This is a genomic window from Streptomyces sp. NPDC054872, assembly GCF_053610705.1.
Genome location: NZ_JBSGYY010000003.1, coordinates 295792 through 386100, shown reverse-complemented (window position 1 = coordinate 386100; position 90309 = coordinate 295792). Strand labels below are relative to the sequence as shown.

The 90309-nt window shown below is 70.8% G+C and carries 87 protein-coding genes and 1 pseudogene (1 of these 88 only partly in view); 45 read left to right on the top strand and 43 right to left on the bottom strand.

The features are described from left to right. Positions 1 to 45 precede the first annotated feature (45 nt). A complete protein-coding gene (locus ACWGIH_RS05820; RefSeq protein ID WP_453510548.1) occupies positions 46 to 558 on the bottom strand; it encodes a hypothetical protein in 513 nt (170 codons plus the stop codon). 188 nt (positions 559 to 746) lie between these two features. Continuing rightward, positions 747 to 1730, bottom strand: coding sequence for a fibronectin type III domain-containing protein (locus tag ACWGIH_RS05815; protein ID WP_453451299.1), 984 nt, complete (start codon positions 1728 to 1730; stop codon positions 747 to 749). Between the two features lie 209 nt (positions 1731 to 1939). On the opposite strand from ACWGIH_RS05815, the gene ACWGIH_RS05810 reads away from it, so the two are divergent. Then, the gene (locus tag ACWGIH_RS05810; protein WP_453451298.1) at positions 1940 to 2677 is read left to right on the top strand and encodes a glycoside hydrolase family 75 protein; all 738 of its coding nucleotides are present in this window, start codon (positions 1940 to 1942) and stop codon (positions 2675 to 2677) included. 10 nt (positions 2678 to 2687) lie between these two features. Here ACWGIH_RS05810 and ACWGIH_RS05805 read toward each other — a convergent pair whose 3' ends face one another. From ACWGIH_RS05805 to dhaK, 3 genes are all read right to left on the bottom strand, one after another. Next, entirely contained in the window at positions 2688 to 3098 is a 411-nt protein-coding gene (locus ACWGIH_RS05805) for a PTS-dependent dihydroxyacetone kinase phosphotransferase subunit DhaM (RefSeq protein ID WP_453451297.1), read from the bottom strand. Then, on the bottom strand, positions 3091 to 3699 hold the full coding sequence (gene dhaL / locus ACWGIH_RS05800) for a dihydroxyacetone kinase subunit DhaL (RefSeq protein WP_453451296.1): 609 nt from the start codon (positions 3697 to 3699) through the stop codon (positions 3091 to 3093). The genes ACWGIH_RS05805 and dhaL overlap by 8 nt, the downstream gene beginning before the upstream one ends. A gap of 104 nt (positions 3700 to 3803) precedes the next feature. After that, a complete protein-coding gene (gene dhaK / locus ACWGIH_RS05795; RefSeq protein WP_453451295.1) occupies positions 3804 to 4796 on the bottom strand; it encodes a dihydroxyacetone kinase subunit DhaK in 993 nt (330 codons plus the stop codon). Between the two features lie 577 nt (positions 4797 to 5373). Between dhaK and ACWGIH_RS05790 the strand changes: the two genes are divergently transcribed. The 12 genes from ACWGIH_RS05790 to ACWGIH_RS05735 all read left to right on the top strand — a co-directional run bounded on the left by ACWGIH_RS05790 (position 5374) and on the right by ACWGIH_RS05735 (position 18295). Further along, the gene (locus ACWGIH_RS05790; protein ID WP_453451294.1) at positions 5374 to 6717 is read left to right on the top strand and encodes a hydroxymethylcytosylglucuronate/cytosylglucuronate synthase; all 1344 of its coding nucleotides are present in this window, start codon (positions 5374 to 5376) and stop codon (positions 6715 to 6717) included. Continuing rightward, complete coding sequence (blsE, locus tag ACWGIH_RS05785; RefSeq protein ID WP_453451293.1) at positions 6710 to 7696, top strand: cytosylglucuronate decarboxylase; 987 nt, start codon at positions 6710 to 6712, stop codon at positions 7694 to 7696. Before ACWGIH_RS05790 ends, blsE begins: the two co-directional genes overlap by 8 nt. Next, positions 7684 to 8631 (top strand): CGA synthase-related protein, encoded by a 948-nt coding sequence (gene blsF / locus ACWGIH_RS05780; protein ID WP_453451292.1) that lies wholly within the window; start codon positions 7684 to 7686, stop codon positions 8629 to 8631. The genes blsE and blsF overlap by 13 nt, the downstream gene beginning before the upstream one ends. A 32-nt stretch (positions 8632 to 8663) precedes the next feature. Then, complete coding sequence (gene blsG, locus ACWGIH_RS05775; protein ID WP_453451291.1) at positions 8664 to 9839, top strand: arginine 2,3-aminomutase; 1176 nt, start codon at positions 8664 to 8666, stop codon at positions 9837 to 9839. Next, the gene (locus ACWGIH_RS05770; protein WP_453451290.1) at positions 9836 to 11014 is read left to right on the top strand and encodes a DegT/DnrJ/EryC1/StrS family aminotransferase; all 1179 of its coding nucleotides are present in this window, start codon (positions 9836 to 9838) and stop codon (positions 11012 to 11014) included. The genes blsG and ACWGIH_RS05770 overlap by 4 nt, the downstream gene beginning before the upstream one ends. Continuing rightward, positions 11011 to 12252 (top strand): ATP-grasp domain-containing protein, encoded by a 1242-nt coding sequence (locus ACWGIH_RS05765; protein ID WP_453451288.1) that lies wholly within the window; start codon positions 11011 to 11013, stop codon positions 12250 to 12252. The genes ACWGIH_RS05770 and ACWGIH_RS05765 overlap by 4 nt, the downstream gene beginning before the upstream one ends. 47 nt (positions 12253 to 12299) lie before the next feature. Further along, positions 12300 to 13571 carry an MFS transporter gene (locus ACWGIH_RS05760; RefSeq protein ID WP_453451287.1) on the top strand — a complete coding sequence of 424 codons (1272 nt, stop codon included), beginning with the start codon at positions 12300 to 12302 and terminating at the stop codon, positions 13569 to 13571. Between the two features lie 124 nt (positions 13572 to 13695). Then, complete coding sequence (locus tag ACWGIH_RS05755) at positions 13696 to 15576, top strand: hypothetical protein (protein WP_453451286.1); 1881 nt, start codon at positions 13696 to 13698, stop codon at positions 15574 to 15576. A 48-nt stretch (positions 15577 to 15624) separates the two neighbouring features. Beyond that, entirely contained in the window at positions 15625 to 16242 is a 618-nt protein-coding gene (locus ACWGIH_RS05750; protein WP_453451285.1) for a class I SAM-dependent methyltransferase, read from the top strand. Between the two features lie 11 nt (positions 16243 to 16253). Next, positions 16254 to 17255 carry a thymidylate synthase gene (locus tag ACWGIH_RS05745; protein ID WP_453451284.1) on the top strand — a complete coding sequence of 334 codons (1002 nt, stop codon included), beginning with the start codon at positions 16254 to 16256 and terminating at the stop codon, positions 17253 to 17255. Continuing rightward, complete coding sequence (locus tag ACWGIH_RS05740) at positions 17252 to 17773, top strand: nucleoside 2-deoxyribosyltransferase (RefSeq protein ID WP_453451283.1); 522 nt, start codon at positions 17252 to 17254, stop codon at positions 17771 to 17773. Before ACWGIH_RS05745 ends, ACWGIH_RS05740 begins: the two co-directional genes overlap by 4 nt. Before the next feature lie 150 nt (positions 17774 to 17923). Next, the gene (locus ACWGIH_RS05735; protein WP_451209609.1) at positions 17924 to 18295 is read left to right on the top strand and encodes a VOC family protein; all 372 of its coding nucleotides are present in this window, start codon (positions 17924 to 17926) and stop codon (positions 18293 to 18295) included. 41 nt (positions 18296 to 18336) lie between these two features. Here the strand turns inward: ACWGIH_RS05735 and ACWGIH_RS05730 are convergent, their stop codons facing one another. From ACWGIH_RS05730 to ACWGIH_RS05685, 10 genes are all read right to left on the bottom strand, one after another. After that, the gene (locus ACWGIH_RS05730; RefSeq protein WP_453451282.1) at positions 18337 to 18981 is read right to left on the bottom strand and encodes an endonuclease; all 645 of its coding nucleotides are present in this window, start codon (positions 18979 to 18981) and stop codon (positions 18337 to 18339) included. Positions 18982 to 18997: 16 nt separating this feature from the next. Continuing rightward, positions 18998 to 19336, bottom strand: coding sequence for a hypothetical protein (locus ACWGIH_RS05725; protein WP_453451281.1), 339 nt, complete (start codon positions 19334 to 19336; stop codon positions 18998 to 19000). An 84-nt stretch (positions 19337 to 19420) separates the two neighbouring features. After that, positions 19421 to 19906, bottom strand: coding sequence for a flavin reductase family protein (locus tag ACWGIH_RS05720; protein WP_453451304.1), 486 nt, complete (start codon positions 19904 to 19906; stop codon positions 19421 to 19423). A 14-nt stretch (positions 19907 to 19920) separates the two neighbouring features. Then, a complete protein-coding gene (locus ACWGIH_RS05715; RefSeq protein ID WP_453451280.1) occupies positions 19921 to 21471 on the bottom strand; it encodes an FAD-dependent oxidoreductase in 1551 nt (516 codons plus the stop codon). 176 nt (positions 21472 to 21647) lie between these two features. Then, positions 21648 to 21827, bottom strand: a complete 180-nt coding sequence (locus tag ACWGIH_RS05710; RefSeq protein WP_363206299.1) for a hypothetical protein — start codon at positions 21825 to 21827, stop codon at positions 21648 to 21650. A gap of 114 nt (positions 21828 to 21941) precedes the next feature. Beyond that, a complete protein-coding gene (locus ACWGIH_RS05705) occupies positions 21942 to 23972 on the bottom strand; it encodes an RICIN domain-containing protein (protein WP_453451303.1) in 2031 nt (676 codons plus the stop codon). A gap of 111 nt (positions 23973 to 24083) precedes the next feature. Then, positions 24084 to 26135, bottom strand: coding sequence for a beta-galactosidase (locus ACWGIH_RS05700; RefSeq protein WP_453451279.1), 2052 nt, complete (start codon positions 26133 to 26135; stop codon positions 24084 to 24086). A gap of 61 nt (positions 26136 to 26196) precedes the next feature. Then, a complete protein-coding gene (locus ACWGIH_RS05695) occupies positions 26197 to 27537 on the bottom strand; it encodes an ABC transporter substrate-binding protein (RefSeq protein ID WP_453451278.1) in 1341 nt (446 codons plus the stop codon). 80 nt (positions 27538 to 27617) lie between these two features. Beyond that, positions 27618 to 28586: a carbohydrate ABC transporter permease gene (locus tag ACWGIH_RS05690; RefSeq protein ID WP_453451277.1), complete on the bottom strand. Its 969-nt coding sequence runs from the start codon at positions 28584 to 28586 to the stop codon at positions 27618 to 27620. Between the two features lie 4 nt (positions 28587 to 28590). Then, complete coding sequence (locus tag ACWGIH_RS05685) at positions 28591 to 29517, bottom strand: carbohydrate ABC transporter permease (protein ID WP_453451276.1); 927 nt, start codon at positions 29515 to 29517, stop codon at positions 28591 to 28593. Between the two features lie 295 nt (positions 29518 to 29812). Here ACWGIH_RS05685 and ACWGIH_RS05680 point away from each other — a divergent pair, with 295 nt between their 5' ends. From ACWGIH_RS05680 to ACWGIH_RS05655, 6 genes are all read left to right on the top strand, one after another. After that, entirely contained in the window at positions 29813 to 30814 is a 1002-nt protein-coding gene (locus ACWGIH_RS05680) for a LacI family DNA-binding transcriptional regulator (RefSeq protein WP_453451302.1), read from the top strand. A 122-nt stretch (positions 30815 to 30936) separates the two neighbouring features. Then, complete coding sequence (locus ACWGIH_RS05675; RefSeq protein WP_453451275.1) at positions 30937 to 32481, top strand: SDR family oxidoreductase; 1545 nt, start codon at positions 30937 to 30939, stop codon at positions 32479 to 32481. A 73-nt stretch (positions 32482 to 32554) separates the two neighbouring features. Continuing rightward, entirely contained in the window at positions 32555 to 33139 is a 585-nt protein-coding gene (locus tag ACWGIH_RS05670; protein ID WP_453451274.1) for a sigma-70 family RNA polymerase sigma factor, read from the top strand. Continuing rightward, positions 33136 to 33891, top strand: a complete 756-nt coding sequence (locus ACWGIH_RS05665; protein WP_453451273.1) for an anti-sigma factor — start codon at positions 33136 to 33138, stop codon at positions 33889 to 33891. The genes ACWGIH_RS05670 and ACWGIH_RS05665 overlap by 4 nt, the downstream gene beginning before the upstream one ends. A 13-nt stretch (positions 33892 to 33904) precedes the next feature. Continuing rightward, the gene (locus ACWGIH_RS05660; protein ID WP_453451271.1) at positions 33905 to 35263 is read left to right on the top strand and encodes a cryptochrome/photolyase family protein; all 1359 of its coding nucleotides are present in this window, start codon (positions 33905 to 33907) and stop codon (positions 35261 to 35263) included. Positions 35264 to 35551: 288 nt separating this feature from the next. Next, positions 35552 to 36190 carry a fasciclin domain-containing protein gene (locus ACWGIH_RS05655; protein ID WP_453451301.1) on the top strand — a complete coding sequence of 213 codons (639 nt, stop codon included), beginning with the start codon at positions 35552 to 35554 and terminating at the stop codon, positions 36188 to 36190. A 63-nt stretch (positions 36191 to 36253) separates the two neighbouring features. On the opposite strand, the gene ACWGIH_RS05650 is transcribed toward ACWGIH_RS05655, so the two are convergent. After that, positions 36254 to 36532, bottom strand: a complete 279-nt coding sequence (locus tag ACWGIH_RS05650; protein WP_453451270.1) for a metal-sensitive transcriptional regulator — start codon at positions 36530 to 36532, stop codon at positions 36254 to 36256. An 83-nt stretch (positions 36533 to 36615) separates the two neighbouring features. On the opposite strand from ACWGIH_RS05650, the gene ACWGIH_RS05645 reads away from it, so the two are divergent. Next, complete coding sequence (locus ACWGIH_RS05645; RefSeq protein ID WP_453451269.1) at positions 36616 to 37176, top strand: rhodanese-like domain-containing protein; 561 nt, start codon at positions 36616 to 36618, stop codon at positions 37174 to 37176. Between the two features lie 5 nt (positions 37177 to 37181). Here the strand turns inward: ACWGIH_RS05645 and ACWGIH_RS05640 are convergent, their stop codons facing one another. The 4 genes from ACWGIH_RS05640 to ACWGIH_RS05625 are packed head-to-tail and all read right to left on the bottom strand — an operon-like array spanning position 37182 to position 39480. Next, positions 37182 to 37766: a hypothetical protein gene (locus ACWGIH_RS05640; protein ID WP_453451268.1), complete on the bottom strand. Its 585-nt coding sequence runs from the start codon at positions 37764 to 37766 to the stop codon at positions 37182 to 37184. Next, a complete protein-coding gene (locus ACWGIH_RS05635) occupies positions 37750 to 38730 on the bottom strand; it encodes a DUF6286 domain-containing Asp23/Gls24 family envelope stress response protein (protein WP_453451267.1) in 981 nt (326 codons plus the stop codon). Before ACWGIH_RS05635 ends, ACWGIH_RS05640 begins: the two co-directional genes overlap by 17 nt. After that, positions 38727 to 38912: a hypothetical protein gene (locus tag ACWGIH_RS05630; protein WP_453451266.1), complete on the bottom strand. Its 186-nt coding sequence runs from the start codon at positions 38910 to 38912 to the stop codon at positions 38727 to 38729. Before ACWGIH_RS05630 ends, ACWGIH_RS05635 begins: the two co-directional genes overlap by 4 nt. Before the next feature lie 46 nt (positions 38913 to 38958). Then, the gene (locus ACWGIH_RS05625; RefSeq protein ID WP_453451265.1) at positions 38959 to 39480 is read right to left on the bottom strand and encodes an Asp23/Gls24 family envelope stress response protein; all 522 of its coding nucleotides are present in this window, start codon (positions 39478 to 39480) and stop codon (positions 38959 to 38961) included. 182 nt (positions 39481 to 39662) lie between these two features. On the opposite strand from ACWGIH_RS05625, the gene ACWGIH_RS05620 reads away from it, so the two are divergent. The 4 genes from ACWGIH_RS05620 to ACWGIH_RS05605 all read left to right on the top strand — a co-directional run bounded on the left by ACWGIH_RS05620 (position 39663) and on the right by ACWGIH_RS05605 (position 41852). Continuing rightward, complete coding sequence (locus ACWGIH_RS05620; protein WP_453451264.1) at positions 39663 to 40250, top strand: RNA polymerase sigma factor; 588 nt, start codon at positions 39663 to 39665, stop codon at positions 40248 to 40250. After that, entirely contained in the window at positions 40241 to 40903 is a 663-nt protein-coding gene (locus ACWGIH_RS05615; protein ID WP_453451263.1) for an Asp23/Gls24 family envelope stress response protein, read from the top strand. The genes ACWGIH_RS05620 and ACWGIH_RS05615 overlap by 10 nt, the downstream gene beginning before the upstream one ends. Then, positions 40900 to 41247 (top strand): Asp23/Gls24 family envelope stress response protein, encoded by a 348-nt coding sequence (locus ACWGIH_RS05610; RefSeq protein ID WP_453451262.1) that lies wholly within the window; start codon positions 40900 to 40902, stop codon positions 41245 to 41247. The genes ACWGIH_RS05615 and ACWGIH_RS05610 overlap by 4 nt, the downstream gene beginning before the upstream one ends. Positions 41248 to 41348: 101 nt before the next feature. After that, positions 41349 to 41852, top strand: coding sequence for an SRPBCC family protein (locus tag ACWGIH_RS05605; RefSeq protein ID WP_453451261.1), 504 nt, complete (start codon positions 41349 to 41351; stop codon positions 41850 to 41852). Here ACWGIH_RS05605 and ACWGIH_RS05600 read toward each other — a convergent pair. Together ACWGIH_RS05600 and ACWGIH_RS05595 are read right to left on the bottom strand one after the other, a co-directional pair. Then, positions 41835 to 43406, bottom strand: a complete 1572-nt coding sequence (locus tag ACWGIH_RS05600; RefSeq protein WP_453451260.1) for a purine-cytosine permease family protein — start codon at positions 43404 to 43406, stop codon at positions 41835 to 41837. The two genes, ACWGIH_RS05605 and ACWGIH_RS05600, sit on opposite strands and share 18 nt — an antisense overlap. Positions 43407 to 43561: 155 nt before the next feature. After that, positions 43562 to 45037 (bottom strand): UDP-N-acetylmuramoyl-L-alanyl-D-glutamate--2,6-diaminopimelate ligase, encoded by a 1476-nt coding sequence (locus ACWGIH_RS05595; protein ID WP_453451259.1) that lies wholly within the window; start codon positions 45035 to 45037, stop codon positions 43562 to 43564. Between the two features lie 579 nt (positions 45038 to 45616). Between ACWGIH_RS05595 and ACWGIH_RS05590 the strand changes: the two genes are divergently transcribed. Beyond that, positions 45617 to 46354, top strand: a complete 738-nt coding sequence (locus tag ACWGIH_RS05590; protein ID WP_453451258.1) for a chitinase — start codon at positions 45617 to 45619, stop codon at positions 46352 to 46354. 177 nt (positions 46355 to 46531) lie between these two features. Beyond that, complete coding sequence (locus ACWGIH_RS05585) at positions 46532 to 47758, top strand: cytochrome P450 (RefSeq protein ID WP_453451257.1); 1227 nt, start codon at positions 46532 to 46534, stop codon at positions 47756 to 47758. A 42-nt stretch (positions 47759 to 47800) separates the two neighbouring features. Here ACWGIH_RS05585 and ACWGIH_RS05580 read toward each other — a convergent pair whose 3' ends face one another. From ACWGIH_RS05580 to ACWGIH_RS05555, 6 genes are all read right to left on the bottom strand, one after another. Next, positions 47801 to 49072, bottom strand: a complete 1272-nt coding sequence (locus ACWGIH_RS05580; RefSeq protein WP_453451256.1) for a cytochrome P450 — start codon at positions 49070 to 49072, stop codon at positions 47801 to 47803. Beyond that, complete coding sequence (locus tag ACWGIH_RS05575) at positions 49069 to 49683, bottom strand: GTP-binding protein (protein ID WP_453451255.1); 615 nt, start codon at positions 49681 to 49683, stop codon at positions 49069 to 49071. The genes ACWGIH_RS05580 and ACWGIH_RS05575 overlap by 4 nt, the downstream gene beginning before the upstream one ends. Continuing rightward, a complete protein-coding gene (locus tag ACWGIH_RS05570; protein WP_453451254.1) occupies positions 49664 to 50026 on the bottom strand; it encodes a DUF742 domain-containing protein in 363 nt (120 codons plus the stop codon). Before ACWGIH_RS05570 ends, ACWGIH_RS05575 begins: the two co-directional genes overlap by 20 nt. Then, the gene (locus ACWGIH_RS05565) at positions 50023 to 50442 is read right to left on the bottom strand and encodes a roadblock/LC7 domain-containing protein (RefSeq protein ID WP_363206274.1); all 420 of its coding nucleotides are present in this window, start codon (positions 50440 to 50442) and stop codon (positions 50023 to 50025) included. The genes ACWGIH_RS05570 and ACWGIH_RS05565 overlap by 4 nt, the downstream gene beginning before the upstream one ends. Before the next feature lie 116 nt (positions 50443 to 50558). Continuing rightward, on the bottom strand, positions 50559 to 52364 hold the full coding sequence (locus tag ACWGIH_RS05560) for a sensor histidine kinase (RefSeq protein ID WP_453451253.1): 1806 nt from the start codon (positions 52362 to 52364) through the stop codon (positions 50559 to 50561). A gap of 256 nt (positions 52365 to 52620) precedes the next feature. Beyond that, complete coding sequence (locus ACWGIH_RS05555; protein ID WP_453451252.1) at positions 52621 to 53367, bottom strand: hypothetical protein; 747 nt, start codon at positions 53365 to 53367, stop codon at positions 52621 to 52623. Between the two features lie 162 nt (positions 53368 to 53529). Between ACWGIH_RS05555 and ACWGIH_RS05550 the strand changes: the two genes are divergently transcribed. Beyond that, complete coding sequence (locus tag ACWGIH_RS05550; RefSeq protein ID WP_453451251.1) at positions 53530 to 53928, top strand: VOC family protein; 399 nt, start codon at positions 53530 to 53532, stop codon at positions 53926 to 53928. 16 nt (positions 53929 to 53944) lie between these two features. On the opposite strand, the gene ACWGIH_RS05545 is transcribed toward ACWGIH_RS05550, so the two are convergent. Next, positions 53945 to 54193: a hypothetical protein gene (locus ACWGIH_RS05545; protein ID WP_453451250.1), complete on the bottom strand. Its 249-nt coding sequence runs from the start codon at positions 54191 to 54193 to the stop codon at positions 53945 to 53947. A gap of 406 nt (positions 54194 to 54599) precedes the next feature. Between ACWGIH_RS05545 and ACWGIH_RS05540 the strand changes: the two genes are divergently transcribed. Both ACWGIH_RS05540 and ACWGIH_RS05535 read left to right on the top strand, forming a co-directional pair. Further along, positions 54600 to 54836: a hypothetical protein gene (locus tag ACWGIH_RS05540; RefSeq protein ID WP_453691594.1), complete on the top strand. Its 237-nt coding sequence runs from the start codon at positions 54600 to 54602 to the stop codon at positions 54834 to 54836. 3 nt (positions 54837 to 54839) lie between these two features. After that, on the top strand, positions 54840 to 56183 hold the full coding sequence (locus ACWGIH_RS05535) for a phosphodiester glycosidase family protein (protein WP_453452254.1): 1344 nt from the start codon (positions 54840 to 54842) through the stop codon (positions 56181 to 56183). Here ACWGIH_RS05535 and ACWGIH_RS05530 read toward each other — a convergent pair. After that, positions 56173 to 57429: a cytochrome P450 family protein gene (locus ACWGIH_RS05530; RefSeq protein WP_453452253.1), complete on the bottom strand. Its 1257-nt coding sequence runs from the start codon at positions 57427 to 57429 to the stop codon at positions 56173 to 56175. The genes ACWGIH_RS05535 and ACWGIH_RS05530 overlap by 11 nt on opposite strands. Positions 57430 to 57658: 229 nt before the next feature. On the opposite strand from ACWGIH_RS05530, the gene ACWGIH_RS05525 reads away from it, so the two are divergent. Both ACWGIH_RS05525 and ACWGIH_RS05520 read left to right on the top strand, forming a co-directional pair. Beyond that, a complete protein-coding gene (locus ACWGIH_RS05525; protein WP_453452252.1) occupies positions 57659 to 59878 on the top strand; it encodes an NADP-dependent isocitrate dehydrogenase in 2220 nt (739 codons plus the stop codon). Positions 59879 to 60026: 148 nt separating this feature from the next. Then, positions 60027 to 61205 carry an acyl-CoA dehydrogenase family protein gene (locus ACWGIH_RS05520; RefSeq protein ID WP_453452251.1) on the top strand — a complete coding sequence of 393 codons (1179 nt, stop codon included), beginning with the start codon at positions 60027 to 60029 and terminating at the stop codon, positions 61203 to 61205. Positions 61206 to 61221: 16 nt separating this feature from the next. Here ACWGIH_RS05520 and ACWGIH_RS05515 read toward each other — a convergent pair whose 3' ends face one another. After that, positions 61222 to 61701: an ATP-binding protein gene (locus ACWGIH_RS05515; protein WP_453452250.1), complete on the bottom strand. Its 480-nt coding sequence runs from the start codon at positions 61699 to 61701 to the stop codon at positions 61222 to 61224. 120 nt (positions 61702 to 61821) lie between these two features. On the opposite strand from ACWGIH_RS05515, the gene ACWGIH_RS05510 reads away from it, so the two are divergent. Then, complete coding sequence (locus tag ACWGIH_RS05510) at positions 61822 to 62199, top strand: STAS domain-containing protein (protein WP_453452249.1); 378 nt, start codon at positions 61822 to 61824, stop codon at positions 62197 to 62199. A gap of 38 nt (positions 62200 to 62237) precedes the next feature. On the opposite strand, the gene ACWGIH_RS05505 is transcribed toward ACWGIH_RS05510, so the two are convergent. From ACWGIH_RS05505 to ACWGIH_RS05480, 6 genes are all read right to left on the bottom strand, one after another. Continuing rightward, positions 62238 to 63845 (bottom strand): SpoIIE family protein phosphatase, encoded by a 1608-nt coding sequence (locus ACWGIH_RS05505; protein WP_453452248.1) that lies wholly within the window; start codon positions 63843 to 63845, stop codon positions 62238 to 62240. After that, positions 63842 to 65248, bottom strand: a complete 1407-nt coding sequence (locus tag ACWGIH_RS05500; RefSeq protein ID WP_453452259.1) for a sensor histidine kinase — start codon at positions 65246 to 65248, stop codon at positions 63842 to 63844. Before ACWGIH_RS05500 ends, ACWGIH_RS05505 begins: the two co-directional genes overlap by 4 nt. A gap of 68 nt (positions 65249 to 65316) precedes the next feature. Further along, positions 65317 to 66417: an ATP-binding SpoIIE family protein phosphatase gene (locus ACWGIH_RS05495; protein WP_453452247.1), complete on the bottom strand. Its 1101-nt coding sequence runs from the start codon at positions 66415 to 66417 to the stop codon at positions 65317 to 65319. Continuing rightward, the gene (locus ACWGIH_RS05490) at positions 66405 to 66812 is read right to left on the bottom strand and encodes an ATP-binding protein (protein WP_453452258.1); all 408 of its coding nucleotides are present in this window, start codon (positions 66810 to 66812) and stop codon (positions 66405 to 66407) included. Before ACWGIH_RS05490 ends, ACWGIH_RS05495 begins: the two co-directional genes overlap by 13 nt. 11 nt (positions 66813 to 66823) lie before the next feature. Beyond that, positions 66824 to 67195, bottom strand: a complete 372-nt coding sequence (locus ACWGIH_RS05485; RefSeq protein ID WP_453452246.1) for an STAS domain-containing protein — start codon at positions 67193 to 67195, stop codon at positions 66824 to 66826. Beyond that, complete coding sequence (locus ACWGIH_RS05480; protein WP_453452257.1) at positions 67192 to 68043, bottom strand: STAS domain-containing protein; 852 nt, start codon at positions 68041 to 68043, stop codon at positions 67192 to 67194. Before ACWGIH_RS05480 ends, ACWGIH_RS05485 begins: the two co-directional genes overlap by 4 nt. 256 nt (positions 68044 to 68299) lie before the next feature. Between ACWGIH_RS05480 and ACWGIH_RS05475 the strand changes: the two genes are divergently transcribed. The 7 genes from ACWGIH_RS05475 to ACWGIH_RS05445 all read left to right on the top strand — a co-directional run bounded on the left by ACWGIH_RS05475 (position 68300) and on the right by ACWGIH_RS05445 (position 78059). Further along, entirely contained in the window at positions 68300 to 69673 is a 1374-nt protein-coding gene (locus ACWGIH_RS05475; protein ID WP_453452245.1) for an MFS transporter, read from the top strand. Positions 69674 to 69737: 64 nt separating this feature from the next. Continuing rightward, a complete protein-coding gene (locus ACWGIH_RS05470; protein WP_453452244.1) occupies positions 69738 to 70598 on the top strand; it encodes a shikimate dehydrogenase in 861 nt (286 codons plus the stop codon). 13 nt (positions 70599 to 70611) lie between these two features. Beyond that, positions 70612 to 72426 (top strand): bifunctional sugar phosphate isomerase/epimerase/4-hydroxyphenylpyruvate dioxygenase family protein, encoded by a 1815-nt coding sequence (locus ACWGIH_RS05465; protein ID WP_453452243.1) that lies wholly within the window; start codon positions 70612 to 70614, stop codon positions 72424 to 72426. 94 nt (positions 72427 to 72520) lie between these two features. After that, the gene (locus ACWGIH_RS05460) at positions 72521 to 73189 is read left to right on the top strand and encodes a TetR/AcrR family transcriptional regulator (RefSeq protein WP_453452242.1); all 669 of its coding nucleotides are present in this window, start codon (positions 72521 to 72523) and stop codon (positions 73187 to 73189) included. 28 nt (positions 73190 to 73217) lie between these two features. Beyond that, positions 73218 to 74174: an oxygenase MpaB family protein gene (locus ACWGIH_RS05455; RefSeq protein ID WP_453452241.1), complete on the top strand. Its 957-nt coding sequence runs from the start codon at positions 73218 to 73220 to the stop codon at positions 74172 to 74174. After that, positions 74156 to 76393 carry a tetratricopeptide repeat protein gene (locus tag ACWGIH_RS05450; RefSeq protein WP_453452240.1) on the top strand — a complete coding sequence of 746 codons (2238 nt, stop codon included), beginning with the start codon at positions 74156 to 74158 and terminating at the stop codon, positions 76391 to 76393. The genes ACWGIH_RS05455 and ACWGIH_RS05450 overlap by 19 nt, the downstream gene beginning before the upstream one ends. 115 nt (positions 76394 to 76508) lie before the next feature. Then, positions 76509 to 78059: a phytoene desaturase family protein gene (locus ACWGIH_RS05445; RefSeq protein ID WP_453452239.1), complete on the top strand. Its 1551-nt coding sequence runs from the start codon at positions 76509 to 76511 to the stop codon at positions 78057 to 78059. A gap of 24 nt (positions 78060 to 78083) precedes the next feature. Here ACWGIH_RS05445 and ACWGIH_RS05440 read toward each other — a convergent pair whose 3' ends face one another. Then, positions 78084 to 79892, bottom strand: a complete 1809-nt coding sequence (locus tag ACWGIH_RS05440; protein ID WP_453452238.1) for a serine hydrolase — start codon at positions 79890 to 79892, stop codon at positions 78084 to 78086. 175 nt (positions 79893 to 80067) lie between these two features. Here ACWGIH_RS05440 and ACWGIH_RS05435 point away from each other — a divergent pair, with 175 nt between their 5' ends. After that, the gene (locus ACWGIH_RS05435; protein ID WP_453452237.1) at positions 80068 to 81171 is read left to right on the top strand and encodes an NAD(P)H-dependent flavin oxidoreductase; all 1104 of its coding nucleotides are present in this window, start codon (positions 80068 to 80070) and stop codon (positions 81169 to 81171) included. Between the two features lie 44 nt (positions 81172 to 81215). Then, complete coding sequence (locus ACWGIH_RS05430; protein WP_453452256.1) at positions 81216 to 82772, top strand: acyl-CoA synthetase; 1557 nt, start codon at positions 81216 to 81218, stop codon at positions 82770 to 82772. Positions 82773 to 82897: 125 nt separating this feature from the next. Here the strand turns inward: ACWGIH_RS05430 and ACWGIH_RS05425 are convergent, their stop codons facing one another. Then, positions 82898 to 85318 carry a penicillin acylase family protein gene (locus ACWGIH_RS05425; protein ID WP_453449592.1) on the bottom strand — a complete coding sequence of 807 codons (2421 nt, stop codon included), beginning with the start codon at positions 85316 to 85318 and terminating at the stop codon, positions 82898 to 82900. 432 nt (positions 85319 to 85750) lie between these two features. Here ACWGIH_RS05425 and ACWGIH_RS05420 point away from each other — a divergent pair, with 432 nt between their 5' ends. Beyond that, on the top strand, positions 85751 to 85981 hold the full coding sequence (locus tag ACWGIH_RS05420) for a hypothetical protein (protein WP_453449527.1): 231 nt from the start codon (positions 85751 to 85753) through the stop codon (positions 85979 to 85981). A gap of 193 nt (positions 85982 to 86174) precedes the next feature. On the opposite strand, the gene ACWGIH_RS05415 is transcribed toward ACWGIH_RS05420, so the two are convergent. Then, complete coding sequence (locus tag ACWGIH_RS05415; protein ID WP_453449529.1) at positions 86175 to 86732, bottom strand: hypothetical protein; 558 nt, start codon at positions 86730 to 86732, stop codon at positions 86175 to 86177. 690 nt (positions 86733 to 87422) lie between these two features. Between ACWGIH_RS05415 and ACWGIH_RS05410 the strand changes: the two are divergent. Beyond that, positions 87423 to 87545 (top strand): annotated as a pseudogene (locus ACWGIH_RS05410) (transglycosylase family protein); the annotation flags it as partial. A 167-nt stretch (positions 87546 to 87712) separates the two neighbouring features. On the opposite strand, the gene ACWGIH_RS05405 reads toward ACWGIH_RS05410, so the two are convergent. Next, positions 87713 to 88012: a C40 family peptidase gene (locus ACWGIH_RS05405; RefSeq protein ID WP_453449530.1), complete on the bottom strand. Its 300-nt coding sequence runs from the start codon at positions 88010 to 88012 to the stop codon at positions 87713 to 87715. Further along, positions 87931 to 88317 carry a transglycosylase family protein gene (locus ACWGIH_RS05400; RefSeq protein WP_453510362.1) on the bottom strand — a complete coding sequence of 129 codons (387 nt, stop codon included), beginning with the start codon at positions 88315 to 88317 and terminating at the stop codon, positions 87931 to 87933. The genes ACWGIH_RS05405 and ACWGIH_RS05400 overlap by 82 nt, the downstream gene beginning before the upstream one ends. Before the next feature lie 112 nt (positions 88318 to 88429). Here ACWGIH_RS05400 and ACWGIH_RS05395 point away from each other — a divergent pair, with 112 nt between their 5' ends. Together ACWGIH_RS05395 and ACWGIH_RS05390 are read left to right on the top strand one after the other, a co-directional pair. Then, positions 88430 to 88699 (top strand): hypothetical protein, encoded by a 270-nt coding sequence (locus ACWGIH_RS05395; RefSeq protein ID WP_453449532.1) that lies wholly within the window; start codon positions 88430 to 88432, stop codon positions 88697 to 88699. Between the two features lie 129 nt (positions 88700 to 88828). Continuing rightward, on the top strand, positions 88829 to 89947 hold the full coding sequence (locus tag ACWGIH_RS05390; RefSeq protein ID WP_453449533.1) for a hypothetical protein: 1119 nt from the start codon (positions 88829 to 88831) through the stop codon (positions 89945 to 89947). A gap of 252 nt (positions 89948 to 90199) precedes the next feature. On the opposite strand, the gene ACWGIH_RS05385 is transcribed toward ACWGIH_RS05390, so the two are convergent. Next, positions 90200 to 90309 carry the final stretch of a hypothetical protein gene (locus ACWGIH_RS05385; RefSeq protein WP_453449534.1) on the bottom strand. 478 nt of this gene lie beyond the right edge of the window, so only the last 110 of its 588 coding nucleotides appear in the window; its start codon lies off the right edge, out of view; its stop codon occupies positions 90200 to 90202.

The following is a 90309-nucleotide window of genomic DNA, read 5'->3' as shown; positions in this document are numbered from 1 at the left end:
GACCTGAGTCGGGACCGGCGGCAGCCGCTTCTTCGTGGCCCTGGATCAGAGCCGGTGCTGCGCACCGCGGCGACGCAGGTACCAGGCGCCGCCACCGCCCGCGGCCAGGACCACGAGGGCCCCGCCCGCGACGAGGGTGGTCGTGCCGTAGTCCTCGCTGCCGCCACCGAGACCGCCCCGGACGCCGCGCGCGGGCGACGTCGTGGACGCGGTGGTCGGCGACGCCCCGACGGTGACCGTCTGGGAACCGGCCGTCGTGCCGTCCTCGCAGATCACGGCCACCGTGTGCAGGCCGGTGCTGACGTTCTGCCAGGAGGCGCTGCCGCCCGTCAGTTCCATCTGCCTTCCTTGGGCGAAGCTCGCCTGACCGTTGCTCATCAGCGAGGCGTTGCCCCCGTCGGGGCACGCCGCGGTGGTCACCGTGACCGTCGATCCCCTGGCGGTGACCGTGATCCCTCCGGCGGCGGCGAACGCCGTCGGAGCGGTCAGTGCCAGCGGAAGCGCAGCCGCGGCGGCGATGGTCAGGCCGCAGCGGACGAATATCTGAGTAGTGCGCATGAGTCTGCCCTCCGGTGGCACGGGAGGCGGTACATCCCATGCGCCGCCGGAGGTAGGGGAGCGCCCGTGCTACCTGGCGACGAGCCAACGTGCCATCCGGCAAGGCCGCATGCGGACAGCCACCGGGCAGGTGACGGAATCCTTCGTACGGCCGACAGGCGACGGTCCGGTCGGCGCCTGACCCGGCGTCAAGGGCGCGGGCCCGTGGTGACCGTCCGTTCGGGGGAGTAGCCGCCCCACGTCCCGTCGGGGAGCTTGGCCCGGAGCTTCACGTGGTGGGTGTCGCCCGGCTTCCTGCCCACGTAGAAGCTGTGCCTTGCCTTGTCCCGTGGCGCCGTACCGCCGAACACCAGCGAGGTGGCGTTCTTCCCGTCGAGATGAATCTGGTACTCCGCCACCGCGCCTCCGGTGCGCGGCGGTGTCCACGCCAGGTCGATGTAGTACGCCCCGTCGGCGAGGCGGGTCTTCGCGCGGAAGTCCGTCGGTGCCGTGCCGCTCCCGTCGTCCCGGCCCGCCGCGGTGGTGAGGCGGACGGCGCGGCTCGCGGGGGACGCGTTGTCGGCCGCGTCCAGGGCCTTGACGGTGAAGCGGTAGGCCGTGCCCGGCCGCAGCCCCGTGACCAGCGTCCTGCGCTCGTTCCCGCCCACGCTGTGGATCTTCGACGAGCCCTGGTAGATCTCGTACGAGGCGACGCCCTTGTCGTCCTTCGCGGCGCCCCAGGACAGCGTCACCGCCCGGCTTCCCTCGACCGTGCCCCGAGGGGAACCGGGGCGGGAGGGCGGCTCGCGGTCGGCGGAGGCCGCGGCGGGGGTGGTGACCGTCAGCTTCTTGCTCGCCGGTCCGATGTTCCCCACGGCGTCCCGGGCGCGGACGGTGAAGGTGTAGGCGGTCGACGGCTTCAGGCCGACGACGTCCACCATGTGCTTGGCGCCGGGCACGCGCTCGACCCGGGTGGCGCCCCGGTAGACGTCGTAGCCGGTGACCTTCGTGTCGTCCGTCGCCTGGTTCCACATGACGTGGGCGGTGGTGGCGCTGCCCGCCTGGACCGTGACGCCGCGGGGCGCGGCCGGGGGCTGCACGTCCTTCGCGTCCTGGTCGCCGCCCCATGCGCAGGCGGTGAGGGCGCAGGCGGTGACGGCCAGGATGGCGGACAGGTGGGGGGTCCGTCGCACGGTCGTGCCTTCCGTTCGGGCGGCATTGGTCCGGACCTATTTGACACAGGTGTCGGGTGCACATCAAGGGGTCCGGCGTGCGCCGTCCGCACCTCGGCGGCGGCAGAGGTGTAGGACCCGGGACAGATTGGGATGTCTGGTCACGTGCTCCAGGGGGTCACCCCCTGCCTGACCGACTGTCAGTCCCTCCCCGTGGAAGGCCCTTTCTCGTGCGCACCAGAACCGCGGCGCTCGCCACCGCCGCCGTCGCCACCCTGCTCGCCCCCGCGTCCCTGCCCGCAGCGGCGCATCCTCAGGAGAGCGGGCCTATGAACAAGTCCACGCGGCACATCGGGAGTTCAGCAGTCCGGGCGACCCAGGAGGGAACCGTGTCGGCTGCCGCGCTCCTCGCCGAGGCGGCGACCTGCGAACAGGTCTCACGCGGCAAGTACCGTACGGACGACGGAGCCCGCCCGAGCATCCCCGTCTGCGGCAAGCGGGGCGCGGTGTTCTGGAAGGCCGACATGGACATCGACTGCGACGGCCGGCCGAGCAGGGCCTGCAACCGGCGCACGGATCCACTGTTCCTGAACACCACCGCGTTCCAGGAATCGAGCGGCCGCCAGCTGAGCTCTGAACACCTGCCCTACGTCGTCGTGCCGGGCCCGAGCAGTCGCTGGAACCACGCCGAGCGCGGCATCACGGGCGGCTCGGTGGCGGCGGTGATCCACCGCGGCCGGGTCCTGTACGCCGTCGTCGGCGACACGGGACCCACCGACCTCATCGGCGAGGCGTCCTACGCGACGGCGAAGTCGCTCGGCATCGACCCCGACCCCAGGACCGGCGGCACCGACGCGGGTGTCACCTACATCGTCTTCGACGGCCCCAAGGCGTCCCCCATCGAGAGCCACCGGGCCGCGGTCACCCGAGGTGACGCGCTGGCCCGGCAGTTCCTCCGCCGGAACTGACCGCCCGGCCTCACACCTTCCGGTAGGAGTACGCCTCCGCCGCCGCGGCCTCCACCGCCGCGAGGTCGGCGCCCGCCGAGGCGCTCACCACCGCTGCGACCGCACCCTCCACGAAGGGGGCGTCCACCAGCCGGGCGCCCTCCGGGAGCTCGTCACCCTCGGCGATCAGCGCCTTCACGGTGAGGACCGCGCTGCCCAGGTCGGTGAGGATCGCGACGCCCGCGCCGCCGTCCACCTTCGCGGCCGCCGCGGAGATGAGCTCCGCGCTCGTGCCGAGGCCGCCGTCCTCGGTGCCGCCCGCGGCGGCCACGGGCGCGGTCGACCCGCCGCCCGCGAGCCCCGTGGCAAGGGCGGCGACGGCTTCGGCGACGGGGCCGCTGTGGGAGACGAGGACGATGCCGACCAGCTTGTCGTCACGCACGGCCGGCCTCCTCGGTCTGCGCGAGCGCGTCGAAGAGAAGCGCCGACGAGGTCGCCCCGGGGTCCTGGTGCCCGATGCTGCGCTCGCCCAGATAGCTGGCCCGCCCCTTGCGTGCCTGCAGCGGTGTCGTGGCCAGGGCGCCCTCGTTCGCGGCGGTGCGCGCCGCCGCGAACGACTCCCCGAGCGCGTCGACCGCCGGGACGAGGGCGTCCAGCATGGTCTTGTCGCCGGGCGCCGCCCCACCGAGCGCGCTGACGGCGTCGACGCCGGTGCGCAGCGCGTCGGCGAACTCCTGCTCGCTGACCTCGGCGGCGTCACCGAGACTCTTGCCGGTGCGCCGGAGCAGCGTGCCGTAGAGCGGCCCGGAGGCGCCCCCCACGGTCGAGATCAGCTGCCGACCCGCCAGGGTGAGCACGGCCCCCGGTGTGGCCGGCGCCTCCTTCTCCAGGGTGGCCACCACGGCGGTGAACCCGCGCTGCAGATTGCTGCCGTGGTCGGCGTCGCCGATCGGCGAGTCCAGCTCGGTGAGCCGCTGCGCCTCCCGGTCGACGAGTGCGGCGGCCGAGGTCAGCCAGTGACGGAAGAATGCGGCATCGAGCACGGAAACTCCTTGCGCGGTAGAACAGTTGGGCAAAGCGATTCGAGCGGTATCAGCGGTACGAGTGGCGTGAGTGGTACCTGGTGAGGGCGGGAGACCGGTAGGGATCAGATGCCCCAGCGAAGTCCCGCCGTACGCACCGGGGCGTTCCAGAGCCGCAGCAGCTCCTCGTCGACCTGGCACAGCGTGACGGAGGCCCCGGCCATGTCCAGCGAGGTCACGTAGTTGCCGACCAGCGTGTGCGCCACGACGACCCCGCGCTCGGCGAGGACGCGCTGGACCTCGGCGTTGAACCCGTACAGCTCGAGAAGGGGGGTGGCCCCCATGCCGTTGACGAGCACGAGCACCGGATTACGGGGGTTCAGGTCGTCGAGCACCACGTTCACGGCGTACTCCGCGATTTCGCTCGACGTCATCATCGGGCGCCGCTCACGTCCGGGCTCGCCATGGATGCCAACGCCCAACTCCAGCTCCCCCGCAGGCAGATCGAAGGTCGGGCTGCCCTTGGCGGGCGTGGAGCAGGCGCTCAGGGCGACCCCGAAGCTCCGCGCGTTCTCGTTCACCTGCCGGGCGATCGACTCGACCCGCTCCAGCGGCATGCCCTCGTCGGCCGCGGCTCCCGCGATCTTCTCGACGTAGAGCGTCGCGCCGGTGCCGCGACGGCCCGCCGTGTACAGGCTGTCGGTGACGGCCACATCGTCGTTGACGAGCACCTTGGCGACCTGAATGCCTTCGTCCTCGGCGAGCTCCGCGGCCATGTCGAAGTTGAGGACGTCCCCCGTGTAGTTCTTCACGACGAACAGGACCCCCGCCCCGCTGTCCACGGCGGCCGCCGCCCGCACCATCTGATCCGGCACGGGCGAGGTGAACACCTCACCGGGGCACGCGGCGGAGAGCATCCCCGGCCCCACGAAACCGCCGTGCAGCGGCTCATGCCCGGAACCACCGCCGGAGACGAGGGCCACCTTCCCGTCGACGGGAGCGTCCCTGCGCACGATCACGCGGTTCTCCACGTCGATCGTCAGGTCGGGATGCGCGGCCGCCATGCCTCGCAGCGCGTCCGCTACGACTGTCTCCGCGACGTTGATCAGCATCTTCACGGGTACCTCCTGGTGACATCGGCAAGGCTGGGTGTCGCTGGGACCCGAGGTCCCGAGGTCAGTATCAAGGCAGTGGCGTAAAGATGCGCGAAGCTCGGACAAAGGTGCCCGTCAGCCGTGTGGCGGAGAGCCCCGGGGCGCGCATCGCGCGGCATGTGCCAGTGGCCTCTTTCGGCCGTTGTTCCGGGGTGCCCTCCTGGCCGTCCTCGGTGGCCAAAACGGCTTGTTGGAGCCGGTGTCGAGTGCCTCCACGGTCACGTGCGTACTCCGGGCGCCCTTGGGGTGCCGGTGCTTGGAGCGTGTCATTCGAGTGAGTCCGGGCGTGCCGCGTGCGCGTCTTATTGCAATCGGCTCGCAACTACTTGTTGATGGCCGGAAGGTGACAGGGGGGCCTTTGCGTCGCCTGGGGACAGGGGTGATCGTGTGGGAAGCGGAGGGGCTCCCTCTGCGCCTGGGCCCCCGTGGACAACCGCCGCGGCGCGGCCCGAATGCACCCGACATCCCGATGTGACATTCCCTCCCCGCACTCACCCGAAGGGGCCACACTCCGGCCCCAGCAAGGGAGTTGGTCAGAACGATGCATGGTGTACGCCCTCCGGACCCGCCGGACGTCCGGGAGAAACCCAGCCCCGCCCCCGGCGCACCCACCACGACCACCGGCGCCGAACCGGCCACCGTCGCCGTCGCGGGCGCCGAGTTCGGCTGGGGCAGCTCGGGCAAGCTGAGCGCCGTCCTCGCCGCGCTGCGCGAACGGTCCGCTCGTCCGCTGAGGTTCGTCGGCCTCGCCTCCGGCCTCGGACGGCCGCTGCTGGCCCGGCACGCGATCGACCGCTGGTACGACCTGCCGGTCGGAGGCCCCGCGGGGGAGAGCGCCGATGCCGTGGCGAAGGTCGTGGCGGCGGAGCGGATCGACGGCGCCGTCGTCGTGCTCGACGGGCCCGCGGCCATGGCCCTGGAGGCGGCGGGTGTACCGACCGTGTTCGTGGACAGCCTGCCGTTCCTGTGGACCGAGGGCGACCTCGCCGACCTTCCGCTGAAAGTCTCCGTCTACTGCGCGCAGCAGTGCGTCGAGTTGCCGCAGGAGTGTCTCGGCGTGCTGGCCTCCGTACGCGAACTGCGCTGGGTCGAGGCCGTGATCGGCGCTCCCCCCGACCCCCCGGCGCCCCGGCGGAGCCGCCCGCAACCCTTCCGGCGCGCCCTGGTGAACCTGGGCGGCCTGCGCGCCCCCGGCCTCGCCGACTGGACGCGCTATCCGGAGATCGTCGTGCCCGCGGTGCTCGAAGCCCTCGCGACGTACGGGGTCCGCGAGGCGCATGTGGCGGGCAATCTGCCCGCCGGTCTCGCCGAGCGGCTCCGCACGGCGAGCGGCGCGGACCTGCGGGTCACGGCGGGCCCGCTCTCCCACGGCGAGTTCCTCCACCGGCTCGCGGCGTGCGACCTGCTGCTCACCTCGCCGGGCCTGACCACCCTGCTGGAGGCCGGCAGTCTCTCGGTGCCCACGGTCTGCCTGCCCCCGCAGAACCTCAGCCAGATCTTCAACGGCCGCTTCCACAGCCGGGCCGTGCTCGCCGACGTCAGAGTCGTCTGGCCGTCGTCGGTCTTCGCCGAGAGCGAGGCCCTGGCCCATCGGTCGCAGGGCGAGGAGGCGGCACTCCGCGTCATCTACGGGGGGATCACCGCCGCTGCAGGGGCGCGTGAAGCCCCGGGCAGCGTGACCGCCGTGCGCGACGGCGTACTCGAGGCCCTGCGGCGCGCGTCGGAGGGCGCCGTGTGGGGAGGACTCGCCGCTCACGTCGGCATCGGGGGCGCCGCCCAGGTGGCCGACGCCCTGTTCGGCGTACTCGACAGGGAGCCGCTGTCCGGCCCCGCCGGTCCTTCGGCTCCGCGTACCGTCCAGGAAGGCATCGACGTACATGACTGAGCGTCAGCGCTACCTCTTCATCAGGATCCTGGAAGCCTGCAACGCGGACTGCTTCATGTGCGAGTTCGCGCTCTCCCGTGACACGTTCCGCTTCTCGCCGGAGGACTTCGCCGATCTGCTGCCCAAGGCCCGCGCGGCCGGGGTCGCGTATGTGCGGTTCACCGGCGGCGAACCGCTCATGCACCGGGACGTCGTCGAACTCGTGCGGGCGGGGACGGACGCCGGCATGAAGATGTCCATGATCACCAACGGCATGATGCTGCCGAAGAAGGCACCTCGCCTCGCCGAGGCGGGCCTCGCCCAGGTGATCGTCAGTCTCGACGGTGCGTCCGCCGCGACGCACGACGTCTACCGGCGTTCCCCCGGCATGTTCGACAACGGCCTGCAGGGACTGCGCGACGCCGCGGCCCTCGGCGTCCTGCCCCGGGTCAACACCGTGGTCGGGCCGCACAACTACACCGAGATGCCGCAGCTGCAGAAGGTCCTCACCGAGGCAGGCGTCAAGCAGTGGGAACTCTCCGCCCTCAAGCTGGAGCGCTCCATCACCTATCCCGACCCCGATCACGTGCGCGCGATCTGCGACCCGATCTACGACGCCGACCCCGCCTCCCTCCTCGTGCCCCTCGGCAAGCGCTTCTACGGGGACACCCGCGAGGAGCAGGAGCGCTACTTCGCGGAGTCACTGACCCCGCGCGCCTCCGAGCCGCTGTGCCATGTCGTGGACGACGTGATCTACATCGACGGCAAGTACGGGCGCATGTACGCCTGCAGCTGCCTCCCGCACCGGGAGGGCGAAGACCTGGGCGGTGCCCCGCTGCGCGAAGGCGGCGCCATCCACCTGGACACCCCGGTCTTCCGCAGCCACGCGGACTTCTTCCGCGAGCGGGGACCCGACATGTGCGGCGGCTGCTCCACCACGGCCGCCGGCTACAGCGACGACGTCGCACGGCTCGGGGCGGCGGCACCGTGGCAGTACTGAGCCCCGGCGGGCCCGCACCGCTGCCGTCAGGGCCCGCCCCGCGCCGGGTGCTGCTCGTGACACGGGACGAGGAACTCGACTCGCTGCTCGCCGGGCGCCGGATCGCCGCCCACCTGACGGACCTGGAGCCCACCGCGGGCGACGGCGGGCCCGGAGGCGACGGGCCGCCACCGGACGTGGCCCTGGTCTGCGACGACGATGCCGCCACCCGTCGTCTGCTCGCACTCGGCGTACCGGTGGTGCGGTTGCGTTCAGGACACCGGTACGCCGTGGACAGGGAAGACGGTCCGACCGAAGCCCTGCTCCGAGTGCACCGGCCGGGATGGCTCCCGGGGCCGTGGCCCGCGACTCCGGGTGGCGCGCGCGCCACCGGGGCGCTCGCCCCCGCGCGGACGGCTCGTGGGCGGCAGCGCCGCGGCACCCTGCTGCTGCTCTCGCTGTGGGGCGTGCCCGCCGGGGAGGCGGACGCGTTCACCTCCGGACCGCTGCGGCAGCTCGCCGCCGAGGCGGTGCGCCGCACCCAGCGGTGCGAGGTGGTCTGCGACACGCGCGTCGAGAGCGTGCGTGACACGCTCGGAGGGCTCGACGGCGTACGGGTCCGTCGCGCCGCCGACACCGATGTCGACGCCCTGCACGCCGACGCCGAACTGCTCCTGGCCGCCCCCACCCTGGGCGCGGTGGCGCTCGCGCAGGCCCGGCGTGCCCCGCTCGCCTTTTTGCCGCCGCTCGGCGACGGGCAGCGCGACCTGGCCGACCGGGTCGCCCTCGCGGTCCCCGTCCCCGTGGTCGCCGACCCGGGCGATCCCGCCCTCTGGGCACTCGGGGAGCCGGGCGCACCGGACCCGTGGTCCGCGCTCGACGGCGCCCGGGACGACCTGCGGGGCGCACAGCGCGTCGCCCGCACCCTGCGCCAGCTCTCCCTCGCACCCCTGTGACAGGTCACTCACCCGCCGAACCTGGAGACACCATGCCCCGCACTCCTGGAGCCACAGACGCGGACCGCCACCCCGTACCGGACCGGCCGGGAATCCCCGGGATCACCGAGACGGAGTGGAACGACTGGCGCTGGCACATGCGCAAGCGTGTCACCAACGTCGACAAGGCACGGCAGTGGATCAACCTCACCGCCGACGAGGAACAGGCCATCGACAAATCAGCGGGCAAGTACCGCTGGAGCGTCACTCCGTACTACGCGTCCCTGATGGACCCGGACGACCCCACCTGCCCGATCCGGCAGCAGGCCGTCCCCGCGCTCGGCGAACTCGCGGAGTTCAGCGGCGCCGAGGTCGACCCCGTGGGCGACATGTTCTACCGCAAGACCAACCGGGTGGTGCACAAGTACCCGGACCGCGTGATCATGCTGATCACCGAGGCCTGCCCGGTCTACTGCCGGCACTGCACGCGCAAGTTCCACACCACCGACGTCGACGGCAGCTACTTCCGCGACAACGAGGGCGAGTCCTTCGAGGAGGACCTGCGCTACATCGCCGAACACCCCGAGATCCGGGACGTGTTGCTCACCGGCGGCGACCCGCTCTCCTACCGCGACGGCAAGCTGGAGGAGATCATCTCCGGCCTGCGGGCCATCCCCAGCGTGGAGATCATCCGCATCGGCAGCCGGTTCCCCGTCCTGCTGCCCCAGCGCGTCACGGACGAGCTCTGCGAGATGCTCGCGCGCTACCACCCGGTCTGGCTGAACACCCACTTCAACCATCCGAAGGAGATCACCCCCGAGTCCGCCGCCGCGGTCGACCGGCTGCTGCGCCACGGCATCCCGGTGGGGAACCAGACCGTTCTCCTTCGCGGCGTCAACGACGACGTCGAGACCATGCGCACCCTGATGACCGAGCTCCTGCGCATCAGGGTCAGGCCGTACTACCTCTACCACTGCGACAACGTCACCGGCGTGTCCCACTTCATGACCTCCATCGAGAAGGGCTGGGAAATCATGGAGGGCCTGCAGGGGCACATCACCGGCTTCGGCGTACCGCAGTACGTACTGACGACGAAAATCGGCAAGATCCCCATCGCCCAGCCGTACTTCTCCCGCGTTCCCGAAGGCCTGCTGCTCCGCAACTACCGAGGCCAGGAGATGGTCGTCGACGCCTCGGTGCACCCCATCACGGAGGCTGACGCGACATGACCCTCGACAAACGGCTCGGGTTGCGTTTCCTTCCCTACGGCGCCAACTACCTCGACTGGCCCGACATGCACGAGCTGCGTGCCGCGATCGAGCACGGGGTCCTCTTCCGCTACCAGACGGAGACCGAGAGCGTCGCCTCGCGCCTCGAACGGCGGGTCGGGGAGCGGCTCGGCGCCGGCCATGTGCTCGCGGTGCACAACTGCACCGAGGCGCTGCGGCTCGCCCTGGTCTCCACCCGCCCGCGCGTCGGAGACGTCGTGCACATACCTGCGGTCACGTTCGTCGCCGTGGCGGGCGCCGTCCTCTCCAGCGGCCTCATCCCGGTCCTCGTGGACGTGGACGAGTCGCTCTCCATGGACACCTCGCTGATTCCCGGGGGCGCCCAACGGGCCGTCGTCGCCCACATGGAGGGCACGGTCGCGCCGCTGCTCGACGGCGTCCCGTACGTCATCGAGGACAGCGCCCAGGCGCTCGGCGCCACGTTCCCCGACGGGCGGCACACCGGAACCCGTGGCTACGCGGGCACCTTCAGCTTCCACCACAACAAGGTGCTGACCTCGGGCGAGGGCGGCCTGCTCGTCACCAACGACCCGGCGGCCTGGGAGACGATGCGCTGCTATCACGACCACGGCTCCGCGCGGGTGCCCGGCCGCTACCCCACCTGGAACGAGGACGCCTACTACGGCGAGAACCTGGTCACCAGCGAGGAGGTCGCGGCCATCCAGTACCAGCAGTTCCGCCACCTCGACGAGGTGCTCTCGGGCCTGGAGCGCCACCACGCCATCGCCATGGAGGAACTGCCCGACCGCACCGGACTCGACATCCTGCCCAGAGCGGCGGGCGACGTGAAGATCAGCCTCCGGTTCCGTTGCGAGAGCCGGGAGTTACGCGATGCCGCCGTGTCCGCACTCACCGGGCGGGGCATCGCCAACTGGACCCTCAACAAGTACATGCTGCCCGACCACCCCGTGGTGGCCGGACGGCGTTCGCTCTACGCCGACGGCTTCCCCTGGAACCTCGCCCCCGACAAGACGCTCGCCCTCAGCCGCGACGGATTCGCCCGCACCAGGGACCTCCTCGACCGCACCCTGTGCGTGCCGCTCTCACCGGAGCTCTCCGAGGCCGAGCAGATCCTCGCGGTCAAGGCGGTCCGCCAGGCGCTGGAGAGCGTGTGAACGCGCCGGTGCTCCTGATGGCGGACGACCGCGCCTCCACCTTCACCCGGTACGCCGTGGACGCCCTGCCCGGCCGCCTTGCCCTGCTGCGATTCGCCTCGGCACGCCGGGACCTCTCGGAGGCGTACGTACGGCAGACCGCGCACGTGCCCGCTTTCTGGGTGAACGAGCGGCTTCCACTGGCGGACGAGGCGGCCCGCTACCGTGCCTGGGCCGCGGAACTCCCCGCCCCGCCCACCCGGTTCTGCAACCCCTCCGAACCGCGCCAGGACATCGCCCAGCGGTTCGCCGCCCTGGCCGGCCTGCCGCACATGACGGAGCGCCAGGTGAGCTGGGTGCGTGACAAGGCGGCGATGAAGGACAAGTTCCGTGAGCTGGGCCTGCTCACCGCCCGCTACGCGCGCGTCTCCACGGCGGAGGAGATCGCGGAGTTCGCCGCGCGGTGCGGCTGGCCCGTCGTCCTGAAGCCCGTCGACTCCTTCGCCTGCGTCGACACCTTCCGGCTCACCGGCCCCGGCCGGCTGCCCGATGTGGCCCTGGAAGGCCGGTCCTGGCTCGTCGAGGAACATCTCGGCGGCACCGAGTGGGAGGTGTGCGCGCTCATCCACGCGGGCGAGGTGCTCGACGCGTGGCCGAGCGCGATGCCGTGCCGTCCGCTGGACATCGTCGACGGCGCGATGAACGCCAACATCAGTGTCGCCACCGACGAGGGCCCGCCGTTCGACCTGCGCGGCATGCTCCAGCGGATCGTCACCGGCATGGGGATCGACCACGGGTACGCGCACATGGAGTTCTTCGTCGTCGGTGACGAGGTGTACGCGGGGGAGATCGGGGTCCGGCTCGCGGGCTGCGAGATCACCGCCAATCACGGATACGCCTACGGCTTCGACGTGTTCGGCGCCACGCTCGACGTCCACCTCGGCCGCCGCCCCCTCCTCGACTACTCCGCACGCCGCTGCGCGGGCGACCTGCTGCTGCCGCTGCCGGGCTCGGGAACCGTGCACCGCATCACCGCCGAGGACGAACTGCTGCGCCTGCCCGGCGTGGTCAAGAGCGTCCTCAGATACCGCGAAGGGGACCTAGTGGAAGCACGCCGCGCCTCGCACAACGCATCCGGATACGTCCACGTGACCGGAGGGACGATCACCGAGGTGGAACGGCGCATGCGCGGCGTACTCGACGCCTTCACGATCGAAGTGAGCACCCAGGCGCCGGCGGCCAGGACGCTTCAGCGCTGAGCCGTCCCCTCACCGGTCCGCACAGGTCCACCCACGGAACAGGAACCATGGAATCGAAGCCGAACGGCCTTGCCCGCCGTCTCGCCGCCCTGCTCACCCGCCGTCAGATCGCGGGACCCGCCTGGTGGAGCGTGGTCTCCAGGCTGCCCGTCTACCTCATGTCCCTCGCCATGGTGCTCCTCGTGCGCGAACAGGGCGGCAGCTACGCCCAGGCCGGTCTGGTCTCGGCGCTCTACACCGTCGGCATGGCGCTGGGCAGCCCGCTCATCGCCCGCCGGGTCGACCGGCGGGGCCGCAGGACCGTCCTGCTGCTGACCGGCGTCAGCTACCCGGCGGCGCTCGCCGCGCTGGTGTGGGCGACCGAGCCGGGCGGCTGGACACAGCCGGTACTTGCGGTGCTCGCCGGTATCGCGCTTCCCCCGGCGAACGCCTGCATGCGCTCGCTGTGGGCCCGCCTGCCGCTGCGGGACGACGAGCGGGAGACCGCCTACCTGTGGGAGGCGCTGCTCACCGAAGTCCTGGTGATCGGGGCGCCGTTGATGCTCGCTGCCCTGATGCTGACGGGATCCGCCGGGGCCGCCCTGACCACCGTCTCGGTGATCGGCGGCGTCGGAGCGATCGGCCTCGCCTTCACCCGCGTACCCGCGGAAGCCGACGGGAAGACGACGACGCCGGGCAAGGACGCGGCGGACCGGACCGGCCGTGGCGGTCTCCTCGGCCCGCTGCGCTCCTCGCCGATGCTCGCGCTGACCGCCGTCATGGCACTCAGCGCGGTGCCCGTCGGGCTGATGACGCTGGCCATCCCCGCCTTCGTCGACGACCACGGTTCGCGGGGCAACACCGGCCTGGTGTACGCCTGCTGGGGCATCGGCAGCGCCCTGGGGGCCCTGTGGCTGGGGCGCTCCCAGTCCGAGGTGGCCGTGCACGTGCGCTTCCCGCGCCTGGTGCTCGCCTTCGCCGTCGGTACCGGGCTTCCGCTGCTCGCGACCTCCCAGCTCACCCTCGCGCTCGCGCTCGCGGTCGGCAGCGTGCCCATCGCGCTCGTCTCCGCCGGCGAGATGTCCTTGGTCAGCCTCCTTGCGGACAGCGGCTCACTCACCGAGGCGTTCACCTGGGCGTCCCTGGCCACGGTGGTGGGGGACGCACTCGGCCAGCAGGCGGGCGGGCTCCTGATGGAACCGGCGGGCCCGCGGGGCGTCTTCGCCGCGGCCTTCGGCACATCACTCGTCGCCGCCCTGGTCGCCTTCGCCTGCCGGGACCTGATGGGGCGCACGGCAGCGGTCCGCGTACCCACCGAAGCCGAGGCGGGGGAGCGGTGACCGGGCGGTCAGCGGCCCGGGCGCCTCCCGTGACCCGCTCCCGAGCCATCCGCCCCCCACGTCGCTCCCCGCCGGACCGGCGTCAGAAGACTCAGGTCAGCGTCAGAACACGAGGTAACAGTTCATGAAATCCGCCGTCTCCCGACAGAGCCACGAGCCGTCGCGACCAGAGCCCGACAGTGCGCTGTTCGGTCCGGTGAAGTACGCCGATCTCGCCACGGCCGTACGGGAGTTCCTCGACGCACCCGAGCGGACGCCGATCCCCGTCCCGGTCGACGACCGGGCCGACCTGGTCCACAGCGTGGCACTGGCCTCGCGCCTCTACTCCGGTGTGCGTCGCCCGGCCCCCCTGGACTTCGGCGTCGTCCTCGGCCCGGCCGAACTGGCCGACGCCGTCGTGGATCTTGCCCGCCCGCTAGCCCGCGAGTGGCTCACCGAGGACGACCTCGCCGACTTCCACGACCGGCCCCCGGGCACGCTCCTCCTTGTGGGCACCTACGCCCGGCTCAACCTCGATCCGGTGCGCCCGCTGCTCCTCGCCACCTACCGCGACGCCCGGCGGGGCCTGTCCCTGCTGAGCGGCCGGGACGGGGCGTCGGTGGCGTGGAACATCGCCAAGCAGTACGCCCGGATTCCCGCGGACCTCGAAGCGCTCGGCCTGTTCACGGACACCGACCGGCCGCCACGGCTCCCCGGGGTCGAGGTCTTCGACGACCGGGACTTCGAACGGCACGACATCCAGGCCGAGATCCTCGGCACCCGGTGGCGTCGCGTCGTCTTCCAGGGCCACGGCAAGGACGACAGCATCAACCTCGGCGAGTTCACCATCTGCGGCCTGAACGAGACCGCGCCCGCCGAGCCCGGTGTCCTGGCCCCCCGCTGCGCCTACGGACTGCCCTGCTACAAACCCGAGGACAAGCTCGTGCCGCTCAACAAGGTCGAGGCGGCGGAACTGGTCCTCAGCGCCTGCAACAGCGGCCCGCTCGCCGACCTCGCGCTCTACGACCCCAAGTACCAACTCCTGCTCAACGCCCTCGACAGCCCCGCCCGCACGATCGTGTCCGCCGTCTCCGTGCACGACTCCGACCGGCCCGAGAACGTCGCCTGGATGCTCGCCGCCGCCACCGGCGCGGACTCCGTGGACACCCTCAACGCCAGCCTGGCGGGCTCGCACCCGTACCCCGCGTTCATGCGCTTCGGGCTGCCGGGGCAGCCGGAGGACACCCCGGCTCCGCCGCCGCCCTCCGACCACGCGCCCGACCCGCTGGTCCTCACGGTCGGCCGCCGGCTCTCGGCGCTGCTCACCTCGGATCTGCTGCCGCACAACCACGGACTGCGCCCGCGCCTGGCCAAGCTCGCCCGGAAGGTGGACCTCCTGGTGGCCCGGCCCACCCACCTCGCGGACCAGTCGCCCGAGGAGATCCGCTCCTCCCTCTCGGCGGACCTGCAGTCCCTCGACCATGTGATCGCCGGACAGGTCTCGGAGAACCCCGAGAACGAGATCATGAACTACCCCGCCCACTTCGGCGACCGCAGCTCACTGGACCCCGATGTCCACGAGGTGCTCTGCCACTGCGGCCGCCCCGCCCAGGAGTTCGCCCGCCGAGGCCTGCTCCCGCACATCCTCGACACCCTCTGCGTGGTGTGCATGCGCTGCGGAGACGTCACCTTCCGCGTCCCCGACGCGCCCCAACTGCTCGCCTACGCGGCCGACGAGGTGGAACAGGGCGGTGTGCTCGAAGTGCGCGCCTCGCTGACCGCCGCGCGCCCCGGTCCCGTACGGCTCGGCCTGTTCCTGCCGAGCTATCTGCGCGACGACACCACCGTGGAACCGGAACGGATCAAGGTGCGGGGCTCCGACGACCGTGCCAGGGACGTCGTGTTCAAGGTGCGGTTCGCACCCGACACCGCCCCGCAGGCCTACTACTTCACGGTTTTCGCCGTGCAGGACCTCGCTGTCTCGACCGCCCGGCGGCACTTCGGAGTCGTCCCGGGCCATGACTGAAAACGCGCCCCCACCACCACGGCACCAACACGACGAAGGACGGTTGTCATGAAGAAGACCCCCGCACCCGAGATCGAGCTCATCGAGCAGGACGGCGAAGTGACCCTGAGCATCGGCGGCGAACAGGCCATGCAGGCCTGGGAACGCGACCTGATGTGGGCCAGCGCCGACATGCTCTGCCGCCACGGCAAGGACTTCTACGAGGTGGGCCTCGGCCTCGGGCTCTCGGCCCTGCGCATCGCCGAGAACCCCGCCACCCGCAGCCACACCGTCCTCGAACTCTTCGGAGAGGTCGAGGACCTCTTCCGCGAGCAGCACCCCGAACTCCCCGGCACGCTCGCCATCGAGCGGGGCGACTTCTTCCAGCGGGTCTTCGAGCTGGAGACGGAGAGCATCGACGGCATGTTCTTCGACCCCGCGCTCGACATGGAGGTGTGGAAGAACGAGGAGCTGTGGCTCAAGGCCATGCCGGAGGTCGTCCGCGCGCTGCGCCCGGGCGGGGTCTTCATCCCCTTCTTCAGCACCAAGCCCGAGCTGCGGTGGCAGTACGTCAAGCACTTCCGCACCATCCGCGTGGAGCGCCACCCGTACACCGCGTACGACACCACCGAATACACCTACGGCACCTCGGGTGACGCGTACATCCAGTGCTTCTACAAGGACTGACGGGGGGTCACGTGCACAGCACCTATGAAACCGTCGAGGACGCCTACCTGAGCGAGTTGCGGAGCACCTACCTCGGCGCGCCCTTCCGCAACGCCCCGCGCGGCTTTCCCAGCCGTGAGCGACTGGGCGCCGGATTCCTGGTCCGCCGCCCCGTCCAGCGGCATGTCGGGCTGCCGGCGCGCCGGTCCAACCTGGTCTTCAACTTCGCCGAGGCCCTCTGGTACCTGTCGGGTTCGGCCGACCTGGAGCTCGTCGCCCACTACGCGCCGAGCATCCGCAAGTACTCGTCCGACGGCGCCACACTGACCGGCACCGCCTATGGGCCACGGATATTCGACTACCGGGGGACAGGCCTCGACCAGTGGCGCAGCGTCATCGACGTACTGGCGGAAGACCCCGACAGCAAACGCGCCGTCGTGCAGATCTTCCACCCGGGCGAGCTGCGCGAACCGGGCAACATCGACGTCGCGTGCACCCTCGCCCTGCAGTTCATGCTCCGCGAGGGGAAGCTGCACGCCGTCGGCTACATGCGTGCCAACGACGCCTACCGCGGCATGGTGAGCGACGTCTTCTCCTTCACCTTCCTCCTGGAGATGCTCGCCGGGCAGCTGGGTGCCGAGGTCGGGAGCTATGTCCACCAGGTGGGCTCCCTGCACGTGTACGACAGTGACGCCCCGCTCGTGGAACGCGTCCTGCGGGAGGGCGCGGACCACCTGGACCCGGAGCCGTTCCCCACGATGCCCGCCGGGGACAACTGGCCGCACGTGCGCGACGTGCTGCGGATCGAGGCACAACTGCGCACCGACCGGCTGCGGCTCGGCCCCGCCGCGCTGCGCGCCCTCGACCTGCCCCGCTACTGGCAGGACGTGGCCGGCCTCTTCGAGCTGCACCGTCAACTGACCTTCGGGGCGGGGACGGACCGTGCGCTGCTCGACGAACTCCCGCCCCTGTACCGCCGCATGATGCTGTCCCGATGGCCCCGTATCGCCGCCGACCAGGAGGTCTCCGCATGACGATGACACCCGCCCGTGAGCTTGCCGGTGAGCTCGGCGTCAACACCCTGTTCCTCGCGGGGCCCTTCCTCCAGCTGCTAGACCCCGGCACCGGTGAGATGCCGTCGGGGACGCGGGCGCCCTTCGCCTCCCTGATCGAGCATTTCGAGGGGCACGGGTTCACCGTCCACAACGCGCACCGCCGTGAGGCGTGGGGCGCGGAGCTGATGTCCCCCGACCAGTGCACCCCGCTCGACCAGGAGGAGATCCGCAAGGCCGACGTGTTCGTGGCCTTCCCCGGGCTCCCCGCCTCTCCCGGCACGCACATAGAGATGGGCTGGGCCAGCGCCTTCGAGAAACCGATCGTGCTGCTCCTGGAGGAGGGCCGGGAGTACGCGTTCCTCGTCCGCGGGCTGCACGCGGTCGCGACGGTCGAGTACGTCGTCTTCAGCGACCTGGAAGCGTCGCTTCCCGCCATCGACGCGGCGGTCCGGCGTGCGGTCGCGCGGCAGCGGGAGGCGCAGGACCACAGCCGCTGAGCGCGGGAGCCCCCGTCGGCGGGCCGACGGGGGCTCCCTGGGTGCGCCGCGTGCCGCCGTGAGAGGCACCGGGCAAGCGGCGGGTTTACGGTGAAACGGCGGGGAACCCGATCCCCCTCTGCACATCGAGACGCGGGAGGCGATCCGTCCATGGCGATCGCGACCTACACCCTGGTTGCGCTGGACTGTCCCGAGCCCGAGCCGTTGGCCCGCTTCTACCAAGCGGTGCTCGGCGGTGAGATCCGGCAGTACGACGAGGACTGGTACGACCTGTACGCCACGGGCGGCGCCCGGATCTCCTTCCAGCGCGCACCCGACCACCGCCCGCCCAAGTGGCCGCAGGCGGAGTCGGATTCGCAGCAGCTGCACCTCGACTTCACCGTCACCGACATGGAGAAGGCGCACGACGAGGTGCTCGCGGTGGGGGCGACACCGCTCGACCTCGACGACCAGGGCGGCGAGCGGGGCTGGCGGGTCTACGCCGACCCGGCGGGCCACCCCTTCTGCCTCTGTCAGGACTGAACAGCCTCAGGAGGCTTCCGGGGCCGGGGTGACGCGCCGCGTCAGGAGGAGTCGCGGGTGGCCTGCGCGAGCTTCCGGTCCAGGGCCGCCCGCACGAGCGCCGCGGCGGTCACGCCCGGCTTCTCGTCGCCCGCGAGCCGCAACAGCGCGGACGTGTCCCGGGGCAGCCCGAGGCGCTCGGCCCCCTGCAGCACCTTGGCGTCGAAGCGGGGCGCGTACTCGGTCCACACGTCCTGCACCTCGCGCAGGAAGATGTCCGCGCCGGTGGGCCCGAGACCCGGCACCTCACGAAGCTGCCGTTTCAGGGCCGCCGCGTCACCATCGGCCCTTTCCCGTATCCGGCGCAGGTCCCCGCCCCAGGCGTCGAGCACGAGACGGGCGCCGTCGCCGAGCTGGGTGGCGGTCCGTTCGTCATAGCGCCGGTAGCCGCCGCGACCCAGGGCGTCGACCCGCTGCTGCCAGGTGGCGTCGGCCATCTGGCGCGGACCGCGCATCCCCGCCTCGTACAGCGCGCGGGTGCTCGCCACCGCGACGGACGCCCGGATCCGGGCGCTGAGCAGGCACGACAGGACGAGCGTGCGATACAGCGGCTGCGGGGTGTCGGCAGGCTTGATGCCCGCCTCCGCCGCGTACGTCTGTCCCGACGTCCTGAGCAGTTCCCGCATCACGGTCTTCTGGCCGGCCATGTCTTCCCTTCCTGGTTCAGTGCTGTGGGCCGTCGTGGTCCCGGTGGCGGAGGTGCAGGGCCGTGAGGACGGCCAGGGCCAGCAGAGCCAGGATCGCGAAGAGGAGCGCGAGGCCCGCCAAGGCCCAGGGGCTGGGAGGCTCGCCGCTGAGGGAACGCGTCGCCCACACCCCGAAGAGCACGGCGAGGGCCAGGAAGAGCGGCGTGTAGAGGTAGGTGAGCAGATGGCGCAGGCGATGGGCCCGGTGTGTGTGCGGCGCGGACGCGCCGGCCTGCGGTCGGTTGTGCGGGCCGGGGCTCGGGAGGCCGGGTTCCGGGGGCGGGTGCCCGCGACGGCCGGGGTGTTCGCCTTTCATGGCCGCCTCCAGCAGCTGAGGGCGCAGGCTGCCGTTGGTCCTTGACAAGCTCCAGGATAGTCCTGCCCGAGCGCGATCCCGGCGTCATGCGGGATGGCCGGGGGAGAGGTCGACGACGTCGCTCAGGCGGAGCAGCTCCTCGTGCGGCTGCGGGTCCGCGCCCGCCTCCACCGGGGTGAGATGAAAGCCCACGTGATCTCCCCAGTCGGCGTGCCGCTCGACCCGGCCGACCCACCAGGCACAGGACTCCGTGAGCACGGGAGTCCCGCCCGTGCGCGGCTCCCACCGCACCCGGGCGAACTTGTCGACGCGCTTGCCGCACTCGCCGCCGAACAACCGCCCCAGGTGATGCTGATCGCGCCTGAGGAGATGCACGCCGAGGAACGCCGCCTCCCGGGCCACCTGATAGGTGTGGTTGGCCCGGGACAGCCACACCACGAAGCGCGGCGGTTCCAACGCGCACTGCGAGGCGAAGCCGACCAGACAGCCGGCCGGTGCCTCGTCGCCCGCCGCCGTCACCACGTACATCGGGTAGTCGAGCCGGTCGGTGAATCCGTCCACGGCCACCAAGGCGACCACCTCTCCTAGGCCGGGGGGTCCGGGGTCTCGCGCGGCTCCAGGGGACGGGTGGCGGGGCCGTGCAGGACCGAGCCGTCCGTCGCGAAGCGCGAACCGTGGCAGGGACACTCCCATACGCACTCCGCGTCGTTGAACTGCACCAGGCAGCCCAGATGGGTGCAGCGTGCGGAGACCGCGGTGGCGTTCCCGCTCTCGTCGCGGTAGACCGCGCACCGCTTGCCGTGCAGGCGTACGACGGCTCCGCTGCCGGGCGGGATGTCGGTCAGCGAGTCGACGTGGCTGGTGTGCAGCCGGTCGCCGACGAAGTGTTTCGCTGCGGAGGCCTGATAGGAGGCGAGTTGCCCGGCGTCGCGCATCGGGGGCAGCCGCCGCGGGTCGTACAGCTCGGTCCAGGCCGGTCGCGGCCCGCCCGCGATGTGGGCGGTGAGCAGCCGCCCCGCCATCACGCCGTTGCTCATGCCCCAGCCGCCGAAGCCGGTGGCGACGAAGACGTGCTGGGTGCCGGGGTGGGCGTGGCCGACGTACGGCAGCTGGTCGGCGGAGTCGTTGTCCTGCGCCGCCCACCGGTAGGCCTCGCCCTTCTCGGCGAAGTGCGGAAGGTGTTCTCGTGCCCAGGCGTCAAGGCGGTCGAACCGGTCGCGCACGTCGCCGGCGCCCGGTGTGAACGACTCCCCGGTGACGATGAGCAGTCGGCGCCCGTCGTCGTAGGGGGCGCTGCGCAGTGAACGGGTCCCGCCCTCGGGCGTGATGTACATGCCCTCGGGCGCCGCGTCCGACGGCACGGGCGCCGCGATCACCAGCTCGCGCCGGGGCTTGATCCGGGTGAAGAGCAGGGTGCGGTCGAAGATCGGGTAGTGCGTGGCGATGACCGTGTCGCGTGCGTCGACGGTGATCCCGGACTCCGTGGTGAGCCGGCAGCGGGCTCCGTCGTGCAGCGCGGTGACCCGGGCCCGCTCGAAGACGCGACCCCCGGCGCGGGTGATGTTCTCGGCAAGGCCCAGCAGGAACTTCCTCGGGTGGAACTGCAGTTGGCCGTCCACTCGGACAGCGCCCGCGACCTCGAAGGGCAGCTCCGTCTCGGTCACGAAGGACGCGTCGAGTCCGGCCTTGCGCGCCGCGTCCGCCTCCCGCCGCAGTTCGTCGACGCGTGCGGGGTCCTGTGCGTAGGTGAAGGCGGGGGCGCGTTCCAGCTCCGCGTCGATGTCCAGCTCGGCGCAGAGGGCCGCGGTCCGCTCGACCGCCTCCTGCTGCGAGAGCGCGTAGAGCCGGGCGTCGTCGGCGCCGTGTTTCGCCTCGAGACCGGCATAGATGAGGCCGTGCGCGGCGGACAGTTTGGCCGTGGTGTAGCCGCTCACGCCCGCGGCGATCCGGTCGGCCTCCAGGACGACGACGTCGAGACCGGCGCGGACCAGGTCCCAGGCGGTGCAGAGCCCGGCGATGCCGCCGCCGATGACCGCGACGTCCGCCGACAGATCCGCCTCGGGGGCCGGATATCCGGTGCTGGGTGTGGTCGCGATCCAGTACGACTCGTCGACTGTCCGGTGCTGCGTGGTCATGTCTGCTCCTGGGACCGGTAGGGCGCCACGGCGGGGCCGCGACACGTGTTCGTCACGACGCTGACGAGTACCCCCGGCGCGGAATCTCAGTGGTCGGGCGACCGCGTCGCACGCGCTGCCGAGGGGCGCACCCAAGCGCTTGGGTGCGCCCCTCGGGGCCATGCACGGTCCGTGTGTCAGACCAGGTCGTCGTCCATGCCCTGGCGTCGCTGGGCGCGCTCGTCGCCCTGCTCACGCTCCTGCTGACGGTGCTGGCCCGGCTGCGCGGGGTCCTGGTCGCGACGGCCCCGCTGCGGGGGCTCCTGCCGGGCGGGGGCCTGACGGGACGGGTCGGCGGACCGCTTTTGCTTGCCCATGTGTTCACTCCTGGTGAGGGCGGATTGGTCCTCTTCAGCGTGGCACGAGCAGTAACCCTGCGCATATCGAACAGTAGCGCTCCGTAATGAGAGCTGGTGAGGCGCCGTACTGGGTCAGGTCACGTCGGTCACCCGCCACCGCTGGTTCGCACCGGAGTTCGGTGTCCACGTCGTGACGGCCGCTCCCTCGTGCGTGGCCTGGCCGCCGACCTCCAGGAGTCTGCCCGTGGCGGCGTTGACGAGGGTCCATGTGCCGTCACCGGTCGTGGACATGATCCACTGGGCGGCCTTGCCGCGGGGGCCGGTGCCGGCCTCGACCACCGGGACGCCGTCACGGACGGCCAGCCGCTTCCCCTCGGCGGGGCTGGTGAAGACGTACCGCCGCTGGTTGCCGGTGTCACCGCTGATCTGCCGCAGCCGCCAGCGCCGGTCCGCCGTGTCCGCCGCCGACGTGATGACGAGACCGGTGCCGTCGTCGGCGACCGTGAGCTCCTTGCCGCTCTGGACGCCGGTCAGTTCGTACGTGTGGTTCTTCCGCAGCAGGGCGGCGTCCTTCGCCACTCCGGAGACACCCTTGACGAGGAAGGACGTCACAGACTGCGCGGGCACCTCGAAGGTGGCCTTCTTGCCGCGGACGTCGACGGCGTCATGCCGTTCGAGCTTGCCCTCGGCGCTGGTCACCACGGGCGTGACGGTGGCCTTGCCGCTCACGTGGCCGAACTTGGAGAGGTCGACCGTGACCGTACGCGCGTCGGTCGAGCTGTTGACGTGGACGACCGTCGCCCCGTCGCCCTTGCGGGACACGGCCGCGGCGCTGGAGGTGTCGTCGACCTTGACAAGACGGTCGCCGGGCCTGATGAAGTGCGTGAAGTTGCGGGCCGTGTCGAACTTGGTGTTCGTCCGGATCGGGCAGGTCTCCAGTGTGTCCTTCGAGGTGCAGCTGAACGGCAGCTGGATGCTGCCCCAGTTGCCGCCCTTGGCGGATTCGCCGCCGGGCTTCATGTTGTCGTAGTCCTCGACCGGCTGCCAGAACACCCAGGCCTTCGGCTCCAGTTCGCGCAGGTCGTCGACCATCCGCTGGGCCATGCCGAGGCCCGGCCGCATGTCGTCGAAGTCCTGCCCGTCACCCCAGTCGCCCTCGACCTCGCTCATCCACAGCGGCCTGTCCTCGGCCTTGGCCAGGTCGCGCACGCTGGTGCGGCCGTCCGTGCCGTAGGTGTGGACGTTCATCTGGCCGACGGCGTCCCTGACCTCGCGCGGGTAGGAGTTCCAGTTCCGCGTGAACGTGGTGGGGTTGGTCTCGTCCATGGCGGCGATCTCCGTACCGCTCCGGGACTTCTTCAGCGCCGGGTCGAGGGCGCTGATCACCTTCTGCTGGAGCTCGGGACCGATGTGGGCCCCTTCCTGGCGGCCGCCGACGGGCTCGCCGTCCGCTCCCAGGCGGGTTCCCCAGTAGTCGGTGTTGGGTTCGTTGAACGGGTCGAGGGTGTCGACCCTGATGCCGTGGGCCTTCTCGAGCCGTTCGGTCGCGCCCACCAGGTAGGAGGCGAAGTCGTCGACCGACTCGGTCCTGAGCTGGTCCTCGCTCGCGTCGAAGCCACCGGAGACGTAACCGCTCCTGGTCATGAACCAGGGCGGCGAATTGCTGAACGTCTCCCAGTGGTCGACGTCGCCCTTGATCCGGTCGACCCACCAGCGTTGGGTGGCGTCGGCCTTCGGGTTCCAGTCGGCCGGGTCCGTGGCGCTCCACCAGTCGGTGTCCTCGCGCGTGGTGCCCGCCGGTGCCTTCCACCAGCCCTCGACCGCGCCACCGGGGCGCAGGTAGTCCTTGACGTCGGGCGCGTTGCCGCCGCCGATGTTGTAGCGGGCGATGTTGAGGCCGAGCCCGTCGTCACCGAAGAGCAACTGCGCCAGCTTCTCGCGTATCTCCTTCGGATAGTCGCCGGTGGCGTTCGCGAACCAGACCAGGCTCGTGCCCCAGCCCTCGAACTTCTCGTGCTGATAGGAGGGGTCGGGCCGGACGGTGACGGCCGAGGAGGCCGCGGCGGCCGTCTGCGACGGCACGGTGAGCAGGGCCGCCCCGGTGGCCAGGGCGGTGGTGCCGACGACACCGATGAGTCGCCTCGTACGGGTTCTCGTGCGGATACGGAGTGCCAACGTGTGCTCCCAACGCGGGTGCGCTCGGGGGCGTGCCGTGCCGCGTCAGGGCAGGACGGCACGCCCCGTGGACGGGGTGGCGCTGTACAGGAGGGGGTGTCAGGGACTGGGCTGTCGCAGGACGGCGACTTCCCTGGGCGGCAGGGCGAGACCGTCCTCGGCGGCCTCAGGGGCCTGACCGACGAGGACCTCGCCGGTCAGGCCGGGCAGCGGCACGGTCTCGTCGGTCCGGTTGACCAGGAACAGATAGCGGCTCCCGGCGCCGCGGCGCACGGCCAGCTCGACGCGCCCGCGTGCGGGGGCTGGCAGTTCGCTCTCGACACCGGCCGCGGCGAGCAGCTCCGGCAGCAGGACGGTGAGGCCGTCCGCGCCGAGCCGGGTGGAGACGTACGCCGCCGAACCGCGGCCCGCGGCGCGCCGGGTGACGGCGGGACGCTCGGCGTAGGCGCCGGTGCGGTAGCGGGCGAGCACCTGGACCTCCGGCCCGGTGACCGTGATCCGGTCGGTCCACACCGTGCCCGTGGTGGCGTTGTCCAGCGTGACCGTGTCATCGGCGAGCAGCGGCCCGAACTCCTCGACGCGAATGCCGAGCAGTTCGCGCAGCGCCCCCGGGTAACCGCCGAGCCAGATGTGGTCGTTCTCGTCGACGATGCCGGAGAAATAAGTCGTGACCAGATGGCCGCCGCCCTCGACGTAACGCGTGAGCTCCTTGGCGAGCGCCTCCGGAACCACGTGCAGTACGGGGGCGATCAGGACGTCGTACGAGGTGACGTCGGTGCGGGTGGTGACGACGTCGGCGCGGATGCCGAGGGCGAGGAGCGCGGAGTACCAGTCGAGCGCCTCCTGGTGGTAGTCGAGACGGGAGGTGGGGTGGGAGTCCTGCTCGCTCGCCCACCACGAGTCCCAGTCGAAGAGGACGGCCACGCGTGCCGGTTCGCGCGCGGTCCCCGCGACGGGCGTGAGCGCCTGCAGGGTCTGCCCCAGAGCGGTCACCGCACGGAACACCTCACTGTCGGCGCCGGCGTGCGGCACCATCGCCGAGTGGTACTTCTCGGCTCCGGCGGCCGACTGGCGCCACTGGAAGAAGCACACCGCGTCGGCGCCGTGCGCGACGTGCAGCAGGGAGTCGCGGGCCAGTTCGCCCCGGCGCTTGGCCAGGTTGACGGGCTGCCAGTTGACGGCACTGGTGGAGTGCTCCATGAGGAACCACGGACGGTGGCCCGCCACGGAGCTGGTGAGGTTGGCGGAGAAGGACAGCTCGTCCCGGGCCTGCGGTCCCGGCACGACGTAGTGGTCGTTCGAGACGAAGTCGACCTCGCCTGCCCAGTCGGCGTAGTCCATGCCCTTGGTGCCGCCCATCACCATGAAGTTCGTGGTGACGGGCACGTCCGGGGTGACCTCACGCAGTACGTCACGCTCCGCGCGCAGATACTCCTTGAGCGCGTCCGAGGAGAACCGCTTGAAGTCCAGCTGCTGGGTGGGGTTCGGATGCGATGCCGCGAGCCGCGGCGGCAGGATCTGCTCCCAGTCGCTGTAGCGCTGCGCCCAGAACGCCGTGCCCCAGCCGTGGTTGAGGCCGTCGAGGGTGGTGTAGCGGGTCCGCAGCCAGTCGCGGAAGGCGCGGGCCGCGTCGTCGGAGTAGTCGTGGATGTTGTGGCAGCCCAGCTCGTTGGAGATGTGCCAGGCCACCAGGGCCGGGTGACCGGCGTAGCGCGTGGCCATCTCGCGCACCAGGCGCAGCGCGTGCTCCCGGAAGACGGGAGAGGTCGGCCGCCAGTGCTGCCGCGCCCCCGGCCACACCGTCTCACCGGAGGCGGTCACCGGGAGGATCTCCGGGTGCGCCGCGGTGAGCCAGGGCGGCGGGGACGCGGTGGCGGTGGCCAGGTCGACCCCGATGCCGCCCGCGTGCAGCAGGTCCATGACCTCGTCGAGCCACGCGAAGTCCCAGGTGTCCGCGGCCGGTTGGACACGGGCCCAGGAGAAGATCCCCACGGAGACGATGTTGACGCCGGCCTCGCGCATCAGCCGGACGTCCTCCTCCCAGACGGCGCGCGGCCACTGCTCGGGGTTGTAGTCGGCGCCGTACGCGAGACGGTCAGTGGCGTCACCGTCCGGTCCGCGCAGGAGCCGGGACGGGAGGGTGGGGGGCATGGTGGTCCTTCCGGTGTGCTGCTCGGGCGATCGTGATGTACGGGGTGCGGTCAGGGCCGCGTCACTTCTGGATGCTGAATCCCTGTTCGGAGCCGTACTTGACCGAGGCGTCCTGCCACGACTTCAGGCCCTTGGACAGAGGGGTGCCGGAGACGTAGGCCTTGCCGGCGGTGTCGTTGAAGATCGAGTTGGCGTACACCTGGTAGGGCAGGTACTTCCAGTCGTCGGCGACGTTGGCCGCGGACTCGGCGAAGACCTTGTTGGCCTTCTGGCCGCCGAAGTACGGGAACTCGGTGTTCTGGAACGCCTTGGACTCCAGGTCCTCGGTGGTCGCCGGGAAGGCGCCTTCCTTGATGCGGGTCTGCACGCCCTTGCCGGAGTTGGCGTACTCGACGAAGGCGTAGGCGAGTTCCTTGTTCTTGCCGAGCTCCGGCAGGGCCAGTGAACTGCCGCCGTTCTCGGCGCTCGCCTTGTCGCCCGCGGTCCACTGCGGCAGGGGAGCCGCACGCCAGTCACCGGCGGCCTCCTTCACGCCGGAGGCGAAGTTGGCGGGCATCCAGGCGCCGGTGGGCAGGGATGCGATGGTGCCGTCACCGAAGGACTTGTACCACTCGTCGGTCCAGGGGTTGACCGGTGCGAGCAGCTTCTCGTCGATGAGCTTCTGCCAGGTCTCGGTGTAGGCGCGGGCGCCCTTGTCGGAGAAGTCGATGCCCACCTTGGTGCCGTCGACCTGGTAAGGGCGCGAACCGGCCTGCCACAGCAAGCTGGTGGTGAGGCCCGCCTCGCCGGTGTCGCTGGTGATGTACGCCTTCGGGTCGGCCTTGTGCAGCTTGCGGGCCGCCTGGAGGTACTCGTCCCAGGTCGTCGGCACCTTGATCTTGTGCTTGTCGAAGACCTTCTTGTTGTAGAAGAGGGCCATGGGACCGGAGTCCATCGGCAGGCCGTAGACGCCGTCGCCGGACTTCACCGCGTTCCAGGGGCCCGGTGAGTAGGACTTGGCGAGCTTGTCCGCGCCGTAGGGGGTCAGGTCGGTGATGTCCTTGGTCAGGGCGTACTGGCCCAGCGCGTAGTACTCGATCTGGGCGACGTCGGGGACGCCCTTCTTCGCCGAGATGGCGTTCTGCAGGGCTGTGTACTGGTCCTTGTTGGTGCCGGCGTTCACCAACTCGACGTCGACGGCGGGGTGTTCCTTCTCGAAGTCGGTGACGACCTTCTTCAGGGTGGGCTCCCACGCCCACACCTTGACCTTGCCGCCCTTCTTCAGGGCCGCCTCGATGTCCGCCGACGAGACCTGCTTCTGGTCGGATCCGTCGTCGTCGGAGCCGCCGCAGGAGGTCGCCCCCAGGGCGAGGGCGCAGACGAGACCTATGCCGCGCAGCAGGCGGCGGGTGTTCTGGGGCATGGCGATGCTTCCACTTCTTCGTGGTCCACGAGGGGCGAACGGGCGGACATACGTGGCGCGGGTCAACTGGCGTGCGGGTGTTACTCCTTGACGCTTCCGGCGGCGAGTCCGGACTGCCAGTACTTCTGGAGCAGCAGGAACGCGGCGATCAGCGGCAGAACGGTGATCAGCGAGCCGGTGATCACGAGATGGAAGACGGGATCGCCGCCCGCTGTCGCGGCCTGGGCGTTCCAGCTCTTGAGGCCCAGGGTCAGCGGGTACCAGTCCGGGTCCTTGAGCATGATCAGCGGCAGGAAGTAGTTGTTCCAGGTCGCGACCATCGTGAAGAGCAGGACGGTCACGGTGCCGGGCGCGAGCAACGGCAGGGCGACCTTGAAGAAGGTGCGCAGCTCGCTCGCCCCGTCGATGCGGGCGGCCTCCATCAGCTCGGTGGGGATGGCCTCGGTGGCGAACACCCACATCAGATAGAGGCCGAAGGGCGAGATGAGCGAGGGGATCAGGACGGCCCAGGGGGTGTCGGTGAGGCCCATCTTGCTGAACATCAGGAAGGTGGGCACCGCCAGAGCCGTACCCGGGACCGCGACGGCGCCGATGACGACCGCGAAGACGGCCCGTTTGCCGGGGAAGTCGAACTTCGCGAGGGCGTAACCGCCCAGGACCGCGAGGAAGGTGGCACCCCCGGCGCCGACCACGACGTACAGCAGAGTGTTCAGGAACCAGCGGGTGAAGACGCCGTCGTCGTACGTGAACGTCGAGCTGATGTTGTCCCACAGGGCGAAGTCCCCGCCGAACCACAGACCGAACGAACCGGCGAGACCCTCCTGGGTCTTGGTGGCGCTGATGACCAGCCACAGCAGCGGTATCAGGCTGTAGAGCAGGACGAGGCCGGTCAGCGCGGTGAGCAGGACACTGCGCCGGGGCCGGCCCGCGGTGTGCCGCCGGGAGGCGCGGACGCGAGGGGTCCGGAGGCGGGGTGCGGCGCCCCGGGGGCGGGTGGGCGCGGAGGCGGTCGGGGGAGCGGTGGTGACGGGGCTGCTCGGTCCGGTCATCGGGTCACGCTCCCTTGCGCATGCCGCGCAGCTGGACGACGTAGGCGATGACCATCGTGATCAGGCCCATGACGATGGCGACCGTCGCGGAGTAGTTCTGCTGTTGGCCCGAGAAGGACAGCGAGTACGTGTAGAGGTTCGGGGTGTAATCGGTGGTGATGGCGTTGGGCGCGAGGTTCTGCAGGATGCTCGGCTCGTTGAACAGCTGGAAGCTGCCGATGATCGAGAAGATCGTCGCGATGACCAACGCGCCGCGGATCGCGGGGAGTTTGATGGCCGTGATGACGCGGAGCTGACCGGCGCCGTCGATCTCCGCGGCCTCGTACAGGGAGTGCGGGACGACGCGGAGCGCGGAGTAGAAGATCAGCATGTTGTAGCCCACGAACTCCCAGGTGACGATGTTGCCGATCGACGCGAGGACCAGCGAGGGCGAGAGCGGATCGGGCAGGGAGACGCCCAGGGCGTCGTTGATGTCGCCCACGAGTCCGAAGCGGGTGCCGTACAGGAAGCCCCACATCAGCGAGGCCACCACGGCGGGCACGGCATAGGGCAGGAAGACCGAGATCCGGAAGAAGTCCTTGCCGTAGAGGCGGCCGCTGTCCAGGGCGAGGGCCACGAGCAGGGCGATGCCCAGCATGATCGGGACCTGGACCGCGAGGAACAGGGACACCCGGCCCAGGGATTCCCAGAACCGGCCGTCGGTCAGGGCCTGTTGGTAGTTGTCGAGGCCCACGAACGTCGTGCCGCCGATGAGCTGGTCGCGGAACAGGCTCAAGTAGACCGAGTAGGCGAGGGGGGCGAGGAAGACCAGGGCGAACACCGCCACGAAGGGGCCGATGAACCCCCAGCCCGTCCAGGAGCGGCGGTTCCCCGGTGACGGAGGCCGGGCGGGACGCCGTTCGGCGTCCCGCTGCAGGTGAAGCGTCGTCATGTCGTTCCTCGCTCGTCCATCTCGCTCGTCCGTCTCGGAGCAGGCGTCACGTGGCGCGATGTTTGCGTAAACATCACGCTGTGACAAGGGCATGAGCCGAGCATCGCGGGGTGTTATGTTTACGTAAACATTCGGTGGCGGAATGTCTACACTGCCCGTTGGCGACGGTCAAGGGTCGTCCGAGAAGACCGGGACACACGCGGCGAGGGAGACAGTGGAAGCAACACGGAACACTTCGGCGAGCGGCAGCCCGGGCGGACGGGAGCGGGCCGCGCGCCGCGGGCAGAGCGCGTCCATGGCCGACGTGGCCCGGCTCGCCGGCGTCTCCTCGCAGACCGTCTCCCGCGTCTCGAACGGGTTCCCGGGCGTCAACGAAGAGACCCGGCAGCAGGTCCTCGCCGCCATGAAGGAACTCGGCTACCGGCCCAACAGCGCCGCCCGCGCACTCAAACGCGGCGAGTTCCGCACCATCGGCCTGATCACCTTCACCCTCTCCACCACCGGCAACGTACGCACCATCGACGCGATCGCCACCTCTGCCGCGCAGGAGGGCTACGCCGTCACCCTGCTCCCCGTCGCCGTACCCACGCAGGACGAGGTGCGCGGCGCCTTCTCCCGCCTCGGGGAACTCGCCGTCGACGCCGTCATCGTCATCATGGAGAAGCACCTCCTCGACGCGGCGGCCCTCTCCCTGCCGCCCCACGTCCAGGTCGTCGTGGCCGACTCGGACGCCGGGGACCGCTACACCGTGGTCGACACCGACCAGGCGGGCGGCACCCGCGACGCCGTACGACACCTGCTCGACCTCGGCCACCGGACGGTCTGGCACCTCGCCGGGCCCGAGGACTCCTACGCCGCGCAGCGCCGCGCCGACGCCTGGCACGCGACGCTCGAAGCGGCCGGATGCGTCGTGCCGCCCCTCGTGCGCGGCGACTGGTCGGCGGATTCGGGCTACCGGGCAGGTCTCGGGATCGCCGACCAGCAAGATTGCACCGCCGTGTTCGCAGCGAACGACCAGATGGCACTGGGCCTGCTGCGCGCCCTGCACGAGCGCGGCCGCAGGGTGCCGGAGGACGTCAGCGTCATCGGCTTCGACGACATCCCCGAGTCCGGTTCCTTCCTGCCTCCCCTGACGACCGTCCACCAGGACTTCGCCGAAGTCGGGCGCCGCTGCGTCGAGGGAGTTCTGCGCCAGATGCGGCAGAGCGCCCCGGAGCGCGGCACCACGCTGGTGCCCACCCGGCTCGTCCTGCGCGAGAGCACCGCACGGCCGCCCGCGCGCACGCCCTCCCGCTGATTCGGGGGTCCGCGCGCAGGGCCCGCGCACAGGGCCCGCGCACGGCGCGCTGAGTGAGCGGTACGGGCCACATCCGGGGGAAGGTGGGGAGGCGAGGACATCGTTCGAGGCCGGAGGCTCCCATGGACAGTCGCGACAGCGGCGACAGCGGCAAGGGCGGCGAGGGCGCGAAGGGGCTGCGCTGCCTGGTGACCGGGGCGACCGGATACATCGGGGGGCGGCTCGTTCCCGAACTGCTCGACGCGGGACACCAGGTGCGGTGCATGGCCCGCTCGCCGGGGAAGCTGCGCGACTACCCCTGGGCCGGGCGGGCCGAGGTGGTGCGGGGCGATGCCTCCGACGCGGAGTCGGTCGGCGACGCCATGCGGGACATCGACGTCGCGTACTACCTCATCCACGCGCTCGGCACCGGATCCGGCTTCGAGGAGACGGACCGGAAAGCGGCCCGCATCTTCGCCGAGCAGGCCCGCGCCGCGGGCGTACGACGCATCGTGTACCTGGGCGGTCTGACCCCCGAGGGCATCCCGGAGAGGGACCTCTCCCCGCATCTGCGCTCACGGGCCGAAGTGGGCCGGATCCTCATGGAATCCGGCGTCCCGGCCACCGTGCTCCGCGCCGCCGTGATCATCGGCTCCGGCTCCGCGTCCTTCGAGATGCTGCGCTACCTCACCGAGCGCCTGCCGGTCATGGTCACCCCGAGCTGGGTGCGCACCAGGATCCAGCCCATCGCGGTGCGCGACGTCCTGCGCTACCTCGTGGGCAGCGCCACCATGCCCGACGACGTCAACCGCACCTTCGACATCGGCGGCCCCGACGTCGTCACCTACCGCGACATGATGGGCAGGTACGCGGCCGTGGCGCAGCTGCCGCACCGCCTCATCCTGCCGGTGCCCATGCTGTCCCCGGGTCTCTCCAGCCACTGGGTCGGACTGATCACCCCCGTACCGGCCTCGATCGCCCGGCCGCTGGCGGAATCCCTGCGGCACGAGGTCATCTGCCACGAACACGACATCGCCCGGTACGTGCCCGACGCGCCCGGCGCCCCGATCAGCTTCGACAGGGCGCTCGCACTGGCCCTCGAACGCGTGAAGGACGCCCAGGTCAGCACCCGTTGGTCGTCCGCTTCGGTGCCCGGTGCCCCCAGCGATCCGCTGCCCACCGACCCCGACTGGGCGGGCGGCAGCCTCTACTCCGACAGCAGGGAACGGACCGTCGACGCCTCGCCGCAGGCCCTGTGGGGCGTCGTGGAAGGCGTGGGCGGCGACAACGGCTGGTACTCCTTCCCGCTCGCCTGGGCGGTGCGCGGCTGGCTCGACCGGCTCGTCGGCGGGGTCGGGCTGAGACGGGGACGCCGCGACGCCCAGCGGCTGCGGGTGGGGGACTCGCTGGACTTCTGGCGCGTCGAGGAGATCGAACCGGGACGGCTGCTCCGGCTGCGGGCCGAGATGCGGCTGCCGGGCCTCGCCTGGCTCGAGATGCGCGCGGACGAGGACGGCAGGGGACGCACCCGCTACCGCCAGCGGGCGCTCTTCCACCCGCACGGCCTCCTCGGCCACGCGTACTGGTGGAGCGTCTCGCCGTTCCACGCGCTCGTCTTCGGCGGCATGGCCCGCAACATCACACGTACGGCCGAACAGCGCACCGCCAAAAGCACCCAGAAATCGTGACCCACGGGCAATCCGGCGGCGCAACGGCTCCGAATCACCTCTGAAGGCGACCAGCGTCCAGGAGGATCACCGGGTGAACGAAGTGGTACACATCAGCGGGGCTCCCTCCGCGGGCCCCGATCTCGCTGAGCTGCTCAGCAGGGTGGCGCGCGGCGACCAACAGGCCTTCGCCTCGCTGTACGACGCGATCTGCTCTCCCGTCCTCGGGCTCGTGCGCACGGTGCTGCGCGACCCGGCCCAGTCCGAAGAGGTCGCCCAGGAAGTGCTGGTGGAGGTGTGGCGGTCGGCCGCCCGCTACCGGCAGGAACGGGGGAGTGTCATGAACTGGGTCCTGACGATGGCGCACCGCAGGGCGGTGGACCGCGTGCGGTCAGTCCAGGCGTCGACCGAGCGCGACCACAAGGCGGCACTGCTCGAACGCACCCCGGCCTTCGACGAGGTGAGCGAGCAGGTGGAGACACGCCTCGAGCGCGAACAGGTGCGCCGCTGTCTGCGCACCCTGACCGAACTGCAGCGGCAGTCGGTCACGCTGGCCTACTACCGGGGACTGACCTACCGGGAGGTCGGCGAGCTCCTCGCCGTGCCCCTGGGGACGGTCAAGACCCGGCTGCGCGACGGTCTCATCCGGCTGCGCGACTGCCTGGGGGTGAGCGCATGAGCGCCGCCGACCTGCACACACTGACGGGTGCGTACGTCCTGCACGCCCTCTCGGAGGAGGAACGCACGGAGTTCGAGCGGCACCTGGAGGCGTGCGAGGCATGTGCCCAGGAGGTGCGTGAACTGGCCGCCACGGCGGGGCGTCTCGCCCGCGCCGTCTCCGTCACCCCGCCCGCGGACATGAGGGCCGAGGTGCTGCGGCGCATCGCCACGGTCCGCCAGCAGCCGCCGCACACGCCCACGACCGGAAAGACCACCGGTGGCACGGGCGTCGGGCGGCGCCTGTCCCGCTTCGCCCTCGCCGCGTGCCTGGCGGCCGCCGCGGGGTTCGGTGGCATCGCCGTATGGCAGCATCAGCGGGCCGACGAGGCGGGACAGCGCGAGCAGGAGGCCAGGCGCCAGACCGAGCAGCTGGCCCAGGTGCTCGCGGCGCCGGACGCCAAGGCCGCGACCAAGAAGCTCTCCGACGGCGCGACCGGCACGGTCGTGGTGGCCAAGAGCCGGAACCAAGCGGCCTTCGTGGCGGCCAGGATGCCCGAGCCGCCGTCCGGCAAGGTCTACCAACTCTGGTTCAACGACGACGGATCGATGCGCTCGGCAGGCCTGATGAATCCGGGCCGCAGCACCGAGGCGGTGCTCCTGGACGGCCCGGTGGACCAGGCGTCCGGCATCGGCATCACCGTGGAGCCGGCGGGTGGCTCCGAGGAGCCGACGTCCGACCCGGTGGCCCTGATGAACTTCCCCACGGCATGAGGAGCCGCAGAAAGTGACTGTATCGATCGTCCTGTTCACCTCCGACCTGCGCCTGCACGACCATCCGCCGCTGCGGGCCGCACTGCACGAAGCGGACCGGATCGTCCCGCTGTTCGTGTACGACGAGGGGGTGCGCGGCACGGGTTTCGCCGTGCCGAACCGGCGTGCCTTTCTCGCCGACTGCCTGCGGGATCTCGACTCGGGGCTCCGCAAGCGCGGTGGTCGCCTGGTGGTCCGCAGCGGTGATGTCGTCGACCAGGTCCGCCGGGTGGTGAAGGAGAGCGGGGCGGAGCGGCTGCATGTCTCGGGAGGTGTGAGCCGTTACGCGACGCGGCGCGAGGAGCGGCTGCGGACCGCGCTCGACGACACCGACTGCGAACTGGTCGTGCACGACGCGGTCATCACGGCCGTCGCTCCGGGGGAAGTGCTCCCGACCGGCAAGGACCACTACGCGGTGTTCACGCCGTACTTCCGGCGCTGGACGTCGGAAGGGGTCCGGGACGTTCTGGCCGCCCCGCGCAAGGTGCGGGTCGCCGACGTGGAGTCGGACCCGGTGCTGCCGCGTGCGGAGATCACCGGCGTCTCACCGGGCCTCGGCACCGGCGGCGAGGAGGCCGGGCGACGGCTGCTGCGGGCCTGGCTCACCGGCGGGATCGAGGGGTACGAGGACGGCCAGGACGACGTCGCCGGTGACGCGACGTCACGCCTCTCGCCCCACCTCCACTTCGGCACCCTGTCGGCGGCCGAGGTCATCCACGGGGCGGGGCACGAGGGCTCGTCGGGTGCGCAGGCGTTCGTCCGGCAGTTGGCCTGGCGGGACTTCCACCACCAGGTCCTCGCGGCCCGCCCGGACGCGGCGGGCAAGGACTACCGCCCGCACGGCGACCGGTGGCGCACCAACGAGAAGGAGATCAACGCCTGGATCGAGGGGCGCACCGGCTATCCCTTCGTCGACGCGGCGATGCGACAGCTGCGCCACGAGGGCTGGATGCACAACCGGGGGCGCCTGGTGGTGGCCAGCTTCCTCACCAAGACCCTCTACGTCGACTGGCGGGTGGGCGCCAGGCACTTCCTGAGCCTCCTGGTGGACGGCGACGTCGCCAACAACCAGATGAACTGGCAGTGGGCGGCGGGCACCGGCACCGACACCCGCCCCAACCGGGTCCTCAACCCCGTCATCCAGGGCAAGCGTTTCGACCCGGGCGGCACCTACGTACGCCGCTGGGTGCCCGAACTCGCGGAGGTTCCCGACCGGTACGTCCACGAGCCATGGAAGCTCCCGGACCGCGACCGGGCGGAACTCGACTACCCCGAACCGGTCGTCGAACTTGCGGAGGCCCGCGCCCGCTTCGAGCAGGCCCGCGACGCCTGACCGTCCACCGGCCGCTCGGCAACCGGAGTGGCTCGAGTGCCCGATCGGGTGAATGCGGATCCGGGACCAATCCCCGGCCCTCTCCGTACCGAATCCCCTGTGTGAGCGAAGAACGGAAGACGTGGGGACGGCGCGCGCGGCCGATGCGCCGAGAGCTCGGTGCCCGGCCCGCCGGGACCGCTCACGACGGTGCGCTCGGCCGGTACAGGGCGGTGGTCCCCGTGCCCTGACGCCGCCTGCTCCCCGCCACCCCCATGCATGCAACGACGCAAGGAGAAGACCATGTCCATGTACTCCACCCGAATCCGCCGTGCCGCGGTCGCCGTCGCCGCCGCGGCGGTGCTGCCGATCGCCCTGACGGCCTGCTCGGACAGCGGCGACAAGGACACCAAGGCCGCGGACTCCACGCCCAGCGCGCAGGAGACCGAGTCGGACGACGCCATGACCGCGAACGAGCCGTTCGGACCTGCCTGTTCGTCGGTTCCCAAGAGCGGCGCGGGCTCGTTCGACGGGATGGCGAAGGACCCGGTCGCCACCGCCGCGTCGAACAACCCGGAGCTGTCCACGCTGGTCACGGCGGTCAAGAAGGCCGGCCTCGTGGACACCCTGAACAACGCCGAGAACATCACGGTGTTCGCGCCCACCAACGACGCGTTCGCCAAGATCCCCAAGGCGGACCTCGACAAGGTGCTCAACGACAAGGCCCAGCTGACCAAGATCCTCACCTACCACGTGGTGGGCAAGAAGCTGACGCCGCAGCAGCTGGAGAACGGCTCCTTCGAGACGCTGGAGAAGAGCAAGCTCACCACCGCGGGCTCCGGCACGGAGTACAAGGTCAACGACACGTCGAACGTCGTCTGCGGCAACGTCCCGACGGCCAACGCCACGGTCTACATCGTCGACACGGTCCTGATGCCGAAGAGCTGACGAGGACCGCTGCCCCGATCGCCTCCGCCGCCCCTGCCCCGGGGCGGCGGAGGCTTCCGTCGCTCAGGCCAGGGAGAGGAAGAGCTTCTCCAGGCGCGCCCGCATCGCGTCGCGGTCGCCGGGGGACTGCTCACCCTCGGCCATGCAGTGCTGGAGTCCCGTCGCGATGATCGCGAATCCGGCCCGGTCCAGCGCGCGGGAGACCGCGGCCAACTGTGTGATCACGTCCTCGCAGTCCCTGCCGTCCTCGACCATCTTGATGATGCCGGCGATCTGTCCCTGCGCCCGGCGCAGCCGGTTCAGTACGGACCTCAGCTCATCGGCCGCCATCTCGAGCTGCACGCGCTGCCACCTCCAATAATACCCCTGGGGGTATTGTAGCCTGCGAGGGTGAGAGCCTTGGCTCAACGAAAGGACAGCCCCACATGACTCCCCCCACCGATCTGGCGCCCGCCCAGGCGGCCGCCCGTCTGGACCGCTACACCGTCATCGACGTGCGCACCCCCGGTGAGTACGCCTCCGGGCACCTTCCCGGAGCCCACAACATCCCCGTCGACCACCTGCACATGGCGCTGCCCGAGCTCAAGGCCGCCGCCGCCCGTGGCGAGCTCCTGATGGTCTGCGCCTCCGGGAACCGCTCCGCCGCCGCGTGCGACGAGCTGGCCGCCGCGGACATCCCCGCAGCCACCCTCTCCGGCGGCACCACGGCCTGGGCCGCTGAGGGGCACCCCCTGCACCCCTCCGAGGGGGCGCCGACGGCCTGGCCGATGGAGCGTCAGGTGCGGCTCGCCGCCGGGTCCCTGGTCGTGCTTGGCCTCGCCGCGAGCAGCCGCTTCCGGCCCGCGCGCTGGCTGGCCGCGGGTGTCGGCGCCGGCCTGGTCTTCTCCGCCGTCACCGACACCTGCGGCATGGCCGCCGTCCTCGCCAGGCTTCCGCACAACCGCCCTCGCGCCGCCGACCTCCGCACCACGCTGGAAGCCCTGTAGTCCGCTCAGTGGATGCGTCGCGCCCGGTGTGCCCGGGTCGTGACGCGCACGTCGGCCTCCAGGACGCGGGGTGCCGCAGCCGCCCGTGCCTCGGCGATGGTGCCCCCGGCGAGCTCGCGCAGCACCGCCTCCGGGGAGCCGTCGGGGTCCAGGACCAGCGTGATGCGGGCGCGCAGCCGCCGGGGACGCCCGAGCAGCCGTACATGGGCGCGGGTCACGCCGTCGACCGCTCGGGCGCGGTCGGTCATGACGGAGGCCAGCGCCTTGGCCGAGAGGGTGACGCCCGGTTGCCCGAGCGGCAGTTCGCGCGGGCGGCCGGTGCGGACCTGGGCCGCGGCCCAGCAGAGGAACAGGACGGCGCCGACCGCCAGTGCCGTGATCACGACGGGCGTCCACCAGTCGTGATCGCGCCAGCGGCCGAGCGTCTCCTCGTCCAGCCACACCCGGTCCGTGCCGACGCGGGGCAGTGCCGACGGCAGCCGCTCGCGGACGGGAGCCGCCGCGGACGCCAGTACGGACCCCGCGAGCAGGACAACTGCTGCCGCGCAGAACAGGGTTGAGCGGTTCGTGCTGTTACGGAGTCGGCTCATCGGGCGTGCTCCTCTCCGCCTTGCCGGGCTCGCCCCCGGACCTCGCCGCGGGACCGGAATCCGCCGGGGCGCGCCAGGCGGGTTCCGTGCTCAGCCGCACGCGCAGCCGCAGCGGCCTGGCGAGTCCGAGCCCGGTGGCCGCCGCATCGGCGGCCTCGGTCACCGCCCGCCGCACGCCCGCCAGTTCGCCGAACCCGAGCCCGGCACGCACCCGTGCCGTACGGCGGCCGACCCTGACCTGGACCCGGCCGACGCCCGGTACGTCGGTCACGGCATCCCGCAGGAGGGCCGCGACCGCCCGGCGGTCCAAGGCCGCGCGCACCCCCGTCAGCGGCGGCCGCATCGGCAGGACGCCGCGCCTGCCCGGTGTGACGGCGAGGACCAGCAGCCACACGCCGAGCGCGAGCACACCGATCGCCGCGAGAACACCGGTGGTCGCGGCGCTGTCCGGGCCATGTGTGGAGAGCCACGTCATCGCGTCGGTCCGCCACCGCGCGGGAGTGTTCTCGGCGGCGTGCACCGACACCACGTCGTACAGGAGCACTCCGCAGACCAGGGCCGCGAGCAGCGTCAACACGCCTACGGGCAGGCGGCGTTGGGACCACGGGCGGTGTGCGCGAACCGTGGGGACCTCGACCGGCGCCGCGCGCTGCCCGGCGGACAGCTCGCGGCGCGAAAGACCCCGGACGCGGATCCGCGCCGAGGACACGGTGAGGCCGGTGAGCAGGGCGGTGCGCTCGGTGACGTGCGAGCGCACGCTCTCGCCCGACTCGTCGAGCACCGCGGGGTAGGGCAGGGTCACGGTGACGTCGACGCGAGCGCGACGGCCGCGTACGGCCGCCGACCCTTTGCGGACCTCCACCGCGCCGGAGGCCGGAGCCTCCGTCGCGGCGCGTTCCGCGATGCGGCGTACCGCGCGGTCCGCCACGGTCGTCGTGCCGCGCTGTGCCGCGGGCGCGGTCATCGGTGCTCCCGGTCACGCCCGCCGATGAAGGCGCGTACGTCCGTGCCGTCGTCGACGAGACGACCCAGGACGAAGCCGACCGCGCCGAGCGCGGCGACCAGGAGGAACGCGCCGAAGCCGCCGAACCACCCGGCGAATCCCAGGGCCATGCCCGCCATCAGGCCGACCAGAGCTGTGCTCACCACTCACCTCACACCGCAGAAGGGGACGTCCTGGACCATCGACGGGCTACTCGACGCGCGTCTCGGCGCCGGAGTCCGTGTTGTCGTCCTCGGGCAGATGGACGTCGTTGACGGCGACGTTCACCTCGACCACCTCGAGGCCGGTGATGCGCTCCACCGCCGAGATGACGTTCTCGCGCACCTCGTGGGCGACGTCCGTGATGGGCGCGCCGTACTCGACGACGATGTCGAGGTCGATCGCGGTCTGCCGCTCGCCGACCTCGACCTTGACCCCGCGGCCGACGTTGGGGCGCCCGCCGGGGACACGGTCGCGGACGGCGCCGATGGTGCGGGACAGGCCGCCGCCCATGTCGAACACGCCCGGGATCTCGCGGGCCGCCATGCCGGCGATCTTCACGACCACGACGTCGGCGATGGACGTCTTGCCCCGCGTCGCCGCCGGCTGGGCCGCGCCGGTGACTCCGCTGACGGTGATGGCTCCGGGCGCGTTCCTGCGGGTCTCGCCGGTGAGTTCCTTCTCGGCGCTGCCGGGCACGCCCGGTTTCGAAGTGAGGTCCTGCGTCGTCATGGTGGCATCTCCTCGGAGTCGTCGGGGTTGTCGGGCTCGTCCTCTGCTCCGACCCGAGTACCCCGGGTCCGTTACGCGCCTCACCGGAATTTCCTCGCGCGGGAGGTAACTTTCCTGGGCCGCATAACGCGGTGGGCCCTGCGGGTGTCGTACGAGCGCGACCGAAGTGAGAGGAGCCGCGTGTGCCGGGCGACCGGGGCGGAACAGCCGACGAGGCGGACACGTCCGAGAGACGTGACGACGGACTGCTCGCGGTGCGGGCGGCGGAGGGTGACGAGGAGGCCTTCGAGGCCCTCGTGCACCGGCACGCACCGATGGCGCTGCGCCTTGCCACGCGCCTGCTCGGGAGCCGCCCGGAGGCGGAGGACGCCGTGCAGGAGTCCTTCGTCAGCGCCTGGCGCAAGCTGCCGGAGTTCCGCAGGGACGCGCAGTTCGGTACGTGGATCTACCGCATCGTCACCAATCGCTGCCTGAACGTGCTGCGCTCGCGGCGGCCCGTCGTGGCGTTGGACGGGCTGCCCGAGCCGGCCGCTCCGGAGCACGAGGTCTCGCCCGCACGGGTGGCCGAGGGGCACGCCGCGGTGGCCGACCTGGCGCGGGCGATGGAAGGCCTCTCGCCGGAGCAGCGGGTGTGCTGGGTGCTGCGGGAGCTGGACGGCGCATCGTACGAGTCCATCGCCGCGACGGTCGGGATCAGTACGGAGGCGGTCCGCGCCCGTGTCTTCCGGGCGCGGCGCTATCTGACGGAGGCGATGGCCGCATGGCGATGAACGGGGAATCCGTACCGGACGACGAGCGGGAGGCGGGCTTCGGAGTGCTGTCCGAGGACGAGCTGCTGCCCTGCGGACGCGAGTTGTCGCAGGTGTGGGAACAGTGGGAGGCGGGCGCGGCCGACCCCCACGCCGACGGCTGCCCGCACTGCACGCAGGCCCTGGACGCCCTGCGACAGCTGGAAGGGATCGTCACCGAGGCACGCGACACCTCACCGCGCGAGCAGGACACCTCCGCGCTCACCGGCCGTGTCATGGACGTGGTGCGGCTGGAACTGCGGCCGGGCAGGACGCTGCCCCTGGGTGACGAGGACGAGGACGCGTGGATCGTGGAGGCCGCGGCGGCCAGGACGGTGCGGGCCGCCGCGGAGTCCCTGCCGGGTGTGCGCGCGGGAAGCTGCCGCATCGGCCCGCTGGACGAGGCCGCGGCCCCCGCGCCCGCGGGACGCCTCGCGCGCGGGCCGGTCAGGATCCGCGTCGAGGTGCAGGTCCCGCTCCCCTGGAACCTGCCGGAGGTCGCCGACCGGGTGCGCGGCCGGGTCCTCGACGCGGTGGACGCGGAACTGGGGATGCGGGTCGCGGTCGTCGACGTGACGATCAGCGACCTCATCGACGACGCGGATGACGACAGCGCGGAAGGGCGGCAGCGGTGAGTGATCGAGACGTTTCGCGCGGGGTGGCCGACGCCGTCATAGAGGCGGTCCTCGGCACTCCCGGGGTCGCCTTCCTGCGGCCCGGTCTGGCGGACCTCCTGCGGTCGTCGTCCGTCCTGAGACGTGGTCTCCCCAGCACCCCGGCGGGCTCCGCGGGCGTGCAGGTGCGGCGGGAGAAGGACAGCCGGAGCTGGAGCGTGGAGGTGTACGTGGTCCTGCACCGGGGACGGCGGACCCTGGACGTGACCCGGGAGGTGGCCTCGGCGGCGGCCGAGGCCGTCGGCCTGGTGACCGGCGAGCCGGGCACGCCCCGGATCACCGTCACGGTCACCGGCCTCGTCTGAGTCGCCCTCCGTGCACGCGCTCCGAGAGCCCTCGGGGGAGCGTGGGGGCTGACATTCAAGCTACTGGTGAGTAAGGTCGCGGGTCGAGGAACGGAGTTGTCATGACCCGCACGTTCACAGTGTCACGAAGCATCCTGGTCGAGGCGTCACCGCAGACGGTGTACGAGCAGGTCAGCCAGCCCGCTCTGATGGGGCGCTGGAGCCCCGAGAACCTTGGCGCGACCGTGCCGGGCGGCGAGGTGCCCGCCACCGTCGGCCTGGTCTTCGAGGGGCACAACAAGCGCGGCCCGTTCCGCTGGACCACCCGCTGCACGGTGACCAAGGCCGAGCCGGGGCGGCGCTTCGCCTTCCGCGTGCACGCGATCGGACTCAAGCGCCCCCGGCTGCGTGCTCCCATCGCCACCTGGGAGTACCGCTTCGAGGACAGCGACGGCGGCACCAAGGTGACCGAGACGTGGACGGACGACAGGCGTTCCTGGCCCACCTTCGTGGCCAACGCCTTCGACCGCCTGGCCACGGGTGGTCGCACCTTCGCGGTCTTCCAGGTCGGCAACATCGACCGGACGCTGAAGAACCTCAAGCGGGAGCTAGAGACGGCTCGTTGACCGCGCGGCACTCTCTTCGCAGGCGGCGCCGGGTGGCCCGGTGATCGGGGCGATCGGCGTGTCGGCCGCGCGCACCCAGCGCGGCCCCTCGGGCCCGTACACCCCGCGCGGCTCCGGGAACGCCGCAAGCAGGGCGAGAAAGACGATCGCCGCGACGGCCGCCCCCAGCGGGAGACTGATGTCGGCGCCGTTCGCGAGGTCGCCGAGCGGCCCGACGAACTGTCCGGGGATGTTGGTGAACAGCACCCCGGTCACCGCACCGGTCCACCAGGCCGCCATGCCGCGCCAGTTCCAGCCGCGCGCGAACCAGTAGCGGCCGCCGTGCTGCCGGCGCGTGAAGACCTGCAGGGCCTCGGGGTCGTACCAGCCGCGCCGGGTGACGTAGCCGAGCATCATGACGATCATCCACGGCACGGTGCAGGTGATGATCATCGTGGCGAAGGTGGAGATCGCCTGGACGAGGTTGAAGCCGAAGCGGCCCACGAAGATGAACGTGATGGACAGGACGCCGATCAGGACGGTGGCCCGGACGCGGCTGAGCCGCGGGAACACCGAGGAGAAGTCCAGGCCGGTGCCGTACAGCGCGGTGGTCCCGGTCGACATGCCGCCGATCAGGGCGATCAGGCAGACCGGCAGGAAGTACCAGCCGGGCGCGATCGCGAGCAGGCCGCCGACGAAGTTGGGGGCGGCCGGGTCCATGTACTCGGGTGCCTGCTCGGCGATGATCGCCGCTGTCGCCAGGCCGAAGCCGAACGGAAGGACCGTGGCGACCTGCGAGAGGAAGGCGGCTCCCATCACCTTGCGGCGCGGCGTCGCGGCCGGGATGTAGCGCGCCCAGTCACCGAGGAAGGCGCCGAAGGAGACCGGGTTGGACAGCACGATCAGCGCGGCGCCGATGAAGGACGGCCAGAACAGGTCCTGGGTGGCCCGGTCGGCGTCCGCGGTGAAGATCCCCGCGTACGAGGGGTCGAAGTCCCCCGCGAAGGCGACGAGGCCGAGCACGAACAGCAAGGTCGCCGCCACGACCGCGATCTTGTTGACGAGCAGCATGAAGCGGAAGCCGTAGACACACACGGCGAGGACGAGAGCGGCGAAGACCGCGTACGCGCAGCCGTAGGCCACGTCGCTCTCCGGCACGCCGAGCAGCCGGTGCGCCCCGCCGATGAGCGCGTCGCCCGAGCTCCACACCGACAGGGAGAAGAACGCCACGGCGGTGAGCAGGGAGAGGAAGGAACCGACGACCCTGCCGTGCACGCCCAGGTGGGCCGACGAGGAGACGGCGTTGTTCGTGCCGTTGCGCGGTCCGAACACCGCCATCGGCGCAAGGAGCAGCGAACCGACGAGCAGCCCCAGGAGCATCGCCCCGAGCCCCTGCCAGAAGGAGAGCCCGAACAGGATCGGGAACGCCCCGAGCACGCAGGTGGCGAAGGTGTTGGCGCCGCCGAACGCGAGCCGGAACAGGTCGAGTGGTGTCGCCGAGCGGTCCGCGTCCGGAATGCGTTCGACTCCGTGCGTCTCGACCTCGGTGACGGGCGGAGAGGGCTCCTTGGGCACACGCGGCTCCCTGGTCGACGGCACCCCGTCGCGCGAGGTGCCGTGGCGGAAATGCAGGGACCGTAAACGCCGTGCGCCCGCCCGCACCAGTGCCCGATTCGCACTGCGTACACCGAGGTGATGGACGAATCGCACACCCGCCTGCCCGATCGCCCCTAGAGCGCGTCGAGTTCGCGGACGACGGTCATGTCGTCGAAGGGGATGAGCTGTTCGCCGACGATCTGGTGCGGCTCGCTGCCCTTCCCTGCGACGAGCACGACGTCACCCCGGCGCGCGGCGGACAGCGCGCTCGCGATCGCCGCACGGCGGTCGGCCAGCCGGCGGAAGGGGGTCCCGGTGGACGTCAGGCCGGGAACGATCTGGTCCAGGATGGCCTCGGGGTCCTCGTCGCGGGGGTTGTCCGAGGTGAGGACGCACAGGTCGGAGTGGTGGCCCGCGATCCGGCCCATCAGGGCCCGCTTGGTGGTGTCGCGGTCGCCGCCGCAGCCGAAGACGGTGATCACCGAGCCGGTCGCGAAGCCGCGGATCGTCGCGAGGACCTTCTCCAGGGAGTCCGGCGAGTGCGCGTAGTCGACGATCACGCAGACCCCCCGCGCGGTGACGAAGCGTTCGAGCCGGCCCGGCGTGGGCGGCATCCTGTCCAAGGCCTCCACCAGGGCGGGCAGGTCATGCCCGAGGAGATGGCACGCGGCAAGGGTGGCCAGCGCGTTGGACACCGAGAAGTGGCCCGGTATCGGGATGGCGGCGGGGTACTTGCGGCCGTCGTGGTGGAGCGTGAAGCGGGTGCCCTCCGCGTCCACGACCAGGTCGCTCGCCCGGTAGTCGGCCGGCGCGTCCACGCCGTACGTGGTCACCGCTCCCGGCATCATCGCCGTGATCTCGGCGCTGACGGGGTCGTCGGCGTTGACCACCGCGCGGTCGCACAGCCCGGCGAACAGGCGCAGCTTGGCGTTCTTGTAGTGCTCCATCGTCCCGTGGTCGTCCAGGTGGTCCTGGGTGAGATTGGTGAAGACGCCGATGCCCACGGGCACATGGTCGAGGCGCCGCTGCAACAGCCCCATGGACGTGGCTTCCACGACCACACTGCTCGTCCCCCGGTCGCGCATGTGGCCGAGGAGGTAGTGCAGATCCGGTGACTCGGGGGTGCTCAGGACCGAGCGCGGCATCGGTATCCGCTCCGTGCCGATCCGGCTTCCCGAGGTGCCGATCACCCCGACCTTCGCACCCGCGGCCACCCTGAGCGCCGACTCGACCATGTACGAGACGGAGGTCTTCCCGTTCGTCCCCGTGATCGCCACGACGTCCATCGCGCGGCCGGGGTCTTGGTAGTACCGGGAGGCGACGAGCGAGGCGGCCGCCCGTGCGTCTCTCACCCGCACCACGCACACGTCCTGCCCGGCGGACTCCGGGTCCGGCAGCACGCCGTCCTCGGCGATGACCGCCACCGCCCCTCGTTCCCGTGCCCGGCTCACGCCCCCGGGCCCGCCCTCGGCGTAGCCGGGAACGGCGACGTACAGCGATCCGGGTTCCACCTGCCCGGCGTCGAAGGTCATTCCCGCGGTGACCGGAACCGCCGGGTCACCGTGCAGAACCTGGTGGTCGTGTCCGTCGAGCAGTGCACTGAGCTTCACAACAGTCCCCTCGAAGGCGGCTCACGGCACACCGCGTACGCCCGGCCCGGGGGGCGAGGGCGACGACGTGCCGGAATCCGCGGTGATACGCGTAAGGCGAGCGGGCCCCACAGGGGGATATCTGCGTGCGGGCCGAAGGGCCAAGACGGCCGAGGACGCTACCCGTGCGCCGCACGACTGGTCGCAGAGGACCGGATCCGGGTCGTGGAGGGCTGATCACGGGTGGCCGGGCGGAGCAGGGACCTGCCCGACACCGCTTCAGTGTACGGCCGCGACGGCCGGCCGCGGACGAACCGGAAGGCGCCCGGCGATCTCCGCATCGGCCACCGGTCAACCGGGAGCGCTCGACGGGGTATTGACGCGGACGCGTCACTCGGTATGGTCTAGTCCAACGGTAGGGGCCATTCCGGAGAGCTGCAGCTCCCGGTGCTCCGGTGTGATCGCCGGTGGTTCCTGCCGCGTCTCTTCGCGCCTCCCACCCCCCGTGCGCGCTGAAGCGACGGACTCACATCCCTCCCCCCACCACGTGACGGGTGGCCGTGCGCACGCATGGGCCGACCCGCCAAGGAGTGATCCCCCATGCGTCCTCGTGTCCTTGCCGCGCTGACCGCGACCGCGTCCGCCGCCGCGCTCGCCCTCCTGACCCTCGCCCCCAACGCCTCCGCCGAGAAGGCGGCGCCGGGGGAGCGGGCCGCGGCGGAATTCCTCGTCAGCGAGGCCCAGTTCAACGAGATGTTCCCGAACCGGAACTCCTTCTACACCTACAGCGGGCTCACCCAGGCGCTCAGCGCCTATCCCGAGTTCACCGGGACCGGCAGTGACACCGTACGCAAGCAGGAGGCCGCGGCCTTCCTTGCGAACGTCAGTCACGAGACGGGTGGCCTGGTCCACGTCGTCGAGCAGAACACCGCGAACTACCCGCACTACTGCGACAGTTCGCAGCCCTACGGCTGCCCGGCGGGCAACGACAAGTACTACGGCCGCGGCCCGATCCAGCTCAGCTGGAACTTCAACTACAAGGCGGCCGGTGACGCCCTGAAGATCGACCTCCTCAACAACCCCGACCTCGTGCAGAACGATCCGGCCGTGGCCTGGAAGACCGGCCTCTGGTACTGGAACACGCAGAACGGTCCCGGGACCATGACGCCGCACAACGCCATGGTCAACAGCGCGGGCTTCGGCGAGACGATCCGCAGCATCAACGGCAGCCTGGAATGCGACGGGAAGAACCCTGAGCAGGTACAGAGCCGCATCAACAACTACACGAAGTTCACCGGCATCCTCGGCGTCACCCCGGGCGACAAGCTCAGCTGCTGACGGCCCCGGCCGCCGGGTCCGGGCTCCCTCTCGCTCCGTCGGTTCCGATCCGACGGGGCGAGGGGCGATTTTCGGCCAACGTTAGTGTAGTGCTCAACGATCGGCCGGGAGGGGCTGGTTGGCTCCGTAAGTGATCAATAGCCTGGAGCGCGTCGCCTTTCCCGACCTAGGAGCCACATGTCCACCGCGCAGCAGGTCCCTGACATCCTCTCGCCCGAGTTCGCCAAGGACCCGTACCCGGCCTACCGGGCGATGCGGAAGAACGCGCCGCTCTTCTGGCACGAGGCGACACAGAGCTGGATCATCTCGCGGTACGCGGACGTCGAGCGCGTGTTCAAGGACAAGGCCTCGCAGTTCACCACCGACAACTACGACTGGCAGATCGAGCCCGTCCACGGCAAGACCATCCTCCAGCTCAGCGGCCGTGAGCACTCCGTGCGGCGCGCGCTCGTCGCCCCGGCCTTCCGCGGCAGCGACCTGCAGGAGAAATTCCTGCCCGTCATAGAACGCAACTCCCGTGAACTCATCGACACCTTCCGGCACACCGGCAGCGTCGACCTGGTCGAGGGCTACGCCACCCGCTTCCCCGTCAACGTCATCGCCGACATGCTCGGCCTCGACAAGTCCGACCACGCCCGCTTCCACGGCTGGTACACCACCGTCATCGCCTTCCTCGGCAACCTGGCGGGCGACGCCGAGGTCGCGGCGGCCGGTGAACGCACCCGGGTGGAGTTCGCCGACTACATGATCCCGATCATCCGGGAGCGCCGCGACAACCTCGGCGACGACCTGCTCTCCACGCTGTGCGCCGCCGAGGTGGACGGCGTACGCATGAGCGACGAGGACATCAAGGCCTTCTGCAGCCTGTTGCTCGCGGCGGGCGGCGAGACCACCGACAAGGCCATCGCCAGCATCTTCGCCAACCTCCTGATGCACCCCGAGCAGCTCGAAGCCGTCCGCCAGGACCGCACCCTGATCGCCCGCGCCTTCGCCGAGACCCTGCGGTACACGCCGCCCGTCCACATGATCATGCGGCAGTCCGCGACCGACGTGGAGGTCACCGGCGGCACCATCCCCGCCGGCGCCACCGTCACCTGCCTGATCGGCTCGGCCAACCGCGACGAGGAGCGCTACCGCGAGCCGGACCGCTTCGACATCTTCCGCGACGACCTGACCACGACGACCGCGTTCTCCGCCGCCGCCGACCACCTCTCCTTCGCCCTCGGCCGGCACTTCTGCGTGGGCGCGCTGCTTGCCAAGGCCGAGGTGGAGATCGGCGTCGACCAACTCCTGGACGCGATGCCGGACGTGCGGCTCGCGAAGGGCTTCGACCCCGTGGAGCAGGGCGTGTTCACCCGGGGGCCGCAGTCGCTGCCGGTGGAGTTCACCCCCGCCACCGCCTGACCCCGGCGGGGCGCCGCCCGCAGGCGGCGCCCCGGCACCGGCTCAGTGCGCCACGGGCGTGAACTGCACCGGCAGCGACGTCAGACCGCGCATCCAGATGGACGGCCGCCAGGTCAACTCGTGCGGCTCCACCGCGAGAACCAGGTCGGGCAGCCGCTCCAGGAGCGTCTCGACCGCGGTCCTCGCGATGACGTCGGCCAGCAGCGGTGCCGGGTAGGGGCAGCGGTGCTCGCCGTGGCTGAAGGAGAGATGCGCGGAGTTCTCCGGGCCGACATGCGACTCGGGCCAGATCTGCGGGTCGGTGTTGGCCGCCGCGAGACCGAGCACCAGACAGTCGCCCGCCCGGATCTGCCGCCCGCCCAGCTGGGTGTCGCGCACCGCCCAGCGGCCGATGAAGTTCTGCGTCGGCGTGTCAAGCCACAGCACCTCGTTGAGCGCCTCGCCCACGCTCAGCCGCCCGCCCGACACATTGAGGGCGAACCGCTCGTCGGTCAGCATCAACCGCAGGGTGTTGCAGATCCAGTTGGCCGTCGGCTGCTGGGCCGCCGCGATGATGGAGATCAGGTCCTGGACGATCTCCTCGTCGGTCAGGCCCGCCGAGTGCGCCAGCATCCGCGAGGTGACGTCCGCGCCGGGCTTCTCGCGCTTCTCCTTGACCAGGAGTTGGATCCGCTCCGCGACGCGCGTGTAGGCCGCCACGGGGTCGTCGCCCTCATGCGCGTCGAGCGAGATCCGCAGGTCGTCCACGAGCTGCTGCGTGTCCGTGCCCTCGTGCGGCATGCCGCACATCTGCACCGCGGCCACCATGGGCAGCGCGTGCGCGTACGCGTCCATCAGCTCGGCCTGGCCGCTGCCGGCGAACTCGGCGATCAGCCGGTCGGCGATCCGGGCGCTGTCCCGGGCGAGTTCGAACTGGTCGACCCCCTCGAGAGCCTGCGTGATCACCCCGGCCCGCCTGCGGTGCTCCTCGCCCTCGGTGAACAGGACCGAGGGCTGGTAGCCGACGAACGGCAGCAGCGGCCAGTCGGCGGGGATGTGCTCCCACTGGTTCCAGCGCCGCGAATCACGGGCGAACAGCTCGTCGTGGCCTGTCACATAGCTGACCTCGGAGTAGCCGAGCACCAGCCACGCGGGCACGTCACCGTCGAGGAGCACCGGCGCCACCGCGCCGTGCTCCCTGCGCAGGCTGCGGTAGAGCTGGGACGGCGTCTGCTGGTACTCCAGACCGCCCAGGCGCACCGCACCCGTACCCGCGTGCGCCGGGCAGCCGGGCGGCGGGCTCTGTTCGAAGGGGGATCCGGTCGGCTCGGTCACGGTGTCATCTCCTGGGCCATGGCCAGTGCGTAGAGGTGGTCCACGAGGGTGATCAGGACGTCCTTGCCCGACGACCTCACCCGTGCGTCGCAGTCGATCAGCGGCACATGGTCGGGCAGCGCCAGGGCCTGGCGGATCTCCTCCAGGGAATGGGTCGAGGTGTCGTCGTCGAACCGGTTGACGGCCACCACGAACGGCGTCCTGTGGTGTTCGAGCCGGTCGATGGCGTACCAGGAGTCGTCCATCCGCCGGGTGTCGACCAGGACGACCGCCCCGAGCGTGCCGGAGAAGAGCCGGTCCCACAGGAACCAGAAGCGCTCCTGCCCGGGAGCGCCGAACAGGTAGAGGACCACACGCTCGTTGAGGCTGATGCGGCCGAAGTCGAACGCCACGGTCGTCGTGGTCTTGGCGGCCACGTCGGCCGTCTCGTCGACGCCGACACCGGCCTGCGTCATCACCTCTTCGGTGTTCAGCGGACGGATCTCGCTGACCGAGCGGACCAGCGTGGTCTTGCCGACCCCGAAGCCGCCCACGACGACGATCTTCAGGCCGGTCTCGGCGGTGTCGGACAGCGGAGTCCGGGAGGGCAGCTCAGATGTTGCGGAGCCCATGGAGCACCTCCTTGAGAAGGGCGGAATCGGGGATCGAGGCGGCCGAGCCGGCCGCGCGGGGGTGGCGGGCGGTGATCCGGCCCATCGCGAGCAGGTCACCGAGGAGGATCCGCACCACCGTGATCGGCAGCTTCATCTCCGCCGCGATCTCCACCACGGCCGTCGGATGCCGGCACAGTTCAAGGATCCGTACGTGCTCCGACTGCATCCCGGCAGTGGGCTCGCACTCGCTCACCACCAGCGTGACCAGGTCGAACGAATCGTCGTCGGCGCGGCTGCGTCCGCCGGTGACCGTGTAGAGCCGGTCCGGGGCACCGATGTCCACGGGCCTGCGCGGCGTCACGAGGAGCCGCTGCCTTCGGTCTGGGCGCGCGGTTCGGCGCGCAGGTGCTCACCGATCTGTTCGACCAGTTCGGTCATCTGATGCCCCACCACTCCGGGATCGGCGTTCTCCTCCGCCACCACCGCCAGATGCGCTCCCTGGCCGGCCTCGACGATGAAGAGCAGTCCGCCGTGGAACTCGGTCATGGAGTGCCGGACACCGCCGGTCCCGTCGCCGAACTCCATGGAGGCGCCCTGGGCCAGCGCCTGGATACCGGAGCAGATCGCCGCCAGCTGATCGGCCTGGTCGAGCGTCAGATGCTCGCTCCAGCACAGCTTCAGGCCGTCTCGGGAGAGCACCAGGGCGTGCCGCGTACCGGGGGTGCGCTTCAGGAGGCTCTGCAGGAGCCAGGTCAGGCTGTTGTCAGTGGTCTGCATGGTAGGCGGGGCGAGATGCGCGGGTCGTCCGGTCACCTGCCCGTCCCTCCAATCTCACGAATCTCGAGCGGGGAAGGGGGCGCCAGAGCCCGGGCGCCGTGCGGGTGGGCTTCGGTCTACTCGGCGGGCGGCGGCCCGGACTCTGCGGGGGACTCGGGTGCCGCGGGGGAGCCGGACACGTCGCCCGCCGCCTGCCGCCCGCGGTGGAAGGCACCGAAACGGGATCCGGCGTCGCGCGGCGGCAGCCCCGCATCGCCGGAGAGCGCCCCGGACCCGGCCGCTGCGTCGGACGCCGCCCTGCGCTGCTCGCGCTCCCGCTCCGCCTCGGCCATGGTGCGCCCGGGGGCGCGTACGGGCAGGCCGTTGGGCGTGGCGGCCGCGGGACGGGCCGGCTCCGGCCGGGGCTGCGCCTGAGCAGCCGCGGGCTGCGCCTCAGCGGCAGCCGCGGGCTGTGCGGGGGCGGCCGGCTGCTCCGGGGTCGCGGGGAGCTCCGCGGCCGCCGGTGCGGGGGCCGCCGGGAGCGGCGCGGGCGCCGGTTCGACGCCGCGGGGGGCGAGCTGCTGGGGAGCGGGGTCGCGCTGCTGGGCCAGGAGCTGCGGGGGCAGGAGCACCACGACGCCCGTGCCGCCGCGTGAGGACGGACGGAAGTTGACGCTCATCCCGTACTTGGCGGCGAGACGCCCGACCACCGCGAGACCGAGGCGCGTGCCCTGCAGCGAGGCCAGGTCCGTGATGTGCCCGGAGACCGACTCCTCCGCGCGGCGCATCGCCGCGTCGGCCATCTTCAGGCCGCTGTCCTCGATCGTGACGACGATCCCGGCGCTGCGCTCCTCCACATAGACGTGCACCTCGTCGATGGGCGGGGAGAAGTTCGCCGCGTTGTCCATGAGTTCGGCGAGGACGTGCATGACGCCCTCAGCGGCGAAACCGGCGATGGCCACCGTCGTCGAGCAGTGCAGCCGCACCCGCTGGTACGCGGAGATCCGGCCCACCGCACCCCGCAGGATGCTCTCCATGACGATCGGCTTGTTCCAGGCGCGGCTGGACCGGCCGCCCATCAGCAGGGCGAGACGGTCGGTCATGAGACCCAGCTGGGAGGTGCTGTGGTCCAGGCGCAGCAGATCGCCGAAGACCTCCACGCCGTGCCGCTCCTGCATGTCCCGCAGGTCGGCGAGCATGCTCACGGACTTGGCCTGTACGCGGCTCAGCGCCTTGGCGGAGGCGGCCTGCGCGGCCGCGGCGCGCCGCTCGCTGTAGGCGAGCTCCCGGACGAACGATTCGGCGGGCACGCGCAACAGGGGATTGCTCGGCCATTCCAGGCCGGCCAGCACCGTGTCCGCGGAGGCGCCCTCGCGCAGCTGTGCGATCGCGGTGGGCAGTGTCACCGCCGTCAGCTGGTCCAACTCCGCGGCCGCCTGCGCGAGTTGCCCCTGGGCGTGGTCACGCCGTGAGTCGACGTCGGCCGCGTGCCGCACGGTCTCCTCGACCACGGACGCGAACTCGTGGACGATCTGGCGCAGTTGCGGGTCCGACGGCGGCGCCGTCTGCGCCAGGGTCTCACTCGCGCTGGTCCCGTCGCGCAGCCGTTTCATCACGGTCGGCAGCGTGACGGTCAGCAGGTGCGCCGACTCGGCACCCTGGCGCGCGAGCTGCGCCTTGAGGGCGGCGGCCTCGGCGTGGTCCGCGTCGGCGGCCGCACGGACCCGCTTGACGTGCAGGGACGTCGTCAGGAGCGCGATCGCCAGACACAGCCAGCCGGCCAGGACCGAAGCCACCGTCCAGACCCTGGCGTTGTCCGGTGCCATGACGCCCGCCACGGCACCGGCCACGGCGGTCACCACCAGCACGACCACGGGCAGGGCCGACGCGGTCCGGCGCGCCTTCGCTATTCGGTGCGGGCTGGGAGGAGCAGGCACGGGCATTCAGCGGTCCCTCGGTCCTTGATCGCAGGTAAGCAACGAGCCGACCGACATACGCATCGGTCGCGGGCCCGGCGGGCACGCCGAAGAGGACGGCGATCTTCCGGACCACACATCGCGCCATGCTAGCCACCTCGCGAGGCGCGCAGGACAGCGAGGCGGAACAGGCCGCCCGGACGGGGCTTTCGTCGGGATCTGATCCCTCGAACATGGCGCCGTGATAATGGAGTTCGACCTTACGGCGGCGATGCGGGGGCGGTCAGTCGACCGGTGAGGTCTCGGTGATGGCGTACGCCTCGAGACCCGGAGCCGCGAGGAGATCCGCGACGCAGGCCGCCGATCCGCCGACGTACGTGCTCACCAGATCGACGTCTCCGGCCACGCACCAGGCACGGTCCTCGGGCCACCAGAGATCGGGGAGCTCGGGTGCCGCCTCGTCGGGTTCGCCCCCGGGAACGGGGAACGCGGGTGAGTCGGCGTCGTCCAGCGGCCCGGAGAGAAGGATCTCGTGGCGGCCGGGCGTGCGGAACACGGGATAGCCGTCCCAGTTGTACTGGCCGTACCCCTCCCAGAGTCCGTACCAGCAGCGGTCGGGGGTGCGGGTGTGCCCGGCCAGCACGGAGATCAGGGCGCGGGCCACGCCGGCGGGGGTCGGGCCCTCATCGGGGTGCTCGTCCCAGACACCGGGGACGGCCGGGGTGTCCTCGTTGCGGTAGAGAAGCCGGTCCCCGAGGCCGATCAGCTCGTGCCAGCGTGTCGCCGCCGACACCGGCCGGCCGTACACGGCGGCCACCTGGTCCCACCGCACCGGTTTCGTGCCGAGCCGGGCCGGGTGCAGGATCCGCGCGTACGCGTCGAAGCCGGGGGCGCAGACTCCCGCGACGGTGCCGAATCCGTCGTCGTGGGGCGGGCGTTGCTCCAGCCAGTGGGCGGGCGAAAGATCGTGCCGCTCCACGCGGAGACGGCCGTAGGCGGACGGGGGCTGGCATTGGTCGACGAGGCGCATGCACACAGTGTCGCCCGCGCCGCGGCGCCCCACGGCCCACACGGGGATGCCGATTGAGCCGGGCGGGGCTGGGCACTCGGACAGCCGTGGGGCGGCCGGCTGAGCGGCCGCCCGTCTCCATTCCGATCCATGCCGACTTGATGCCGACCGAAGAGGGACCCCATGGGTGTGAAGAAGACCGCTGTCATCGTTCTGGACTGCGCGAAACCCGAGGAGCTCGCGGAGTTCTACGCGGGATTGCTCGGAGGCACGGCCGGCATGGGCACCGACCCCGACTACGTCGAGGTGTACGACGAGCAGGGCCTCTGCATGGCGATCCACCGCGACTACGGTTACGCGCCTCCGAGCTGGCCGCGCCCCGAGGACTCCCAGCAGGCGCACCTCAGGATCCTGGTGGACCGCGGCGACATCGACGAGGCGGAGCGCGAGGCCATCGGCCTGGGCGCCCGGCCCGTGGACACCAAGGACAACTCAGGACCCCGGGACACCCGGACGTACAGCGACCCGGCGGGGCACTCGTTCACTCTTGCCGTGACCGCCGAGCCGAGGGTGACCCACTGAGCGCGGTGTCTCCCGGTCAGCCGGAGGGCTCGTCCGGCACCGGCTGGTCCGGGCGCACGCCGCCCGAGTGCGGCGCACCGCGCCGTCCGGTGCCCGCCTCGTCCGTGTCCGGTACGTCGTCGTCGGCGTCCGGAGCGTTGCCGGTGGTGGCCGAATCGTCGTCCGGCTCCCAGTGGTCCTCCTCGTCCGACGCCTGCTGATCGGGCAGATCCCTCGGTACGGGTGTCTCGTCCTCGCCCCGGGTCTCGGGCAGTTCCTCGCTCACGGCGTTCCCTCCAGTCCTCGTCACTTCGTTCCGCGCGGTCGCACGGCGGCTTCCGCTGCGCAGGCGCGGCTACCCGCCGTGCCCGCGGCAACACCTCGTACTGGTTCACCGTGGACCGCCGGGGGCGGGTCGGCCACACGAGCGGGGCCGGTTGCCGGGCCGAGCCCGGACCGAGAAGGCCAGGGCGAGGGCAGCCGGCACCGAGTGCGCACCACCGCCCGGGACGACTGAATCCGATCGCGGACGTGGCAAGCGGGGCCTGTTCCCCGGGCGGACTTCTGGTATTCACTCCTGGGATCGGTCGCCGTCCGCGCGCTCGCGTTCGCTGCGTGTCGACGCGCGTTCCGAGCGCTCCGCGCCCGCGTCCATGTCCCCGCAGGTGTACCTACGCGATCCAGGAGTCCCCGTGGCCCTTGCCCGCCGACCCTTCAGAGCCGCCGCGAAGGCCTCGGTGGTCGCCGTCGCCGCCGCGGGGCTCCTCGCCCACGGCGTCGTCGTCGACCGCCATGGGGACACGGCGGCGGCCGCCACCCCAACTGCCTTCGTCCCCGCGCCGGTCGCCGACTGGCCGCGCGAGCGCCTTGCCTCCGGGGTCGATCTCTATCAGGGGAGCGTCCCGGGCCGTCCCGGCGCCGACCACTGAACGGTGACGGTGCGCGCGAACGGCGCGCACCTCGCCGCCGAGCGGGACGCGCGGGCGCTGGCCCGGAAGGTGCGCGGGGCCGGGTTCGGCGCGCGTGCCGAGGCGGTCACATGGCCGCGGGGCTCCGACCGGCACGGGGTGGTCGGGGTGCGGGTGCGGGTGGGGGAGTACGACACGCGGGCCGAGGCGGACTCCCGGCGCGAGGCGCTCGCCGGCGCCGGGTTCGACGCGGTGAGCGAGTGGACCGGCGCCGACGGCGTACCCGGCACCGGAGTGGCCCGCGTCAAGGTCGCCGTCATCGATCCGAAGCGCTACGGCGGCGCGATGAAGGGCACGTACGGCGCGGGTGTCGCGGGCCGCGAGACGGTGAGCGCCATGGCCGCGGGCGACGACGCCCTGCTCGGTGTCAACGCGGGTTTCTTCGTCATGGAGGGCAGGGACGGCGTGCCGGGCGCGGCGGCCGGCATCGCCGCGTACGACGGGGAGTTGCAGAGCGCGGCGACCGGCGGCCGGATCGCCGCGGTGCTGCGCGGCGACGGCCTGCGCCCCGAGTTCAAGAAGCTCAGGACCGAGCTCCGGGTCCGCGCGGGGGAGGCCTCCGCGGTCGTGGACGGCATCAACCGCGTGCCGGGCCTGGTCCGCAACTGCGGCGGTGTCGGCGGCGATTCCCCGACCGAACGCCCGCAGCACGATGTGACCTGCACCGACCCCGACGAGATCGTGAAGTTCACCGACGAGCTCGGCGCGGGCACCCCGGCGGGCGAGGGGGTCGAGGCGGTGCTCGACGCGAGCGGACACGTACGGGAGGTGCGTGCGCGCGGCGGCGCGGTGCCGGAAGGAGGCAGTGTCCTCGCGGGTATCGGCGCGGGCGCCACCTGGCTGCGTACGCACGCGAAGCCCGGCGGCGCGTTGCACGTGGACCAGCGGATTCTCGACGAGCGGGGCCGGAAGCTGAGGCTGGGCCCGCAGGACGACATCGTCAACGGCGGCCCCGAGCTGGTGCGCGGCGGCAAGGTCGCGGTCAACTACGGCGCCGACGGCATCGAGCGCGCCGGTGACCGTTCCTTCGCGTACACCTGGGGCATCAAGCGCAACCCGCGCATGCTCCTGGGCGTCGACCGGCAGGGCCGCCTGCTCCTGGTGGGGGCGGACGGCCGGCAGCCCGGATTCAGCGACGGCCTAGGCCTGGGCGAGGGGGCGGAACTGATGAAGTCACTGGGCGCGGTGCACGCCATGGCCCTGGACGGCGGCGGCTCCGTCACGATGACGGTGAACGGCAAGGTCATCAACGCTCCGTCGGACGGCACCGAACGCCCGGTGGGCGACGCGCTGTTGCTCACACGCTGACGGGGACGTGCCGGGGCCCTCGGACCAACAGGCCCGGACGGTAGGGGAGGTGTGCCGGGTCGGCCGTCAGGCGGAGGGTGGGGAAGGCCGCAAGGAGCCGGGGGAGCGCGATCGTCGCCTCCAGGCGGGCGAGCCGGGAGCCGACGCAGAAGTGGGGTCCGTGGCCGAAGGCGGTGTGGGGCGCCGTGCGGGTTCCCGCGGGCGTCTCGTCCCGGAGATGGCGGCCGGGGCGGAAGGCGTCCGGGTCGGGGAAGTGGCGCGGGTCGCGGTTGGCCGCGGCGAGTACCGCGAGGACGGAGGCGCCCGCGGGTATGACCACGCCCTCGCCGAGGTCCACCTCCTCGGTCGTGTGCCGCCACGTCGTGCCCTCCAGGGGGCTGGCGTGGCGCAACGTCTCCTCGACGACGGCGGGCCAGCGCGCGGGATCGCGGCGGGCCGCCGCCAGCTCCTCGGGATGCGTGAGCAGCAACAGCGACGCCGATGCCAGCAGGTTCATCGTGGTCTCGTAACCCGCGAAGAGGAGGAGGAACGCCATGGCGAGCAGTTCCCCGTCGTCCAGGCCGCCCTCCTGGCAGGCGGTGGTGTCCCGCGTCAGCGTGCTGAACAGGTCGGGTCCCGGTGTGCGCCGCTTGCGGGCGATGAGCTCGGTGAAATAGCCGTACAGGCCCGTCCACGCCTCGTCCACCGCGCCCGGCTCCAGCGCGTCGGCGGGAGAACCGACCCGGTAGGTCCAGTCCCGCAGATCCGCCCGGTCGGCCTCCGGCACCCCGAGCACCTCGCCGATGACCAGCACGGGCAGCGGAAAGGCGAAGGCGTCCACGAGGTCCGCGCTCCCCTCCTGTCGGAGCTGTCGCGCCATCTCCCGCAGGAGTCCGGCGGTCAGCTCCTCGATCCGGGGCCGCAGCGCGTCGACGCGGCGCGGGGCGAACGCCGCGGTGGTCAGGCGCCGCAGCCGGGTGTGGTCGGGGGCGTCGGAGTTGAGCATGTGCCGGGCCAGGCAGGCGCGGGCGTGCTGTCCTGCCGTGTCCGCGTTCTCCTTGGGCCGCCCGGCACCCCGCGGGGGCACGTTCGAGAAGCGGGGGTCGGCGAGAACGGCCCGCGTCCGCTCATACCCGGTGACGAGCCAGGCGTACGTCCCGTTGGCGAGCGGGACCCGCACGGCGGGCCCCTGGTCGCGCAGGCGGGCGTAGTACGGAAACGGGTCGCGTGCGAAGGCGGGATCGGCGGGATCCAGGGGAGCGATCATCCGCTCATCCTCGCCGCGCGGGCCCGGCCACAAAGGCCCTGTCACCGCCAGGAACCACGGACCGGACCTTGTGGGAACCGAACAGCAACCGTCAGTGGCCGGGTGAACAGCGGAGCGTGACGAGAGCTACGGGCTGTGACGTCCGCAATGCGGGGCCGCTTCGTGGAAGCGGGCGATCACGAGATATCTTGATGTCGAGCAATGTTGCAGACGTGGAGCGGAGCACCCGGTGACTGACTCGACCATCATCTACACCCAGACCGACGAGGCCCCGGCCCTCGCGACCTATTCGTTCTTGCCGGTGGTCAGGGCCTACGCCTCGACGGCCGGGGTCGCCGTGGAGAGCCGTGACATCTCCCTGGCGGGGCGCATCATCGCTCTCTTCCCCGAGTTCCTCGAGGAGAGCCAGCGCATCGACGACGCCCTCGCCGAGCTGGGCGAGCTGGCCAAGACGCCCGGCGCGAACATCATCAAGCTGCCGAACATCTCGGCCTCGATCCCGCAGCTGAAGGCGGCCGTCGCCGAGCTTCAGTCGCAGGGCTACGCGCTGCCGAACTACCCGGACGACCCGAAGACCGACGCGGAGAAGGACATCCGCGCCCGTTACGACAAGGTCAAGGGCAGCGCCGTCAACCCGGTCCTGCGCGAGGGCAACTCCGACCGCCGTGCCCCCGCCTCGGTGAAGAACTACGCCAAGGCGCACCCGCACCGCATGGGCGCCTGGACGGGCGACTCGAAGACGAACGTCGCCACCATGGGCGTCGACGACTTCCGCTCCACCGAGAAGTCCGCGACCATCGCCGACGCCGGCACCCTGCGCATCGAGTTCACGGGCGAGGACGGCAGCACCACGGTCCTGCGCGAGTCCGTACCGGTCCTCGCGGGTGAGGTCGTCGACGCGGCCGTCATGCGGACGGCCAAGCTGCGTGAGTTCCTCACCGCGCAGATCGCCAAGGCCAAGGCCGACGGCGTGCTGTTCTCCGTGCACCTCAAGGCCACGATGATGAAGGTCTCCGACCCGATCATCTTCGGCCATGTCGTGCGCGCCTTCTTCCCGAAGACGTTCGCCGCGTACGGCGAGGCCCTTGCCGGCGCGGGCCTGAGCCCGAACGACGGCCTCGGCGGCATCCTCAACGGCCTCGACGCGCTTCCCGAGGGCGAGCAGATCAAGGCGTCCTTCGAGGCCGAGCTGGCCGAGGGCCCCGAGCTCGCGATGGTCGACTCCGACAAGGGCATCACGAACCTGCACGTGCCCTCCGACGTCATCGTCGACGCCTCGATGCCCGCGATGATCCGCACCTCCGGCCACATGTGGGGCCCGGACGGCGGCGAGCACGACACCCTGGCCGTCCTGCCGGACTCCAGCTACTCCGGCGTGTACCAGGTCGTCATCGACGACTGCCGCGTCAACGGCGCCTTCGACCCGGCGACGATGGGCTCGGTGCCCAACGTCGGCCTCATGGCGCAGAAGGCCGAGGAGTACGGCAGCCACGACAAGACCTTCGAGATCGCCGCGCCCGGCACGGTGCGTGTCCTGAACGAGGCCGGCGACGTCGTCCTGGAGCAGGCCGTCTCCACCGGTGACATCTTCCGGATGTGCCAGGCCAAGGACGCCCCGATCCGCGACTGGGTCAAGCTGGCCGTCAACCGCGCCCGCGCGACCGGCTCGCCGGCCGTCTTCTGGCTCGACGAGACCCGCGCGCACGACGCGCAGCTCATCGAGAAGGTCAAGGCGTACCTGCCCGAGCACGACACCGATGGTCTGCAGATCGAGATCATGTCGCCGGTGGACGCGACCGCGTTCTCCCTGGAGCGCATCCGTCGCGGCGAGGACACCATCTCGGTCACCGGCAACGTGCTCCGTGACTACCTCACGGACCTGTTCCCGATCCTGGAGCTCGGCACCAGCGCGAAGATGCTCTCCATCGTTCCGCTCATGAACGGCGGCGGCCTCTTCGAGACGGGCGCGGGCGGCTCCGCCCCCAAGCACGTCCAGCAGCTGGTCCGCGAGAACTACCTGCGCTGGGACAGCCTGGGTGAGTTCCTCGCCCTCGCCTCCAGCTTCGAGCACCTCGCGCAGACCACGGACAACGCCAGCGCCCAGGTCCTGGCCGACACCCTCGACCGCGCGACGGCGACGTTCCTGGAGAAGGACAAGTCGCCGACCCGTCGCGTCGGCGGCATCGACAACCGCGGCAGCCACTTCTACCTGGCCACGTACTGGGCCCAGGAGCTGGCCAAGCAGACCGCGGACGCCAAGCTCGCCGAGGCGTTCGCCCCGCTGGCCAAGACGCTGGTCGAGCAGGAGCAGACGATCGTCGACGAGCTGAACGGCGTCCAGGGCTCGCCCGCCGACATCGGCGGCTACTACCAGCCCGACGAGGCCAAGGCCGCATCCGTGATGCGCCCGTCGGCGACGCTGAACAAGGCGCTCGACCTTCTGGGCTGAGTGAACTCCGGCTGACACAGGTCCGCCCCGGCAGCGATATGGCTGCCGGGGCGGACCTGTATGCGTGGCCATTCCCTATTACTGAAACGCGTTCTACTGTGTGCGCCGTCAACCCGAACCCGGGGAGCCAGCGGAAGCAGGAGGGGCCGTGCACCTCGAATACACGCCTGAGCAGCGGCAGTTGCGCACCGAGCTGCGCGCGTACTTCGCCGAGCTGGTGCCCGACAACGCGTACGCGCGGTACGCCGATCCCGCCACGCAGAAGCAGTTCTACCGGGAGACCATCCGCCGTCTCGGCGGCGACGGATGGCTCGGTGTCGGGTGGCCCGAGGAGTACGGCGGCCGTGGGCTCTCGCCGATGGAGCAGTTCATCTTCTTCGACGAGGCCGCGCAGGCAGGCGTCCCGCTGCCGTTGATGGCCCTGAACACCGTCGGGCCGACGCTGATGCAGTTCGGTACGCAGGAGCAGAAGGCGTACTTCCTGCCGAAGATCCTCTCCGGGGAGCTCGACTTCGCGATCGGCTACAGCGAGCCGGACGCGGGCACCGACCTCGCGGCTCTCAAGACGAAGGCGGTCAGGGAGGGCGATCAGTATGTAGTCAACGGACAGAAGATCTGGACCACCAACGGCGACACCGCCGACTGGGTCTGGCTCGCCGTCCGCACCGACCCGGACGCCCCGCCCCACAAGGGCATCACCATGCTCCTCGTGCCGACGAGCGACCCCGGCTACTCCTGCACCATCATCAACACCCTCGCCTCGCATGACACCACGGCGAGCTACTACGAGAACATCCGCGTACCGGTCTCGCGCCGCGTGGGCGAGGAGAACAAGGGCTGGCGGCTCATCACCAACCAGCTCAACCACGAACGCGTCACGCTCGCCGCCCACGGCACGATGGCCATCCGCGCCTTCCACGACGTGCAGCGCTGGGCGGCCGACACCAAGCTCGCCGACGGCCGCCGCGTCATCGACCTCGGCTGGGTCCGCGGGCGGCTGGCCAGGACGCACACCAAGCTGGACGCGATGAAACTCCTCAACTGGCAGATGGTGAACGCCGTCCAGGAGGGCACCCTCACCCCCCAGGACGCCTCCGCCGTGAAGGTGTACGGCTCCGAGGCGCGCCGGGACGCGTACGCCTGGCTCATGGAAGTGGTCGGTTCGGCGGGCTCACTCAAGGAGGGCTCCGCCGGCGCCGTCCTGCACGGCGAGCTCGAACGCGGCTACCGAAGCGCCGTCATCTTCACCTTCGGCGGCGGCAACAACGAGATCCAGCGCGAGATCATCTCCTGGATCGGTCTGGGGATGCCGCGGGTGCGCCGCTGACGCCGTGCCCCGAGGATCAGGTGCTGCTCAGGTCGTCGAGCAGCGCGATGGTGACCGTGATGCTCTTGCCTGACGCCTCCTGTCGCGTCTCGAAGCCCTGCGCCACGGCCAGCACGATCTCCAGTCCGTGCTGGCCCACCCGGCCCGCGTCGGCGGCGCGGGCCCTCGGCAGGACCGGTGCGGAGTCGCGCACCACCACCTCGACCGCCCCGCCGGTGATCCGCAGGTTCACCAGGACGGGGCCGGGGGCGTACTTGAGGGCGTTGGTCACCAACTCGCTGATGACCAACTGCGTCACCTCCATCGCGCGCCGCGACACGGGAAGGCCGTGATCGGCCCGCATCCGAGCGAGGAACCCGGTGGCCAGATGCCGCGCCCGCGCGATGCACGCGACGGACCCGTCCAACGCGAAGGCGAGCGTCGTGGCGTGCGTCGAGTCCGTCGTCTTCGCGGTCTCCGCGGACGGTTCGGCCGACGACGTGCCGTCGTCACACACGGCGTGGCTCGCAGATCATTCCGATTCGCCCTTCCGCACGGCCTGCCCGGCCTACTGGCATCGGGTGTACGTTACCGTCGGCCCGACACACGTGGCTCCGAATGTGCAAGCATCGTCAGCATGGCTGAGGAACGAATGGCTAGCAGCGAACGAGCCCAGCGGACTGAGCAGTTCTCAGTCTTCTCCACGCCTCTTGAGGACGTCACGGTTCTGACGCTCGCCGGTGAGATCGACCTGGACACCAGTGCTGACGTACGCCGGGCGCTCGCAGCCGCCACAGCGCCCCGTGCCCGCGTCGTGGTGGATCTGCGACGCGTCACCTTCATCGACTCCAGTGCCATCAACGTCTTCATCGCCGCCCACCGTGATCTCACCGGGGCCGGCGGCCGGCTGTGTCTCGCGGGCCCCGCGGAGTCCGTGACCCGGACCCTGGAGATCGTCGGCATCGACGCCTTCATCGAGATCCTCCCGACACTCGGCGAAGCCCTCGACAAGTGACCTCTTCTCCGCCGCCTCATCGGCCCGGACGTTCCTGATCAGCGCAGATCAGCGGCGAGCAAGGCGATGTCGTCGTCCTTCCCTCTTCCGAACCTGTCCAGGAGATGGTCGCTGAGGTCCTGCAGTCCGGGCGGGCCGGCCGTCACCGCCTCCATGAAGGCGGTGAGCGTGACGCTCAGGGAGATGTTGCGCACCTCCACCAGCCCGTCGGTGACGAGCAGCAGCCGGGTGCCCGGCGGTGTGGACAGGGCCGTCGGGGCCGGGTGGGGCGCACGCAGTCCGAGGATCGGTCCGTGGGGGGTGTGGAACCGCGCGTGACCGTCCGGGCCGATGACGAGCGGGGGGATGTGGCCGGCGTTGGCGACTTGCACACGCCGCCCGCCTGGTTCGACGAGGACCAGACAGAGCGTCGCCGTCACGGTCGGCTGCGAGTGGGCGAGAAGTGTTTCGAGGTGGCCGAGGATCTGCTGCGGCGGGTGTCCTTCAATGGCGTAGGCGCGCAGCGCGTGGCGCAACTCGCCCATCACGGTGGCCGCCCTGAGCGAGTGGCCGAGCACATCCCCTATCGCCAGCAACAGGCCGTCGGCGGTGGGGATCGCCTCGTAGAAATCGCCGCCGACCTCCGCGTTCTCGGCGGCGGGCAGATAGCGGAAGGCCAGGTCGATGCCGTCGACGGAAGGAAGGTCGCTCGGCAGGAAGGAGCGCTGCAGCGCCAGGGCGAGCGTGTGTTCCTCGTTGTAGGTGCGCAGCGCCTCCAGTGCCAGTGCGCAGGCGTGGGCCAGTTGTTGCAGGAGATGCTCGTCGTCCGTTCCGGTGAGCGCGTCGGAGGGGACGGCGAGGCAGACAGGGGGGCGTCCGCGCTTGGTCCGCGCCATCGCCATGGCGATGTGTCCGCCGCCGAGGTGGCTCGCGCGCAGCAACGCCTGCCACTGTCCCCGTGAGACCTGCGCGATCGTCGCACCGGTCCCGTCGCCCAGGCTCTGCTGGAGCAGCCGGTCGAGTACGTCCGCCCGTGCCGCGTACGTCCGGATGGCCGCGTCCGGGCCGTCGCTCGTGCTGTGGACCGCTTGCCCCTCGGGTGAGAGGAAGACCGCGCTGGCCGGGGACGACAGCAGCCGGGCTGCGCCCCCGGTGGCCGCCGAGGCGAAGGAGTGGAAGCCGACGGCGCTGTAGACGGACATGGTCGCTTCATTGAGGGTGAGGAGCCGCTCGGCCAGGTGCTCGGCCCGGCGCCGTGCTCTGGCGTAGCGCAGCGTGGCCGTGACCGTGGCGAGCAACTCATCGGGATCGAGGGGCTGGTTGAGGTAGGTGTCCGCGCCCCGCCGAAGCCCTTCGGCGTGGTCCTCCGCGCTGACGGCCGACGCCGAGATGTGGATGACGGGCAGGGCGGCCGTACCGGCGTTGCTCTTGATCTTCTCGCTCAGCTCGAACCCGCTCATGTCCGGCAGGCGCACGTCCACGATGGCGATCTCCGGCACGGGCTCGGCCGCCGCGGCGAGATGCCTGAGGCCCTCACCCGCGTTCTTCGCGCCGATCACCACATGTCCCGCACGCTCCAGCCAACTGGTGAGGAGGTACAGATTGGTCTCACTGTCCTCGACGACCAGGATGCTGGCGTGAGTGGCGTCCTGAGAGTTGTCGATCACTGTGCGCCTCCGCCGGCTTCCTCGTTGCGTCGGTCGGGTGGGTGGACGGGGACGAGCACTTCCACCCGGGTGCCGACCCCGAGCGTGCTGGTGAGCTTGAGTGTGCCCCCGAGGAGCTCGGTAAGGGTGCGGGCGTACGGCAGTCCGAGACCGGTCCCCGCATGCCCGCTCTGGTGGGGTCCTCGGACCTGATAGAACTCCTCGAAGACGCGGCTGAGTTCCTCCGCCGGGATACCGATTCCCGTGTCTGTGATGGTGACGCGCAGCGACGGTGACCGGTCGTCGTTCACGCCGATGTCCAGCCGCACTTCACCCTCGTCGGTGAACTTGCAGGCGTTGGACAGCAGGTTGCGCAGGACGTGGGTGAGGAGCTTCTCGTCCGTGACCACCGTGGGGAGACCCCTCAGATCCGGGGTGACGACCGAGATGCCCTTCCGTGCGTAGGTGCCTTCGAAGGTGGCGCTCAGCTGCGTCACGAGCAGACGCAGGTCGACCGGCGCGTGCTGGACGTCGAGCAGCCCCGATTCGGCCTTGACGACGTCGAGGAGGTCGCTGACGAGTGAGAGGACCGTCTGCCCCGACGCCTCGATCAACGTGATCTGTCGGCGTTGCTCCGCCGACAACGGCTCCGAGCCAGGGTTCAGCAGCAGCCGGGCCAGTGCGACGACGGCATTGATCGGTGCGCGCAGTTCGTGGCTGATGTTGGTCCAGAACCGTGTCTTCGCCTCGCTGGCCTCCCGGAGCTGCCGGGATTTCTCGTCCAGTTCCGAATGCAGGGCGAGCACACCGATGTTGGTGGTCTCCAGTTCCTTGGTGAGTTCCGAGTAGAGGGCGAGCACCCCCTGGTTGGTCTCCGTCAACTCCTTGTTGAGCCGGCGCAGGTCCTCGTTGAGCCGGCGCAGTTCTTCGCGCTGGGCGCGTGTCTCCTCCAGCGTCGTGATCAGATCGCGTGTCTGGGCCCTGAGGAAGTCGGCCTCCGTGCTCGGACCCGCCTGGACAAGGGCCTGCGCCAGGCGCTCGTCCATCTCGGCGGCCGTGAGGTGGTTCACGGGGAGCGGCTGTCGGACGGTGACGCGGCTGCCCGTCTCATGGGGAGCGAACTCGCTCACGACGATCCGGGAGACCAGTTGCAGGGTTTCCGGCGTCGGCTCCCGGCCGCCGGCCCACTCGAGCGTCACGACGAGAGTGGGCCGCTCGCCGGGCTCGGAGCGGAAGGCGACGGTGCTCGCACCCCAGACGAGGCGGTCCCGGCCCAACTCGCTCAGCGCGGTGGCCAGTCGGACCTGATCCTGGTGTTCGAGGCCGAGAGCCGCGGCAGCCCGCTGCGCGCCGCGTCTGAGCCGGAACACGTCCTGCGCGGAGGCGAGGCCGAGGGAGGCCGCCGTGCGCGGCCCGTGGCCCACGTCGGCGACGCGACGGCCGGGGTCGTGCCGGGGAGTGTCAGCAGGCACGTCCGTCCCGCCTTCGCTGGTCACCAGACCCCTTTCACCACCACGACGCCGGCATCGTCCCGGCGCACGCCGGCTTCACGCAACAACTGCCCGGCGATGACGAGCGGCGAATGCTGCAGAAGCCCGGGCAGAGCCGTGGGATCCCACCGCTCGGTGAGCCCGTCGGAATGCATGGTCAGGGCCCCGCCTTCGGGTAACTGCTCCTCGAACGTCCGCAGCCGACGCACGTTCGCGCCGACGATTCCGGGCACCGACAGAAGTGTCTTGCGGGCGTCGTGGCTGATGAGGAAGCCGCTGATGTTGCCGATGCCGCAGTACCGCACCCGTCCTCTCGCCGGTTCGATCCTGGCGACCGCCGCCGCGCCACCCCGGGTACCCCGAAGCGCGTGGTGCACCGCGTTCATGATTTCTTCCGGGTCGGTGGCGGGAGTGTCGTGGAACGCGTTCACGGCTGCCGTACTGGCGCGGGCCGCCAGCGGGCCGTGCCCCAGGCCGTCGCACATCATGACGAGAACGGCGGGGTGGGGGAGTCCGGTGCCGGTTCCAGTGCCGGTTCCGGTCCCCGTATCGGGGTCGAGTCGGGCACTCCAGGCGTCACCGCAGGTCATCTCGCCGCTGATGGGCCGCGTGACACCGGAGACGCACGGCCGTCCGGCCGACATGGCCGCCGTCACGCCCTGGTCGTCCGCCCGGCGCGACCAGAACTGTGCCGCCATGACCGTTCCCTTGCCGGGCACGGAGTGGATGTCGAAGTGGTCGGCAAGCCTGGCCACAGCACCGAGCCCGATGCCGAGTGTGCCGGCGCTGGAGGTCCCGTCGACCAGTGCGGCGGACACGTCGACCATGCCGGGCCCCGAGTCGACGGTGACGAACTCCACCGCGGCTTCCTCATGCGTGTGCAGCGTCCGGAGCAGCAGCGCACCGTCCGTGGCGTGGCGCTGGATGTTGGTGGCGGCCTCGGTGACGGCCAGGGCGACCTCGGCGGCACGATGCGTGTCGAGACCGATGCGCCGGGCCAGCGCGGCAGCCGCCCCGCGTGCCGCGCTCGGCAATGACGGACCGTCCCTGAACCAGCTCATGTCACGGCTGGCCAGTAGGATCCGGGTCCTCACCGGGCCCACTTGACGATGGTGACCGAGGTGCCCACGCCGACCTGCGTCACGAGTTCGAACTCGTCGACGAGGCGCCGGGCACCACTGAGCCCCAGGCCCAGACCGGAGCCCGAGGTCCAGCCGTCCGTCATCGCCTGTGCCACGTCCTCGATGCCGGGCCCGTCGTCCTTGAAGATCGCCGCGATCCCCCGGCGGCCGTCCTTCTCGACGATGCCCGACGTGACGGACCCGCCGCCCCCGTACACCAGGGTGTTGCGCGCCAGCTCGCTCGCCGCCGTGATCATCTTCGTCTGGTCCACGAGCGAGAGGCGGCATTGCTGTGCCAGGACGCGAATGGTCTGCCTGATGCCCACCACGTCCCTGTTGTGCGTGATGGAGCAGACCTGCGGCGCCTCATCAGGCAGCCAGGGCGCGTTCACGCCAGGTCCGTGGACGAGGAGCGCCGCAGCCGCGCCAGGCCTTTCTCGAGATCGAGTGCCGTGCTCACTCCGCCCAGTGAAAGGCCGAGTTCGACGAGAGTGATGGCGACGGCGGGCCGCATCCCGACCACCACGGTCCGGGCGTCGAGCATGCGGGAGATGTCCGCGATCGTCGCCAGCATGCGCCCGACGAAGGAGTCGACGATCTCCAGCGCCGTGATGTCGATGATGACGCCCCGAGCGGAGCGGTTCACGATCTGCTCGGCCAGGTCCTCCTGCAACTGCAGGACGGTCTGGTCCTCCAGATCGAACTGGATGGACACCACGAGCACGTCGCCGATCCGCAGGATCGGTACCCGCTCGGTCACAGCTGCCCGGTCGTGCGGGTGACCATCTCGACGCCCGACTTCTTCAGGGCCAGCTTGAGGGCGTCCGCGAGGCTCGCCTTGGTGACGATGCCGTCGAACTCGATGCCCAGCGCCACGATCGTCTGCGCGATCTGCGGGCGGATGCCGGAGACGGTGCACTCGGCCCCCATGAGGCGGGCCGCGACGATCGTCTTCAGCAGATGCTGGGCCACCTGTGTGTCCACCGCCGGTACGCCGGTGATGTCGATGATGGCCTGCTCGGAACCGGTGTCCACCAGTGCCTGGAGCAGCTTCTCCATGACGACCTGGGTCCGTGCGGAGTCCAGGGTGCCCACCAGGGGCACGGCGATGACGCCGTCCCACAGCCGCACCACCGGCGTGGAGAGTTCCATCAGCTGTTCGGCCTGCGCGGAGATGAGCTCCTCACGGGTCCGTGTGTACGTCTCGATCGTGAACAGGCCCAGGCCGTCCAGTACGCGGCTGAGGCGTCCGAAGGCACGGATCTCGTCGGCGGACCCGTCCTGGAGCACGGTTTCCAGGACCTGCTTCAGCGCGAAGACGCTCACCGCCGTCTCCGTGGGCGAGAAGCCCTGCCGTGCGCGGTTCCTCGACAGCTCCGTCAGGAGGGCCCGCACCTCTGACATCTCTTCGCCGTGCACATCGCGCGCACCCTGGCCCAGTGCCTGCACCAGTGCTTCGTGCAACTCATTGAGTTCGCGGGACAGTTCGGCGACGCTCACACGGCCTTTCAGCGTGCCCGAGACCTGCTGAACCCAGTCGCCGGCCAGGTCCCGGTCCTTGGCCGACAGCAACCCCACCAACTCGTCCGCACTGCCCAGTTCAGCCACGTGACTGCTCCCCATTTTTGTCATTTTCGGCCTAGCGCCGCAGCGTACGGCACGGTGATATGGCGGGTGAGGCGATCCGGCGAAGCTCACCGATCCGGGTCCGGACGTGCCGGCCGTCTGTTGCTGCCGGATGTATTGACACGGCCCGAGGGGCGGGCGAGCATCTCACCCAAGTTAATTAACTATCTAGTGCGTTAACTACGTCCCCTCGCGGTCTGCCCCCTCGTGGCCAGGCCGCTCTCCCCGAGGAGTTCACGTGTCCGCTCACCCGCAGGCCGATCAGCCACCGTCCGCGCCGCCCCAGGGCAGGCCACGCAAGGCCGCCTTCGCCGCCTGGATCGGCAGCGCGCTGGAGTACTACGACTTCTTCATCTACGGCAGTGCCGCCGCCCTCGTCTTCCCCAAGGTCTTCTTCGACCCGGACGACCCGGCCACCGGCACCCTGATCTCCCTGGCCACCTTCGGCGTCGCCTACGCGGCCCGGCCCCTCGGCGCGCTCGTGCTCGGCCACTTCGGCGACCGGCTCGGCCGCCGCAAGATCATGGTCTGGACGCTGATCCTGATGGGGCTCTCCACCTTCCTCATCGGCTGTCTGCCCACGTACGCCCAGGTCGGCACCATCGCCCCGGTGCTGCTCGTCCTGATGCGGGTGTTCCAGGGCCTGTCCGCGGCGGGTGAGCAGGCCAGCGCCAACGCGATGACGCTGGAACACGCGCCGGAGGACCGGCGCGGCTACTACACGAGCTTCACCCTCAACGGCACCCAGGCCGGTCAGCTCCTGGCGACCCTGGTGTTCCTGCCGGTCGCCGCACTGCCCGACGAGCAGCTCTACAGCTGGGGCTGGCGCATCCCGTTCCTGCTGAGCGCCCTCGTCGCGGTCGCCGGATACGTCATCCGCCGCACCCTCGACGAGACCCCCGTCTTCCAGCAGGTGTCCGCGGACCGTGAGGTGGCCAAGATGCCGCTGGCGGACCTGCTCAGGAACCACTGGGCCGACGTGCTGCGGGTGGTCGCCGCCGCGCTGATCGCCACGGTCAGCACGATCTTCTCCGTCTGGGCCCTCTCGTTCGCCACGAGCGACTCGGTCGGTCTCGACAAGACGGGCATGCTCTGGGTCGCGGGCAGCGCCAACGCCGTGGCCCTGCTCGCCATCCCGCTCTGGGCCAGGCTCTCCGACCGGATCGGCCGAAAGCCCGTCTTCCTCGTCGGGGCGATCGGCAGCGGAGTGATGATCTTCGTCTACCTGTGGGCGATCTCCACCGGCAACTACCCCTTGGTCTTCGTCACCGGAGTGCTGCTCTTCGGTGTCGTCTACAGCGCGGCGAACGGCATCTGGCCCTCGTTCTACGGTGAGATGTTCCCCGCCAGGGTCCGTCTCTCCGGCATGGCCATCGGCACCCAGATCGGCTTCGCCATCGCCGGCTTCGCGGTGACCTTCGCGGCCCAGATCGACGGCCCCGACGGCGACGACTGGCTCGGGGTCGCGATCTTCACCGCCGCCTTCTGCGCGATCTGCGCGGTCGCCGTGGCCACCGGGCGCGAGACGCACCGCGTGCCCACCGCCGAACTGGGACTGCGCGCCGGGCAGGCGAAGGCGCCGGCGGCCAAGCCCGAGGCCGCCGCCCTTTGAACCGGCCGCGCCTTGACCGCGCCCTCGTGAACGACCGTGCCAAGACGACCCACAGGAAGCATCGATGACCTCGTACCTCACCGGCCTGATCGGCTCCGGCATCGGCCCCTCCCTGAGCCCCGCCCTGCACGAACGCGAGGCGGACCGGCACGGTGTCCGCCTCGTCTACCGCACCCTCGACATCGACGTCCTTGGCGTCGCGCCCGAGGCCGTCGGGGAGTTGGTGCGCGCCGCCCGGCACCTCGGCTTCGACGGCCTGAACATCACCCACCCCTGCAAGCAACTGGTCATCGAGCACCTGGACGAGCTCGCCCCCGACGCCGCCGAGCTCGGCGCCGTCAACACCGTGGTCTTCAAGGACGGGCGTGCCATCGGGCACAACACCGATGCCACCGGCTTCGCCCAGTCCTTCGCCCGCGGCCTGGCCGACGCGCCGTCCGGTGACGTCGTCCAGTTCGGCGCGGGTGGCGCGGGCGCCGCGGTGGCGCACGCCCTGCTGAACCTCGGCGTCGACCGCGTCACCCTCATCGACACCGACCCGGCCCGCTCCGCCGCCCTCGCCGCCGCGCTGACCTCGCGCTTCGGCCCCGGCCGTGCGGCGTCCGCGTCCACCGCGGCGATGGCCGAGCGCCTCGCCGCCGCGGACGGCCTCGTCCACGCCACACCGACCGGCATGGTCGCGCACCCGGGCCTGCCCCTGCCGGCCGCGCTGCTCAGGCCCGGACTCTGGGTGGCCGAAGTCGTCTACCGTCCGCTGGAGACCGAGCTGTTGCGCGAGGCCCGCGCGATCGGCTGCCGCACCCTCGACGGCGGCGGGATGGCCGTATTCCAGGCGGCCGACGCCTTCCGGCTCTTCACCGGGCTCGAACCGCACACCGGACCGATGCTCGCCGACCTCGGCGATCTGGCCGCCTTCCCGGCCTGACAGGAGTCATCCCATGCGTAAATCGATCGCCACCGTCTCGCTCAGCGGCCCGCTTTCCGAGAAGCTCACCGCCATCGCCACCGCCGGGTTCGACGGCGTGGAGATCTTCGAGAACGACCTGCTCGGCGCCCCGCTCAGCCCCGAGGACGTACGGCTGCGCTGTGCGGACCTGGGCCTGGGCATCGACCTCTACCAGCCGTTCCGTGACTTCGAGGCCGTCCCCGCCGACGTGCTCGCCCGCAATCTGCGGCGCGCTGAACGCAAGTTCGACGTCATGGAGCGCCTCGGCGCCGACCTGCTCCTCGTCTGCTCCAGCGTCGCCCCCGAGTCCGTCGACGACGACGCGCTCGCCGCCGAGCAGCTGCGGCTTCTCGCCGACCGGGCGGCGGACCACGGCATCCGCATCGCCTACGAGGCCCTGGCCTGGGGCCGGCATGTCAGCACGTACGACCACGCCTGGCGGATCGTCGAGCGGGCGGATCACCCGGCTCTCGGCACCTGCCTCGACAGCTTCCACATCCTCTCCCGTGGTTCGGACCCCAAGGGCATCGCGGACATCCCCGGCGAGAAGATCTTCTTCCTGCAGCTCGCGGACGCGCCCCTGATGGCGATGGACGTCCTCCAGTGGAGCAGGCACTACCGCTGCTTCCCCGGACAGGGCGGCTTCGACATCGCCGCCCTGGTGACGGCCGCCGTGCGGGCCGGATACCAAGGGCCCCTGTCCCTGGAGGTGTTCAACGACGTGTTCCGGCAGGCGGGGGCGGCCTCCACCGCCGTCGACGCGCTGCGCTCCCTGCTTCTCCTTGAGGAGGAGGCGGGTCTGTCCACGCTCCCCGCCGCTGCCGCCCCCTCCGGCTTCGCCTTCGCCGAGCTGACCGCCGCCGACACCGAACCGCTGCGCGGAGTCCTTGAGGCACTCGGCTTCGCCCACACCGCACGGCACAACTGGAAACCGGTCGAACTGTGGGAACAGGGCCGGGCCCGGATCCTGCTCAACACCGGTGTCAGCGGTCGCCGTCAGGGCCCCGCGCTGACCGCTGTCGGCGTGGAGACCCCCGACCCGGGCCGGGCCGCACGGCGTGCCGAGGAGGTGCTCGCCCCCGTCGTGCCGAGGCGCAGGGCCCCGCAGGACGCACCGCTCGACGCGGTCGCCGCACCCGACGGCACGGAATTCTTCTTCTGCCGCACGGAGCAGACCGACCACCCGAGTTGGACCGCTGACTTCACCCCCGTCACCTCGCGCGCACTGCCGGGGGAGGGGGCAGGCGAACAAGCCGGGGCGGTCCGCCACATCGATCACATCGCCCTCACCCAGCCCTGGCACCAGTTCGACGAGGCGTCGCTGTTCCACCGGGGGGTGCTGGGCCTCCAGGCGGACGACAGCCTCGATCTGGCCGACCCCTACGGCCTCGTGCGCAGCCGGGCCGTCGCGTCCTGTGACGGCGGTGTCCGCATCGTCCTCAACGTCGCTCCGGCGCCGGACGCCGAGGGCGCCCGCCTCCAGCACATCGCCCTGGCCACCGACGACATCGTCCGCGCCGCCCGGCGCATCCGCGAGACCGGCATCAGCCTGCTCCCGATCCCCGCCAACTACTACGACGACCTCGACGCCCGCCACGAACTGGAGCCACGGCACCTGGCCACCCTCGCGGAGCTGGACATCCTCTACGACCGCGACGAGAACGGGGAGTTCCTCCACTGCTACACCGCCACGGTCGGGCGCGTCTTCTTCGAGCTGGTTCAGCGCACGGGCGGCTACCGCGGATACGGAGCGCAGAACGCGGCCGTGCGCCTCGCAGCCCAGCATCTCCACCAGCAGGGGCCGTGAGCTGCCTGCCGGGGTCCGGCCGGCGGTCACAAAAGCCCCGAAGAGGCCCGCGGTTAGACTGACCGGCGCCGATGAGTCCGCCCTGAGGAGCCGCATGGCCGCCGCCGTCCCCCCGTCGCCCCCGCCCGTCAAACGCACCCGGGACGCGGCCCGTACGCAGGGGGAGATCCTGGACGTGGCCACCGAGGAGTTCGCCCGTATGGGATACGCGGGGGCCAGGGTGGACGAGATCGCCGCCCGCATGCGGACCACGAAGCGGATGATCTACTACTACTTCGGCAGCAAGGACCAGCTGTTCACCGCGGTCCTCGAGCGGGCGTACAAGGTCATCCGGCACGAGGAGCAGCAGCTGGACGTCGGGCACCTGGACCCGGTGTCCGCCATCCGCCGCCTGGCCGAGCTCACCTTCGACCACCACGAGGCCCATCCGGACTTCATCCGGCTCGTCAGCATCGAGAACATCCACGAGGCCAAGCACATCGCCGCCTCGCCCAGTCTCGGCTCCCTCAGCTCCCCGGCGATCGACGTCATCGCCTCGATCCTCGAAGCCGGGCGCGAGCAGGGCCTTTTCACCGCCGAGGTGGACGCCGTCGACCTGCACGCGATGATCAGCTCGTTCTGCTTCTTCCGCGTCTCCAACCGGCACACCTTCCGCACGCTTTTCGGACGCGATCTCACCGAGGCCTCGCGCCGTGAGCATTACCGGACGATGCTGGGGGACATGGTCATCTCCTATCTGACCTCGGATCGACCGCGCTCATAAGGGATGTGACCCGCCAGGAGGTGGTGGTATGCGCGAGGCGGCATCCTCATCGGGACGCCCGGCCGCACCGGACCCGGGGCTCTTCGGCCCCTCGTCCGTGACCTGGCAGATGCACGGCGACCCGATGATGTGGGTCGCCGGGATCCGCGCCCTGTATCTGCAGGCGCTGCACCCCCGCGCGGTGCGCGGCGTGATGCAGAACTCCGATTTCCGCAGGGACGCGTGGGGCCGCCTCATGCGTACCGCCAACTTCGTGGGCACCATCTCGTACGGCACCACCGAGGTCGCGGAGCACGCCGGGGCGCGGGTGCGGAAGATCCACACGATGATAAAAGCCACCGATCCCGCCACGGGGGAGCGGTACGGCGTCGACGAGCCCGAGCTGCTGCTGTGGGTGCACTGCGCCGAGATCGACTCCTATCTGCACGTCGCGCGCCGGTCGGGGTTCCGCCTCACCGGCGAGCTCGCCGACCGGTACGTCGCCGAACAGCGGGAGAGCGCCCGGCTCGTCGGCCTCGACCCCGACGGCGTTCCGGCGTCGACCGCCGAGCTCGCCGCGTACTTCGAGCGGGTGCGGCCCGAACTGGCCGCCGGGCCCGAGGCGCGCGACGTCGACGACTTCCTGCAACGGCCGCCGACCCACCCCCTGTTGATCCCGGCTCGCGCCCTGCTGTGGCGGCGCGTGGCGAATCTCGCGTACGCCTCGCTGCCGCCGTATGCCCACCAGCTGTACGGCAGGACGGCCCCGTCGCCCGCCACCGTGACCCGGCGGCTCGTCACCACCGGCACCATCCTGCGCACCGTTCCCGCACGTCTACGCTGGCAACTTCCCCCGAAGCACATTCTGCGGGCCATGGCCAGGCTCGGGCCCGGCGCCCGGCCTGCCCCGTACAAACTCGACAGTCGGACAGCCATACTGGACGAGCCGGGGAGGGCGAGGCGAGGCAACGGGGGCGACGGACGGAGATGGCGGACACCAGGCTGATCCAGGGCCGATACCGGCTACTGGACCTGATCGGGCGCGGCGGCATGGGCGAGGTGTGGCGTGCCCGCGACGAGTCGCTCGGGCGCAGGGTCGCCGTGAAGTGCCTCAAGCCGATGGGGCCCCAGCACGACCAGTCCTTCACGCGGGTGCTGCGGGAGCGCTTCCGGCGCGAGGCGCGGGTCGCGGCGGCGCTTCAGCACCGCGGCGTCACCGTCGTCCACGACTTCGGGGAGCACGACGGTGTCCTGTATCTGGTCATGGAGCTGCTCGAAGGACGCAATCTGAGTCAGCTCCTGGAGGACAACAAACAGCATCCGCTGCCCGTCGCGGACGTCGTGGAGATCGCCGACCAGGTCTCCGCCGCACTCGCGTACACCCATGAGCAGGGCATCGTGCACCGCGACCTGAAGCCCGCGAACATCATGCGGCTCACGGACGGCACGGTGAAGATCTGCGACTTCGGGATCGCCAGGCTCGGCCACGACATCGGCTTCACCTCACGCCTGACCGGCACGGGCATCGCGATGGGCACGCCCCACTACATGTCGCCCGAGCAGATCAGCGGCGCCCAGGTCGACCAGCGCAGCGACCTCTACTCTTTCGGGTGCGTGCTCTACGAGATCGCCACCGGGGCGCCGCCGTTCGACCTGGAGGACGCCTGGGCGGTGCTCGTCGGCCACCGTGACACGCCGCCGGAGCCGCCCCGCAGGCACCGGGACGAGCTGCCCGAGTACTTCGAGAGGATCGTCCTCGACCTGCTCGCCAAGGAACCGGACGAGCGCCCCAGTGACGCACGCGAACTGGGGCGCCGCATCGTCACCGGCCGCACGGTCCCCTCGTACGTCCCGACCGTCGTCACCCCGCCCGTGCGCCGCCCGGAGCAGCCGCCGTCGCGCGAGCCCCGGCTGCCCTCGTGGACCCGCGGCATGACCACCGGGCACAAGGCGAACGGCGTTTCCGAGCTGCGGACGACGCCGCCCGACGCGGCGGCGGGCCTGACCGGAGAGTGGATCCCGCGCGCCGACACCCGCCGGACCGCCGCCCCGCGCATGCCCGAACGGCCCACGCCGTCACCCGAGGTGGTCGCCGCCCTCGTCAGCCGGCACAACGCGGGCCTGAGCCTCGGGCGTCTCGGCCGCTGGGCGGAGGCGGGCGAGGTGCACCGCGCGGTGGCCGCCGAGCGGGAGCACGCCCTTGGCCCCGACCACCCGGACACGCTCGCCAGCCGGTACGAGGTGGGCTTCACGCTCAGCCGAACCGGCCGGCCCGCCGACGCCTTGCGGGAGTACGGCCGCGTGGCCCAGGGCCGGGAGCGCACGCTGGGCCCCGAGCACCCCGACACATTGGCCGCGCGGCAGGAAATGGCGTACGTCATGGGGCAGTTGGGGCGGCACTTCGAAGCCCATCAGGTGTACACGTCGGTCCTCGCCGTCCGGGAACGGACCGCGGGCGCCGATCATCCCGACACCCTGCGCTGCCGGCACAACCTGGCGTACAACCTCAGCAGGCTCGGCCGTCTCGAGGACTCCTACAAGCTCGCCCGCGACGTGGCGACGGCCCGGGCGCGCGTCCTCGGGGTCACGCACCCCGACACCCTCGTCACGCGTTACGAAGTGGCGTACGCGCTGGGCCAGTTGGGACGCTGGCCCGAGGCTCTCCAGACGTACCGCGAGGTCGCCGACGCGCGCGTGAGGGCGCTCGGCGCCGACCATCCCGACACTCTCGCCGCACGCTACGAGGTGGGCATCAGCCTCGGCAGGCTCGGCCGCAGCGGCGAAGCCCTCGAGCTGTACCGCGACCTGATCGACGACCGCACCCGGGTGAACGGCCCCTCCGACCCCGAGACCCTGCGCGCCCGGCACGGCCTCGGTGTCAACCTCGGCCGTCAGGGCCGCTGGGAGGAAGCCCTTGCCGAGGCCCGCGACGTCTGCGCGATCCGCGAACGTGTCCTCGGCGGCGACCACCCGGACACCCTGGTGAGCCGCCGCGAGGTGGCCGTGGGCCTCGGCTGGCTCGGCCGCTGGGCCGACGCCCTGACCGAGTACCGCAGGGTCGCCGCCGCCCGCGAGCAGGTCCTCGGCGCCGACCACCCCGACGCCCTGGCCAGCCGCAACGACGAGGCGCACTGCCTGGAGCAGCTGGGCCGTGGGACGGAAGCGGTGGAGCTGTACCGCCGGGTGGCGGCGTTGCGCCAGCGGCGGGCTACCGGAGGGCATTGACTCGCGGGGCGCCTTTCGCTGCGCGACTTGGGTGGATGGTCGACTGTCGGCATGTTGTGGCTGGTCGCGCCGTTCCTCGCGCCAATTTGGGGCGCCCCACGTGTTACCAAGAGCTATGCCTCCTCGCGATCGATACGACGCCGTCATCGTCGGCGGCGGTCACAACGGACTCGTGGCCGCCGCCTACCTCGCCCGCGCCGGACGCTCCGTCCTGCTCCTGGAGCGGCTCTCCGGGACCGGAGGGGCCGCCGTGTCCAGCCGCCCCTTCGCGGGTGTCGACGCCCGGCTTTCGCGCTACTCGTACCTGGTCAGCCTGCTGCCGCGGAAGATCGTCAGGGACCTGGACCTGGACTTCCGGGTGCGCACCCGGACCGTCTCCTCGTACACCCCGACCGTGCGCGACGGCGCGGCGACGGGACTGCTTGTGGGCGGTGGCGAGGCGCGCACCCGGGACGCGTTCGAGCGGCTCACGGGCGGGCCGCGCGAGTACGAGGCCTGGCGGGAGTTCTACGCGATGACGGGGCAGGTCGCCGAGCAGGTGTTTCCCACGCTCACCGAGCCCCTGCCCACGCGCGGCGCGCTGCGCGAGCGGATCGGTGACGAGGCCGCCTGGCGCGCGCTGTTCGAGGAGCCGATCGGCGCCGCCATCGAGGAGCGCTTCGCCGACGACCTGGTGCGCGGGGTGGTGCTCACCGACGCCCTCATCGGAACGTTCGCCGACGCCCACGACCCGTCCCTGCGGCAGAACCGCTGCTTCCTCTACCACGTCATCGGCGGCGGCACCGGCGACTGGAACGTGCCCGTCGGCGGCATGGGCGCCCTCACCGGAGCCCTCGCCGCCTCGGCCCGCGCGGCGGGCGCCGAGCTCGCCACCGGCCACGAGGCCATCCGCATCGAGTCGGACGGACTCAGCGCGGAGGTCACGTACCGCACCCCCGAGCGCGAGGCCACCGTCGCCGCCCGACACGTCCTGGTCAACGCCTCGCCGCAGGAGCTCGCCGCCCTCGTCGGCGACGCTCCGCCCGCCCCGGCCGAAGGTGCCCAGCTCAAGGTCAACATGCTGCTCGAACGGCTGCCGAGGCTGCGTGACACATCGGTGGACCCGCACGAGGCCTTCGCCGGAACCTTCCACATCGGCGAGGGATACGGGGAGTTGGCGACGGCGTACGCCCAGGCCGAAGCCGGTGAACTGCCCGCCGCGCCGCCCTCCGAGATCTACTGCCACTCCCTGACCGATCCCAGCATCCTCGCCCCCGAACTCGTGGAGCGCGGCTGCCAGACCCTCACCCTCTTCGGCCTGCACACGCCCGCCCGTCTCTTCGCCCGGGACAACGACGCCGTACGCGCCGAGCTCCTGAAGTCGACCCTGGCGCAGCTGGACGCGCACCTGGCCGAGCCGCTCGCCGACTGCCTGGCCACCGACGCCGAAGGCCGTCCCTGCATCGAGGCCAAGACGCCGCTGGACCTGGAACGCGACCTGCGCCTGCCCGGCGGCAACATCTTCCACCGCGACCTCGCCTTCCCGTACGCCCAGGAGGACACCGGCCGCTGGGGCGTGGAGACACGGCACGCGAACGTCCTGCTGTGCGGGGCGGGCGCCGTGCGCGGCGGCGGCGTCAGCGGCATTCCTGGGCACAACGCCGCGATGGCCGCACTGGGGGAGTGACGCCCGGCCGGGCGTGGACGGACGTCAGTCGGCGGAAGGAGCCCACCCCACGGCCTCGACACGGGCCGCGTCGGCGGGCCGCGCCTCGTCGAAGACCGTGCGGGCACCGTCCTCGACCCGCAGCCCGTCGGCGTACGCACCGCGCCCCACGTAGAGCTGGTCCGTCGTGTACCGCCAGCGCAGCTGGACCCGTTCGCCCCGCCACGGCGAGAGGTCCGCGGCGAGGCGGTGCCAGACGCGCCCCGACCAGCCGGACGCCGTGCCGTCGGGGTGCTGCCGAGGGGGCGTCCCCCGGTGCTCGGTGGTGAACGGGACCGGCTGCCATGTCGTGCCGTCGTCGCGCGAGGCCTCCAGACGCAGGGCGTCCGAACCCGGCTCGGTGTCCCACCACAGCTCGCACCGCAGTCTCGCCCGGTCCGTGGCGAGGGTGAGGGGCGGCAGGGTCAGCGTGGCCGTCGCCGCGTTCGCCATGCCGGAGAACCAGGCGGTGCGCCCGCGGGCGGGACGCACCGGGACGGCGCGTGCCATGCGGTTCGCCGCGGCCACCCTGGGGGCGGACCCGGAGCGCCAACTGCGCACGGGGTGGACCGAGTTGCCGAGGACGACGAGGAAGGAGTCGGTCGTCGGGTCGAGGACGAGGGAGGTGCCGGTGAATCCGGTGTGGCCCGCGGTGCGCGGCGTGGCCATCGCGCCCATGTACCAGTGCTGGTAGAGCTCGAAGCCCAGGCCGTGCTCGTCCCCGGGGAAGGCCGTGTTGAAGTCGGTGAACATCAGCTTCACGGATTCGGCGGAGAGGATGCGGGAGCGGCCGTACACCCCGCCGTTGAGCAGCGTGCGGCCGAGGATCGCGAGGTCCCAGGCGCAGGAGAAGACCCCCGCGTGCCCCGCGACTCCGCCGAGGCCGAAGGCGTTCTCGTCGTGCACCTCGCCCCACACCATGCCGCGGTCGAGGCCCGACCAGGGCAGGCGGGCGTCCTCGGTGGCGGCGGTCTTCGGCCGCCAGGACGCGGGCGGGTTGTAGCGCGTGCGGTGCATCCCGAGGGGAGCGGTGATCTCGTCGTGGAGCAGGGTGTCCAGGCGCCGTCCCGTGATCTCTTCGAGGACCAGCTGGAGCGAGATCAGGTTCAGGTCCGAGTAGAGGTACTTGGTGCCCGGCGGGTTGAGCGGCGCCTCCTGCCAGATGAGGCGCAACTGGCCCTCGCGCGTGGGTTCCTTGAAGAGGGGGATCCAGGAACGGAACCCCGAGGTGTGGGTGAGGAGCTGGCGGACGGTGATGTCCTGCTTGCCGGCGCTCCCGAAGTCAGGGAGGTACGAGGCGACCTCGGCCTCGAGTTCCAGCTTGCCGCGCTCGATCTGCTGCACCGCGAGCAGCGAGGTGAACAGCTTGGAGACGGAGGCGAGGTCGAAGACCGTGTCCTTGGCCATGGGGATCTGCCGGTCGGCCGGCAGCTCGACGCCGGTGTCGGTCTTCTCGTCGTACGCCGCGTAGCGCACCGCCTTGCCGATGGGCTGGTGCAGGGCGACGGTGCCGCCGCGGCCCGCGAGCAGGACGGCGCCCGCGTACCACGGGTGCTTGGGGGAGGGGCCGAGGAACTGCTCGGCTTCGGCGACCAGTTGCCGCAGGTGTCCGGCGAGCAGTCCGGCGCGCTCGGGGCTGCCGGGCCGCAGCGTCGGACGCTTGGCCGCGGCCGCGGAACCCGCCGCCGCGGCAGGGCCCGCGGGGAACGGCACCAGCGCCAGCGCCCCGCCCAGTGCGACGACTCGCCCGCCCAGTTGGCGTCTGCTCAGCCCGGCGCCCGCTCTGTCGGACGCCGCCCCGTTGTCCTCGGCCATGACCGTGCCCCCTCCTGGAACTCTCCGGAACTGAAATTATCTTTCGGGATCACAAGAGACTGCTGAAACTTTCATGTCAGCGCCGGGCCCTGTCAACCACAGGTGCTCGCCAAAGATCTGACACAGCATCAGAAAATCTCTTCCGTCGTCCGGGCGGCTGCGGCATCCTGCGCCCATGCAGACAGAGCTGAGCAGGAAACTGGGGATCGAGCACGCCATCTTCGGCTTCACGCCTTTCCCGGCGGTGGCCGCCGCCATCAGCAGGGCGGGCGGATTCGGTGTGCTCGGGGCGGTCCGCTACACGGCGCCCGACGAGCTGGCCCGGGATCTCGACTGGATGCAGGAGCATGTCGGCGACCGGCCCTACGGACTCGACGTAGTGATGCCCGCGAAGAAGGTCGAGGGGGTGAGCGAGGCCGATGTCGAGGCGATGATCCCCGAAGGGCACCGGCAGTTCGTCAAGGACACCCTCGGCAAGCACGGCGTGCCCGAGCTGGCCGAAGGAGAGGCCTCCGGCTGGCGCATCACCGGGTGGATGGAGCAGGTCGCCCGCAATCAGCTCGACGTCGCCTTCGACTACCCGATCAAACTCCTCGCCAACGCGCTCGGCTCACCGCCCGCCGACGTCATCCAGCGCGCCCACGACCATGACGTACTCGTCGCCGCGCTCGCGGGCAGCGCCCGGCACGCCCGCAAGCACGCCGACGCGGGCATCGACGTCGTCGTCGCGCAGGGCTACGAGGCGGGCGGCCACACGGGCGAGATCGCCTCCATGGTTCTGACGCCGGAAGCCGTCGAGGCCGTCGCCCCGCTGCCGGTGCTCGCGGCGGGCGGCATCGGCAGCGGGGAGCAGATCGCGGCCGCTTTCGCGCTCGGCGCGCAGGGCGTGTGGCTCGGCTCCCTCTGGCTCACCACGACGGAGGCCGACATGCACTCGCGGGCGCTCACCGAGAAACTCCTGGCGGCGGGCTCGGGCGACACGGTCCGCTCACGCGCCCTGACGGGCAAGCCCGCGCGGCAGCTGCGCACCGAATGGACCGACGCCTGGGACGACCCGGACGGACCCGGCACGCTGCCCATGCCGCTGCAGGGGCTCCTGGTCGCCGAGGCGGTGTCGCGCATCCAGAAGTACGAGGTCCAGGCGCTGCTCGGCACACCCGTCGGGCAGATCGTCGGCCGCATGAACAGCGAACGCGGCGTTCAGGCCGTGTTCGACGACCTGACCAGCGGTTTCGAGCGTGCCATCGACCGCGTGAACCGCGTCGCCGGACGCGACTGACGACTGACGACTGACGAGACGGAGGAGAGGTCCTTATGAGCAGCATGCCGGGCAGCACGCCCCCCAACGGCTTCTGGGCGCAGGCCGATGCGGACCCGGACCGCACGGTCCTGACGGCGCCCGACGGCGAGGAGTGGACCGCACGGCGCCTGCACGCGGCGACCAACCGACTCGTCCACGGGCTGCGCGCCGCGGGCCTGGAGCGCGGCGACGCCTTCGCCGTCGTGCTGCCCAACGGCGTCGAGTTCCTCACCGCGTATCTCGCGGCATCGCAGGCCGGCTTTTACCTGGTCCCGGTCAACCACCACCTGGTCGGGCCCGAGATCGCCTGGATCGTCGCCGACTCCGGCGCGAAGGTGCTGATCGCGCACGAGCGGTTCGCGCGGGCGGCGACCGACGCCGCCGACGAGGCGAAGCTCCCGGCCACGCACCGGTACGCCGTGGGTGACGTGCCCGGCTTCCGCCCCTACCCCGAACTCCTCGCGGGTCAGGCGGAGTCCGCGCCCGAGGACCGCACGCTCGGCTGGGTCATGAACTACACATCGGGCACGACGGGACGCCCGCGCGGCATCCGGCGCCCGCTGTCCGGCAAACTCCCCGAGGAGTCCTACCTCGGCGGCTTCCTCGGCATCTTCGGCGTCAAGCCCTTCGACGGCAACGTGCACCTCGTCTGCTCGCCGCTCTACCACACCGCGGTCCTCCAGTTCGCGGGCGCGGCCCTGCACATCGGCCACCCCCTGGTCCTGATGGACAAGTGGACGCCCGAGGAGATGCTGCGTCTCATCGACACCCGCAAGTGCACGCACACCCACATGGTGCCGACCCAGTTCCACCGCCTCCTCGCGCTGCCGGACGAGACGAAGGCGGCGTACGACGTGTCGTCGATGCGCCACGCCATCCACGGCGCCGCGCCCTGCCCCGACCACGTCAAACGGGCGATGATCGAGTGGTGGGGCGAGTGCGTCGAGGAGTACTACGCGGCCAGCGAGGGCGGCGGCGCCTTCGCCACCGCGCAAGACTGGCTGAAGCGCCCGGGCACCGTCGGCAAGGCCTGGCCCATCAGCGAACTCGCCGTCTTCGACGACGACGGGAACCCGCTGCCGCCCGGTGAACTCGGCACCGTCTATATGAAGATGAGCACCGGCGGATTCTCGTACCACAAGGACGAGTCCAAGACGAAGAAGAACCGCATCGGCGACTTCTTCACGGTCGGCGACCTCGGCTACCTGGACGAGGACGGCTACCTCTACCTCCGCGACCGCAAGATCGACATGATCATCTCGGGCGGGGTCAACATCTACCCCGCCGAGATCGAGTCCGCGCTGCTCACGCACCCGGCCGTCGCGGACGCGGCCGCCTTCGGCATCCCGCACGACGAGTGGGGCGAGCAGGTCAAGGCGGTGGTGGAGGTGGCCGAGGGCCACGAGGCGGGCGACGCGCTCGCCACCGAGATCCTCGACCACTGCGAGCGCCAACTGGCGGGCTACAAACGCCCGAAGAGCGTCGACTTCATCGAAACCATGCCACGCGACCCGAACGGCAAGCTCTACAAACGGAGGCTGCGGGAGCCGTACTGGGAGGGGCGGGAACGCGCCCTGTAGGCGGGGCCCGTCAAAAGCGCCGGGAACCGCGCGTTCAGCCCTCCGGCCGAAACCGCAGCGCAAAGCCGTGACCCCGCGTCGAACTCGACGCGGGGTCACGGCTTCCGTGCACGCGGCTCGCGGCCTCAGCGGCGTTCGCGGGCCTTGACCACCTTCAACTTCGGGTCCCCCATGATGTCCTTCTCGCAGAACCGCGAGGTGACCCAGCGCTCATCGGCGTACAACCGCGTCTGGTCGCGGTAGTGCGGTGAGTTCGGGTTGGACGACTGCGAGTAGGTGAGCAGCGTGCGTGCCTTCGGGCAGTGGCTCTTGTCCCAGCCGACCGCCTGGATGTGGCTCGAACCGTGCGCGACCTCGGTGTAGCCGCCGCCCTTCGCGTCCCACACCGGCTCGACCTTGTTCCACACGCCGATCGACTCCGTGCCGCCATGGATCGGCAGCCGCTCCCCACCGCGTACGACGAACTGGTTCCTGCCCAGCGGCGCGTCGAGCGCGATGCCCGCCCCGCGCAGTTCCGTCACCGCGTCGGCGAGCGCGGTCGCGAAGCCCGGCGCCGCCGTGTTCAGGGTGTTCGGCGTACGCACCGGGTCGGCGGCGGAGAACGGCACCTTCCACAGCTGCGGGTTCGGCACGGCGGCGACCAGCTTGCGCCAGAACCGGTCGAAGAGCAGGGCGCCCCTGCTGTCCGTGTCCATGTCGTGGTCCCACGCCTTGAGCGCGGCGCAGGCCTTGCGCACGTCAACGGGCTTGCCGTCGCTGCCTGTTGCCTTGCCGTCCGGTAGCGCGGCGCACGCACGCGCCGCGTCTTCGGCTGCCAGGTCGCCCGCGGGCGCCCGGTTCGCGAACTGCTGCTTCTGGAGGTCCTTGACCGTCAGGCCGCCCTTCTTCGCCATCGCGGCGACATCCTCGATGGCGCCGCGCGTGCGCATGGAGCGCTGCGTGCCGATCGTCCCGAAGACCCGCTCGTAGCCGGTGATCGGCCGGTCGGCGTTGCTCAGCCAGGCGCTGTCGTTGGAGTTCTCCGCGTACGGCGCGTCCTTGAGGGTGGGCATCTTCGACGGGCCGAAGATCCCGGGCTGGACGGCGTCCTTGTCCGAGCCGATGGCGCAGTCGCCGCGCGAACCGTCGAGCACGGCCACGCCCGATGCCGGGTACGTGACCTTGCCCAGGTCGGTGGAGCAGCGCTGGGCCAGGTCGTCGGTGATGCGGGGCAGGACCTGGGACTGACTGAGCAGTGAGTGGCCCTTGCGGTCCGCGGCGACGGTGTTGACCCAGGGCAGGCCCTGCGTGTCGCGCAGCGCCTTCAGCACCCCGTCGGTGGAGCGGGCCTTGCCGAAGCCGAGGTCGGTGTCCGTGCCGCGCAGGTTCGTGGCGTTGGGGTCGTTCAGGGCGTACGCCGTGCCGGCCGACCAGGGCAGTGGAAGCTGTGTGCCGAGGCCGGTGGTGACCGGGCCGTACCGGGTCCACCACTGGGTGCGGGTCACGGGAGCGCCGTTCTTGACCGGCACCTCGACCGTCCGCTTCGTCATCTTCTCCGGCTTGCCGTCCACCAGATAGGTGGTCGGGTCGGCGGGATCGAGCGTGAGCTGATGCAGGTTGAGGGTCACGCCGGTCGCCACCGTGTGGCTCCACGCCACGTCGCCGTTGAAGCCGATGTTGATGACGCTCGTGCCGAGCAGCGAACCGCCCGAGACGTTCAGCTCGCCGGGGATGGTCTGCTGCGACTGCCAGAAACGCCGGCCGCCCTGCCAGGGGTAGTGCGGATTGCCGAGCAGCAGGCCCTTGCCGTTCGCGGTGGTCTTCCCGCTGAACGCCACGGCGTTGGAGCCCATGACGGCGTCCTCGGCCGAGAAGAGATCGCGTGCGGCCTTCGCCGTGCGCCCGGGGTCGGCCTCGCGGTCCGGCGCGCCGGCACCGGGCGGCCGCGCGGCGGTGATGCCGTCGATGCCGCGTCCCTGACCGCCGAGGACCTGCACGGCGAAGCCCTGCCTCGCCACGTCGAGGGCGGTGATCGGGCGCAGCCACTTGGCGCCCTTGCAGGCGGGGTCGGTGACGCGATTCTGCTTCAGCCAGGCGTTGTAGCCCGCCGCGAAGCCGCTCATCAGCTTCTTCGACGTGGCGCTCGGGCCCGCCGGGGCGGGCTGCGCGAGGAGCTTCTCCACGGTGCGGGTGTCCCGCACACCGCCGAAGTACAGGTCGCTGGCGAGGTTCGTGGTCGCCGAGGACAGCGAGCCGTCCGGCGTGCCGTCGGCGCCGAAGTGACGTGACCGCTCCCCGCGTACGGTCACATACCCCTCGGCGAGGGTGCACACCTGATCGGCGGCCTGCGCCCAGCCGGTGCCGAACCCGAGGTTCTCGTAGTCCTTGGCGAGGATGTGCGGGATGCCGTACTGGGTGTAGCGGAGGGTGGCGGACAGACCGCCGCCGGACGGGCGGGCGTCGCGGCCCTCCGCCGCGCCGGCGGTGGCGGCGGACGACGGCAGGAAGGCCGCGGCGGTCAACAGGCTGATGCCCAGGGCCGTGAGGCGTCTGGTGCGGGTACGCATACGCATGGTGCCTCCCAACAGAGGTGAGGGAAGGGGCGGTTGAGCGTACCAAGCGGTATGTCACTTGATCGAGTAGCGCGACCGGTCGGGTTCGCACCCCGTACGGATCGGGTTCGCGGTCCGTACGGATCGGGTTCGCAGCCCGGATCGGGTTCGCCCGGCCGGCTCGCGATCTCATCGACTGGTCGCTGGCCATACCGCCGATCAGCGCACGGCCTCGGGCCGAGGAGAAGCCAGAGGGGCTCGCGCCCGCCACGATGGAGCGGGTGCCGTGCGAGGGACGTGACGGCAAGAAGCCGCTGTCACTGGATGCCCGTCACCGCACGGTGACCACGCGCAATGAGACGGGCTTGCTGGTGCCGTGGCGGCGGCGGATCGGGTGACAAGCCGCATTCCAATCCGCCCGGCAACGGTGAGGCGCTTGCCTGCCTCATGGATGTCGGCGACAGCGCGCGCAGCCATTACGCCGCTCTGCGGGCGGCGCTTTTCCCAGATCTCCGGAAGCCCAGTGGCGTGACGATGACCAGCGCCCTGCGCACACTGCCCGACTGGTGCGCGATGGCGAGCGACAGCGGTTATGGCGAACTTGTCTATGAGATCAAGAAGACCTTCGCAAGCGGGCGCGCACTGCGCGGATCATCCTTGGGTACGACTCACCGATGAAGATGCTGGCCGATGTGCTCTGTGGCGACTGCGGCCGGGCGCTGATCGTTGCTGACGATGCGTCGAAAGATGTTCGGTGCATCGGGACATCTCAGGCCGAGCCGTGCGGTACGAAGTACTTCAGGGGGACTGAATCAAGCTGTTGGAAGGTGAGGGTGCGTGAGCGAGGCCGGTGTGATGAGGCAGTCCGGTGTCAGAAGCTCTCCCGATAGGGGAACTCGGCAGCCAGAAAGCGCCTGTAATCCTCGATCGCTGCTTCGATCCGGCGGTGTGACTCCTGAGCGTTCCACAGGACTTGCATGATCTCCTCTTGACGGGTTCCGGCAGCCCAGTCGTTGAGATTGCTTCGGGCCTGTGTCACGACAAGAGCACGATTCTCCCTGGCTGCTGAGATGTCGGTGACGATCTCGGGAGCGTGGATCATGAGTTGCGGGTCAACGGCAGAGACACAGATGTCCAGGGTGAAGAGGGCATCTTCGAGTCTGCCCATTTCGTCGGCGAGCGGTGACTCATGCCACGAGCCGAGCCGGACCTGCGGTCCGATCTCGGCCATCTCCTTGAGCATGTCGACGAACTGACTGCTTCGGGTGCGCAGCCGAACGAGGCTTTCGTACAGCGCGTGCGAAGCTTGCAGAGCCTTCTCCGGCGAGGTCTTCTTCCGGAGTCGTTCTCGCACTGCGTCGCCGAGGATTGGTTCCATGAACCTGACTAACCAGGAGAGCCCCGCTGCTTCAGCGCCACCAAGTGTCATGTCCGGCAAAGTAGCGCCGGATGAACACCTTCGGAAGGGCGCGTTCGGCGGAACGACGGCGCGATGAAGCTCGCCGACACCGAAGCCGCTCGCCTGTGCTGGCGTTGCTCGCGGCGGTGGCTGTTCAAGCTGGCCGATGAGGGGCGTCTGGTCCGCTACGGGGCGGCCGCGCGCCGTCTGTGGGAGACCTGGACGCCATGGAGCCGCGCGAGCCCTGCAAACCGCTGCCGGAGCCCCCGATCATTCGCGAATTGAAAGGAGAGGATTGACCGATAGATCCGTCGTGCACTATCGAGGCGTACCAGGCGTACCAGGCGTACCAGGCGTACCAGGCGTACCAGGCGTACCAGGCGTACCAGGCGTACCAGGCTTACCCAGGCTTACCCAGGCGAGCGCCTGACTGACAATCAGGTCCGCCAAGTGCGGGCCCTTTTGCTGCGCCCGCTCATCCACAGCGGCTGCGCCACACACTCACCGTGCGGTTGAGAGCGCGGATTCAGCGGCCCCTCTCTGCGGGCCGCTTCCTCATGCCCGCACCTAGGTGGGTGGCCTGGGCGGGGTAGGCCCAATCCCATCGGAGACCAACTCATATGGGGCACAACCGCAACACGCACAGGAAGCCGAAGGCGCTCAAGGCGAAGCGCGCGATCAGCGCGACCGCCGTCAAGGGCATCGTCGGCACAGGTCTCACCGTCACCGGGGGCAGGCACGGCAGATGCCGCCTCCGTGAACACGTGGGACGCCGTTGCTAAGTGCGAGTCCGGCAACCGCTGGAACATCAACACCGGCAACGGGTACTACGGCGGCTTGCAGTGCTGCTCGGCACCCTTGGTCTTGGGCACCGCTCTCGGCTTGCTGGGTACGCCCTGGTTCTTCTGGGGGTGCACCCTGCTGCTTCGGCACCGTAGGAGCGGCCTTGTGCGCAGGACCCCCGATGTCGAGCCAGCGGGGCGTATGACAGCGGTGAACTGCTGCGCGTATCAACCGTTGCGCCAAGGTGCGAGCTGTACCGACTTACCAGGACGGGAGGCCTCTACGATCTTGCCGCCCCCGATGTAGATGGCCACATGTCCGCCACCCTTGTAGATCACCAGGTCACCAGGCCGGACCTGCGATGGTGACACCCGCCTGAGTCCGGCCAGTTGAGCCTGTGACGTACGCGGGATGGAGATCCCTGCCGCACGCCATGCTGCCTGTGTCAGGCCCGAGCAGGCGTACGCATTGGGTCCGATGGCGCCGAAGATGTAGGGCTTTCCCCGCTGCGCCAGGGCGAACGCCACGGCCTTGGCCGCGGTACCCGATACCGGCGCCTGCGGTGCAGCCTTGGGCTTGGCCTGAGGCGCTCCTTCTGCACCTTGGGGGCTGCCTTGTAGGCCTTGACGCCGCCCCGGGCGAGGCCGGCCCGAGCACTGCATACAGGCCATGCTCCAGGCCCCTGAGCGCTGAGCACCTTCTCGGCTATCTGGATCTGCTGGGCCTTGGTGGCGAGATCGGCGCGGCTGGCGTAGCTGCCACCGCCGTACGCCCGCCAGGTCGACGCACTGCGGCCCCCCACGCTCACCGCCACCGCGTCTGGCTCCAACATCATTTGGTGTTTCTGCGCGGGCGCCCTGGTGGAAGAGCCGGCCGGGGCGGGCCCGCCCAGTGCATTCTTCAGCACGGCCGTTCGTCGTGCCTCGACCTGGTGAGGTGACGTCATGGCTGCACTCGAACCGAACCGCTACCCCCTAATGTGGATGAACGGCGAGAGTGACCGCGTCGCCCTGTACGCCCTGCGCGACATAACCGCTGGCGACACGATCGATGTCATCCAGCAGTTCACCGTGGTGAAGCGGGCGACCATCATGGGCACCACCGTCGCCGCGGCGGCTGGCGCCTCGGTCTCGAACACCACGGTGACGGTCCCGGCCGGCGCGAACAGGGACGGCGCGTACCTGCTGGTCTACGGCGTGGCCGGTGTCGCGTGAGTCTCTACATCGCGTACAACACGACGATTGACGCGACCACGGGCGTGATGTCAGGCACGAGCTACACCGCGAACGCCCAATGCGCCATTCAGCTCGCTGACGACGGGCGTGTACGACTCCAACGGCGTCGTGCCGATCGAGTCTACGTTGGTGACGGGGGCGTTCACGCCGGGCAGTGGCTGCGAGTTCAACAGCGCTGCGTCCTGGATCGGTCTGATCAAACCGGCGGTACCGCTGGTCGTGGGCCGTACGGTCGCGACGATGCCGGACTCGGTCGACATCTCTGGGGTCGATCCGCAGATCCTGCAACTGGCAGGCAGTCAGGTCACGTTCACGTCGGGCTTTCTCGGCTCGACCAGCGGCACCCCGTACCTGACGTTGCACTTCTACCGGGCAATCCAGCTGATCAGCGGCCAGACGATCCAGGCCACACCCGTCGGGACGGTGACATGGTTCAAGTCGGTGGGGACGTACGACATCCCTGAGGGCACGATGAGGATCAAGGGCGAGGTCAGCGTCACGGACAGGGCTGTCAGTGGTCCCGTGTACTTCGACCGGTGCGGCATCATGCTCGGTCCGTCGGAGGTGTGGCGCAACGGAACGGGCCGCAGTACCCACGCCGTGTGGCAAACTCCCGTGATCCCGTACGCGGACGATGACGGCTCGGGGTACGTGGACTGGCAGTCTTTGCCGGGCATCGACGCCTCCCCGCCTGTTTACGATCCGCTGTCTGGCATCGCCACGTACACGGACCAGACCGTGAGCCCGCTGGTCAACCGGCGCTATCGGGCACAGACGATCAGCTACGGCCTGGCCGGGCACCGGTTCGTCAGCGGCTTCGGTCCGCCGTCGGACGAGGTCTCTCTCACCGCGGTGAACTGGTGGCTCAAGGACATCACCGACCCGACGCGCAATCTGGCGCTCAGGGTCCAGGCCGAGTCTCTCCAGGTCGGTACGACCGGTACGAGCGTCATGTATCAGCCGCTCGGGGAGGACCGCCCGGTCGTGGTCTCGGAGGGCTACAAGGACGATGCCATCAAACTCACGCTGATCCTGAAGCGTGAGGAGTATGCGCCGCTGCGGCAAATGCTGCGCAGCGGCCGCACCTTGTTCCTTCAGACGAATGTGGATCATGCGTGGTGGGTCCGGCCTGTCGGTGATCTTCAGTCCGAAGTCCAGGTGTCAGGGCAGCGGTTCGTCCCGATCAGGTTCGTGACGCTGACCTTCGTGGAGGTGGCCAGCCCCTGAGGACGATGGATGCCCTTATGCCACGACGTCGATGTGCTTCGCGCAGCCGCGGAGTAGGGCGGCGAGCAGAGCGCTGGCCTCCGCCCACTCAGGGCCAGATCTGTCGGGTTTCGCGATAACGCCCCGAAGGGACCTGCGTAGGGCCTCGTACGAGGCAACAGGCAACACCCGGGTCCCCAAAATCCGGTATCATGTATTCAGGCGTGTGTCCAGCGCCAGCTCAAGTCGGTGCATCTTTTCGTAGCATTCTCGTCACTTGTCTGGTATTTTCTCACTGTCTTCGTTTAGTACAGCCAAGTTATGTAGTGCCGCCATGTGTTGAGTGAGACTGTATACCTGGCTAGAAATTTCGGTGCAGAGCT

Bases quoted from the DNA above. Each gene is read 5' to 3' on its own strand.
- ACWGIH_RS05565 (WP_363206274.1), bottom strand. From the start codon at position 50,442: ATGCAGACCACTGACAACAGCCTGACCTGGCTCCTGCAGAGCCTCCTG.
- ACWGIH_RS05560 (WP_453451253.1), bottom strand. From the start codon at position 52,364: ATGCCCGTGCCTGCTCCTCCCAGCCCGCACCGAATAGCGAAGGCGCGC.
- ACWGIH_RS05605 (WP_453451261.1), top strand. From the start codon at position 41,349: ATGACCCGCACGTTCACAGTGTCACGAAGCATCCTGGTCGAGGCGTCA.
- ACWGIH_RS05715 (WP_453451280.1), bottom strand. From the start codon at position 21,471: ATGACCACGCAGCACCGGACAGTCGACGAGTCGTACTGGATCGCGACC.
- ACWGIH_RS05395 (WP_453449532.1), top strand. From the start codon at position 88,430: ATGGCTGCACTCGAACCGAACCGCTACCCCCTAATGTGGATGAACGGC.
- blsG (WP_453451291.1), top strand. From the start codon at position 8,664: ATGCCCCGCACTCCTGGAGCCACAGACGCGGACCGCCACCCCGTACCG.
- ACWGIH_RS05680 (WP_453451302.1), top strand. From the start codon at position 29,813: ATGGCCGACGTGGCCCGGCTCGCCGGCGTCTCCTCGCAGACCGTCTCC.
- ACWGIH_RS05790 (WP_453451294.1), top strand. From the start codon at position 5,374: ATGCATGGTGTACGCCCTCCGGACCCGCCGGACGTCCGGGAGAAACCC.
- ACWGIH_RS05425 (WP_453449592.1), bottom strand. From the start codon at position 85,318: ATGCGTACCCGCACCAGACGCCTCACGGCCCTGGGCATCAGCCTGTTG.
- ACWGIH_RS05740 (WP_453451283.1), top strand. From the start codon at position 17,252: ATGACGATGACACCCGCCCGTGAGCTTGCCGGTGAGCTCGGCGTCAAC.
- ACWGIH_RS05675 (WP_453451275.1), top strand. From the start codon at position 30,937: ATGGACAGTCGCGACAGCGGCGACAGCGGCAAGGGCGGCGAGGGCGCG.
- ACWGIH_RS05710 (WP_363206299.1), bottom strand. From the start codon at position 21,827: ATGGGCAAGCAAAAGCGGTCCGCCGACCCGTCCCGTCAGGCCCCCGCC.
- ACWGIH_RS05415 (WP_453449529.1), bottom strand. From the start codon at position 86,732: ATGACACTTGGTGGCGCTGAAGCAGCGGGGCTCTCCTGGTTAGTCAGG.
- ACWGIH_RS05530 (WP_453452253.1), bottom strand. From the start codon at position 57,429: ATGATCGCTCCCCTGGATCCCGCCGATCCCGCCTTCGCACGCGACCCG.
- ACWGIH_RS05435 (WP_453452237.1), top strand. From the start codon at position 80,068: ATGCAGACAGAGCTGAGCAGGAAACTGGGGATCGAGCACGCCATCTTC.
- ACWGIH_RS05735 (WP_451209609.1), top strand. From the start codon at position 17,924: ATGGCGATCGCGACCTACACCCTGGTTGCGCTGGACTGTCCCGAGCCC.
- ACWGIH_RS05645 (WP_453451269.1), top strand. From the start codon at position 36,616: ATGACTCCCCCCACCGATCTGGCGCCCGCCCAGGCGGCCGCCCGTCTG.
- ACWGIH_RS05725 (WP_453451281.1), bottom strand. From the start codon at position 19,336: ATGAAAGGCGAACACCCCGGCCGTCGCGGGCACCCGCCCCCGGAACCC.
- ACWGIH_RS05465 (WP_453452243.1), top strand. From the start codon at position 70,612: ATGCGTAAATCGATCGCCACCGTCTCGCTCAGCGGCCCGCTTTCCGAG.
- ACWGIH_RS05655 (WP_453451301.1), top strand. From the start codon at position 35,552: ATGTACTCCACCCGAATCCGCCGTGCCGCGGTCGCCGTCGCCGCCGCG.
- ACWGIH_RS05750 (WP_453451285.1), top strand. From the start codon at position 15,625: ATGAAGAAGACCCCCGCACCCGAGATCGAGCTCATCGAGCAGGACGGC.
- ACWGIH_RS05430 (WP_453452256.1), top strand. From the start codon at position 81,216: ATGCCGGGCAGCACGCCCCCCAACGGCTTCTGGGCGCAGGCCGATGCG.
- ACWGIH_RS05590 (WP_453451258.1), top strand. From the start codon at position 45,617: ATGCGTCCTCGTGTCCTTGCCGCGCTGACCGCGACCGCGTCCGCCGCC.
- ACWGIH_RS05820 (WP_453510548.1), bottom strand. From the start codon at position 558: ATGCGCACTACTCAGATATTCGTCCGCTGCGGCCTGACCATCGCCGCC.
- ACWGIH_RS05755 (WP_453451286.1), top strand. From the start codon at position 13,696: ATGAAATCCGCCGTCTCCCGACAGAGCCACGAGCCGTCGCGACCAGAG.
- ACWGIH_RS05455 (WP_453452241.1), top strand. From the start codon at position 73,218: ATGCGCGAGGCGGCATCCTCATCGGGACGCCCGGCCGCACCGGACCCG.
- ACWGIH_RS05585 (WP_453451257.1), top strand. From the start codon at position 46,532: ATGTCCACCGCGCAGCAGGTCCCTGACATCCTCTCGCCCGAGTTCGCC.
- ACWGIH_RS05700 (WP_453451279.1), bottom strand. From the start codon at position 26,135: ATGCCCCCCACCCTCCCGTCCCGGCTCCTGCGCGGACCGGACGGTGAC.
- ACWGIH_RS05635 (WP_453451267.1), bottom strand. From the start codon at position 38,730: ATGACCGCGCCCGCGGCACAGCGCGGCACGACGACCGTGGCGGACCGC.
- ACWGIH_RS05730 (WP_453451282.1), bottom strand. From the start codon at position 18,981: ATGGCCGGCCAGAAGACCGTGATGCGGGAACTGCTCAGGACGTCGGGA.
- ACWGIH_RS05770 (WP_453451290.1), top strand. From the start codon at position 9,836: ATGACCCTCGACAAACGGCTCGGGTTGCGTTTCCTTCCCTACGGCGCC.
- ACWGIH_RS05420 (WP_453449527.1), top strand. From the start codon at position 85,751: ATGGATGTCGGCGACAGCGCGCGCAGCCATTACGCCGCTCTGCGGGCG.
- ACWGIH_RS05690 (WP_453451277.1), bottom strand. From the start codon at position 28,586: ATGACCGGACCGAGCAGCCCCGTCACCACCGCTCCCCCGACCGCCTCC.
- ACWGIH_RS05460 (WP_453452242.1), top strand. From the start codon at position 72,521: ATGGCCGCCGCCGTCCCCCCGTCGCCCCCGCCCGTCAAACGCACCCGG.
- ACWGIH_RS05760 (WP_453451287.1), top strand. From the start codon at position 12,300: ATGGAATCGAAGCCGAACGGCCTTGCCCGCCGTCTCGCCGCCCTGCTC.
- ACWGIH_RS05625 (WP_453451265.1), bottom strand. From the start codon at position 39,480: ATGACGACGCAGGACCTCACTTCGAAACCGGGCGTGCCCGGCAGCGCC.
- ACWGIH_RS05510 (WP_453452249.1), top strand. From the start codon at position 61,822: ATGGCTGAGGAACGAATGGCTAGCAGCGAACGAGCCCAGCGGACTGAG.
- ACWGIH_RS05615 (WP_453451263.1), top strand. From the start codon at position 40,241: ATGGCGATGAACGGGGAATCCGTACCGGACGACGAGCGGGAGGCGGGC.
- ACWGIH_RS05640 (WP_453451268.1), bottom strand. From the start codon at position 37,766: ATGAGCCGACTCCGTAACAGCACGAACCGCTCAACCCTGTTCTGCGCG.
- ACWGIH_RS05440 (WP_453452238.1), bottom strand. From the start codon at position 79,892: ATGGCCGAGGACAACGGGGCGGCGTCCGACAGAGCGGGCGCCGGGCTG.
- ACWGIH_RS05400 (WP_453510362.1), bottom strand. From the start codon at position 88,317: ATGTTGGAGCCAGACGCGGTGGCGGTGAGCGTGGGGGGCCGCAGTGCG.
- ACWGIH_RS05470 (WP_453452244.1), top strand. From the start codon at position 69,738: ATGACCTCGTACCTCACCGGCCTGATCGGCTCCGGCATCGGCCCCTCC.
- ACWGIH_RS05575 (WP_453451255.1), bottom strand. From the start codon at position 49,683: ATGGGCTCCGCAACATCTGAGCTGCCCTCCCGGACTCCGCTGTCCGAC.
- ACWGIH_RS05685 (WP_453451276.1), bottom strand. From the start codon at position 29,517: ATGACGACGCTTCACCTGCAGCGGGACGCCGAACGGCGTCCCGCCCGG.
- ACWGIH_RS05450 (WP_453452240.1), top strand. From the start codon at position 74,156: ATGGCGGACACCAGGCTGATCCAGGGCCGATACCGGCTACTGGACCTG.
- ACWGIH_RS05550 (WP_453451251.1), top strand. From the start codon at position 53,530: ATGGGTGTGAAGAAGACCGCTGTCATCGTTCTGGACTGCGCGAAACCC.
- blsE (WP_453451293.1), top strand. From the start codon at position 6,710: ATGACTGAGCGTCAGCGCTACCTCTTCATCAGGATCCTGGAAGCCTGC.
- ACWGIH_RS05555 (WP_453451252.1), bottom strand. From the start codon at position 53,367: ATGCGCCTCGTCGACCAATGCCAGCCCCCGTCCGCCTACGGCCGTCTC.
- ACWGIH_RS05445 (WP_453452239.1), top strand. From the start codon at position 76,509: ATGCCTCCTCGCGATCGATACGACGCCGTCATCGTCGGCGGCGGTCAC.
- ACWGIH_RS05665 (WP_453451273.1), top strand. From the start codon at position 33,136: ATGAGCGCCGCCGACCTGCACACACTGACGGGTGCGTACGTCCTGCAC.
- ACWGIH_RS05695 (WP_453451278.1), bottom strand. From the start codon at position 27,537: ATGCCCCAGAACACCCGCCGCCTGCTGCGCGGCATAGGTCTCGTCTGC.